The sequence below is a fragment of the Rhizobium sp. CCGE531 genome, from assembly GCF_003627795.1.
GTDB lineage: Bacteria > Pseudomonadota > Alphaproteobacteria > Rhizobiales > Rhizobiaceae > Rhizobium.
The window spans coordinates 1,912,783-2,028,125 of sequence record NZ_CP032684.1; the positions used below are offsets into that span (position 1 = coordinate 1,912,783).

General features: G+C 60.1%; 107 protein-coding genes and 1 tRNA gene (2 of these 108 only partly in view). 78 read left to right on the forward strand and 30 right to left on the reverse strand.

Annotated features, from left to right (window positions below; translation table 11 throughout):
• The 17 genes from CCGE531_RS09320 to lpxB form a co-directional block, all read left to right on the forward strand.
• On the forward strand, positions 1–108 hold the 3' end of the coding sequence (locus tag CCGE531_RS09320) for a toxic anion resistance protein (RefSeq protein ID WP_120663897.1). Its footprint begins 972 nt before the window's first position; only the last 108 of its 1,080 coding nucleotides appear in the window; its start codon lies beyond the left edge, outside the window; the stop codon is at positions 106–108.
• A gap of 5 nt (positions 109–113) precedes the next feature.
• Positions 114–1,688 (forward strand): VWA domain-containing protein, encoded by a 1,575-nt coding sequence (locus CCGE531_RS09325; protein ID WP_120663898.1) that lies wholly within the window; start codon positions 114–116, stop codon positions 1,686–1,688.
• Between the two features lie 109 nt (positions 1,689–1,797).
• Positions 1,798–2,415, forward strand: coding sequence for a 5-bromo-4-chloroindolyl phosphate hydrolysis family protein (locus CCGE531_RS09330; RefSeq protein ID WP_120663899.1), 618 nt, complete (start codon positions 1,798–1,800; stop codon positions 2,413–2,415).
• Positions 2,415–3,521, forward strand: coding sequence for a substrate-binding domain-containing protein (locus CCGE531_RS09335; RefSeq protein ID WP_120663900.1), 1,107 nt, complete (start codon positions 2,415–2,417; stop codon positions 3,519–3,521). Before CCGE531_RS09330 ends, CCGE531_RS09335 begins: the two co-directional genes overlap by 1 nt.
• 188 nt (positions 3,522–3,709) lie before the next feature.
• Positions 3,710–4,477 carry a 30S ribosomal protein S2 gene (gene rpsB / locus CCGE531_RS09340; protein ID WP_120663901.1) on the forward strand — a complete coding sequence of 256 codons (768 nt, stop codon included), beginning with the start codon at positions 3,710–3,712 and terminating at the stop codon, positions 4,475–4,477.
• A gap of 376 nt (positions 4,478–4,853) precedes the next feature.
• Positions 4,854–5,780 (forward strand): translation elongation factor Ts, encoded by a 927-nt coding sequence (gene tsf, locus CCGE531_RS09345; RefSeq protein ID WP_120663902.1) that lies wholly within the window; start codon positions 4,854–4,856, stop codon positions 5,778–5,780.
• A 134-nt stretch (positions 5,781–5,914) separates the two neighbouring features.
• Positions 5,915–6,634 (forward strand): UMP kinase, encoded by a 720-nt coding sequence (gene pyrH / locus CCGE531_RS09350; RefSeq protein WP_120663903.1) that lies wholly within the window; start codon positions 5,915–5,917, stop codon positions 6,632–6,634.
• 55 nt (positions 6,635–6,689) lie between these two features.
• Complete coding sequence (gene frr / locus CCGE531_RS09355; protein ID WP_120663904.1) at positions 6,690–7,250, forward strand: ribosome recycling factor; 561 nt, start codon at positions 6,690–6,692, stop codon at positions 7,248–7,250.
• Positions 7,251–7,332: 82 nt separating this feature from the next.
• Positions 7,333–8,103: an isoprenyl transferase gene (locus CCGE531_RS09360; protein WP_281024454.1), complete on the forward strand. Its 771-nt coding sequence runs from the start codon at positions 7,333–7,335 to the stop codon at positions 8,101–8,103.
• The gene (locus CCGE531_RS09365) at positions 8,103–8,936 is read left to right on the forward strand and encodes a phosphatidate cytidylyltransferase (protein WP_120663906.1); all 834 of its coding nucleotides are present in this window, start codon (positions 8,103–8,105) and stop codon (positions 8,934–8,936) included. The genes CCGE531_RS09360 and CCGE531_RS09365 overlap by 1 nt, the downstream gene beginning before the upstream one ends.
• A gap of 24 nt (positions 8,937–8,960) precedes the next feature.
• Entirely contained in the window at positions 8,961–10,634 is a 1,674-nt protein-coding gene (rseP, locus tag CCGE531_RS09370) for an RIP metalloprotease RseP (protein ID WP_120663907.1), read from the forward strand.
• A gap of 200 nt (positions 10,635–10,834) precedes the next feature.
• Complete coding sequence (bamA, locus tag CCGE531_RS09375) at positions 10,835–13,168, forward strand: outer membrane protein assembly factor BamA (RefSeq protein WP_120663908.1); 2,334 nt, start codon at positions 10,835–10,837, stop codon at positions 13,166–13,168.
• 51 nt (positions 13,169–13,219) lie between these two features.
• Positions 13,220–14,287: a UDP-3-O-(3-hydroxymyristoyl)glucosamine N-acyltransferase gene (gene lpxD, locus CCGE531_RS09380; protein ID WP_120663909.1), complete on the forward strand. Its 1,068-nt coding sequence runs from the start codon at positions 13,220–13,222 to the stop codon at positions 14,285–14,287.
• The gene (fabZ, locus tag CCGE531_RS09385; RefSeq protein ID WP_120663910.1) at positions 14,280–14,753 is read left to right on the forward strand and encodes a 3-hydroxyacyl-ACP dehydratase FabZ; all 474 of its coding nucleotides are present in this window, start codon (positions 14,280–14,282) and stop codon (positions 14,751–14,753) included. Before lpxD ends, fabZ begins: the two co-directional genes overlap by 8 nt.
• The gene (gene lpxA / locus CCGE531_RS09390) at positions 14,750–15,565 is read left to right on the forward strand and encodes an acyl-ACP--UDP-N-acetylglucosamine O-acyltransferase (protein WP_120663911.1); all 816 of its coding nucleotides are present in this window, start codon (positions 14,750–14,752) and stop codon (positions 15,563–15,565) included. Before fabZ ends, lpxA begins: the two co-directional genes overlap by 4 nt.
• Before the next feature lies 1 nt (position 15,566).
• Positions 15,567–16,448, forward strand: coding sequence for an LpxI family protein (locus CCGE531_RS09395; RefSeq protein ID WP_120663912.1), 882 nt, complete (start codon positions 15,567–15,569; stop codon positions 16,446–16,448).
• Positions 16,445–17,626: a lipid-A-disaccharide synthase gene (gene lpxB, locus CCGE531_RS09400; RefSeq protein ID WP_120663913.1), complete on the forward strand. Its 1,182-nt coding sequence runs from the start codon at positions 16,445–16,447 to the stop codon at positions 17,624–17,626. Before CCGE531_RS09395 ends, lpxB begins: the two co-directional genes overlap by 4 nt.
• 26 nt (positions 17,627–17,652) lie before the next feature.
• Here lpxB and gltA read toward each other — a convergent pair whose 3' ends face one another.
• Positions 17,653–18,942, reverse strand: a complete 1,290-nt coding sequence (gene gltA / locus CCGE531_RS09405; protein WP_120663914.1) for a citrate synthase — start codon at positions 18,940–18,942, stop codon at positions 17,653–17,655.
• 290 nt (positions 18,943–19,232) lie between these two features.
• On the opposite strand from gltA, the gene CCGE531_RS09410 reads away from it, so the two are divergent.
• Positions 19,233–21,686 carry a ComEC/Rec2 family competence protein gene (locus CCGE531_RS09410; RefSeq protein WP_120663915.1) on the forward strand — a complete coding sequence of 818 codons (2,454 nt, stop codon included), beginning with the start codon at positions 19,233–19,235 and terminating at the stop codon, positions 21,684–21,686.
• Here the strand turns inward: CCGE531_RS09410 and lexA are convergent.
• Positions 21,667–22,389: a transcriptional repressor LexA gene (lexA, locus tag CCGE531_RS09415; RefSeq protein WP_120663916.1), complete on the reverse strand. Its 723-nt coding sequence runs from the start codon at positions 22,387–22,389 to the stop codon at positions 21,667–21,669. The genes CCGE531_RS09410 and lexA overlap by 20 nt on opposite strands.
• A 422-nt stretch (positions 22,390–22,811) precedes the next feature.
• Here lexA and CCGE531_RS09420 point away from each other — a divergent pair, with 422 nt between their 5' ends.
• From CCGE531_RS09420 to CCGE531_RS09485, 14 genes are all read left to right on the forward strand, one after another.
• Positions 22,812–23,699 carry a VOC family protein gene (locus CCGE531_RS09420; protein ID WP_120663917.1) on the forward strand — a complete coding sequence of 296 codons (888 nt, stop codon included), beginning with the start codon at positions 22,812–22,814 and terminating at the stop codon, positions 23,697–23,699.
• A complete protein-coding gene (kdsA, locus tag CCGE531_RS09425) occupies positions 23,696–24,535 on the forward strand; it encodes a 3-deoxy-8-phosphooctulonate synthase (RefSeq protein WP_120663918.1) in 840 nt (279 codons plus the stop codon). Before CCGE531_RS09420 ends, kdsA begins: the two co-directional genes overlap by 4 nt.
• A 149-nt stretch (positions 24,536–24,684) precedes the next feature.
• On the forward strand, positions 24,685–25,959 hold the full coding sequence (gene eno / locus CCGE531_RS09430; protein WP_092845195.1) for a phosphopyruvate hydratase: 1,275 nt from the start codon (positions 24,685–24,687) through the stop codon (positions 25,957–25,959).
• 221 nt (positions 25,960–26,180) lie between these two features.
• A complete protein-coding gene (locus tag CCGE531_RS09435) occupies positions 26,181–26,492 on the forward strand; it encodes a septum formation initiator family protein (protein WP_120663919.1) in 312 nt (103 codons plus the stop codon).
• A 157-nt stretch (positions 26,493–26,649) separates the two neighbouring features.
• Entirely contained in the window at positions 26,650–27,693 is a 1,044-nt protein-coding gene (gene pdhA, locus CCGE531_RS09440; protein ID WP_120663920.1) for a pyruvate dehydrogenase (acetyl-transferring) E1 component subunit alpha, read from the forward strand.
• 18 nt (positions 27,694–27,711) lie between these two features.
• Complete coding sequence (locus CCGE531_RS09445) at positions 27,712–29,094, forward strand: pyruvate dehydrogenase complex E1 component subunit beta (protein ID WP_120663921.1); 1,383 nt, start codon at positions 27,712–27,714, stop codon at positions 29,092–29,094.
• A gap of 15 nt (positions 29,095–29,109) precedes the next feature.
• Positions 29,110–30,477 (forward strand): pyruvate dehydrogenase complex dihydrolipoamide acetyltransferase, encoded by a 1,368-nt coding sequence (locus tag CCGE531_RS09450; RefSeq protein ID WP_120663922.1) that lies wholly within the window; start codon positions 29,110–29,112, stop codon positions 30,475–30,477.
• A 138-nt stretch (positions 30,478–30,615) separates the two neighbouring features.
• Entirely contained in the window at positions 30,616–31,257 is a 642-nt protein-coding gene (locus CCGE531_RS09455; RefSeq protein WP_120663923.1) for an SGNH/GDSL hydrolase family protein, read from the forward strand.
• Between the two features lie 52 nt (positions 31,258–31,309).
• On the forward strand, positions 31,310–32,755 hold the full coding sequence (gene lpdA, locus CCGE531_RS09460) for a dihydrolipoyl dehydrogenase (RefSeq protein WP_120663924.1): 1,446 nt from the start codon (positions 31,310–31,312) through the stop codon (positions 32,753–32,755).
• A 55-nt stretch (positions 32,756–32,810) separates the two neighbouring features.
• Positions 32,811–33,065, forward strand: a complete 255-nt coding sequence (locus CCGE531_RS09465) for a GlsB/YeaQ/YmgE family stress response membrane protein (RefSeq protein ID WP_120663925.1) — start codon at positions 32,811–32,813, stop codon at positions 33,063–33,065.
• A 102-nt stretch (positions 33,066–33,167) separates the two neighbouring features.
• A complete protein-coding gene (locus CCGE531_RS09470; RefSeq protein ID WP_092715509.1) occupies positions 33,168–33,416 on the forward strand; it encodes a GlsB/YeaQ/YmgE family stress response membrane protein in 249 nt (82 codons plus the stop codon).
• Positions 33,417–33,452: 36 nt separating this feature from the next.
• Complete coding sequence (gene lipA, locus CCGE531_RS09475; RefSeq protein ID WP_120663926.1) at positions 33,453–34,424, forward strand: lipoyl synthase; 972 nt, start codon at positions 33,453–33,455, stop codon at positions 34,422–34,424.
• A 201-nt stretch (positions 34,425–34,625) separates the two neighbouring features.
• The gene (locus tag CCGE531_RS09480; RefSeq protein WP_120666667.1) at positions 34,626–35,174 is read left to right on the forward strand and encodes an AAA family ATPase; all 549 of its coding nucleotides are present in this window, start codon (positions 34,626–34,628) and stop codon (positions 35,172–35,174) included.
• A gap of 9 nt (positions 35,175–35,183) precedes the next feature.
• Positions 35,184–35,630, forward strand: coding sequence for a type II toxin-antitoxin system RatA family toxin (locus CCGE531_RS09485; protein ID WP_120666669.1), 447 nt, complete (start codon positions 35,184–35,186; stop codon positions 35,628–35,630).
• A gap of 12 nt (positions 35,631–35,642) precedes the next feature.
• Here the strand turns inward: CCGE531_RS09485 and CCGE531_RS09490 are convergent, their stop codons facing one another.
• Both CCGE531_RS09490 and CCGE531_RS09495 read right to left on the reverse strand, forming a co-directional pair.
• The gene (locus tag CCGE531_RS09490; protein WP_120663927.1) at positions 35,643–36,140 is read right to left on the reverse strand and encodes a CinA family protein; all 498 of its coding nucleotides are present in this window, start codon (positions 36,138–36,140) and stop codon (positions 35,643–35,645) included.
• The gene (locus tag CCGE531_RS09495) at positions 36,137–37,357 is read right to left on the reverse strand and encodes a bifunctional 2-C-methyl-D-erythritol 4-phosphate cytidylyltransferase/2-C-methyl-D-erythritol 2,4-cyclodiphosphate synthase (protein ID WP_120666671.1); all 1,221 of its coding nucleotides are present in this window, start codon (positions 37,355–37,357) and stop codon (positions 36,137–36,139) included. Before CCGE531_RS09495 ends, CCGE531_RS09490 begins: the two co-directional genes overlap by 4 nt.
• A gap of 220 nt (positions 37,358–37,577) precedes the next feature.
• Between CCGE531_RS09495 and dusB the strand changes: the two genes are divergently transcribed.
• From dusB to hflX, 8 genes are all read left to right on the forward strand, one after another.
• Entirely contained in the window at positions 37,578–38,603 is a 1,026-nt protein-coding gene (gene dusB / locus CCGE531_RS09500; RefSeq protein WP_205586494.1) for a tRNA dihydrouridine synthase DusB, read from the forward strand.
• On the forward strand, positions 38,600–39,757 hold the full coding sequence (locus CCGE531_RS09505) for a nitrogen regulation protein NR(II) (protein WP_120663929.1): 1,158 nt from the start codon (positions 38,600–38,602) through the stop codon (positions 39,755–39,757). The genes dusB and CCGE531_RS09505 overlap by 4 nt, the downstream gene beginning before the upstream one ends.
• Positions 39,754–41,205 carry a nitrogen regulation protein NR(I) gene (gene ntrC / locus CCGE531_RS09510; RefSeq protein ID WP_120663930.1) on the forward strand — a complete coding sequence of 484 codons (1,452 nt, stop codon included), beginning with the start codon at positions 39,754–39,756 and terminating at the stop codon, positions 41,203–41,205. Before CCGE531_RS09505 ends, ntrC begins: the two co-directional genes overlap by 4 nt.
• A gap of 283 nt (positions 41,206–41,488) precedes the next feature.
• Positions 41,489–43,762 (forward strand): PAS domain-containing sensor histidine kinase, encoded by a 2,274-nt coding sequence (locus CCGE531_RS09515; protein ID WP_120663931.1) that lies wholly within the window; start codon positions 41,489–41,491, stop codon positions 43,760–43,762.
• Positions 43,752–45,116 (forward strand): sigma-54 dependent transcriptional regulator, encoded by a 1,365-nt coding sequence (locus CCGE531_RS09520; RefSeq protein ID WP_120663932.1) that lies wholly within the window; start codon positions 43,752–43,754, stop codon positions 45,114–45,116. Before CCGE531_RS09515 ends, CCGE531_RS09520 begins: the two co-directional genes overlap by 11 nt.
• Positions 45,117–45,165: 49 nt before the next feature.
• The gene (locus CCGE531_RS09525; protein WP_120663933.1) at positions 45,166–46,029 is read left to right on the forward strand and encodes a D-amino-acid transaminase; all 864 of its coding nucleotides are present in this window, start codon (positions 45,166–45,168) and stop codon (positions 46,027–46,029) included.
• Between the two features lie 107 nt (positions 46,030–46,136).
• Positions 46,137–46,379 carry an RNA chaperone Hfq gene (gene hfq, locus CCGE531_RS09530; protein ID WP_003539403.1) on the forward strand — a complete coding sequence of 81 codons (243 nt, stop codon included), beginning with the start codon at positions 46,137–46,139 and terminating at the stop codon, positions 46,377–46,379.
• 78 nt (positions 46,380–46,457) lie between these two features.
• Positions 46,458–47,792: a GTPase HflX gene (gene hflX, locus CCGE531_RS09535; protein WP_120663934.1), complete on the forward strand. Its 1,335-nt coding sequence runs from the start codon at positions 46,458–46,460 to the stop codon at positions 47,790–47,792.
• Positions 47,793–47,902: 110 nt separating this feature from the next.
• Here the strand turns inward: hflX and mazG are convergent, their stop codons facing one another.
• Positions 47,903–48,751 carry a nucleoside triphosphate pyrophosphohydrolase gene (gene mazG, locus CCGE531_RS09540; RefSeq protein WP_120666673.1) on the reverse strand — a complete coding sequence of 283 codons (849 nt, stop codon included), beginning with the start codon at positions 48,749–48,751 and terminating at the stop codon, positions 47,903–47,905.
• 22 nt (positions 48,752–48,773) lie between these two features.
• Positions 48,774–49,361: a nucleoside deaminase gene (locus CCGE531_RS09545; protein ID WP_120663935.1), complete on the reverse strand. Its 588-nt coding sequence runs from the start codon at positions 49,359–49,361 to the stop codon at positions 48,774–48,776.
• Positions 49,362–49,653: 292 nt separating this feature from the next.
• Between CCGE531_RS09545 and cysG the strand changes: the two genes are divergently transcribed.
• The 5 genes from cysG (at position 49,654) to CCGE531_RS09570 (ending at position 54,686) form a co-directional block, all read left to right on the forward strand.
• On the forward strand, positions 49,654–51,090 hold the full coding sequence (cysG, locus tag CCGE531_RS09550) for a siroheme synthase CysG (protein ID WP_120666675.1): 1,437 nt from the start codon (positions 49,654–49,656) through the stop codon (positions 51,088–51,090).
• Between the two features lie 3 nt (positions 51,091–51,093).
• Positions 51,094–51,408: a DUF2849 domain-containing protein gene (locus CCGE531_RS09555; protein ID WP_075852543.1), complete on the forward strand. Its 315-nt coding sequence runs from the start codon at positions 51,094–51,096 to the stop codon at positions 51,406–51,408.
• A gap of 17 nt (positions 51,409–51,425) precedes the next feature.
• The gene (locus CCGE531_RS09560) at positions 51,426–53,105 is read left to right on the forward strand and encodes a nitrite/sulfite reductase (RefSeq protein WP_120663936.1); all 1,680 of its coding nucleotides are present in this window, start codon (positions 51,426–51,428) and stop codon (positions 53,103–53,105) included.
• A gap of 11 nt (positions 53,106–53,116) precedes the next feature.
• Positions 53,117–53,629 (forward strand): DUF934 domain-containing protein, encoded by a 513-nt coding sequence (locus CCGE531_RS09565; RefSeq protein WP_120663937.1) that lies wholly within the window; start codon positions 53,117–53,119, stop codon positions 53,627–53,629.
• A 244-nt stretch (positions 53,630–53,873) separates the two neighbouring features.
• Positions 53,874–54,686, forward strand: coding sequence for a ferredoxin--NADP reductase (locus tag CCGE531_RS09570; protein ID WP_120663938.1), 813 nt, complete (start codon positions 53,874–53,876; stop codon positions 54,684–54,686).
• Between the two features lie 158 nt (positions 54,687–54,844).
• Here the strand turns inward: CCGE531_RS09570 and CCGE531_RS09575 are convergent, their stop codons facing one another.
• The 3 genes from CCGE531_RS09575 to CCGE531_RS09585 all read right to left on the reverse strand — a co-directional run bounded on the left by CCGE531_RS09575 (position 54,845) and on the right by CCGE531_RS09585 (position 56,424).
• Positions 54,845–55,459, reverse strand: a complete 615-nt coding sequence (locus CCGE531_RS09575; protein WP_120663939.1) for a GntR family transcriptional regulator — start codon at positions 55,457–55,459, stop codon at positions 54,845–54,847.
• A 290-nt stretch (positions 55,460–55,749) separates the two neighbouring features.
• Positions 55,750–55,956 carry a hypothetical protein gene (locus tag CCGE531_RS09580; RefSeq protein WP_120663940.1) on the reverse strand — a complete coding sequence of 69 codons (207 nt, stop codon included), beginning with the start codon at positions 55,954–55,956 and terminating at the stop codon, positions 55,750–55,752.
• Positions 55,957–56,166: 210 nt separating this feature from the next.
• Complete coding sequence (locus CCGE531_RS09585; RefSeq protein WP_120663941.1) at positions 56,167–56,424, reverse strand: GlsB/YeaQ/YmgE family stress response membrane protein; 258 nt, start codon at positions 56,422–56,424, stop codon at positions 56,167–56,169.
• 374 nt (positions 56,425–56,798) lie between these two features.
• Between CCGE531_RS09585 and CCGE531_RS09590 the strand changes: the two genes are divergently transcribed.
• Positions 56,799–56,874: transfer RNA gene (locus CCGE531_RS09590), tRNA-Lys, on the forward strand.
• A gap of 484 nt (positions 56,875–57,358) precedes the next feature.
• Positions 57,359–57,562, forward strand: a complete 204-nt coding sequence (locus tag CCGE531_RS09595) for a hypothetical protein (protein ID WP_120663942.1) — start codon at positions 57,359–57,361, stop codon at positions 57,560–57,562.
• Between the two features lie 770 nt (positions 57,563–58,332).
• Here the strand turns inward: CCGE531_RS09595 and CCGE531_RS09600 are convergent.
• Positions 58,333–58,608: a PsiF family protein gene (locus tag CCGE531_RS09600; protein ID WP_120663943.1), complete on the reverse strand. Its 276-nt coding sequence runs from the start codon at positions 58,606–58,608 to the stop codon at positions 58,333–58,335.
• Between the two features lie 283 nt (positions 58,609–58,891).
• Between CCGE531_RS09600 and CCGE531_RS09605 the strand changes: the two genes are divergently transcribed.
• Positions 58,892–59,644 (forward strand): cytochrome c biogenesis CcdA family protein, encoded by a 753-nt coding sequence (locus CCGE531_RS09605; RefSeq protein WP_120663944.1) that lies wholly within the window; start codon positions 58,892–58,894, stop codon positions 59,642–59,644.
• A 52-nt stretch (positions 59,645–59,696) separates the two neighbouring features.
• Complete coding sequence (locus tag CCGE531_RS09610; RefSeq protein WP_120663945.1) at positions 59,697–60,659, forward strand: AEC family transporter; 963 nt, start codon at positions 59,697–59,699, stop codon at positions 60,657–60,659.
• On the opposite strand, the gene CCGE531_RS09615 is transcribed toward CCGE531_RS09610, so the two are convergent.
• Complete coding sequence (locus tag CCGE531_RS09615; protein ID WP_120663946.1) at positions 60,636–61,838, reverse strand: UbiH/UbiF family hydroxylase; 1,203 nt, start codon at positions 61,836–61,838, stop codon at positions 60,636–60,638. The two genes, CCGE531_RS09610 and CCGE531_RS09615, sit on opposite strands and share 24 nt — an antisense overlap.
• 211 nt (positions 61,839–62,049) lie before the next feature.
• Between CCGE531_RS09615 and pcsA the strand changes: the two genes are divergently transcribed.
• The 15 genes from pcsA (at position 62,050) to CCGE531_RS09690 (ending at position 80,233) form a co-directional block, all read left to right on the forward strand.
• On the forward strand, positions 62,050–62,775 hold the full coding sequence (gene pcsA, locus CCGE531_RS09620) for a phosphatidylcholine synthase (protein WP_120663947.1): 726 nt from the start codon (positions 62,050–62,052) through the stop codon (positions 62,773–62,775).
• A gap of 12 nt (positions 62,776–62,787) precedes the next feature.
• Entirely contained in the window at positions 62,788–63,771 is a 984-nt protein-coding gene (locus CCGE531_RS09625; protein ID WP_120663948.1) for a quinone oxidoreductase, read from the forward strand.
• A gap of 41 nt (positions 63,772–63,812) precedes the next feature.
• Positions 63,813–65,387 carry an ABC transporter ATP-binding protein gene (locus CCGE531_RS09630; protein WP_120663949.1) on the forward strand — a complete coding sequence of 525 codons (1,575 nt, stop codon included), beginning with the start codon at positions 63,813–63,815 and terminating at the stop codon, positions 65,385–65,387.
• Positions 65,377–66,462, forward strand: a complete 1,086-nt coding sequence (locus CCGE531_RS09635; RefSeq protein ID WP_120663950.1) for an ABC transporter permease — start codon at positions 65,377–65,379, stop codon at positions 66,460–66,462. The genes CCGE531_RS09630 and CCGE531_RS09635 overlap by 11 nt, the downstream gene beginning before the upstream one ends.
• The gene (locus CCGE531_RS09640; RefSeq protein WP_120663951.1) at positions 66,459–67,379 is read left to right on the forward strand and encodes an ABC transporter permease; all 921 of its coding nucleotides are present in this window, start codon (positions 66,459–66,461) and stop codon (positions 67,377–67,379) included. Before CCGE531_RS09635 ends, CCGE531_RS09640 begins: the two co-directional genes overlap by 4 nt.
• Positions 67,380–67,427: 48 nt before the next feature.
• A complete protein-coding gene (locus tag CCGE531_RS09645; protein WP_120663952.1) occupies positions 67,428–68,504 on the forward strand; it encodes a BMP family ABC transporter substrate-binding protein in 1,077 nt (358 codons plus the stop codon).
• Between the two features lie 141 nt (positions 68,505–68,645).
• The gene (gene ytfQ, locus CCGE531_RS09650; protein ID WP_120663953.1) at positions 68,646–69,608 is read left to right on the forward strand and encodes a galactofuranose ABC transporter, galactofuranose-binding protein YtfQ; all 963 of its coding nucleotides are present in this window, start codon (positions 68,646–68,648) and stop codon (positions 69,606–69,608) included.
• Between the two features lie 130 nt (positions 69,609–69,738).
• Entirely contained in the window at positions 69,739–71,262 is a 1,524-nt protein-coding gene (gene ytfR / locus CCGE531_RS09655) for a galactofuranose ABC transporter, ATP-binding protein YtfR (protein WP_120666677.1), read from the forward strand.
• A complete protein-coding gene (locus CCGE531_RS09660) occupies positions 71,259–72,287 on the forward strand; it encodes an ABC transporter permease (protein ID WP_120663954.1) in 1,029 nt (342 codons plus the stop codon). Before ytfR ends, CCGE531_RS09660 begins: the two co-directional genes overlap by 4 nt.
• The gene (gene yjfF / locus CCGE531_RS09665; RefSeq protein WP_120663955.1) at positions 72,284–73,252 is read left to right on the forward strand and encodes a galactofuranose ABC transporter, permease protein YjfF; all 969 of its coding nucleotides are present in this window, start codon (positions 72,284–72,286) and stop codon (positions 73,250–73,252) included. Before CCGE531_RS09660 ends, yjfF begins: the two co-directional genes overlap by 4 nt.
• A gap of 16 nt (positions 73,253–73,268) precedes the next feature.
• A complete protein-coding gene (locus CCGE531_RS09670) occupies positions 73,269–74,009 on the forward strand; it encodes a FadR/GntR family transcriptional regulator (RefSeq protein WP_120663956.1) in 741 nt (246 codons plus the stop codon).
• A 213-nt stretch (positions 74,010–74,222) separates the two neighbouring features.
• On the forward strand, positions 74,223–75,584 hold the full coding sequence (glmU, locus tag CCGE531_RS09675; protein ID WP_120663957.1) for a bifunctional UDP-N-acetylglucosamine diphosphorylase/glucosamine-1-phosphate N-acetyltransferase GlmU: 1,362 nt from the start codon (positions 74,223–74,225) through the stop codon (positions 75,582–75,584).
• A gap of 115 nt (positions 75,585–75,699) precedes the next feature.
• The gene (gene glmS, locus CCGE531_RS09680; RefSeq protein ID WP_120663958.1) at positions 75,700–77,526 is read left to right on the forward strand and encodes a glutamine--fructose-6-phosphate transaminase (isomerizing); all 1,827 of its coding nucleotides are present in this window, start codon (positions 75,700–75,702) and stop codon (positions 77,524–77,526) included.
• A 177-nt stretch (positions 77,527–77,703) separates the two neighbouring features.
• Positions 77,704–78,405, forward strand: coding sequence for a DUF502 domain-containing protein (locus tag CCGE531_RS09685; protein WP_120663959.1), 702 nt, complete (start codon positions 77,704–77,706; stop codon positions 78,403–78,405).
• A 334-nt stretch (positions 78,406–78,739) separates the two neighbouring features.
• Positions 78,740–80,233 carry an esterase-like activity of phytase family protein gene (locus CCGE531_RS09690; protein ID WP_120663960.1) on the forward strand — a complete coding sequence of 498 codons (1,494 nt, stop codon included), beginning with the start codon at positions 78,740–78,742 and terminating at the stop codon, positions 80,231–80,233.
• A gap of 42 nt (positions 80,234–80,275) precedes the next feature.
• Here CCGE531_RS09690 and recG read toward each other — a convergent pair whose 3' ends face one another.
• Positions 80,276–82,381, reverse strand: coding sequence for an ATP-dependent DNA helicase RecG (gene recG, locus CCGE531_RS09695; RefSeq protein ID WP_120663961.1), 2,106 nt, complete (start codon positions 82,379–82,381; stop codon positions 80,276–80,278).
• A 173-nt stretch (positions 82,382–82,554) separates the two neighbouring features.
• Here recG and CCGE531_RS09700 point away from each other — a divergent pair, with 173 nt between their 5' ends.
• Together CCGE531_RS09700 and mfd are read left to right on the forward strand one after the other, a co-directional pair.
• Positions 82,555–82,869: a succinate dehydrogenase assembly factor 2 gene (locus CCGE531_RS09700; protein WP_120663962.1), complete on the forward strand. Its 315-nt coding sequence runs from the start codon at positions 82,555–82,557 to the stop codon at positions 82,867–82,869.
• Positions 82,866–86,366 (forward strand): transcription-repair coupling factor, encoded by a 3,501-nt coding sequence (gene mfd / locus CCGE531_RS09705; RefSeq protein WP_120663963.1) that lies wholly within the window; start codon positions 82,866–82,868, stop codon positions 86,364–86,366. The genes CCGE531_RS09700 and mfd overlap by 4 nt, the downstream gene beginning before the upstream one ends.
• Before the next feature lie 78 nt (positions 86,367–86,444).
• On the opposite strand, the gene CCGE531_RS09710 is transcribed toward mfd, so the two are convergent.
• Complete coding sequence (locus tag CCGE531_RS09710; RefSeq protein ID WP_120666679.1) at positions 86,445–86,867, reverse strand: RidA family protein; 423 nt, start codon at positions 86,865–86,867, stop codon at positions 86,445–86,447.
• A gap of 168 nt (positions 86,868–87,035) precedes the next feature.
• Here CCGE531_RS09710 and CCGE531_RS09715 point away from each other — a divergent pair, with 168 nt between their 5' ends.
• The gene (locus tag CCGE531_RS09715; RefSeq protein WP_120663964.1) at positions 87,036–87,623 is read left to right on the forward strand and encodes a TetR/AcrR family transcriptional regulator; all 588 of its coding nucleotides are present in this window, start codon (positions 87,036–87,038) and stop codon (positions 87,621–87,623) included.
• A 38-nt stretch (positions 87,624–87,661) separates the two neighbouring features.
• Here the strand turns inward: CCGE531_RS09715 and CCGE531_RS09720 are convergent, their stop codons facing one another.
• On the reverse strand, positions 87,662–88,333 hold the full coding sequence (locus CCGE531_RS09720) for a DsbA family oxidoreductase (protein WP_120663965.1): 672 nt from the start codon (positions 88,331–88,333) through the stop codon (positions 87,662–87,664).
• Between the two features lie 91 nt (positions 88,334–88,424).
• Complete coding sequence (locus tag CCGE531_RS09725; protein ID WP_120663966.1) at positions 88,425–90,233, reverse strand: extracellular solute-binding protein; 1,809 nt, start codon at positions 90,231–90,233, stop codon at positions 88,425–88,427.
• A 264-nt stretch (positions 90,234–90,497) separates the two neighbouring features.
• Here CCGE531_RS09725 and CCGE531_RS09730 point away from each other — a divergent pair, with 264 nt between their 5' ends.
• Positions 90,498–91,154 (forward strand): invasion associated locus B family protein, encoded by a 657-nt coding sequence (locus tag CCGE531_RS09730; protein ID WP_120663967.1) that lies wholly within the window; start codon positions 90,498–90,500, stop codon positions 91,152–91,154.
• Positions 91,155–91,290: 136 nt separating this feature from the next.
• On the opposite strand, the gene hspQ is transcribed toward CCGE531_RS09730, so the two are convergent.
• The 3 genes from hspQ to CCGE531_RS09745 all read right to left on the reverse strand — a co-directional run bounded on the left by hspQ (position 91,291) and on the right by CCGE531_RS09745 (position 93,643).
• On the reverse strand, positions 91,291–91,620 hold the full coding sequence (gene hspQ, locus CCGE531_RS09735; protein WP_120663968.1) for a heat shock protein HspQ: 330 nt from the start codon (positions 91,618–91,620) through the stop codon (positions 91,291–91,293).
• A 214-nt stretch (positions 91,621–91,834) separates the two neighbouring features.
• Complete coding sequence (gene glnA / locus CCGE531_RS09740; protein WP_120663969.1) at positions 91,835–93,244, reverse strand: type I glutamate--ammonia ligase; 1,410 nt, start codon at positions 93,242–93,244, stop codon at positions 91,835–91,837.
• A 60-nt stretch (positions 93,245–93,304) separates the two neighbouring features.
• The gene (locus CCGE531_RS09745; protein WP_015339877.1) at positions 93,305–93,643 is read right to left on the reverse strand and encodes a P-II family nitrogen regulator; all 339 of its coding nucleotides are present in this window, start codon (positions 93,641–93,643) and stop codon (positions 93,305–93,307) included.
• Positions 93,644–93,991: 348 nt separating this feature from the next.
• Between CCGE531_RS09745 and CCGE531_RS09750 the strand changes: the two genes are divergently transcribed.
• Complete coding sequence (locus tag CCGE531_RS09750; protein WP_120666680.1) at positions 93,992–95,467, forward strand: NAD(P)H-hydrate dehydratase; 1,476 nt, start codon at positions 93,992–93,994, stop codon at positions 95,465–95,467.
• 2 nt (positions 95,468–95,469) lie between these two features.
• On the opposite strand, the gene CCGE531_RS09755 is transcribed toward CCGE531_RS09750, so the two are convergent.
• Positions 95,470–96,276: a DUF72 domain-containing protein gene (locus tag CCGE531_RS09755; RefSeq protein WP_120663970.1), complete on the reverse strand. Its 807-nt coding sequence runs from the start codon at positions 96,274–96,276 to the stop codon at positions 95,470–95,472.
• Positions 96,277–96,309: 33 nt separating this feature from the next.
• Complete coding sequence (gene uvrA, locus CCGE531_RS09760) at positions 96,310–99,231, reverse strand: excinuclease ABC subunit UvrA (RefSeq protein ID WP_120663971.1); 2,922 nt, start codon at positions 99,229–99,231, stop codon at positions 96,310–96,312.
• A 271-nt stretch (positions 99,232–99,502) separates the two neighbouring features.
• Here uvrA and CCGE531_RS09765 point away from each other — a divergent pair, with 271 nt between their 5' ends.
• The gene (locus CCGE531_RS09765; RefSeq protein ID WP_120663972.1) at positions 99,503–100,057 is read left to right on the forward strand and encodes a single-stranded DNA-binding protein; all 555 of its coding nucleotides are present in this window, start codon (positions 99,503–99,505) and stop codon (positions 100,055–100,057) included.
• 52 nt (positions 100,058–100,109) lie between these two features.
• On the opposite strand, the gene CCGE531_RS09770 is transcribed toward CCGE531_RS09765, so the two are convergent.
• Positions 100,110–100,742: a MarC family protein gene (locus CCGE531_RS09770; RefSeq protein ID WP_120666682.1), complete on the reverse strand. Its 633-nt coding sequence runs from the start codon at positions 100,740–100,742 to the stop codon at positions 100,110–100,112.
• 224 nt (positions 100,743–100,966) lie between these two features.
• Between CCGE531_RS09770 and gyrA the strand changes: the two genes are divergently transcribed.
• Positions 100,967–103,762 carry a DNA gyrase subunit A gene (gene gyrA, locus CCGE531_RS09775; protein ID WP_120663973.1) on the forward strand — a complete coding sequence of 932 codons (2,796 nt, stop codon included), beginning with the start codon at positions 100,967–100,969 and terminating at the stop codon, positions 103,760–103,762.
• Between the two features lie 151 nt (positions 103,763–103,913).
• Here the strand turns inward: gyrA and CCGE531_RS09780 are convergent, their stop codons facing one another.
• The 4 genes from CCGE531_RS09780 to CCGE531_RS09785 form a co-directional block, all read right to left on the reverse strand.
• On the reverse strand, positions 103,914–104,804 hold the full coding sequence (locus CCGE531_RS09780) for an NAD(P)-dependent oxidoreductase (RefSeq protein WP_120666684.1): 891 nt from the start codon (positions 104,802–104,804) through the stop codon (positions 103,914–103,916).
• Positions 104,805–104,999: 195 nt separating this feature from the next.
• Positions 105,000–105,134, reverse strand: coding sequence for a hypothetical protein (locus CCGE531_RS35185; protein WP_281023965.1), 135 nt, complete (start codon positions 105,132–105,134; stop codon positions 105,000–105,002).
• A gap of 40 nt (positions 105,135–105,174) precedes the next feature.
• Positions 105,175–105,333, reverse strand: coding sequence for a hypothetical protein (locus CCGE531_RS34220; protein ID WP_162943881.1), 159 nt, complete (start codon positions 105,331–105,333; stop codon positions 105,175–105,177).
• A 91-nt stretch (positions 105,334–105,424) separates the two neighbouring features.
• Positions 105,425–105,649: a hypothetical protein gene (locus tag CCGE531_RS09785; protein ID WP_245459036.1), complete on the reverse strand. Its 225-nt coding sequence runs from the start codon at positions 105,647–105,649 to the stop codon at positions 105,425–105,427.
• Between the two features lie 201 nt (positions 105,650–105,850).
• Here CCGE531_RS09785 and coaD point away from each other — a divergent pair, with 201 nt between their 5' ends.
• From coaD to CCGE531_RS09820, 7 genes are all read left to right on the forward strand, one after another.
• The gene (gene coaD / locus CCGE531_RS09790) at positions 105,851–106,363 is read left to right on the forward strand and encodes a pantetheine-phosphate adenylyltransferase (RefSeq protein ID WP_120663975.1); all 513 of its coding nucleotides are present in this window, start codon (positions 105,851–105,853) and stop codon (positions 106,361–106,363) included.
• 30 nt (positions 106,364–106,393) lie between these two features.
• Positions 106,394–106,966, forward strand: a complete 573-nt coding sequence (locus CCGE531_RS09795) for a peptidylprolyl isomerase (RefSeq protein ID WP_120663976.1) — start codon at positions 106,394–106,396, stop codon at positions 106,964–106,966.
• A gap of 133 nt (positions 106,967–107,099) precedes the next feature.
• Positions 107,100–107,609 (forward strand): peptidylprolyl isomerase, encoded by a 510-nt coding sequence (locus CCGE531_RS09800; protein ID WP_120663977.1) that lies wholly within the window; start codon positions 107,100–107,102, stop codon positions 107,607–107,609.
• 88 nt (positions 107,610–107,697) lie between these two features.
• A complete protein-coding gene (gene queA / locus CCGE531_RS09805) occupies positions 107,698–108,783 on the forward strand; it encodes a tRNA preQ1(34) S-adenosylmethionine ribosyltransferase-isomerase QueA (protein WP_120663978.1) in 1,086 nt (361 codons plus the stop codon).
• Between the two features lie 6 nt (positions 108,784–108,789).
• Positions 108,790–109,920, forward strand: coding sequence for a tRNA guanosine(34) transglycosylase Tgt (tgt, locus tag CCGE531_RS09810; protein WP_120663979.1), 1,131 nt, complete (start codon positions 108,790–108,792; stop codon positions 109,918–109,920).
• 241 nt (positions 109,921–110,161) lie between these two features.
• The gene (locus CCGE531_RS09815) at positions 110,162–110,545 is read left to right on the forward strand and encodes a VOC family protein (RefSeq protein WP_120663980.1); all 384 of its coding nucleotides are present in this window, start codon (positions 110,162–110,164) and stop codon (positions 110,543–110,545) included.
• Positions 110,546–110,841: 296 nt separating this feature from the next.
• Positions 110,842–111,705: a cell wall hydrolase gene (locus CCGE531_RS09820; protein ID WP_120663981.1), complete on the forward strand. Its 864-nt coding sequence runs from the start codon at positions 110,842–110,844 to the stop codon at positions 111,703–111,705.
• Positions 111,706–111,837: 132 nt separating this feature from the next.
• On the opposite strand, the gene CCGE531_RS09825 is transcribed toward CCGE531_RS09820, so the two are convergent.
• The 5 genes from CCGE531_RS09825 to CCGE531_RS09845 all read right to left on the reverse strand — a co-directional run.
• Positions 111,838–112,260, reverse strand: coding sequence for a DUF4864 domain-containing protein (locus tag CCGE531_RS09825; protein ID WP_120663982.1), 423 nt, complete (start codon positions 112,258–112,260; stop codon positions 111,838–111,840).
• Positions 112,261–112,317: 57 nt separating this feature from the next.
• Entirely contained in the window at positions 112,318–113,583 is a 1,266-nt protein-coding gene (gene fabF / locus CCGE531_RS09830) for a beta-ketoacyl-ACP synthase II (RefSeq protein ID WP_120663983.1), read from the reverse strand.
• A gap of 17 nt (positions 113,584–113,600) precedes the next feature.
• On the reverse strand, positions 113,601–114,107 hold the full coding sequence (locus CCGE531_RS09835; protein WP_120663984.1) for a helix-turn-helix domain-containing protein: 507 nt from the start codon (positions 114,105–114,107) through the stop codon (positions 113,601–113,603).
• A 183-nt stretch (positions 114,108–114,290) separates the two neighbouring features.
• Positions 114,291–114,881 carry an NAD(P)H-dependent oxidoreductase gene (locus CCGE531_RS09840; protein WP_120663985.1) on the reverse strand — a complete coding sequence of 197 codons (591 nt, stop codon included), beginning with the start codon at positions 114,879–114,881 and terminating at the stop codon, positions 114,291–114,293.
• Between the two features lie 36 nt (positions 114,882–114,917).
• A protein-coding gene (locus tag CCGE531_RS09845; RefSeq protein WP_120663986.1) for an ABC transporter ATP-binding protein crosses the window boundary here: on the reverse strand, positions 114,918–115,343 show its final stretch. 1,476 nt of this gene lie beyond the right edge of the window; 426 of the gene's 1,902 nt are visible here — the last part of the coding sequence; the start codon falls outside the window, past its right edge — the gene reads right to left on this strand; its stop codon occupies positions 114,918–114,920.

Genomic DNA, 115,343 nt, shown 5'->3' on the forward strand with positions numbered 1-115,343 from the left:
GGTGTCCTGAAGGTGCAGGAGGATGGCCGCGCCAAGCGGGCAGAGGCCGAGCAGCGGATGCAGAAAATGACCATAGAGCTCAAGAAAGCAATGATCGAGGCGCGGTAATTCGCATGACAATCCGCAAATTTGTTACCGGCCTGACGCTCGCGTCAGCTCTTGCGCTGAGCGGCTGCAATATCGGCGGGCAAGGCCCGAAATTCTCGATCGTTTCCGGCTCGGAAAACACGGTTCTTCAGCCTGTTGTCGAGGAATTCTGCAAGGAGAAGAAGGCGACCTGCAGCTTTACCTATGAAGGCACGCTGGATATCGGCTTGGCCCTGCAGGGCGAGCAGGGCGTCGAGCAGGATGCCGTCTGGCCTGCCTCGAGCGTCTGGGTCGATATGTTCGACGCCAAGCGGCGGGTGAAGTCATTGACGTCGGTCGCGCAGATGCCGGTCATTCTCGGCGTGCGCAAATCCAAGGCCGAGGCGCTCGGCTGGGTCGGCAAGCCTGTTTATATGAAAGACATATTGACGGCGGTGAAGAGCGGCTCGCTGAAGTTTCTCATGACATCGGCGACACAATCGAATTCCGGCGCCAGTGCCTATCTCGGCATGCTGTCGAGCGCGCTCGGCAACAAGCCCGTGATCGAGCCGGGCGATCTCGACAAGCCGGATGTCCAGGGTGCGGTCCGCTCGCTGCTCGGCGGCGTCGAGCGCTCCTCCGGGTCATCGGGCTGGCTTGCGGATCTCTATACCGATTCGGCCGGAAAGGGCGTGCTCTACGACGCCATGTGGAACTACGAGGCGGTGCTGAAGGAAACCAACGACAAGCTCGCGGGCATGGGCAAGGAACCGCTTTATGCCATCTACCCCGCCGACGGCGTCGTCGTTGCCGATTCTCCGATCGGTTTCGTCGACCATGGGCGAGGGCAGGAGGTCGAGATCTTCTTCAACCAGCTCGTCGAATATTTGCGCTCCGCGCCGGTGCAGAAGCGTATCGCGGATACGGGCCGCCGCATTCCGCTCGCGGATGTCACCGCCAAGCCGGAACCGTCATGGAATTTCGATCCGACCCGGCTCGTGACCGCGATCCGCATGCCGGAGCCTGCCGTCATCCGCCAGGCGCTCGATCTCTATCAGGTGGCATTGCGCAAGCCGTCACTGACCGCACTCTGCCTTGATTTCTCAGGCTCTATGGCGGGCAAAGGCGAGGAGCAGCTCCAGGCGGCCATGCACTTCCTGTTCAATCCCGACGAAACAGGCAAGGTGCTGGCGCAATGGACGCCGACCGATCGCATCATGGTCATTCCGTTCGACGCCGATGTGCGCACGACTTTCGAGGGTACGGGAAATCCGGCTCAGCAGAAAATGCTTGTCGACAAGGTTTCGCGCCAGCGCGCCGACGGCGGCACGGATATGTATGCCTGCGCGAGCAAGGCGCTTGACTGGATAAGCGCGACGCGGGATCTGTCATCCTATCTGCCGGCGATCGTCATCATGACCGATGGTAGATCCGATGATGCCAACGGTGATTTCATGAGCCGCTGGGCATCGGTGAACCCGCATGTGCCGGTGTTCGGCATCACCTTCGGCGATGCGGACAAGCGGCAGCTGGATGCTCTCGCAAAGGAGACCTCGGCGCGCGTCTTTGACGGCCGTGGCGATCTGGTCAGCGCGTTCCGGGCAGTGCGCGGCTATAACTAGGGCATTTCTGTTTTAAACGGAGTCACGGAAATGCTCTATCTCTTTGTTTTCACGCAATTCCAGACGCAAAACCGCTTCGCGCCTTTGCCGGAATTGCTCTAGGACGATAATGCGCAATTGGTTCGGCAATGACTGGAATTGGATCGTGGCGGGCCTTGCCGCCGCCATCGTCGTTCCTGTCCTCAGCTTTGTTGCCGGCATGCCGATATGGATCGCGGCGATCATCGGCCTCTTGGTTTTCGTCGGCCTGATCTTCGTCCTTGCACCGAAGCGTATGTTCGAAGGGCTGGATGCGAAGGCGATCGGCAGGGGACGTCTGGATTTTGCCCGCGACCTGTTGAGCGCGGCGACACCCGCCGCGCAAAGGCTGGAAGCGTCGGCGAGCCAGATCGTCAGCAAGGAAACGGCAAAACGGGTGCGACATCTGGCTGAAATCGCCGCCGACGTCTTTGCCAAGGTGGAGGCCAATCCGGAAAGCGCCGGCACGGTCCGGCGGTTCCTCAGCTATTATCTGCCGCGGGCAGCGGAGGTGGCGGAAGGATTTGCCGTGATCGAGGCAAAACGCCAGCCGGATGCCGTCCGCCTGCAGGAGGTCGGTCTCGTTCTGACCAAACTCGAAGACGCTTTCGTACACTATTCCGATAGCCTGGTCGAAGACAGGCTTGATACGCTTGATACCGAGCTGCGCCTCATACAGGCCTCGCTCAAAGAGGACATAGGACGCTGATGGCCATTTCCCGCCGCGCTTTTGGAGTAGGGCTTCTTGCCGCCGGTGTCGCGGGGACCGGAGGCTATTTCGCTGTCAAGGACCGGCCGGAGCTACAGGGGCTGCTCGGCAACCGCACCAAGCTCTTCGGCTTCATCGGCGGCGAGAAGGAAGCCTTCCTGGCTGACAACGACGTGATCTCGGCGCTCCACGGTTACGGATTGGAGATCAACAGCCGCGTCGCCGGTTCGGTCGAGATGGTGCGTGAACAGGCGCTTCTGTCGCAGAACCCCGCGTTCCTGTGGCCGTCCTCATCGATCATGGTCGATATCGCCCGGCAGGGCGGCATCAAGATCCGCAACGATCGCGTCATCCTCAATACGCCCATCGTCGTCTATTCCTGGCAGCCCGTCGTCGACGGATTGACCAAGGCGGGGCTCGTCACCACGACGCCAGAGGGGCAGCATCAGCTTGATCTCAAGGCGTTGCTGGACGCAATGCTTGCCGGAACGAACTGGTCGAAGCTCGGCGTCAACTCGCTCTATGGTCAGGCCCGGATCGTCTCGACCGATCCCAACCGTTCCAATTCCGGCTTCATGTTTTCAGGCCTCGTGCTCAGCCTCCTGAGCGGCAATGTGGCGAGTACTGAAAGTCTCCCGCAATTCGGGGACAAGGCGCAGGCGATCTTCCGCAACATGGGCTTCAAGTCGTCGTCATCGGGCAAGCTGTTCGAACAGTATCTTGCCGGTGGCATCGGCGGCGAGCCGATGATCGTCGGCTATGAGAATCAGCTGGTGGAATGGATTATCGCCGATCCGAAGCGTTGGCAGAGGATACAGGCCGGCAACAGCGCTAAGCCCGTGGTGCTCTATCCGCATCCGACCGTCTATTCCGCGCACCCGCTGATCGCCATCGATGAACAGGTCGATCGCATGATAGAGGCCTTGGTCAGCCCGCGGCTACAGGAGCTTGCCTGGACCAAGCACGGTTTCCGTGGGCCGCTGGGAACAGTAACCGGCGATGCCGACAGCGCGATTGCCGGCCTGCTGCCGGCTGAAATCGACGCCGTATTGCCGATGCCGGACGCCAATGTCATGCTGGCGCTGCTCGACAAACTGGTCAGCTGAAAGCAGGGCAGGGGTTATTTTTGATCCAAAAGCCTTGCATTCCCGATGAATCGAATGTAAGGGCACCCTCATTCCACACGTAAGGCATGGGATCGTCCGGGAGAAATCCGGATTTTTCCGCCCGGTGGCATTCTCGAAGAGGGTGCTGTTCGCCTTGCGGAGGTTCAACCGGAAAAGGATACAAAGGCATGGCATTGCCCGATTTTTCTATGCGCCAGCTTCTGGAAGCTGGTGTTCACTTCGGCCACCAGACGCATCGCTGGAACCCGAAGATGAAGCCGTACATTTTCGGCGATCGCAACAACATCCACATCATCGACCTCGCGCAGACGGTTCCGTTGCTGAGCCGCGCCCTGCAGGTCGTCAGCGACACCGTTGCCCGTGGCGGCCGTGTTCTGTTCGTCGGCACCAAGCGCCAGGCGTCCGAACTGATCGCCGACAGTGCCAAGCGCTCGGCTCAGTACTACGTCAACGCCCGCTGGCTCGGCGGCATGATGACCAACTGGAAGACGATCTCCAACTCGATCCAGCGTCTGCGCAAGCTCGACGAAATCCTCTCCGGCGATGCCCAGGGCTTCACCAAGAAGGAACGTCTGAACCTTGAGCGCGAGCGCGAAAAGCTCGACAAGGCCCTCGGCGGTATCAAGGACATGGGCGGCACGCCGGACCTGATGTTCATCATCGACACCAACAAGGAAAAGATCGCGATCGACGAAGCCAAGCGCCTCGGCATCCCGGTCGTCGCCATCATCGACTCGAACTGCGATCCGGACCTGATCGACTATCCGATCCCGGGCAACGACGACGCCTCGCGCGCCATCGCTCTTTACTGCGACCTGATCTCGCGCGCTGCCATCGACGGCATCGCCCGTCAGCAGGGTGCATCCGGCCGTGATCTCGGCGCTTCCGAAGAAGCTCCGATCGAGCCGACCCTGGCGGACGGCACCGAAGCCTGATCGCGCCCAGAGGCGGGCATTAGACTGTCCGCCCAAGCGCAATGAAATCCGGGATAAGGCCGTTTGCGACTTCAACAAGTTCGAGCGGCCTTATCGCGTTTTGCATGACGCCACGCCTACTGCATAATTCCTTAAATCGGAATCGATTTAAGGGTAAAATTATGCAGCGGATTTAAGTGCTACAGCGACCTTTGCGCGTCACTTGTGACGCATGGCGCTGTAGGCGGTAAATCCAGGCATGTTCCAATCAAGAATTCCACAGTATGACGCTGCTTCATAACGCTGTCATACTTACGGGTACATTTCGTCCCTCAAATCGGTGCCGCTTCGGCTCAAAACCGCCTGCTGCACCGTATGAACCGACAAGAGGAAGCTTATGACCGAGATTACGGCTGCACTGGTGAAGGAACTGCGCGAAAAGTCTGGCGCAGGCATGATGGACTGCAAGAAGGCGCTGACCGAAACCAACGGCGATATCGAAGCAGCGATCGACTGGCTGCGCGCCAAGGGCATCTCTAAGGCCGACAAGAAGTCCGGCCGCACCGCCGCTGAAGGCTTGGTCGCCATTGCCGGCGCCGGCCACAAGGCCGTTGTCGTCGAGCTCAATTCCGAAACCGACTTCGTTGCCCGTAACGATGCCTTCCAGGACCTCGCCCGCGGCATCGCCGAAGTTGCGCTGTCCACCGACGGCACGGTCGAAGCCATTTCGGCTGCGACCTACCCCGCATCCGGCAAGCCGGTTGCCGACACCATCAAGGACGCGATCGCAACCATCGGCGAGAACATGACGCTTCGTCGTGCAGCCAAGCTGGAAGTCGAGCACGGCGTCGTGGCGACCTACATCCACAACGCTGCCGGCGACGGTATCGGCAAGCTCGGCGTTCTGGTCGCCCTGAAGTCGGTCGGCGACAAGGCCGTTCTGACGTCGATCGGCCGCCAGGTTGCCATGCACATTGCCGCTACCAACCCGCTGGCTATCCGCGCCGAAGAAGTCGATGCGGCGGTCGCCGAGCGCGAACGCAACGTCTTCATCGAGCAGTCCCGCGAATCCGGCAAGCCGGAAGCCATCATTGAAAAGATGGTGGAAGGCCGCATGCGCAAGTTCTTCGAGGAAGTCGCTCTTCTTTCGCAGGCTTTCGTCATCAACCCGGACCTGACGGTCGCTGCTGCCATCAAGGAAGCCGAAAAGACCGCCGGCGCCCCGATCGAAGTCGTCGGCATGGCCCGTCTGCTCCTCGGCGAAGGCGTCGAGAAGGAAGAGACCGACTTCGCCGCCGAAGTCGCCGCTGTAGCCAAGGGCTGATCAGCGAAAAGAAGTCATATCCCGGATTGGCGAAACCATATCAGGGAAAACATCAGGGCATCGCGTGACAACGCGGTGCCCTTCGTGTATCCGGCTTTCACAATCATCCCCCGCGATCACTTCAAGGAGCCACGATGTCTCAGCCGATCTACAAGCGCGTACTGCTCAAGGCCTCCGGCGAAGCCCTGATGGGTAGCCAGGGGTTCGGCATCGACGTGACCGTCGCCGACCGGATTGCGTCCGACATCGCGGAAGCGCGCGCGATGGGCGTCGAGGTCGGCGTGGTCGTCGGCGGCGGCAATATCTTCCGTGGCGTTGCCGTGGCCTCCAAGGGCGGCGACCGTGTGACCGGCGATCACATGGGCATGCTCGGCACCATCATCAATGCGCTCGCTCTGGCGACCTCGCTGCGTAAACTCGATATCGACACCGTCGTGCTCTCGGCCATCTCGATGCCGGAAATCTGCGAAAGCTTCTCGCAGCGTGCCACGCTTTATCATCTCTCGCTTGGTCGCGTGGTGATCTTTGCCGGCGGCACCGGCAATCCGTTCTTCACGACAGATTCCGCCGCCGCGCTGCGTGCCGCCGAGATGGGCGCGGAAGCGATCTTCAAGGGCACACAGGTCGACGGCATCTACTCCGCCGATCCGAAGAAATTCCCCGATGCCGAGCGCTTCGACCATCTGACTCACAGCCAGGTGCTCGAAAAGGGACTGGCCGTCATGGATGTGGCCGCCGTGGCGCTTGCTCGCGAAAACTCCATTCCGATCGTCGTCTTCTCGATTCACGAGGAGGGCGGTTTCGCCCAAATCTTGACCGGCGGCGGCCGCAAGACCATCGTATCAGACAATTGACGTTCCTGTGGCGCCGGGCATGCCCGGTGTCGCCCTATCCGACGGGAGTATGAACATGAGTGAAGGCACCGACCTCAAGGAATTGAAGCGCCGCATGGACGGCGCCATCGCGGCATTCAAAAGCGATATCGCCTCTCTGCGCACCGGACGTGCATCCGCCAACATCCTGGACCCGGTCACGATCGAAGCCTACGGGTCGCGTATGCCGCTGAACCAGGTTTCCAACATCACCGTGCCGGAACCGCGCATGCTGGCGGTTTCGGTGTGGGACAAGTCGATGGTCGGTGCCGTCGAGCGCGCCATCCGCGAATCCAATCTTGGCCTCAATCCCATCATTGACGGCCAGAACCTGCGCATTCCGCTGCCGGAGCTCAACGAAGAGCGCCGCCGTTCGCTGGTCAAGGTCGCCCATGAATATACCGAGAAGGCCAAGGTAGCGATTCGCCACGTTCGCCGCGATGGCATGGATGGTCTCAAAAAGGCCGAAAAAGACGGTGTAATCGGCCAGGACGAGAGCCGGTCTCTCTCTGAACGTGTGCAGAAGATGACGGATGAGACGATTTCGGAAGTCGACCGCTTGCTAGCCGACAAGGAAAAGGAAATCATGCAGGTCTGATCGCACGCTGGGGAGATTTCACGCTTTTGATTTGGCAATATTGAAAGCGGTGACCGCGCCCTAGATTACGAGACCAGAGCGTATTTCCGCCGAACGAAACCGGACCCATATGTCAGCTCCCACGTTCTCCGTCGTACCCGAACACGTTGCCATTATCATGGATGGCAACGGTCGCTGGGCCAATGCGCGCGGTCTGCCGCGCACCATGGGCCATCGCAAGGGCGTGGAGGCGGTCAGGGAAACGGTTCGGGCCGCCGGCGATATCGGCATCAAATACTTGACGCTTTTTGCCTTTTCCTCGGAGAACTGGCGCCGCCCCGAGACTGAGGTGAGCGATTTGCTCGGCCTGCTCAAGGCCTTCATTCGCCGCGATCTCGCGGAGCTTCATCGGCAGAACGTCCGGATTCGCGTCATAGGCGATCGCGGCAACCTGCGTGGCGACATTCTGCCCCTGTTGATCGAGGCAGAGGAGACCACCAGGAACAATACGGCCCTGACCTTGGTCATCGCCTTCAATTACGGCTCGCGCGATGAGATCACGCGCGCCTTCGCGAGCCTTGCGAAAGACGTCGAGGCCGGGCGGCTGCGCCCGCAGGACATCAGCGCGGAGCTGGTCGACGCCCGTCTCGACACCGCCGGGATTCCCGATCCCGACCTCATTATCCGCACGAGCGGCGAGGAACGGCTTTCGAATTTCCTGTTGTGGCAGGCCGCCTATTCCGAGTTCATGTTCGTGCCGGACTATTGGCCCGATTTCAGCCGCGATCTCTTCTTCTCCGCGCTGGAAAAATATGCAGCGCGCGACCGGCGCTTTGGTGGTCTTTCCGCCAAGCAAGCGGCCGTGGGGTCCTGATGAGCCGCGAACTCAGGCTGCGCATTATCTCCGGCATCATTCTCGCCGTCATCGTTCTCGTCGCCACCTGGTATGGCGGTTTGAGCTTTCGTCTTTTGGCGGCTGCGATCGGCCTGCTCGTCTACTATGAATGGTCGACGATAACGGATCTGCATGGCCGCGATCCCCAGGGAAATGCGCTCGGCTGGCTTGGCCTCGTGCTGATTGCCGGTGCAACGGTCCTGGGCGAATCCGTCTATTCCATTGAAGTTCTGGCCGCCTTCGTCGTGATCACGGCGGTCATGGTCGGGATTCGCGCCAGAAGCTGGTGGCTGCCTTCAGGCATATTCTATTCCGGACTGACGACGATTGCGCTTTCGGAGATTCGCGATGACGATCTGCGCGGCTTCGTCCTGATGCTGTTCGTTTTCGCCACCGTGTGGGCAACGGATATCCTCGCCTATTTCGTCGGACGCGCCATCGGCGGGCCGAAGCTGGCTCCGAGGATATCGCCCGGCAAGACATGGTCGGGCGCGGTCGGCGGCGCCATCGCGGCCGTCGTCGCGGGAACTGCGGTGGTATGGAGTTTCTTTTCCGCCGACGAGCTGCGGATTCCCGTCCTTGCCCTTGTGCTTTCCATATGCAGCCAAATCGGCGATTTGTTCGAGTCTTTCATCAAGCGCAAGTTTGGCGTGAAAGACTCCAGCCACCTGATTCCCGGCCATGGCGGCGTCATGGATCGGGTCGATGGACTAATTTTTGCTTGTTTTGCAGCGTTTTTGTTGGCTATCGTAATGTCGCTGACAATGAGCGGCGAGACCCTTTCACTGGGCGGCGTTCTGCTCGGGGTCTGAAATTAACATGAACAGGATCGTTGCATGGGTAGCGCGGCTAGCTTCATCGGTTTCTTGACGAACAACGTCATCACGTTTGTCTTCGTCCTGTCGTTGCTCGTTTTCGTGCATGAGATGGGTCATTATCTGGTCGGCCGCTGGTCCGGTATCCGCATCATGGCCTTCTCGATCGGCTTCGGCCCCGAGATCGCCGGATTTACCGATCGGCACGGCACGCGCTGGAAGCTTTCGCTCATCCCGCTCGGCGGCTACGTGCGATTCTTCGGTGACGAGGATGCCTCCAGCAAGACCGACGTGGATCAGCTTTCGGCCATGACGGAGGAGGAGCGGGCCCAGTCCTTTGCCGGTGCGAAGCTATGGAAGCGGGCCGCCACGGTTGCGGCCGGCCCGATTGCCAATTTCCTTCTCGCCATCGCGATCTTTGCCGTCCTTTTCAGCATCTACGGCCGCACGGTCGCCGATCCGGTCGTTGCCATGGTGACGCGAGACGGCGCTGCCGCCGAGGCCGGCATCGAGCCAGGCGACCGCCTTGTCGCCATCGACGGCAACAAGGTGGCGACGTTCGATGAAGTGCAGCGTTATGTCGGTCTTCGCCCGGGCCGTACCATCGTTCTGACCGTCCAGCGCGACGGCCAGAATCGCGATTTCCAGATCGTGCCGAAGCTCGTCGAAGATACCGATCAGTTCGGCAACAAGATGGAAATGGGCCGCATCGGCATTGCGCTCGTCGATCCGGTCGTGACCGCAGTGGAGCCGACCGGTCCAGCGGCTAAGGCCGGGGTGCAGGCCGGGGATCGCCTGATTGCCGTCGACGGCAACAATGTCGCCACTTACTACGACATCGGTCGCTACTTGGCCGAGCGCCCGGGCAAGAGCATCGTGCTCACCATCAAGCGCAACGGCGCGATCCGTGATTTCCCGATGATGACCGAGACCCTGGTCGACACGGATGCATCCGGGAACAAGAAGGATGTCGGCGCCATCGGCATTGCGCCGATCGATCCCATCGTCGCGTCGATTGGTTCGGACAGTCCGGCCCAGACGGCAGGTCTCGAACTCGGGGATCGCATTCTTTCCGTGGACGGACGAGAAATCGGTTCCATCGGTGAAGTGCAGCGTTATGCGGCGTCTCATGCCGACAAATCGATGACATTGACGGTCAAGCGCGACGGCCAGGCGCGCGACGTGACGGTGACGCCCAAAAAGTCGGAGGAGACAGATGCCTTTGGCGCCCGGATGGAGATCGCCACCATCGGCATCACCGACGGCCAGAAGCCGATCAAGCTGCGTTACGAGGCATATGGGCCGCTCCAGGCGCTCGCCGAGGGCGTGAAGCAGACCGGCAGCATCGTTTCCGGCACTTTCGAATACATCGGCAATGTCATCGGCGGCTACATGAAGGCCGATCAGCTGGGAGGCCCCATTCGGGTTGCGCAACTGTCCGGGCAAATGGCAACCCTGGGTTTTGCCGCGGTGCTCCAATTCGCCGCCATACTTTCTGTTTCAATAGGGTTATTAAATTTGATGCCGGTGCCGGTACTTGATGGCGGCCATCTGATGTTCTATGCGATTGAAGCCGTAAGGGGAAAACCCCTGGGTGCAAGGGCGCAGGATATCGCTTTCCGGATCGGATTTGCGATGGTGCTCTCACTCATGGTGTTTGCGACCTGGAACGACATCAGTTCCAGAATAGGCTAGTGGAGCTGCGTGAGAGGAAAATTACGATTTATTTACGATGTTTCAAAGCTGTAGTGGCGAATGGGCCACGCTTCGAAATGAAGTAAACAGAAATTAACGTGCTCCCTTGCTTGTATGTCAAAAGCGGGTAAAACGACACACGTGGCCGGAATCGGGTTCGCTCGGGGCTGGGGACGATTGAAAAAAGGTAAGAAGTGAAAATGAAGGCTGGTTCAAAATTTTTGAACGCAGTGTCGGCGGTAGCGCTGTCTGCTGGTGTTGTTGCGTCTGGTGCTGGTGTTATCACCCTTGCCTCTACCTCGGTCGCGGAAGCAGCTGTTATTCAGCGCGTTGACGTTCGCGGTGCGGAACGTGTCGGCGCGACGGCGGTTCGCGACAATATCGCGATCAAGCCTGGAAAGAACTTCTCCCCCGGCGATATCGATGTTTCGGTGAAGCAACTCTATGCCACCGGATATTTCTCCGATGTCCACATTACGGTTTCGGGCAGCACCCTGGTCGTAACGGTCCAGGAAAATAAGCTCATCAACGCCGTGGTCTTCAACGGCAACCGCAAGATCAAGGACGACAAGCTCCAGGGCGTCGTTCAGACCCATTCGGCCGGCCCTTACAACGAAGCTTCCGTTCAGGCCGACATTAAGACCATCAAGGATGCCTACGCCTCGATCGGTCGTAACGATGTACAGGTGACGACGCAGACCGCGGAAGTCTCGCCGGGCCGCGTCAACGTCGCCTTCGTCATCAATGAAGGTGACCGCACCAAGATCGACAAGATCAATTTCTCGGGCAATCAGGCCTATGGCAGCGGCCGCTTGGCTTCGGTGATCGCCACCAAGAAAAGCAACTTCCTGTCGTTCCTGACCCGCAAGGACGTCTACAGCCCCGAGCGCCAGCAGGCCGACCAGGATACGCTGCGTCAGTTCTACTACAATCACGGCTACGCCGATTTCCGCATCGTCAGCGCCGACGCGACGCTGAACGAGCAGAACAACGAATACACGCTGAACTTCAATGTTGATGAAGGTCCGCGTTACACCTATGGCGACATCAACGTGATTTCGACGGTCGACGGCGTCAATGGCGACGAGCTGAAGGGCCTCATCATCACCCACAAGGGCGATGTCTACAGCGCCAAGGATATCCAGACCTCGATCGAGAACATTTCCAAGCGCGTAGCGTCCGCGGGCTATCCGTTCGCCCGCATCACGCCGCGTGGCAATCGCGATCTGTCCGGTCACACCATCGGTATCGAATATCTGGTCGATCAGGGCGAGCGCGCCTATGTCGAGCGGATCGAAATCCGCGGCAACACCCGCACGCGCGATTACGTCATTCGCCGCGAGTTCGACCTCAACGAAGGCGATGCCTTCAACCAGGAAATGATCACGCGCGCCAAGCGTCGCCTCGATGCGCTGGGCTATTTCACCAAGGTCGATATCTCGACGGCGCAGGGCAGTGCCCCGGACCGCGTGGTCGTCGTCGTCAACGTCGAAGACCAGCCGACCGGCTCCTTCGGTATCGGCGCGGGTTACGCTGTCGGCAACAACGGTGGCCTGCTGCTCGAAGCTTCGGTCGAAGAAAAGAACTTCCTCGGTCGCGGCCAGTACATCCGTATCGCTGCTGGTGCCGGCACGGAAGGTAACCGTACCTACAACATCTCGTTCACCGAGCCCTACTTCCTCGGCTATCGCCTTGCCGCTGGTTTCGATATCTTCAAGAACCAGACGTCGAGCGACGATTTCTACGACTACTCGGAAGAAGGTTTCTCGCTGCGCGTCACCGCGCCGATCACCGAGAACTTCGCGACGACCCTGCGCTATAACTACAAGCGCCTGACCTACGACGGCACGAATGATTGGCAGAACAATCTTTCCGCTCCGTATGTCAACCTCGTCGAGAACGGTCCTTGGACTCAGTCGACTCTTTCGCAGACCTTTACCTACAACACGCTTGATGACCAGAATCTGCCGCGCGAAGGTATCATCGCCAAGTTCACGCATGAATATGCTGGTCTCGGCGGCGACTCGGACTTCTACAAGCTGAGCGGTAAGGCTCGTTACTACAAGATGATCAGCGACGAAGCCGATATCATCGGCTCGCTGACGGTCGGTGCCGGTTATGTGATGCCGACGGACGGCAAGCTGAACGTCTTCGATCAGTTCACGCTCGGTGGCCGCGAAATCCGTGGCTTCGAGAATGCTGGTATCGGCCCGCGTTCGTCGCATGGCGATCCGCTCGGTGGTACGACCTACTTCACGGCTTCGGCTGAAGCGAGCATGCCGATGCCGGGTATACCGCAGGACATCGGTCTGCGTATCGCAGCCTTTGCCGACGCAGGTTCGCTCTACGGCAACAAGGCGAATCTCTTCGGCGATACGCTCCATAACGACAGCTCGATCCGAGCTTCGCTCGGTGCTGGCCTGATCTGGTCTTCGCCGTTCGGTGTCATCCGTGTCGACTATGCCGTGCCGGTTCTCAAGGAAGATTACGACAAGGTTGAGAATTTCCGGTTTGGCATCGCCAACCAGTTCTGATATCGGCAGTCCAGAACTTCGGGCTTGAACACCGTTCTGGAGCTGGTGCTTATGGAACATACTGGTTTTTTCCCGCCCCATGGCGGCATCAGCTTAAGGCAACTGGCTGAGCATCTTGGGGCGGAACTTGCTGATGCGGCCTCTGCGGAGGTCGCCATCAGGTCTATCGCCCCCGTCTATCGGGCAGGCGAGGGTGATATTTGTTATATCCTTTCCCGAAAGAATCGCGCTGAGCTGGAGACCTGCAAGGCTTCCGCCATCATTTGCTTGCCGGCGCTGAAATCTTTCGTTCCCGACCATATTCCGGTGCTTCTGTCGAAGAAGCCGCATACGGATTTTGCGATTGCCGGCGGCCTGCTGCATCCGCAAGCCATGCGGCCGGTCACATTCGCGGCGAACCCGGGAACGATTTCACCGGCGGCCATCATCGACCCGACGGCGAAGCTGGAGGCCAATATCGGCGTCGAGCCGGGCGCGATCATCGGCGCTGGCGCCGAGATCGGCGAGGGCACCTATATCGGCGCCAATGCCCTTATCGGGCCAGGCGTGAAAATCGGACGCAACTGCAGCATTGGCGGCGGCGCGAGCGTGCTCTGTGCCTATCTCGGCAATGGCGTCATCGTCCATAATGGTACGCGCATCGGCCAAGACGGTTTCGGTTATGCGCCTGGGCCTCGCGGCATGGTCAAGATCGTTCAGATCGGCCGCGTCATCATCCAGGACAATGTCGAGATCGGCGCCAATACAACGATCGATCGCGGCACCATGGATGATACCGTGATCGGCGAAGGCACCAAGATCGACAACCAGGTCCAGATCGGACATAACGTCCGCATCGGTCGGCATTGTGCTATCGTCAGCCAGGTCGGCATCGCCGGCAGCACGGTGATTGGAGATGGCGTGCAGATTGGCGGCCAGGCGGGCCTCAATGGTCACATTCACATCGGCGACGGCGCGCAGATCGGTGCCAAGAGCGGCGTGATGAACAGCATTCCGGCCGGAGAGCGCTATGCAGGCCTTCCAGCGCGGCCTCTATGGGATTTTCTAAGGGAATCGGCGGAGATCGCAAAGCGGTCAGGAGCCAGGGAAAAGAAAGACGGGAGTGCGGAGCATGACTGAAGAAGCCAAGGCGTCGTTGTCGTCGGCTGACATTCTGGAAATTATGAAGCTTTTGCCGCATCGCTATCCCATGCTCATGGTTGACCGGATCATCGAGATCGATAGCGATAATTCCGCGATCGGCATCAAGAACGTGACGGCCAACGAGCCGCAATTCACCGGCCATTTTCCGAGTTCTCCGATCATGCCGGGCGTGCTGCTTATCGAAGGCATGGCCCAGACCGCCGGCGCGATCTGCGCTCGCAAGGATGGCATCGGCGGCAATCTCGTCTATTTCATGACGATCGACAATGCGCGCTTCCGCAAGCCGGTCGTTCCCGGTGACCGCGTCGAGTTCCATGTCGTCAAGCAAAAGCAGCGTGGCACGATCTGGAAATTCCATTGCGACGCGAAGGTTGATGGCTCCCTGGTCGCCGAAGCCGATATCGGAGCGATGATTGTGAGGAAGGATCAAGACGAGGCATGAGCAGCATCGCAAAAAGCGCGAGCATTCATAAGTTCGCGGTCGTTGAGGATGGTGCCACCATCGGCGAGAACGTCGTAGTCGGGCCTTTCTGCCACGTAGGTCCCAAGGTCGTACTGCATGACAATGTCCAATTGCTGACGCATGCCGTCGTCACTGGCCGCACGACGATCGGTAAGGGAACGAAGATATTTCCGATGGCGATCGTCGGTGGTGATCCACAGAGCGTTCATCACGGCGGCGAAGAGACGACGCTGGATGTTGGTGAGAACTGCACGATCCGCGAAGGCGTGACCATCAATACCGGTACTGCCGATTACGGCGGCAAGACCATTGTCGGCAACAATAATCTGTTCCTCGCCAATTCCCATGTCGCGCATGATTGCCGCATCGGCAACAATGTCATCATGTCGAACAACGTCATGTTGGCAGGGCATGTGGTCGTCGACGATCGCGCCATCCTGGGTGGCGGTTGCGCCGTCCATCAGTTCACGCGCATCGGTCGGCAGGCTTTTGTCGGTGGACTTTCGGCTGCGAGCTATGACGTCATCCCTTACGGCATGCTGAACGGCAATCCTGGCGTGCTTTCAGGCCTTAATATCGTCGGCATGTCGCGTGCAGGCGTAGACCGCGCGGTTATTCACAGGGTTCGACGCGCCTACAAGACCATCTTCGAAGGCGAGGGCTCGATCCGCGACAACGCCGCCGCGATCCGCGACGAATATGCCGATTGCAAGGAAGTGATAGAGATCCTCGATTTCATCGCAGCCGATAGCGATCGTGCCCTGTCGTCGCCCAATCGCGGCAAGAGCTGAGGTGGTTTCGGCCGGCCAAAGCGGCAAAGGCAGGCTGGCGATTATCGCAGGCAGCGGGCTTTTGCCGGTTTATGTCGCCGACGCCGCCCGCCAGGCCGGTGAAAATCCCGTCATCATCGCATTAACGGATGAGGCTGATCGGGACTGGTCCGCCTTTGATCATGCCAATCTCGGTGTCGGCAACTTCGCGGGCCTGGAGGCGATGTTCCGCCGTCATGGCGTGGACCGCGTCGTGATGTCGGGCGGTGTCGCGCGTCGTCCGCCCTGGCGCGAGATCCATCCGACGTGGCGTGTGATCAAAGAATTGCCCCTGACTATCCGCACGCTTCTTTCCGGCGGCGACAATGCCGTGCTGCAAATGGTCATCCGCTTGATCGAAGCCGGCGGCGTTCAAGTCGTTGGAGCGCATGAAATTGCGCCCGATCTGCTGGCGACCACCGGTCCGCTCGGCCGCCACTCGCCGTCCGCAGAGGATTTGCGCGATATCGCGCAAGGTGCGAAGGCCGCCGATGCGCTGGGGTTGCTGGATGTCGGTCAGGGCGCCGTCAGCGTCGGTGGGCGTGTCGTCGCGCTGGAAGGCGCGGAGGGCACGGACAAGATGATCGAGCGGGTTGCCGAACTGCGCGCGGCGGGGCGCATCTCGACGCGCCGGCGGGGCGTGCTCGTCAAGCTCTGCAAGCCGCAACAGGATGTCCGGGCCGACCTGCCGTCCATAGGGGTGTCTACGGTGTCGAACGCCAGGAAAGCCGGTCTCGCCGGCGTCGCCGTCGAAGCGGGGAGAGCGCTGATCCTCGATCGGCAGGCTGTCATCGCCGCCGCGGACGAAGCCGGCATTTTCGTTTGTGGCATCGATCGTGGCTTGAGCGCGGAGGGCTTCATGTGAGCGGTGCGCCTTTGAAACTTGCCGTCGTTGCCGGCGAGGTTTCCGGCGATCTGCTGGGGGGCGATCTCGTTGCATCCCTGAAGAGTCGTTACGACGGCCCCGTCGAGCTGATGGGCGTCGGCGGCGAGGCATTGGAAGCGCAGGGCTTGCGCTCGCTCTTCGACTATTCCGAATTGTCGATCATGGGCTTCATCCAGGTCATCAAGCGTCTGCCGAAGCTGCTTGCCCGCATCCGGCAGACGGCCGAAGCCATCATTGCCGCAAAGCCTGACGTGCTTCTCATCATCGATAGCCCTGATTTCACCCATCGCGTCGCGAAGAGGGTGCGCAAGGCTCTGCCTGATCTTCCGATCGTCAATTATGTTTGCCCCAGCGTCTGGGCGTGGAAGGAATATCGCGCGCAGAAGATGCTCGCCTATGTCGACCATGTACTGGCCGTGTTGCCGTTCGAACCCGCCGCGATGCAGCGCCTGGGCGGTCCGGCCACGACCTATGTCGGCCATCGGCTGACGGTGGATGCCAACCTGCTGGAGGCGCGTCGCCGGCGCGCTTTGCGCAGCACGACTGCCGCCGATGCTAAGATGACAGTCCTTCTTCTCCCGGGATCGCGCGCTTCGGAAATCCGCCAACTTCTTCCAGTTTTTGAGCGGGCTACCGAAGAGCTTAGTCGGCGAAATGACGATGTCCGCTATCTGCTGCCGACGGTGCCGAAGCAAGAAGCCCTCGTGCGTTTGCTTCTCGAAAATTGGAGCGTCAAACCGGAAATCCTCGTCGGTCAGGAGGCGAAATGGGAGGCTTTTGGACAGGCTGATACCGCCATGGCCGCATCAGGCACCGTGATCTTGGAGTTGAGCCTTGCTGGCATTCCCGTGGTTTCGGCCTATAAGACGGAGTGGCTGGCCAGGTTCGTGATGTCGCGCATCAAGGTATGGTCGGCGGCCCTGCCGAACCTGATTGCCGACTACGCCGTGGTGCCGGAACTCATCAACGATGTTTTGCGGCCCGGCCTGCTGGCTCGTTACATGGAGCGCCTGTCGAACGATACTCCCGAGCGCGCCGCGATGCTTGTGGGCTACGATCTCGTCTGGCACCGAATGCAAACGGAGGAGCCGCCGGGCGACAAGGCGGCGGCGATTCTCCTGGATGTTTTGTCCCATAAAAAAACCGGTCATCTCTGACCGGTTTTTTGTTTCAATTCCGAAGCTTAGCGCTTGGAAACAGGCACATATTCGCGCAGCGGTGCGCCGGTATAGAGCTGGCGCGGACGGCCGATGCGCTGATGCGGATCCTCGATCATTTCGTTCCACTGAGCGATCCAGCCGACGGTGCGGGCGAGAGCGAACAGAACGGTGAACATGGTCGTGGGGAAGCCGAGAGCCTTCAGCGTGATGCCGGAGTAGAAGTCGACGTTCGGATAGAGCTTCTTCTCGATGAAATATTCATCCGTCAGAGCGATGCGTTCGAGCTCGATTGCGATGTCGAGCAGCGGATCGTCCTTGATGCCGAGTTCGCCGAGAACCTCATGCGCCGTCTTCTGCATGATCTTGGCGCGCGGATCGTAGTTCTTGTAAACGCGGTGACCGAAGCCCATCAGGCGGAACGGATCGTTCTTGTCCTTGGCGCGGGCGATGTACTCCGGAATGCGGTCGACGGAGCCGATCTCGCTGAGCATGTTCAGTGCTGCTTCGTTGGCGCCGCCGTGCGCCGGACCCCAGAGGCAGGCGATGCCCGCTGCAATACAGGCGAACGGATTGGCGCCGGAAGAGCCTGCCAGGCGAACCGTCGAGGTCGAAGCGTTCTGCTCATGGTCGGCATGCAGGATGAAGATGCGGTCCATGGCGCGGGCGAGCACCGGATTGACGACATAATCTTCGCACGGAACGGCAAAGCACATGCGCAGGAAGTTCGACGCATAGTCGAGATCGTTCTTCGGATAAACGAAAGGCTGGCCGATATGGTACTTGTAGGCCATGGCGGCGAGCGTCGGCATCTTGGCGATCATGCGCAGGCTTGCGACCATGCGCTGATGCGGATCGGTGATGTCGGTCGAGTCGTGATAGAAGGCGGAGAGCGCGCCGACGCAGCCGCACATGACGGCCATCGGATGCGCGTCGCGGCGGAAGCCGGTGAAGAAGCGCGACATCTGCTCGTGCACCATCGTGTGGTGGGTCACGCGATAGTCGAAGTCCTTCTTCTGCGCTGTCGTCGGCAGCTCGCCGTAGAGAAGAAGGTAGCATACTTCCAGGAAATCGCCGTGTTCGGCCAGCTGATCGATTGGATAGCCGCGATGCAGCAGAACGCCTTCGTCGCCATCGATATAAGTGATGCTGGACTCGCACGATGCGGTCGAGGTGAAGCCAGGATCGTAAGTAAACGTGGAGGTGTTCTTATAAAGGGCACCAATATCAATGACACTCGGGCCGATGGTTCCGGTCTTGACCGGCAGGTCGACCGTCTTTTCACCCCAAGTTAGTTTCGCGCTTTGTTCCGTCATGCTGATCCTCCAAGATTTGGCGGGATTGACGCCATAAAAAGCGCCAAAAGGTTAAGCGACTACCGACTAGCTATATGATCCAGAGCCTAATGCCAAGTTATCCTAGTGCCGAATTGTGCATTGCAGTATCAACTTTTGGGCACTGCAGCAGCGTCACTGATCGTGCCGCGTCGGGAAACCGGCTCAATTTGGTCTCTCTCATGACGATTTCGGTTGAAATCACCAGATAGTGACGGCAAAAATCGCGCAAAAGCTGTGGTTTTACGCGGGGGCGGCGGCGGGTGCCTAATTTGGAGGCAGCGGAGCAGCGGGAAGATGGTCGGGATGTCGCTGCGCCTCCGCAGCTTCGTCCTGCTGTTGCGACGATTGTGCTCCGCGCCAAGGCACCGCAAGGGGAGCGGACGCAGGATCTGGCGCCGCTGACATCGCGCTTCCTTTTGATCGCGGGCCGCATTCGAGGCAGTATTGCCCGGCTGGTCGAAGAGGAGGCTTCACATGGCCGGGCCGTCCTTTTCGCGCCGATCTATATGGGTCTCGGTGCGATCTTCTGGTTTGAAGCTGGCAGCGATCCGCCGCCGCAAGCCGTGCTTGCGGGCCTGTTTGTCTTTGCCGCTAGCTTCGCGCTCCGGCGAGAAGCGGGGAGGCTGTTTCGCCACCTTCTTTTCGCCGGCATGCTAATTTGTCTCGGTATGACACTGGCTCAATGGGAAAGCTGGCGGGCTTCCACTGTCATGCTCGACTCTGCGGTGACGACGACCGTCACCGGCAGGATCGAGCGACGCGAATCCTATGACAATGGAGGCTGGCGCTATGTCGTCCGGGTCGAGGCAACGGAAAAGCCCACAATTCGCCGTTCGCCGGAACGGATCACGATCTTCGTCCGCAAGCAGGTGGAGCCGTTTAACCTCGGTGATCGGATGCAGGGCAGGGCGCGTCTGACACCGCCGGCAGGACCGGCACTGCCAGGCCTCAACGATTTCGCCTTCAGCTCCTATTTCAATGGCATCGGTGCGAACGGTTTCGCCTACGGCACCCCGACCCGATTGTCCCCGTCTGGTGATAATCTCGCGGAGCCGCTGCTGGATAAGGCCGATATCTGGCTTGCTGGCCTGCGCAACAGCATTGGCGACCGGATCAGGGAAACCTTGCCGGGAGATACGGGCGCCTTTGCCGCAGCGCTCGTCACCGATGAGCGACGTGCGATCTCCAAGGATACGACCGAGTCGCTGCGAATTGCCGGTCTCACCCATATCATTGCAATTTCAGGGCTGAACATGGCGCTGTCGGCCGGCATCTTCTATATCGGCCTGCGCTATCTGTTCAGTTTGTTTCCGGGAGTTGCGCAGGCCTGGCCGACCAAGAAGTTCGCGGCCTTCGGCGCGCTTTTGACGGTAACGGCCTATTACCTTATTTCCGGCTTCGGCGTATCCGCCGAGCGCGCTTTCATCATGATGGCGATCATGCTGGTGGCCGTGCTTTTCGATCGGCCGTCGCTCAGCCTTCGCAATGTCGCCCTATCCGCCATCGTCATCCTCGTTCTGTCGCCGTCGCAGGTGCTTGGTCCAAGCTTTCAGATGTCCTATGCAGCGACGCTGGCGCTGGTGTCGGGCTATTCGCTATGGAAACGACGGCGGCATCGCGAAAACATTCTCTCGCGGATCCGTCTGCTAAGCCCGCTGCTGTTTGTCTCGCGCTTCTTCGGCGGCGTGTTGTCGACCTCGTTCATCGGCGGCGCATCGACGGCCATCTTCTCGATCGAGCATTTTCATCGGCTGGCGACATATGGTCTCGCCGCCAACCTCGCAGCCATGCCGGTCGTCTCCTTCATCGTCATGCCCTTTGGCATGGTGGCAATGCTGCTCATGCCCTTCGGCTTGGACGGGCCGTTTTGGAAAGTCACCGGAGAGGGACTGGAACTCGTCATCCTGATCGCCAAAACCGTGGCTGGCTGGGGAGGCGACATCACCTTCGGCCGCCAGCCAGCCTGGCTGCTGCCGATCTTCATTGCCGGCTTCCTGATCATGACCATGCTGCGGACCCGGCTTCGCCATTTGGGCCTGCTGTTGCTGCTCTCATCCACCGGCGTGGCGGCATTCGGCTCCGGCGTGCCGAAGCCGGATCTGATGATTTCCGAGGATGGTGTCCTGGTTGCGCTGCGGCAGGACGATATACTCGCCACAAATCGCGAAAGGCCGCAGGCTTTCATTTTCGAACAATGGCGGAAGGCACTGGTCGCAACCGAACATCAGCCGCCCACCATTCTCCCTGGCGATAGCCGGCTTCCGCAGATCAACAAGACGACCGATCGCCATCGCCGGTTAAGCGGGGAAGAGCAGAATGCTGTGCGCAAGGCAATGGAAGAAGCGCTCGACAGGACGATGCAGGGAAGCTTCGCCTGTCAGAAAGGCGCATGGTGCGTGGCGATGCTTGATAACGGCGCCATGTTGGTCACCATCGAAAATGCCGCCTATCTGCCGCCGGCTTGCGATACTGCAAACATCGTCGTGACGCCGATCCGGCTGCGGCTTGATCATTGCCGTTCCGGCGCAATGCTCATAACGGGCGCAACACTGCGAAGAACCGGCTCTCTTGAAATGACCCTCGGCGCCGATACGCCGATCATTTCCGCAGCATTCGAAAACCCTCGACGACCATGGACACGGCATCGAACTTACGATTGGCGCGCAGACAAGTCCGGCACGCCGATCGCGCCACAATCACCGGTCAGTGATAGCGCCGAATAAGGCCGACGAGCTTGCCTTGGACCTTGACGCGGTCCGGCCCGAAGATACGGGTTTCATAGGCGGGATTGGCGGCTTCCAGCGCGATGGAGGCGCCCTTGCGGCGGAAGCGCTTCAGCGTTGCCTCTTCGTCGTCGACGAGCGCAACGACGATATCGCCGGGATTGGCCGTCGTCGAATTGCGGATGATGACTGTGTCGCCATCGAAAATTCCGGCGTCGATCATCGAATCGCCCCTGACCTCGAGCGCATAATGCTCGCCGGAGCCGAGCATATCGGCGGGAACGGTAATGTCATGCGTATTGTTCTGAATGGCGGAAATCGGAACGCCGGCAGCGATGCGCCCCATGACCGGTACCGATACGGAACTATTGTGGTCGTCGTTCGCAACCTTTGCCGGGGCGGGCGGCGCGACCGGCTGAGGTTTGCCGAGGCTGCCCTCGATAACGCTCGGCGAAAAGCCGCGACGCGGCTGCAGGCTTGAATTATAGGCCTCCGGCAGCTTGATGACTTCGAGCGCCCGCGCCCTGTTCGGCAGGCGGCGGATGAAGCCGCGTTCCTCGAGCGCCGTGATCAGACGGTGAATGCCGGATTTGGATGCCAGATCCAGTGCGTCCTTCATCTCGTCGAAAGATGGCGGGACTCCCGACTCCTTCATCCGCTCGTGAATGAAGAGAAGCAGTTCCTGCTGCTTGCGCGTCAACATCGTCTTGGAACCCCAAATCAAGAAAAACCGTGAAACAAATCCAGAACGGACACTATATGTTCCATATGTGTTCCGCAAGTGCTTAAATTTCGGTAAAGCCTTGCCGGGCGGATCAAATAATTGCCGCCATCGAATGGATCGCCTGAAAACCCTTGAGAGTTATATCCGCGCTAATCCATCGATAAATATGAGAAATGCCGCTCTGTTCGTTTCGTGAACGCTTCAGGCCCATCTCCGGATCTTGATGTGCGGATGAAGACGACGATCCGCCGCATAAGCCGGCTACAGTTGAGAATCAGTGCGGTCCAGTTGCCAGGGTTGCGTCCGGTTTCCATTGTCGCGCGCCTTCACGGCTTGGTTTTCGTCTTGAATTCAGCTTTGTATGGGCGCAAATCTGCTTTTGCAGGCAAACAGGGGGAACCATGACTTTGTCGCCGCATCCGCTGGATCATCTCGTGCTGCCGACCGTCAACATCGCATTGGCGCGCGAACGGCTGGGCAAGCTCGGCTTCACGGTGGCGCCGGACGCCCGCCATCCGTTCGGCACCGAAAATGCCTGCGTCTTCCTTGCCGACAAGACCTATCTCGAACCTTTGGGCGTGGCATCCCAGGAGCAATGCGAGACGAGTATTGCCGACGGCAATGTCTTCGTTGCGCGTGACCAGGCCTATCGCTTCCGCGTCGCCGAGGATGGATTTTCGGCCGTGGTTTTCGGTACGGACGATGCCGTCGGCGATGACGAGCGTTTCAAGGTGGCGGCGATCTCGGCCGGACGCATGCTGGATTTCTCCCGGCAGATGAAGATGCCGGACGGAACGGAAACCACGGCCGGTTTTCGCCTCGCATTTGCGGCCGATCTGCGCGCGCCGGATTTCCTGGCCTTCTGCTGCCAGCGCATCAATCCGCTGCCGACCGACCGCGGCGTGCTCGAGCGTCACGAAAACGGCGTGACCGGCATCGCACGAGTGGCGCTTTCCGCGCTGAAACCAGCGGCGTATCGCACCTTTTTCGAAGAGATCGTTGGCGGTCCGCGAGTCATCAAGCACTCCTTCGGCCTGACGATCAAGGCTGCCAATGCCGATGTCGAACTTTTGACGCCGGAAGGAATGGAAGCATTCTACGATTTGCCGGTTCACACCAGCGATCCCGGGCTGAGGGCACGCGCAATCCTTTTCAAGACGCGCGATCTTTCCGTGACATCGTCGCATTTCACTGCTAACGGCGTCACTTACACGCGTAAGAACAATCGTATACTGGCAAGGCTGGCGCCCGGACAGGGCGCATTATTCGCCTTCGAGGAGATAGCATGAGCACGAATTCCGAAGTCACCGTCGGCGAGGGTGCCTCCAAGGTCCTCTTTTCCAATGCCGCCAAGCTGTCGCTGATTGCCGGCCCCTGTCAGATGGAGAGCCGTGACCATGCTTTCATGGTCGCCGGAGTCCTGAAGGAGCTCTGCGGTAAGCTCGGCATCGGCCTTGTCTACAAGTCCTCCTATGACAAGGCGAACCGGACCTCTCTGTCAGGCAAGCGTGGCATCGGCTTGGAAAAGTCCATGGAAGTCTTTGCCGACCTCAAGAGGGAATATGGCTTTCCGGTTTTGACCGACATTCACACGGAGGAGCAGTGCGCCATCGTCGCCAAGACGGTCGATATCCTGCAGATCCCGGCTTTCCTGTCGCGCCAGACCGATCTTTTGGTTGCCGCCGCCCAGACCGGCCGTGTTGTCAACGTCAAGAAGGGTCAATTCCTCGCGCCCTGGGATATGAAGAACGTGCTTGCCAAGCTCAATGAGAGCGGCAATCCGAATATTCTTCTGTGCGAGCGGGGCGCCTCCTTCGGCTACAATACGCTGGTTTCGGATATGCGCTCGCTGCCGATCATGGCGGCTATGGGCGCGCCTGTCATCTTCGATGCGACCCATTCCGTGCAGCAGCCCGGCGGGCAGGGCGGCTCCACCGGCGGCGACCGCCGATTCGTCGAGACGCTGGCGCGCGCCGCTGTCGCTGTCGGCGTTGCAGGTGTTTTTGTCGAGACGCATGAGGACCCGGATAACGCGCCCTCGGACGGCCCGAACATGGTCTATCTGAAGGATATGCCGCGGCTTCTGGAAAAGCTGCTGGCCTTTGACGCCGTGGCCAAGGCCTAAGAAATATCAGGCATTCAACAGGCTGACATGATTTTGCTTTACGCGGCCTGCAGGAGTGCCAAATCGGCGCGCGGATCGGCATTGAAATTTCCGTGCCTTCGACTAAGACGATTTAAATCGATTTATAAACCAGCGAGCAGGAAGCTATCATGACCGCAATCACCGACATTATCGCCCGCGAGATTCTCGACAGCCGTGGCAATCCGACCGTCGAAGTCGATGTCTACCTCGAAGACGGCAGCATGGGCCGCGCGGCGGTTCCGTCGGGCGCGTCGACCGGCGCGCATGAGGCCGTCGAGCTTCGCGATGGCGGCAAGCGCTACCATGGCAAGGGCGTCGAGAAGGCCGTCGAAGCCGTCAACTCGGAAATCTTCGATGCGATCGGCGGCATGGACGCCGAAAACCAGATCCAGCTCGACAACATCATGATCGAACTCGACGGCACGCCGAACAAGTCGCGCCTTGGCGCCAACGCCATCCTCGGCGTCTCGCTTGCGGTCGCCAAGGCTGCCGCCCAAAGCGCCAACCTGCCGCTCTACCGCTATGTCGGCGGCGCTCATGCCCGCCTCCTGCCGGTTCCGATGATGAACATCATCAACGGCGGCGCCCATGCCGATAACCCGATCGACTTTCAGGAATTCATGATCCTGCCGGTCGGCGCGGAATCCATCCGCGACGCCGTGCGCATGGGCTCGGAAATCTTCCACGTCCTCAAGAAGGAACTGGCATCGCAGGGCCACAACACCAACGTCGGTGACGAAGGCGGCTTTGCACCGGGCCTCTCCAGCGCCCCGGCAGCCCTCGACTTTATCATGAAGTCCATCGAAAAGGCTGGCTACAAGCCGGGCGAAGAAATCGCCCTCGGCCTCGATTGCGCCTCGACCGAATTCTTCAAGGACGGCAAGTACGTGCTCGAAGGCGAGGGCCGCACGCTGGAATCCGGCGCGATGGCCGAATACCTGGCCGAACTGGCCGCCAAGTACCCGATCGTTTCGATCGAAGACGGCATGGCCGAAGACGACTGGGAAGGCTGGAAGACGCTGACCGACCTGATCGGCAAGAAGACCCAGCTCGTCGGCGACGACCTGTTCGTCACCAACTCCGCCCGCCTGCGCGACGGTATCCGCATGGGCGTTGCCAATTCGATCCTCGTCAAGGTCAACCAGATCGGCTCGCTGACCGAAACCCTCGATGCTGTCGAGACCGCGCACAAGGCCAACTACACGGCCGTCATGTCGCACCGCTCGGGCGAAACGGAAGACTCCACGATCGCCGATCTCGCCGTTGCCACCAACTGCGGCCAGATCAAGACCGGCTCGCTGTCGCGTTCCGACCGTCTCGCCAAGTACAACCAGCTCATCCGCATCGAAGAAGCGCTCGGCCCGCAGGCAAAGTATGCCGGCCGTTCCATCCTGCGCGGCTGATGCCTGATCAGCGGGATCCGCTTGGATCCGCGACGAGAGTATTCGCTGAAATTAAACCGCGCCTTCGGGTGCGGTTTTTTGTTGGGCCGCGCAGTTAGAGTCAACGGACGGTTAATCTCTGCCGGTTACATTAGCTCTAGGTGTTTGATTTGATGTGATCTTGTCCGAAGCGGCATTGGCTTTGGAGCGGGATTGCTTAAAGCCAGAGCGTTCGAGCGAGTATGTGGACAAAGTATCATAAGAAGAGAAAGTTCGGGCGTTTCATCCTTCCCGCCATCACCATCGCCTTTGTGAGCTATTTCGGTTATCATTGCATCCATGGCGACTACGGCCTGAAGGCGACCGAAGTATTCGAGCAGCGTCGCATCGACCGCGCCAAGGAACTGGCAGATCTCGTCGGCAGGCGCGAGCACCTTGAAAAGGAGGTCACGCTCTTGAGCGACGGCTCCTTGGACAAGGACATGCTCGATCAATATGCGCGCTATCAGTTGACCTATTCCAAGGCGAACGAAATCGTCATCTTCAACAAATAGCCGCAATTAACCGAATTCAGGTTAATCGACTTTTTGTAAGTTATATCAACAATTTGCGAAGAATATGAGCCATGCAATTATAGCATTGCTGTGGCGAACAATCTTGCCTATGTTACGCCTCACCATAAAACGAGGCTACTCACACAGGGAGGGTTGAATGGCGCCGCGAAAAAACGCGACCGTTTCCAGCCGTAAGACAGCATCAAGGCCCGCCAAGGAAACCAATGGCGGCCCGATCGCAGAATTCGATCGTGATGCGGAGCTCAAGGCTTATCGTGAGATGCTCCTGATCCGCCGCTTCGAGGAGAAGGCCGGCCAGCTTTACGGCATGGGCTTCATCGGCGGCTTCTGTCACCTTTATATCGGCCAGGAAGCTGTCGTCGTCGGCATGCAGCTGGCGCTGAAGGATGGCGACCAGGTCATTACCGGCTATCGCGACCACGGCCATATGCTGGCAACCGGCATGAGCGCGCGCGGCGTCATGGCCGAGCTCACCGGACGCCAGGGCGGCTATTCCCGAGGGAAGGGCGGCTCGATGCACATGTTCTCCAAGGAGAAGAATTTTTACGGCGGCCACGGCATCGTCGGTGCCCAGGTGTCGCTCGGCACCGGTCTCGGCTTTGCCAACTGGTATCGCGGCAATGACAATGTCAGCGTTGCCTATTTCGGTGACGGCGCCGCCAACCAGGGCCAGGTCTACGAAAGCTTTAACATGGCGCAGCTCTGGAAGCTGCCTGTCATTTTCGTGATCGAAAACAACCGTTACGCCATGGGCACGTCGACGGCGCGCGCCACGGCGCAGGCCGATTTCTCCAAGCGCGGCGCATCCTTCGGCATTCCCGGCATCCAGGTGGACGGCATGGACGTACGCGCCGTCAAGGCCGCGGCTGACGAAGCCGTCGCGCATTGCCGCTCCGGCAAGGGCCCGATCATCCTGGAAATGCTGACCTATCGTTATCGTGGTCACTCCATGTCCGACCCGGCCAAGTACCGTTCTAAGGACGAAGTGCAGAAGATGCGCTCCGAGCACGACCCGATCGAGCAGGTCCGTATTCGCCTTCTCGAAAAGGGCTGGGCGAGCGAAGACGATCTGAAGGATATCGACAAGAATGTCCGCGACATCGTCGCAGACAGCGCCGATTTCGCCCAGAACGATCCGGAGCCGGACGCATCCGAGCTCTACACCGACATTCTGCTCTAAATCGGGGAGGGACGATCCATGCCCATCGATATTCTCATGCCCGCCCTTTCTCCGACGATGGAAGAGGGTACCCTTTCGAAATGGCTCAAGAAGGAAGGCGACAAGGTCGCTTCCGGTGATGTCATTGCCGAAATCGAAACCGACAAGGCCACCATGGAAGTGGAAGCCGTTGACGAAGGCATCATTGGCAAGCTGCTGGTCGACGCCGGCACCGAAGGCGTCAAGGTGAACGCCAAGATCGCCATCCTGCTGCAGGACGGCGAATCCGCTGACGCCATTTCTTCCGAAAAGGCGGCACCCGTTGCCGAGCCTGCTAAGGCCGAGGTCCCCGCAGCCGCTCCGGCGCCCGCAGTAGCACCGGTTCCGGCCCAGCCGAAGGTTGCCGCAGCAGCCGATCCGGAAATTCCGGCCGGCACGGAAATGGTATCGATGACGGTGCGTGAAGCACTGCGCGATGCAATGGCCGAAGAAATGCGCGCCAGCCCGGACGTCTTCGTCATGGGTGAAGAAGTCGCAGAATACCAGGGCGCCTATAAGGTGACCCAGGGTCTGCTGCAGGAATTCGGCGCCCGCCGCGTCATCGACACCCCGATCACCGAGCATGGTTTTGCCGGTATCGGCGTTGGTGCCGCGATGGCTGGCCTTCGCCCGATCGTCGAGTTCATGACCTTCAACTTCGCCATGCAGGCGATCGACCAGATCATCAACTCCGCCGCCAAGACGCTCTATATGTCCGGCGGCCAGATGGGCGCTCCGATCGTCTTCCGCGGCCCGAACGGCGCGGCAGCCCGCGTCGGCGCTCAGCACAGCCAGGACTATGCGGCCTGGTACAGCCACATTCCGGGGCTCAAGGTCGTCATGCCTTACACGGCAGCCGACGCCAAGGGCCTGCTCAAGGCTGCCATCCGCGATCCGAACCCGGTCATCTTCCTTGAAAACGAAATCCTCTACGGCCAGCACTTCGATGTGCCGAAGCTGGATAATTTCGTTGTGCCGATCGGTAAGGCCCGCATCCATCGTCCGGGCAAGGACGTAACGGTCGTCTCCTTCGGCATCGGCATGACCTATGCCACCAAGGCCGTCGCCGAGCTGGAAGCCCAGGGCATCGATGTCGAACTCATCGACCTGCGCACCATCCGCCCGATGGATCTTCCGACGATCATCGAATCGGTCAAGAAGACCGGCCGCCTGGTCACCGTCGAGGAAGGCTATCCGCAGTCCTCCGTCGGCACGGAGATCGCCACCCGCGTCATGCAGCAGGCCTTCGATTATCTCGATGCGCCGATCCTGACGATCGCCGGCAAGGACGTACCCATGCCTTACGCCGCCAACCTCGAAAAGCTGGCGCTTCCAAACGTCGCTGAAGTGGTCGATGCGGTGAAAGCCGTTTGCTACAAATAAGGGGAGGGCTCATCGATGCCTATCAACATCACCATGCCTGCCCTCTCGCCGACCATGGAAGAGGGCAACCTCGCCAAGTGGCTCGTCAAGGAAGGCGACAAGATCAAGTCCGGCGACGTGCTCGCCGAGATCGAGACTGACAAGGCAACGATGGAAGTCGAGGCCGTCGATGAAGGCACCGTCGCCAAGATCGTCGTTCCTGCCGGCACCGAAGGCGTGAAGGTCAATGCCCTGATCGCCGTCCTCGCCGCCGATGGCGAGGATGTCGCGGCCGCAGCTTCCGGCGCTGGCGCTGCTCCGGCTGCAAAGGAAGCACCGAAGGCCGAAGCAGCTCCGGCGGCAGCATCTGCTGCAGCCCCCGCTCCGGCAAGCGTTTCGGCCCCTGCCGCAAACGCTCCGGCACCTGCTGCATCGGCTCCGGCAGCAAACGACGGTCATCGTACCTTCGCTTCGCCGCTCGCTCGGCGCCTCGCCAAGGAAGCCGGCATCGATGTGACCGCGGTTTCCGGCTCCGGCCCGCATGGCCGTGTGGTCAAGAAGGATATCGAAGCTGCGGTTTCCGGCGGCACCGCCAAGGTTGCTCCATCAACTGCGCCAGCTGCACAGCCGGCCGCTGCCGCTCCGGCCGCAGCACCTAAGGGCATGTCCGAGGATGCCGTCCTCAAGCTGTTCGAGCAAGGTTCCTACGAGCTCGTGCCGCATGACGGCATGCGCAAGACGATCGCCAAGCGCCTGCAGGAATCCAAGCAGACGATCCCGCACTTCTACGTCTCGGTCGATTGCGAACTCGACGCGCTGCTGGCGCTCCGCACGCAGCTCAACGATTCCGCTCCGAAGTCGAAGGACGGCGTGCCGGCCTACAAGCTCTCGGTCAACGACATGGTCATCAAGGCACTGGCTCTCGCGCTGCGCGACGTTCCGGATGCCAACGTCTCCTGGACCGACAGCAACATGGTCAAGCACAAGCATGCCGATGTCGGCGTTGCCGTTTCCATTCCGGGCGGCCTGATCACCCCGATCATCCGCAGCGCCGAGCAGAAGACGCTCTCGACCATCTCTAACGAGATGAAGGACTACGGCAAGCGCGCCAAGGAGCGCAAGCTGAAGCCCGAGGAGTATCAGGGCGGCACCACGGCCGTGTCGAACATGGGCATGATGGGCGTCAAGAACTTCGCCGCCGTCGTCAACCCGCCGCATGCGACCATCCTGGCCGTCGGTGCGGGCGAACAGCGCGTGGTCGTCAAGAAGGGCGAGATGGCGATTGCCACCGTGATGACCGTCACGCTGTCGACCGACCATCGTGCCGTCGACGGTGCACTCGGCGCCGAGCTCCTGGCAGCCTTCAAGGGCTACATCGAAAACCCGATGGGGATGCTCGTCTGAGCTTAGAGCCGGATGATTTTAGGTCTATTCGACCTAAAATCTGAATCCGCTCTAGAAACAAATAGGTAGAGCGTGATGTCGTCCGAAAACCGCTTACACTTTTCGGCATCACGCTCTGGTCGCGACACGGAGGCATGAATGACCAAGACTGTTCTGTGTTACGGCGACTCGCTGACATGGGGCTACAGCGCCGAGACGATCGGCCGTCATGCCTATGAAGATCGGTGGCCGAGCGTGCTGCAAAAGGCGCTCGGCAGCCAGGTGCGCGTCATTCCGGAAGGATTGAATGGTCGTACTACTGCTTTCGACGATCACCTCGCCGATTGCGATCGCAACGGCGCACGGATACTGCCGACGATCCTGCAGACCCACAATCCGCTCGATCTCGTAATCCTCATGCTCGGCACCAACGACATGAAGCCGGTCGTTGCCGGCTCGGCCTTTGCTGCGCTGCAGGGCATCAGCCGGTTGGTCCAGCTCGTGCGTAATCACGCCTGGGGGTTCGACTACGAGGCGCCCGATATCCTCATCGTCGCCCCGCCGGCAATCTCCGAGACGGCCAATCCGGCTTTTGCGGCGAGCTATCTCGGCGCGGTCAAGGAATCGACCAAGCTGCCGACGCTCTACAGCGATCTGGCCGACGAGCTCGGCTGCGGCTTCTTCGATGCCAATACGGTCGCCGTCACCACGCCGCTCGATGGCGTTCATCTCGATGCAGAAAACACCCGGGCGCTCGGTCGCGGCCTCGAGCCGATCGTGCGGATGATGCTCGGTCTCTGACACATTCAAGGCGCCGGCTCCGATCCGCCGCCACCAATAAGGCAGGAAACACATGGCTGAGAATTACGACGTCATTATCATCGGCTCCGGTCCGGGCGGTTATGTCGCCGCCGTGCGCGCCGGCCAGCTTGGCCTGAAGACAGCGATCGTCGAGCGCGAGCACCTGGGTGGCATCTGCCTTAACTGGGGCTGCATCCCCACGAAGGCGCTGCTTCGCTCGGCCGAAATTCTCGATCATTCCAACCACCTGAAGGATTACGGCCTCGTTCTCGAAGGCAAGGTGAGCGCGGATGTGAAGGCCGTCGTTGCCCGCTCGCGCGGCGTTTCCGCCCGCCTCAACGCCGGCGTCGGCTTCCTGATGAAGAAGAACAAAATCGACGTCATCTGGGGCGAAGCCAAGATCACCAAGCCGGGTGAGATCGTCGTCAGCAAGTCGACCAAGCCCGTCGTCGAACCGCAGCATCCGGTGCCGAAGAACGTCAAGGGCGAGGGCACTTACAACGCCAAGCACATCATCGTCGCGACCGGCGCCCGCCCGCGCGCGCTGCCCGGCATCGAGCCGGACGGCAAGCTGATCTGGACCTATTTCGAAGCGCTGAAGCCGGACTTCCTGCCGAAGTCGCTGCTCGTCATGGGCTCGGGCGCCATCGGCATCGAATTTGCAAGTTTCTATCACTCGATGGGCGTCGATGTCACCGTCGTCGAAGTCATGCCGACGATCATGCCGGTCGAGGATGCCGAAGTCTCCGGCATCGCCCGCAAGCAGCTCGAAAAGCGTGGCCTGAAGATCTTCACTAAGGCGAAGGTCACGAAGGTCGACAAGGCCGCCAACAGCATCACCGCCCATGTCGAAACGGAAGACGGTAAGGTGCAGCAGATCGTTGCCGACCGCATGATCTCGGCGGTCGGCGTGCAGGGCAATATCGAAAATCTCGGCCTTGAAGCGCTCGGCGTGAAGACCGACCGCGGCTGCGTCGTCATCGACGGCTACGGCAAGACCAATGTTCCCGGCATCTACGCCATCGGCGATGTCGCCGGCCCGCCGATGCTCGCCCACAAGGCCGAGCATGAGGGCGTCGTCTGCATCGAGAAGATCGCCGGCCTGCCGAACGTTCATCCGACGGACAAGAGCAAGGTTCCGGGCTGCACCTATTGCCAGCCGCAGGTCGCTTCCGTCGGCCTGACCGAAGCCAAGGCCAAGGAACTCGGCCACGATATCCGCGTCGGCCGTTTCTCCTTCGTTGCCAACGGCAAGGCGATTGCTCTCGGCGAAGACCAGGGTCTCTGCAAGGTCATCTTCGACAAGAAGACCGGCGAGCTGCTCGGCGCGCACATGGTCGGCGCCGAAGTTACCGAACTCATCCAGGGCTTCGTCGTCGCCATGAACCTGGAGACGACGGAAGAAGAACTGATGCACACGATCTTCCCGCATCCGACCGTTTCGGAAACGATGAAGGAAGCGGTGCTGGACGCCTACGGCCGGGTGCTGAACGCTTGATAATTTCCTGCCATGCCCTCTATCCAAGGGGTGGAAATCAGGAAAGGAAATCAACATGTCTATAGCTGCTCAAGGTTGGATCGTCTTTCTTCTCATCGGGCTGGTCGCGGGGTTTCTCGCGAGCCTGATCGTCGGAGGAGGCGGGCTCGTCGGTTGCCTGGTGAGCGGTGTGATCGGAGCGTTCGTTGGCGGCTTCCTGTTTCACTATTTCGGGATTTCGCTCGGCATTGAAAATGCGCTTGTGGTGGAAATCATCCATGCCACCGTCGGCGCGATCATCGTGGTGCTGTTGGCGAGATTGATCGTCTAGAGCAATTCCAGGAAAAGTGCGTAGCGGTTTTCCGTCCGGAATTGCGAAAAACAAAAGGATTGAGCATTTCCGTGACGGAAATGCTCTGAGATCGGGTATGTGATGGAAAGTGTCGGTTGGCTGGGTCTGATCATCATCGGCGGTCTTGCGGGTTGGCTCGCAGGCAAGCTGATGGATGCGCGCTACGGCATTATCCTGAACATCATCCTCGGCATCGCCGGCTCGGTGGTCGCAGCGGGGCTTCTGGTGGCCCTACATGTCGGCGTACCCGGCGGCCGGCTCGGCTTTTTCATCACCGGTTTCATCGGTGCATGCATTCTGATATTCCTCGCCAAATTCGCTCGGCGATGAAGGGCCGCATTTCAAGCGGCGGAAAGTAGACGTTTCATGGTCACCATTCTCGATACGATCAATCCGGACGCCAAGCGCGTACGACACCCGGAGAAGGCGCATCGGCCGGATACGGAAGTCTTGCGCAAGCCGGACTGGATCCGCGTGAAGGCGCCGACATCGAAGGGCTATGCCGAGACCCGCTCGATCGTGAAGGAGCACAAGCTCGTCACGGTCTGCGAGGAAGCCGGCTGCCCGAATATCGGCGAATGCTGGGATAAGAAGCACGCCACCTTCATGATCATGGGTGAGATCTGTACGCGCGCCTGTGCCTTCTGCAATGTCGCGACCGGCAAGCCGAATGCGCTCGACATGGCGGAGCCGGAAAATGTTGCCAAGGCCGTCAAGCAGATGGGCCTCAGCCACGTCGTCATCACCTCGGTCGACCGTGACGATCTCGCAGACGGCGGCGCCGAGCATTTCGAGAAGGTGATCTGGGCGATCAGAGCCGCTTCGCCGGCGACGACGATCGAGATCCTGACGCCGGACTTCCTGAAGAAGCCGGGCGCTCTGGAGCGTGTCGTTGCCGCCAAGCCGGACGTCTTCAATCACAATATGGAAACGGTCGCGGGTAATTATCTGACCGTGCGTCCCGGTGCGCGCTACTTCCATTCGATCCGCCTGCTGCAGCGGGTCAAGGAACTGGACCCCACAATGTTCACCAAGTCCGGCATCATGGTCGGCCTCGGCGAAGAGCGCAACGAAGTGCTGCAGCTGATGGACGACCTGCGCACCGCCGATGTCGACTTCCTCACCATCGGCCAGTACTTGCAGCCGACGCGCAAGCATCATCAGGTGATGAGCTTCGTGACGCCGGAAGAGTTCAAATCCTACGAGACGGTCGCCTATAGCAAGGGCTTCCTGATGGTCGCTTCCAGCCCGCTCACGCGCTCGTCGCATCATGCCGGCGACGATTTCGAGCGTCTGCGCGCCGCTCGCGAAAAGAAGCTGCTGCTGGCTGCCGAATAAGCGCACCAAATTACATCTTGCCATTCGAACGAACCGCGGCGATTGTGCCGCGGTTTTTGTTCGCGCCGTCATCTCTTTGTCATCAAGGCGGCCTAGGGAACACGCCGCCGTTTGTTACCGGTTTCGGCGCTTTAGATGAGACTATGGAGCTGAACCGTGGAGCAGATCGTCGCGCCGCAGGCGCTTGCCCATGCCGTCGATATGGATGAAGGGGTTACCCTTCTTAAAAAGGCGAATCGCATCCTCATCATGGGCTGCTCCGGTGGGGGCAAGTCGACACTTGCGCAGAAAATCGTCGTTCATCTGGACCTGCCTTATATCTCGATGGATCGCGAGTTTTTCTGGTTGCCCGGCTGGGTAAAGAGAGACAAGGCCGAGGAACGTTCCCTGATCGCCGCCAAGGTTGCTGAGGATCGCTGGTTGATCGATGGGACCGGGCCATCCAGTTTTGATCTGAGATTGCCGCGCACTGAGCTTGTTCTCTGGGTACGCATGCCGCGCTGGCTGTGCATGTGGGGGGCCCTGTCGAGAGCGCTGCGATGGCTGGGGCGGTCGCGCCCGGATATGGCGCCGGGTTGTCCCGAGCGCATCGATTGGGAGTTCCTGCATTACATATGGGATTGGGAGCAGAAATTTGCGCCCAAAGTGCTTGCCGGCCTTGTCGAGCACGGCCCAAACGTACCCGTTTTGCAGCTGAAATCCCGCGGCGAAATGCGTCAGCTTCTTGATCTTCTTGGCCGTCCTGCTTAATTGCGGCTCATGCCTCAATTCGAAACTCATCGTCCCGTTCCGCATTCGCCCGACCAGATGTTCGACCTTGTCGCCGACGTGGAACGCTATCCCGAATTCCTGCCGCTTTGCGAGGCGCTCACCATCCGCAACCGCAAGGAACGCGACGGCAAGATCCTGCTGATTGCCGATATGACCGTCGGCTACAAGGCGATCCGCGAGACCTTCACGACGCAGGTGCTGTTGAACAAGGCGGAGCGCGCGATCGATGTGAAATATATCGACGGGCCCTTCAAATATCTCGACAATCGCTGGCGCTTCACGCCGTCGGAAAATGGCGGCTGCAGTATCGATTTCTTCATCGACTACGAGTTCAAGAGCCGCATCCTCGGCGCCCTGATGGGATCGATGTTCGATCGGGCTTTCCGCATGTTCACGGATGCCTTCGAGACGCGCGCGAGCAAGATATATGCTTGAGGACGCGCCCGGTTATCGGCTGAGCGCGACAAGCATCTCCAGCGCCGTCTTCAACGTGGCGAGCCGGACCTTGTCGCGGCCGATATCGCCGTAGCGCATTTCGTGATGGATGAGCGTACCGCGGCGCGCCTTGGCTGCGAGATGAACCAGTCCAACAGGCTTTTCGGCGGAGCCGCCGCCAGGCCCGGCAATACCGGTGACGGCCACGGCAAAATCGGCCCGGGAACGGAAGAGGGCGCCTTGTACCATCTGCAGCGCCGTTTCCTTTGACACCGCGCCGAACTGCGCAAGCGTCTGTTCCTGAACGCCGAGCATCTCCATCTTCGCGATATTGGTATAGGTCACGAAGCCGCGATCGACCACGGCGGATGAGCCGGGGATTTCCGTTAACGCGCCGGCGATCAGGCCGCCGGTGCAGGATTCGGCCGTGGCGACCATCCAGCCCTTTTCGGTGAAGTCACTGACGATCTTGTGTGCGAGCGCGAGAATCTCATCCGGGAAATGCATCATGTCTTGGCTCCGCGATAGACGACCGTCGCCGTCGCGATGGCCGCGATACCTTCGCGGCGGCCGACGAAGCCGATCGTCTCGTTTGTCGTTGCCTTGACGGAACAGCGCTCGAGGCTGATGCCCAGAAACTCGGAAAGCCTGGCGCGCATGACGTCGCGATGCGGCCCGATCTTCGGCGCTTCGGCGATCAGCGAGACATCGGCATTCATGATGGTGCCGCCGCGCTCGCGCACGATCTTTGCCGCATGCTCGATAAAGATGCGGGAAGGGGCACCTTTCCATTGCGGATCGGAGGGCGGGAAATGGTCGCCGATATCGCCGGCACCGCATGTGGCGAGCAACGCGTCGGTCAGGGCGTGCAAGGCAACATCGGCGTCCGAGTGCCCCTTCAGCTTCTGATCGTGCGGAATGAACACGCCGCAAAGGGTTACGCCGTCGCCGGGCACCAACTGGTGCACGTCATAGCCATTGCCGGTGCGCACGTCGGGCAGCAGGCCAGCACTCAGCTTTTCATCGGCCATGGCGATATCCCTCTTGATGGTCAGTTTCACATTGTCGGCGCTGCCGGTCACGAGCGTCACCGGCAGGTTGCACCATTCCGCGATCGCCGCGTCGTCGGTGAAATCGGTCTTGCCGGCGGCCTCCGCTTTTTCATGCGCGGCGAGAATATCGGCGAAGCGAAAGGATTGCGGCGTCTGCGCGGCGTGAAGCCCGGCGCGGGGGACCGTGTCAATGACCAGCCCGCTTGCGTCGCCGCGCTTCAGCGTGTCTGTGACGGGCATGGCGGGCAGCACGGCCGGCGCGCCCTCTGCAAGGGCTGCGGCAACGCGATCCAGCAGATCATGGTCGAAGAAGGGGCGCACGGCATCATGGATCATGACATGCGTCACACCGCTTCCATTCAGTTGCCGAAGTCCGGCAAGCACGGATTGCTGGCGTGTCGTGCCGCCGAAGGCGATCTCGACATCAGGCAGGCCGGTAACCTGCTCCAGTGCCGAGCGGAGCAGCCTTTCGTCGTCGCGATGAATGACCACGACGATCTTCGATGTCTGCGGCCATGTCACGAATCTTTCAAGCGTATGCGTAATAACCGCTCTGCCGCCGATCGGGCGATATTGCTTGGGACCTTCTTCTGGAGAGCCCGACCGTTCGCCGCGCCCGGCGGCAACGATCACGATTCCCACCGACAGCGGTTGCGTTGAATGCATTTGCGTCATAACCCCCGAAGGATAAAGGCTCGTCTCCGGCATGGCTTTGAAAGCGTGGAGCTTTCTTTTGAACAAGCACATGCTAAATAGATCGTCAAACGAGATCCTGCTTCAGCAGGGTCTATCGCCTCAACTGAGTATTTTCCAGCATCTGCTCAAAAAATATCGGGATTCTCCAAACCCCCTTGGCAAACTTTCAAAGCGTGTCTAAAAATAGTGCAGATGTATGATGTGCCCGAAAGATAATCATTTGCTTTCTTCCCTGCTTGCAGCTCCATTTTCCATCGGTTCTGTGCCCATCCGAAATCGCGTGATTCTGGCGCCGATGTCGGGCGTGACCGATCTTCCTTTCCGGCAGCTCGCCTTGCGTTACGGCGCGGGCCTGGTCGTCACCGAAATGGTTGCCAGCCGTGAGCTCGTCCAGGATACGGCCGAATCCTGGGCGCGTCTGAAGAGCGCGGGATTGAAGCCGCATATGGTGCAGCTTGCCGGCCGCGAGGCGCATTGGATGGCCGAGGCGGCGAAGATTGCCGCAGATAACGGCGCCGATATCATCGATATCAATATGGGGTGCCCGGCCAAGAAGGTGATCGGCGGCTATTCCGGCTCGGCGCTGATGCGCGATCCCGACCACGCGTTGACTTTAATCGAGGCGACGGTCCGCGCGGTGAACATCCCCGTGACCTTGAAGATGCGGCTTGGCTGGGATGAAAATTCCATCAACGCGCCTGATATCGCGCGCCGTGCCGAGGAGGCGGGTATCCGGCTCGTCACCATTCATGGTCGCACGCGCATGCAGTTCTATGAAGGCAGGGCGGATTGGGATGCGATCCGTGCCGTTCGCGATGCCGTCTCCATCCCGCTTGTCGCCAATGGCGATGTCGAGACGGCGGAAGACGCGCGGGAAATCCTGCGGCGCTCGGGGGCCGATGCCGTCATGATCGGCCGTGGCTGCCAGGGCCGTCCGTGGCATGCGGGCGTTCTGGCCGGTCATCGCGAGCCGGGCCGCGAGGAGATCGTCGAGATCGCGCTCGAACATTATCGCATGATGCTGGAGTTCTATGGAGAAGCCGTCGGCATTCGCCATGCCCGCAAGCATCTGGCTTGGTATCTCGATCGCTATGCGCCGACGACGACAGGTGCCGACAAGGCGAAAATCATGACGTCGAAGGAGAGCGGCGAGGTGGCTGCATCCTTCCATGCCGCGCTGTTGGCAGGCGCCGATCTCGCCCAATACGTCCAGGAGGCTGCATGACTTCGAAATCCAGCTCCGAAGGCGTGGATAACACGGCCAATTCCATGGCCATGGCCGTTCTCAACGCAATCCAGAACGCCGTCGTGATGGTCGACGAAGCGGGTTTGATTGCATTCGCCAACTGGGAGGCTGAGGCCTTCTTTGGCGCCAGCGCCTCGCATCTGTCGCGCTACAAGATTTCGACCTTCATCCCGTTCGGCAGCCCCTTGCTGGCGCTGATCGATCAGGTGCGCGAGCGCCGTGGGCCGGTCAACGAATATCGCGTCGACCTGAGCTCGCCGCGCCTGGGGCAAGACAAACTGGTGGATATCTATGTCGCGCCGGTTTCCAGCGATCCAGGCTCCGTGGTGGTTGTGTTCCAGGAACGCTCCATGGCGGACAAGATCGACCGGCAGTTGACGCACCGCGCCGCCGCCCGCTCGGTCACCGGTCTTGCTTCCATGCTGGCGCATGAAATCAAGAATCCCTTGTCGGGCATTCGCGGCGCGGCGCAGCTGCTCGAGCAGTCCGTCGAGGACGACGACCGCGCCCTGACGCGCCTCATCTGCGACGAGACTGATCGTATCGTCTCGCTGGTCGATCGCATGGAGGTTTTCTCCGACGAGCGGCCGGTCGATCGCGTCCCCGTCAACATCCATTCCGTGCTCGATCATGTGAAGGCAGTCGCCAAGGCCGGCTTTGCCCGCAACATCAAGCTTTCCGAGAATTACGACCCGTCACTGCCGGCGGTCTTCGCAAACCGGGACCAGCTCGTGCAGGTCTTCCTCAATCTGGTGAAGAATGCCGCCGAGGCGGTCGGCGACCGGCAGGACGGCGAGATCATGCTGACGACGGCCTATCGCCCCGGCATCCGGCTTTCGGTCGCCGGCACGCGCGAGAAGATCTCCCTGCCGCTGGAATTCTGCGTCATCGACAATGGTCCCGGCGTGCCGTCCGATCTCGTGCCGCATCTCTTCGACCCGTTTATCACCACGAAGACGAATGGAACCGGCCTCGGCCTTGCGCTGGTCGCCAAGATCATCGGCGACCATGGTGGCATCGTCGAATGCGACAGCCAGAACCATCGCACCACTTTCCGCGTTTTGATGCCTGCCTCCAAGGGCATCACCTCAGAAGATGCCCCCCTTCCGAACTCTACAGGGACTACTCGATGACAGCCACGATCCTTGTCGCCGATGACGATGCGGCCATCCGCACCGTGCTCAACCAGGCTCTGAGCCGCGCGGGTTACGATGTGCGCATTACATCCAACGCCGCCACGCTCTGGCGTTGGGTCTCGGCCGGCGAAGGCGACCTCGTCGTAACTGACGTCGTCATGCCTGACGAAAACGCATTCGACCTGCTGCCGCGCATCAAGAAGGCGAGACCGGATCTGCCCGTGCTGGTCATGAGCGCGCAGAATACCTTCATGACGGCAATCAAGGCATCCGAGAAAGGCGCTTACGACTATCTGCCGAAGCCGTTCGACCTGACCGAGCTGATCGCGATCGTCGGCCGTGCCCTGTCCGAGCCGAAGCGCAAGCCGGCGAAGATCGAAGACGATATGCAGGATGGCATGCCGCTTGTCGGACGTTCGGCCGCGATGCAGGAAATCTACCGCGTGCTCGCGCGCCTGATGCAGACCGATCTGACGCTGATGATCACCGGCGAATCCGGCACCGGCAAGGAGCTGGTGGCGCGCGCCTTGCATGACTACGGCAAGCGCCGCAACGGTCCTTTCGTAGCGATCAACATGGCCGCGATCCCGCGCGACCTGATCGAATCCGAGCTGTTCGGCCATGAGAAGGGCGCTTTCACCGGCGCGCAGACCCGCTCGACCGGTCGTTTCGAGCAGGCCGAGGGCGGCACGCTGTTCCTCGACGAAATCGGCGACATGCCGATGGATGCGCAGACACGCCTCCTTCGCGTGCTGCAACAGGGCGAATACACGACGGTCGGCGGCCGCACGCCGATCCGCACCGACGTTCGCATCGTTGCTGCAACCAACAAGGATCTGAAGCAGGCGATCAATCAGGGCCTGTTCCGCGAGGATCTTTACTACCGCCTGAACGTCGTGCCGCTTCGCCTGCCGCCGTTGCGTGACCGTGCCGAGGATATTCCCGATCTGGTGCGTCATTTCATACAGCAGGCCGAAAAGGAGGGGCTCGGTTCCAAACGCTTCGATCAGGAAGCGCTTGAGCTGATGAAGGCCTACCCCTGGCCGGGCAACGTCCGTGAACTGGAAAACCTCATCCGCCGGCTGATGGCGCTTTATCCGCAGGATGTCATCACCAAGGAAATCATCGACGCGGAATTGCGGGCCGACGTTCCCGACAGCCCGATCGAAAAGGGCCCGGTCCGTACCGGGTCCATGACCATCGCCCAGGCGGTGGAGGAAAACATGCGGACTTACTTCGCCGGTTTCGGCGAAAATCTGCCTCCGCCCGGCCTTTATGACCGCGTGTTGACGGAAATGGAATATCCGTTGATTCTCGCGGCCCTGACCGCGACGCGCGGCAATCAGATCAAGGCAGCCGATCTTTTGGGCCTGAACCGCAATACGCTGCGCAAAAAGATCAGAGAACTGGGAGTTTCGGTTTACAGAAGCTCCCGAACGGCTTGACAATGCAATCCGATGCGTTGCATTTTCGCCACAATGCGTTGCTTAAAGGTCACGCAGTTGATTCGTCGTTTTTGCAGTGGACACTCGTCTGACTTTCTCTCCTAAAAGTGAGAGTTCGTCTGATTTTTCAGCCCGTTGCAAGGGTGACGTGAAGTAAAGGTTTCGCTCCTGTGCGAAACCGAACGACAGTTCCCGCCTTTGCCTGTCGCGCGCACGGATGCCAATAGTGGCGTGCGATTTGACCAGGGCGTAGACCGTCGCTCGGGCGTGGAGATTGATGGGAATGATGCAGGACGCGGTGTCGCCGGCGGCGAGCGACGAGGCGGTTGTCAAGGTGACGGACCGCCGTGCTTCCTTTGCCTTGCCGGGTCTGATCCTGGCCGGTGGGGCGCTTCTGTGCGCCATCGCGACCTTGCTGATGCTCCTCGGGCTGACGCCGATCGCGCCGACGTCCTCCGTCGTCTTCACTTCGGTCGTGATCAACGGCCTCTTCGTATTGGGTTTGATTGCGCTGATCGCCCGCGAGGTCGGCCGGTTGGTCAAGGCACGCAGCCGTGGTCGCGCCGCGGCGCGGCTCCATATCCGCATCGTCGTTCTTTTCTCGATAGTGGCGATCACGCCGGCAATCCTTGTCGCCATCGTTGCCAGCCTGACGCTCAATGTCGGCCTCGACCGCTGGTTCGGCGTGCGCACGCAGCAGATCATCAGTTCCTCGCAGAACGTCGCGCAAGCCTACCTGATGGAGAATGCGAGCTATCTGCAGGGGCAGACCGTATCGATGGCGAACGACCTGGAGCGCAATCGCTCGCTCTTCAATCTCGACCGCACCGGTTTTGCCGATCTGATGACCCGTCAGGCGCGCGGGCGCGGCTTGCTGGGCGCCTTCCTCGTGCGCCGCGACGGCACCGCCATCGTCCAGGCCGAGATCAAGACCGAGCGGCCGCTGCCGGCCATCCCGAAGGATGCGCTCGATTCCTCCGCCAACGGTCAGCCGACGCTCATTCCGCCGGGAGTGACCAACCTCGTCGGCGCGGTCATCAAGCTCGATGAAATCCCCGGCTCGTTCCTCTACACCGTGCGCGCTGTCGACCCGCGCGTCATGAACGCCATGCGGATGGTGGAGGATAACACCGTCGAATACAAGGCGATGGAAGCGGGGCGCATGTCGCTCCAGATCGCCTTCGCCGTTCTTTACATCGGCTTTGCACTCATCGTGCTGTTGGCCGCGATCTGGACCGCCATCGCGATCGCCGACCGTATCGTCAGGCCGATCCGTCTCCTCATCAGTGCGGCGGATAATGTCGCCTCGGGCAATATGAACGTGCTGGTGCCCGTGCGCTCGGCCGATGGCGACGTCGGCAGCCTGTCGCGTACCTTCAACAAGATGATCTCGGAAATCCGCACGCAACGCGATGAAATCCTGGAAGCGAAGGATGAGGTCGATGACCGCCGGCGCTTCATCGAGGCCGTTCTGTCGGGCGTGACGGCGGCAGTGATCGGCGTCGAGCACGACCGGCGCATCACCATCGTCAATACCTCGGCCGAGGATCTGCTGACGCTGAAGAGCGAAGAGCTCATCGGCAAGAACTTGTCGGAAATTTCCCCCGAGGTCGATCAGGTCGTCACCGAGGCGACGACGCGCCATCGCAGTGATTTCCGCAAGCAGATCAGCCTCGTTCGCGGCGGAACGGTGCGCACGCTCAGTGTCCAGGTGACGCGCGAGGAATCGCGCGACGCCAACGAATCCTACGTGATCACGCTCGACGACATCACCGATCTGGTCATCGCGCAGCGCTCGACCGCCTGGGCCGACGTCGCGCGCCGCATCGCGCATGAGATCAAGAACCCGCTGACGCCGATCCAGCTGTCGGCGGAACGCATCCGCCGCCGTTTCGGCAAGAACATCGCCGATGCCGACCGTCCGGTCTTTGACCAGTGCACGGATACGATCATCCGGCAGGTGGGCGATATCGGCCGCATGGTCGACGAGTTCTCCTCCTTTGCCCGTATGCCGAAGCCGACCATGGAGCCGAGCGATCTGCGCGATATCCTGCGCGATGCCGTATTCCTGCGCGAGATGGGCAACAGCCACGTCAAATTCGAGCGTGAGCTGGGCGACGAACGGCTGGAGGGCATGTTCGATGCCCGCATGCTCGGCCAAGCCTTCGGCAATCTCATCAAGAATGCCGTCGAGGCGATCGAAGGCGTGCCGAGCGATCAGGCGCGCGAACAGCCGAAGGTCCTGGTGCGTTCGTCCCTGGATTCGGAGCGGGATCGTTTCACCGTCGATGTCATCGACAATGGCCGCGGCCTGCCGGTGGAGAACCGGCACAGCATTCTCGAACCCTACATGACCATGCGCGAGAAGGGTACCGGCCTCGGTCTCGCCATCGTCAAGAAGATCATTGAAGACCATGGCGGGCAGATCGAACTCCACGATGCACCCGCCGATTTCGACCAGGGCAGGGGGGCCATGATCCGCGTGCATCTGCCGCGCCGTGAGCAGGCCGCCGTCGCCCAGACAGCAAGTGACAAGGAAAGCGTTTATGGCATCTGACATTCTCGTAGTGGACGACGAGGAAGACATTCGCGAAATCGTTTCGGGGATTCTCTCGGATGAAGGGCACGAAACCCGCACGGCGCATGACAGCGACAGCGCGCTCGCCGCGATTTCAGATCGTGCGCCGCGGCTGATCTTCCTCGATATCTGGATGCAGGGCAGCAAGCTCGACGGTCTGGCGCTGCTGGACGAAATCAAGGCACGTCATCCGGAACTGCCCATCGTCATGATCTCCGGTCACGGCAATATCGAGACGGCCGTCTCCGCCATCAAGCGAGGCGCCTTCGACTTCATCGAAAAGCCGTTCAAGGCCGATCGCCTGATCTTGATTGCCGAGCGCGCTTTGGAGAATTCCAAGCTGAAGCGCGAAGTCTCCGAACTGAAGCGCCGCACCGGCGACGCCGTGGAGCTGATCGGCACGTCGGTTGCCGTTTCGCAGCTGCGCCAGACGATCGACAAGGTGTCGCCCACCAACAGCCGCGTCATGATCTTCGGTCCGTCCGGTTCCGGCAAGGAACTCGTTGCCCGGATGGTGCACAAGAAGTCGACCCGCGCCAACGGTCCCTTCGTGGCGCTGAACGCCGCGACCATCACGCCTGAGCGCATGGAAATCGCCCTCTTCGGCACAGAAGGGTCGCCGGGGCAGGCGCGCAAGATCGGCGCCCTGGAAGAGGCTCATCGCGGTATCCTCTATCTCGACGAAGTTGGCGAAATGCCGCGCGAGACGCAGAACAAGATCCTGCGCGTGCTCGTCGATCAGCAGTTCGAGCGCGTCGGCGGTTCCAAGCGCGTTAAGGTGGACGTTCGTATCATCTCGTCCACGGCCTATAACCTTGAGAGCCGCATCGCCGATGGCCTGTTCCGCGAGGATCTCTATCACCGTCTGGCCGTCGTGCCCGTCCGCGTGCCCGCCCTTGCCGAGCGTCGGGAGGATATTCCTTTCCTCGTCGATCAGCTCATGCGGCAGATTTCCGAGCAGGCCGGGATCCGTTCGCGCCGGATCGGCGACGACGCCATGGCCGTGCTGCAGGCGCATGACTGGCCGGGCAACATCCGCCAGCTGCGCAACAATATCGAGCGGCTGATGATCCTCGCGCGTTCCGATGGCGCGGAAACGCCGATCACGGCGGAAATGCTGCCGACCGACCTCGGCGACATGCTGCCGAAGGTGTCCGCCAAGAACGATTATCACATCATGACGCTGCCGCTGCGCGAAGCGCGTGAAATGTTCGAGCGCGATTATCTCATTGCCCAGATCAACCGCTTCGGCGGCAATATCTCGCGCACGGCGGAATTTGTCGGCATGGAGCGTTCGGCGCTGCACCGCAAGCTGAAGTCGCTGGGCGTCTGACCGGCCAGCTCGATACGTCAACATCGTAGAATTCTGATCAGGGGCTTCCATGCCGAGAATAGCTTATGTCAACGGCTGCTACGTCAAGCACAGCGATGCCATGGTGCATATCGAGGATCGCGGCTACCAGTTCGCCGATGGCGTCTATGAAGTATGCGAGGTTCGCCATGGTGTGATCGTCGACCTGACGCGCCATCTCGATCGCCTCAACCGTTCGCTGAGCGAGCTGCGTATCGCCTGGCCGATGACGCGCTCGGCGCTGATCGTCGTGATTCGCGAGACGCTGCGCCGCAATCATGTCCGCAACGGCTTGTTCTATCTGCAGGTGACGCGCGGCGTTGCCCGGCGCGATCACGTCTTCCCGCCGGCCGGCACGCCATCCTCTATCGTCGTCACCGCCAAGAGCACCGATCAGTCCGTGATTGCCAGGAAGAATGCCGATGGCATCAAGGCGATCACCCTCCGCGACAATCGCTGGGACCGGGTCGATATCAAGTCTGTCGGCCTGCTTCCGAACGCGATGGCTCGACAGCAGGCCAAGGAGGCCGGCGCCCAGGAAGCGATCTATATCGACCACAACGGCATGGTGAAGGAAGGGGCCGCGACCAACGTCTGGATCGTCGATCATGACGGCAATCTCGTCACCCGCCCGGCCGAGCACGGCATCCTGCGCGGCATCACACGCACGACCCTGATGGACATTGCAGCGAAGTTGGACGTGACGATTATCGAGCGATTCTTCTCCGTCGAGGAGATGATGAAGGCCCGCGAAGTCTTCATCACCGCGGCGACAAGTATATGTTTTCCGGTCATTTCTATCGATGGTGAGACCATTGCAAACGGTCATCCGGGCAGCATGTCACAGAAAATTCGTGAAGCCTTTTTCGACGTTGCGGAAAAGACTGCGATTTGATACCAACATTCGCTGGGGGGAGAGATTGAGGATATCTCCTGTCTGGGACCTCTGTATATCATGACATTTAACCGGCCTAGGTCGGCAAAAAAGAAAGAAGCGGCGCGATGGCGGAACGTTCTCAAAACTTGCAGGACTTGTTTCTCAATACTGTTCGCAAGCAAAAAATTTCACTGACAATTTTCTTGATTAACGGCGTGAAGCTCACGGGTGTCGTAACCTCGTTCGACAATTTCTGCGTCCTGCTCCGCCGCGATGGCCATTCGCAGCTCGTCTACAAGCATGCGATCTCGACGATCATGCCGGGTCAGCCGATGCAGATGTTCGAGAGCGAAGAAGCCGCATCCTAACTGGGATTTGTTACTATCACGACACGCGATACCAAAAATGATTCCCTTATCCCGGAGTCCGTAAAACACCGGGATGATATGCGCGCTGTCGTCGTCGTGCCTGTGTTGAAACAGGCGCGCGCGGCGCGTTCCGCTCAGGCCGATAGCGCCAATTCCGTCTCACGCCCGCCCGAAAGCCGACTGGAAGAGGCCAAAGGCCTCGCTTTGGCGATCGATCTCGAGGTGGTTAACGGTTCCATCGTGCCGATCAACGATCCACGGCCGGCAACGCTGCTGGGAACCGGCAAGATCGAGGAAATCCTCGCGTTGCTCGACGAGTTCAACGCCGGCCTCGTCATCGTCGATCATCCGTTGACGCCGGTGCAGCAGCGCAATCTCGAGAAGGCATGGAACGCCAAGGTCATCGACCGCACCGGCCTTATCCTTGAAATCTTCGGTCGCCGCGCCTCCACCAAGGAAGGCACGCTGCAGGTCGAGCTCGCGCATTTGAACTATCAGAAGGGCCGGCTGGTTCGAAGCTGGACCCACCTTGAACGTCAGCGCGGCGGTGCCGGTTTCATGGGCGGCCCGGGCGAAACCCAGATCGAAGCCGACCGGCGGATGCTGCAGGAGCGGATTATCCGGCTGGAGCGCGAGCTGGAGCAGGTGGTTCGCACCCGCCAGCTTCATCGCGCCAAGCGCCGGAAAGTGCCGCATCCGATCGTGGCCCTGGTCGGCTATACCAATGCCGGCAAATCGACGCTGTTCAACCGCATTACCGGTGCCGGCGTTCTGGCGGAAGACATGCTGTTTGCGACGCTCGACCCGACGCTGCGCCGCATGAAGCTGCCGCATGGCCGTACCGTCATCCTCTCCGATACCGTCGGCTTCATTTCCGACCTGCCGACTCACCTTGTGGCAGCATTCAGAGCGACACTGGAAGAGGTTCTGGAAGCCGACCTGATCCTGCATGTGCGCGATCTTTCGGACGACGACAATCAGGTTCAGAGCGCTGACGTGATGCGCATCCTCGGCGATCTCGGCATCGGCGAGGCCGAAGGCGCCGAGCGCATTCTCGAGGTCTGGAACAAGATCGACCGCCTGGAGCCGGAAGCTCACGATGCCATCGTGCAGAAGGCTTCGACATCAGAAAACGTCATTGCCGTTTCGGCGAAAAGCGGCGAGGGCGTCGATCATCTGATGGACGAAATCAGCCGGCGTCTCTCCGGTGTACTGACGGAAACGACGATCACGCTGCCCGTCGAAAAGCTGGCGCTGCTGCCTTGGCTTTACAATCATGCCATCGTCGATAACCGCGAGGATAACGAGGACGGCACCGTGACGTTGGACGTCCGCCTGACCGAGACTGAGGCTGCGGAATTGGAGCGGCGCATGGGCAATGGCCCCAAGCCGCAGCGCGAGGATTGGGAATAGGCGGCGTTAAAGCATGTCGCGCAAAAGTGTGCAGCGGTTTTGCGAGAACGACATGCGCAAATTCAAGGGCCTAAAGCGCCAGAAGCGAATCTGAAAGATCGCGACGCGCTTTAGGCCGTTTTCACGCCCGCGAGCTGCCGCTCTATGGCTTTTGCCGACTGCCAGATTTCTTCCATCCGCTCCAGCGAGGCGCCTTCGAGCGTCTCGCCAGCGGCTTCAAGCGTCGTCTCGATATGATGGAAGCGGCGGCGGAATTTCGTGTTCGTGCCGCGCAAGGCCTGCTCCGGATCGGCCTTCACGTGCCGGCCGATATTGACGACGGCGAAGATCAGGTCGCCGAGTTCGTCGCTGACCTTGGCCCTGTCGCCGCTTGCGAGTGCTGCCCGCAATTCGCCGATCTCCTCCTCAATCTTGTCGAGGATCGGCTCGGGCGCCGACCAGTCGAAGCCGACCTTGGCGGCGCGCTCCTGCAATTTCAACGCTTCCGTCAAGGCAGGGAAGGTGCGTTGAACCGAGCCCAGGAAACCAGCCTTGAAATCCTCGGTAATGCCACTTTTGGCCCGACGCTCGGCCCGCTCGCGCTTCTCTTCAGCCTTGATCCGATCCCATTGCAGCGTCACCGCGTCCTCGGTCTTGGCATCCGAGACGGCAAAGACATGCGGATGGCGGCGGATCATTTTGCGCGAAATGGCATGGACGACGTCACCGAAGGAAAACGCGCCCGCCTCCTCGGCGATCCGCGCATGGAAAACGACCTGCAGTAGGAGATCGCCGAGCTCGTCGCAAAGGTCGTCGGTATCCTTGCGCTCGATCGCATCCGCGACCTCATAGGCCTCTTCGATGGTGTAGGGCTTGATGGTCTCGAAGGTCTGGACGATATCCCAGGGGCAGCCGCTTTCGGGGTTTCGCAGCGCCGCCATGATGTCGATCAGGCCGCTTATGTCTCGCGATGCTTCCATCATTGCCTCGGGTCTTGCTCTATCAATTCAAAGGGATGTCGTTGCTGCTCTTCGACGCCTGGTAGTTCTCGGAGAGACCGGCATAGGCCCGCTTGATGCGCGCCGTCTGGTCCTTCAGCTCGCCTTTGCGCGGATCGGCTTCCGTTTCCACAAGGTCGGAGACGGCAAAGCTGTTCCAGAATGCGTTTTGGCGGCGATAACCGCCCGGTTCCAGGCCGAAGACCTCCTTCAAGATCTTGAGATCGTGCGGGATCGCGAAAGCGTCGCGGGAGTCCTCATGGCTGAAGAAATAATAGAAATTGTCGAACCCGGCCCAGGTGATCGCCGACATGCACATGGTGCAGGGTTCGTGGGTGGACAGGAAGATCAGATCCTTGGTCACGGGCTTTTCGCCAAGTTCGTAGAAGCGCTTGAGGGCATGAACCTCGCCGTGCCACAGCGGGTTCTCCAATTCGTTGTTGGTTTCGGCGATAACAAGCGAAAGGTCGGATTTGCGCAGGATAGCCGCACCGAAGACTTTGTTTCCGGCGGTCACGCCCTTACGGGTCAGGGGTAGGATGTCGTGCTCCACGACGTCGAGAAGGCGGGCTGCGATGCTGTTGTCGGACAAGGATCTCTCCAGAGTTTTGGTGCCAGTCTATCGGCATTGCGCAAGCGGCGGAATGCGCAAATGACGTATGGACCAAGTTTGTCACAGGCAATAAAATCGCCGCAGGCGACAGTCAATCATAAAAATCTATAGATTTCCTATATTTATCTCGATCTGCTCGTCTGGTGAGTTTTGCTCAAATCCTTATCATGTCGAGCAAAAGAATACGCGCACGCATGGGCATTAGAATTTCTGTTTCTTCAATCTCTTGGCAGCAAGGGCGATATTCGCCAAATCTCGAAGTGGAACCATGATGCCTCCCAGGACTGAACAGCTTTCAGTGTTTCCCGCCTTCTTTCGTGTGGAAGGAAGGGTAGCGGCTGTCTTCGGCAATGGTGATGAGGCCTTCGCCAAGGCGCGGCTGCTCATGAACACGCAGGCAAGGATCGTCGCCTATGCGCCGGCGCCCGAGGCTGACTATCATGCTTTCCTGATCGCCAATCGCATCGAAACCGTACGCGGCGATTTTTCAGCCGATCAGGTCAAGGGTGCGACCCTGGTATTTGCCGCCACCGGCGACGCCGAGGCGGATCGCGCGATCGTCGATGCCGCCCGCACTGAGCGAATTCCGGCGAACGCCGTCGATCAGCCCGATTATTGCGATTTCTACACGCCGGCGCTGGTCAATCGCGCTCCCGTGGCCGTTGCCATCGGCACCGAGGGTGCCGGTCCGGTGCTGGCGCAGATGATCCGTGCGCAGATCGACCAGATGCTGTCGCCGTCGCTCGGCAAGCTGGCTGACTTTGCGACGCGCTACCGCAAGCCGGTCGAGCGTCTCGTTGCGCGCGGCGTTGCGCGTCGCGTCTTCTGGCGGCGGTTCTTCTCCGGACCTGTCGCCGATGCCGTCAATGCCGGCCATCTCGCGCGGGCAGAGCAGGCAGCCGATGAGCTGCTGCAGTCGTCGCGCGAAGTTGAAGGTCGCGTCTGGCTGGTCGGCGCCGGCCCCGGCGCGGAGGATCTGCTGACGTTGCGGGCGCAGCGCGTGATGATGGAAGCCGACGTTATCGTCTATGATGCCCTGGTGCCGCAGGCGATCGTCGACATGGGACGCCGCGATGCCGAGCGCCTGTCCGTCGGCAAGCGCAAGGGATGCCACAGCAAGTCGCAGGAAGAGATCAACGATCTGCTGGTGCAGCTCGGCCGTGAAGGCAAGCGCGTCGTGCGGCTGAAGTCGGGCGATCCGCTGGTTTACGGTCGTGCAGGCGAGGAAATGGCGGCTCTGCGTGCGGCCGGCATCGGCTATGAGATCGTTCCCGGCATCACTTCAGCCTTCGCCGCCGCCGCGGATTTCGAACTGCCGCTGACGCTGCGCGGCGTCGCCTCATCGCTGGTCTTCACCACGGGTCATGATCTCACAGGCGATGTGCTGCCCGATTGGGCGAGCCTGGCCGTATCCGGCGCCACGATTGCGGTGTATATGGGACGCACGGTCGCCGCTTCCGTCGCCGGCCGCCTGATGCAGGCCGGCCTGCCGCCCGAGACGACCGTTGCCATCATCGAGAATGCGAGCCGCCGCGATCGCCGCCTGATGCACGGCATCCTGCGGGATTTGCCCGATCTCGAGCATCGCGACGAGTTGAGCGGGCCGGTCATGGTCATTATCGGCGATGCCGTCGCCGGTGCGAATTTTGAACAATCCGAGCCGCTGGTCCGTCGTGAGGCCGTTGCTCAAGACTATGCAAGGAGCTGATTCATGGTCGACAAGGTTCTGACCGCAAACCGGCTCACCGATGGCGTCGCCGTTTGGCTGAATGCCAATGGTGAGTGGGTGGTATCACTGCAGGAGGCGCTGGTCGCGCGCCATGCCGAAGCGGAAGCCGCACTGGAAGCGATTGGCAAGCAGGCTTATGCAGACAACAAGGTCGTCGATGTCAATCTGATCGATGTTCAGGAAACCGGCGGCAAGCTCTGGCCGCTGCGCCTGCGCGAGCGTATCCGCGCCGAAGGCCCCACCATGGAATACGCGCCGGGCTATGCCGCGGCCGATCCCGATTTCATTGCAGTCTGAGAAGTCCCGAGGAAGTCATGTATCGTTACGATGAATTCGACCACGCCTTTGTTGCGGAACGGGTTGCCCAGTTTCGCGATCAGGTGGAGCGACGCCTCTCGGGTGAGCTTTCGGAAGATGCCTTCAAGCCGCTGCGCCTGATGAATGGCGTCTATCTGCAGCTGCATGCCTATATGCTGCGCATCGCCATTCCCTATGGCACGCTGAGCTCGCGCCAGATGCGCATGCTCGCTCATGTCGCCCGCACCTATGACCGCGGCTATGGCCACTTCACCACGCGCCAGAATCTGCAGTTCAACTGGCCGAAGCTTTCCGAGATGCCGGACGCGCTGGCCGATCTCGCCTCAGTCGAGATGCACGCCATCCAGACCTCGGGCAACTGCATTCGCAACGTGACGGCCGATCATTTTGCCGGCGCTGCGGCGGACGAAGTCGCCGACCCCAGGCCTTATGCCGAAATCCTCAGGCAGTGGTCGTCGGTTCACCCGGAATTCTCCTTCCTGCCGCGCAAGTTCAAGATCGCCGTCACCGGCGCCGAGCGCGACCGCGCCGCGATCCAGGTGCACGACATCGGCCTGCATCTGAAGAAGAACGACAAGGGCGAGATCGGCTTTGCCGTTTACGTCGGAGGCGGGCAGGGCCGCACACCGCTGATCGCCAAGCTGATCCGCGACTTCCTGCCGGAAGAGGATCTCCTGTCCTACACGACGGCGATCATGCGCGTTTACAATCTGCACGGCCGCCGCGACAACAAGTACAAGGCGCGCATCAAGATCCTCGTGCATGAAACCGGCGCCGAGGAACTGGCGCGTCAGGTCGAAGTCGAATTCGACAAGCTTAGGGATACCGAACTGAAGCTGCCGGAAGCCGACGTTCAGGCGATTTCGACCTATTTCGCACTGCCGGCACTGCCGCAGCGCGCCGAGGGCTGGGAAAGCCTGGCGCGCTGGAAGAAGGCCGATCCGGACTTCGCGCGCTGGGTGCAGCAGAATGTGCAGCCGCACAAGAACCCCGATTACGGCATGGTGACGATTTCGCTGAAGCCGATCGGCGGTATTCCGGGCGACGCCTCGGATGCGCAGATGGAGGCAGTGGCCGACATTGCCGAGGAATATGCCTTCGACGAGATCCGCGTCAGCCACGAGCAGAACCTCATCCTGCCGCATGTGGCGCTCGCCGATCTCGAAGCCGTCTATCGCGGCCTCGTCGCCAACGGCCTGGAAACGGCGAATGCCGGCTTGATCACGGACATCATCGCCTGTCCCGGCCTCGATTATTGCGCGCTTGCCAATGCGCGCTCCATCCCGGTCGCGCAGGAGATTTCCACGCGCTTCGGCTCGGCCGAGCGCCAGGCTGAGATCGGCGAGCTGAAGATCAAGATTTCCGGCTGCATCAATGCCTGCGGCCACCACCATGTCGGCCATATCGGCCTGCTTGGCGTCGAGAAGAAGGGCGCGGAACTCTATCAGATCACGCTTGGCGGCTCCGGCGACGAGAACACCTCGATCGGCGAGATCATCGGTCGCGGCTTCGAGCCCGACAAGGTGACCGATGCCATCGAGACCATCGTCGATACCTATCTCGGCCTCCGTCTGGATCCTTCCGAAACCTTCCTGACCGCCTATCGTCGCGTCGGGCCGCAGCCGTTCAAGATCGCGCTCTACGGCGCATCTTCGTCGGCAGCCGAAGCGGCGTAAGGAGATTGGCTATGACCAAGATCTGGCGGGAAACCGGCTTTGTTGAAAACGATCCTTGGGTGATCGAGACCGACGAGGTCAAGGCGGCCGAGACGCAGAAGCCTCTGCTCGGCCTCGATGCACTGATAGCAAAGGCAGAAGAAAGCAACGAGGCCGGCCTCGGCGTCGTCATCAAGCCGGCTGATGATGTGACGCGGCTGCAGCCCTATCTGGATCGTCTCGACATTGTCGCCGTTGCCTTTCCGGCGTTCAGCGATGGCCGCGCCTTCAGCCATGCCTCGCTGCTGCGCCAGCGTCTCGGCTATGCCAACGAGCTGCGGGCCGTCGGTGATGTGCTGATCGACCAGGTACCGTTGATGCTGCGCGTCGGCATTGATAGTTTCGCCGTGACCAACGAGACGGCACTGAAGCGTCTTTCGGAAAACCGCCTGCCGGGCATTCCGCACTACTATCAGCCAACCGCGCGCAAGGCTGAAGGCGGGCAGGCCTATAGTTGGCGGCGGTTGCCGGCAAAGTCGGCCTGATTTCGATAGGCCTGGGATGCGGCGATTTGACAATATCGGATTGCCGCATTCATGCCCATCGATAGCTGTAATGTTGGCATGCTGGAATCTTGACCGAAATAGACATATTTCAGTCCCATGCCGCCGGATAGAATGGAATGCCTTTCAATACCGGCTGTACTATAATATCAGCATCGCAAAATGAGCCTGCCAGGAAAGACGTGCCAGGAAAAACGCGTAAGACAGATACGGGATCCGAGATAGAATGAACGCCCCCGCCAAATCAGATGAATTTGCTTCAGCAGTACCGGCCGGCGTCTTCGCCGAGAAGGTGCTGAGCGTTACGCATTATACCGACCGGCTCTTTCGCTTCACCATGACCCGGCCGCAAGGCTTCCGTTTCCGCTCCGGCGAGTTCGCCATGATCGGCCTGATGGTCGATGGCAAGCCGCTTTATCGCGCCTATTCGATCGCAAGCCCCGCCTGGGCCGACGAGCTCGAATTCTTTTCCATCAAGGTGCCGGACGGTCCGTTGACATCGCACCTGCAGAACATCAAGCCCGGCGACGAGGTGCTGATGCGCAAGAAGCCGACGGGCACGCTGGTTCTGGATGCGCTGACGCCCGGCCGTCGCCTCTACATGTTCTCCACCGGCACCGGCATCGCGCCGTTTGCGAGCCTGATCCGCGATCCGGAAACCTACGAGAAGTATGAGGAAGTCATCCTCACCCACACGACGCGCGACGTCGCCGAACTGAAATACGGCTTCGATATCGTCGAGGAAATCCGCAACGATGAAATCCTGAGCGAAGTCGTCGGCGACAAGCTGCGCCACTATGCGACTGTCACCCGCGAGGAGTTCCCCTTCACGGGTCGCATCACCGATCTCATCGAGAACGGCAAGCTTTTCAGCGATCTCGGTGTGCCTCCGCTCGATCCCGCGATTGATCGCGGTATGATCTGCGGCTCCTCCGCCATGCTGAAGGACACCAAGGTCCTGCTCGAAAAGGCCGGCCTGAACGAAGGCGCCAACAACAATCCGGCCGAGTTCGTCATCGAACGCGCTTTCGTCGGCTAAAACGCGTCGCGATCTTTCAGATTCGCTCCGTGCGTTTTAAGCGTTTGATTTTTCGCATGCCGTTATCGCAAAACCGCTGCGCACTTTTGCGCGACATGCTTTAGACGAATTGTCGATATGTGGACAGAGAGGCGGTTTCGGCGACGAAGCCGCCTTTTTCATGGGCTGCTGATATAATCGATGAGCGAGGTCATGGCGGCGCGCGCATGGTCGGCATTGCCGTTGCGGATGGCATCTATTGCCTGAACATGCATTGATATCGCCCGGCCCATGCGATCATGCGTTCTCGTGGAATACCAGAGCCGGCGCGCATGCGTCTGCACTGGGCCGAGCGCCGCCGTAATGAAATTGTTGGGACAGGCGGCTTTCAGAAGCTCATCGAACGCCTTGTCGGCGGCGAAAAAGCCGGGCAGGTTGCCGGTCGTGGCGCAATCCGTCATCAGGAGCGCGCATTCCTGCAATTGTTCGCGTTGTTGCTGGTCAGCGTGCGTGGCGGCGAGCGCGGCCGCGATCGGCTCAAGTTCGCGCCTGACCTGCATGACGAATTGATGGTCCTCGGGCCGAATCTCCGCGATCTGCAGACCGACGCGCGGCCGCACATGGATCAGCCCCTGCCAGGCAAGCTTTTGGATCGCCTCGCGCACCGGGGTTCGCCCGTGCCCAGCCATCTCGATCAGCTGCTTTTCGGTAATAAGGGCGCCTGGCTTCAGTTCGAGCGTCACGATCGAATACTCGAGCGCGAGATAAGCGAGGTGGCTAAGCGAATTCTGCATTCGAGGCGGTTTCCGGCATGGGATTGGATGGCGCAAAGTGTCATCTGGCGTCATCGAAGGCAACCGATTGTGATATATCAGGATGGCATTTAGCCCGCCTTCTATCCGATCCGTATACATTGATGATCCGGATCGGACGTCGACGATCTTCGTGGCAACCCGCAAGCCTAAAGCCTGGCGCACAGAAATGTGCGGCGGTTTTACGAAGACGACATGCCCAAAATCGAGAACCTGAAGCGCAGGGAGCGAATCCGAACGGCCGCGATGCGTTTAGTGGAAAGAGCCACGCATCACGGGCCGATCGCGGTGGAGAGGGTTGGTGGCTTCCGCTTGGCCGCCATGAGCAGGTCCAGTTCCGTCGATGATGGTCCGAACTTATAGAAGAGGCGCTTTGCTTCCGCGTCGTCGAGGCGATATTTCCGCGCAAATTCGGCGATGCTGTAAGGGCGGCCTCGAATGACTTTTCGGGTGGTTGTCCGATTGGCGTTTTGCGTCATGTTTCCAACCTCCTTTCGCTTCCTCTTTGGTAGATAGCGCCGAGCTTGGGGTTGGAAAGGCCTTGAAGCGGAATGTGATCTTTCAGATCAGCTTATTGGATTTTCGCGTCCGGTTTTTTGCCCGAAATTCATGCAACAAAAAGGGAAGGCGGGACGTCCCGCCTTCCCTTTTCCTCTTCCCGATTCGGGCGTGTCCCGCTCGATCTGTCGTTATCGCCTGATCAGTCGGCCGATAAAAATGAGGATGCAGGCACCGATGAAACCCGTGACCAGATAGTTCAGCCATACATGGAACGGCAGCGCGATGCCGAGGGCACGGAACAGCCAGCTGGCGACGAGCGCTCCAACGATGCCGAGGATGATGTTCATGAATATGCCGGTGTTGCTCTTCATGATCATCTCGGCGAACCAGCCAGCTAAACCGCCGATGACAATTGCTGCAATCCAACCTACGTTTGCGTCTTCCATAAAAGAACCTCCTGAGGGCCCGACAGGTTGTTAACAATAACCGATATACACCAAAAACGATTCGCACCCCAACAGTTGCCGATGGCGCGCCGATGGAACCGATCTTTGCAACCCTGATTATTAAGGGAAATTGCTACGGTTGTTTGCGCCCATGAGAATCGGTTGCCTTGCCAAGGAGGCTCTTTACGGCGTCCGATTTCCAACTTTGCTGAGCAAGGGGCGTTTTTCTGGCTCGCCGCCGCTATTTCGTCACCTGGAGACGAGGAAAAGCATCTTCGGGTCATAACAACCTCTATTTTATGGGTTGACCGCAATAGGGCGTCTGCATATGTTCCGCGCACTTCCAGCCGAGGCAGCATCTGCCTGCGGAGAGGGAGAGCGTAGCTCAGTCGGTAGAGCAACTGACTTTTAATCAGTAGGTCATGGGTTCGAGCCCCATCGCTCTCACCAGAAATCAACAACTTAGCTTGTGTTAGTGGGGTTTTTTGGACTGTGCGCAAGTCCCGCGGTCCCACGCTCAGGGAAATCCCAAAACTCTCTCACTTGATATCAGCTCCTGCAGCCCTCATTTCGAGGCGGCTGGGCAATGCGGTCGGCACTAAGCGATTGCCGAGAGCGCTACGATCGCAACCGCCGTCAGGCCGCCGAAGATCGGCAGCAATATCAGCATAACAAGCCGAGCGAACTTCTTCCTTTCGATCGCCGTCATGATCAGGTTCCTCACCTAGCGGTGACATTTAAATGCTGGGGAGTGCCGTTTAAACGCTGGAATTCATGATTCGTTTCGCATCGATTGTCGTATTCTTATATTATGTGTCGCTAAAAGTATGGCGCTTTATTGTTTCATCATTTCGACGTCCTTAAAGCCTCACCGGGTCCCTTGGAACGGAATCGAATCGACCGAGTTTCCCTTCCGACAAAGAGGAGACGTATCTTGGCAAACGATCGGTCGCATGATCCGCGGGACGGAAACGAAGATAAGCAGGCGCTGGCGAAGATTCAGCACAGCAAGGCACGTGATCCAGCTCGGGCAGCAAAGAATAAGGACAATGCCGAGCTCGTTGCCGATCCTCGCAACAGGCTCGCTGGCGGCAAGGTCGATCCGGCAACGAGGGAGCTCAAGCCGAAGAAGGAGTGAGCCATGGCGGTTCACTGTTTCGATGGCTGCATAGGCATTGCCGTGCGCCGGGCCAAGGGGCTGGCGGCCTCAGCGGCATTCGGTTGGCCGACGGCGCCGGAGCCTCGTCAGTCACCTCGCTCTCTACCGTTCACGAATGCACCGGCGCCCAAGACGATAGCCATAATTGCAAGGAGAACATAATCCCGTTTCCAACCCGATTCCGTCGCTGCGCTCACCAAGCTTCCGAGGGAAGGTTCAGGAGCAAAAAGGCAGGCCGCAAGATAGTTGGCATGCGGTATCTCTTCAGAAAGAGGAGGGGCTTCAGAAGGGGGAGAATTTACGGCTGGTTTCAATTTCCTGCTCCGTCCATTGATTCGACCGGACAGGAATGAGCTGTAATTTCAGCGGGTTTCTGGCGTTTGTCTCGTTTGTTGCGAAACATTGCTGCCGTGACAGCGGCAGTTCCGAGGGAACCATATAATCATCGCACCGGCGCTGATGGCATCGATCGCGAACGTGAAAGGACTACAGCACCGCGCGTCATATGTGACGCGCAAAGGTCGCTGTAGCACTTTAAAGCTGCCGCATAATTTTCATCCTTAAATCGATTCCGATTTAAGGAATTATGCAGTAACGGTAAACGTCTGCTATCAGGCGTGCGCTCTTTCGATACCGCACGCGAGCATATCCGCCAGGCTTATGGTGTGAGGTGACGAACCGGTCGCAACGATCAACTCTACCGCCATCTCAACGGTAAAGTTGACCGTCGCGTGAGACGTATCTAGGCCTTAGACCTTGCCGCCATTCTTCTTGCAGTCGCTACGGAATTTGGCGCGCGCCTTCCCATGCAGCCCCTTGGCATCGGCCTGGGTCGAACATGCCTTGGACACAGCAGTCTGGGCCGGCTTCATTGCTTTCGGCTTGGGCATGCTCGTCGAAGGCGTCGACATCGTTGTACTGGGGGTCGTTGTCGTGGTGCTGGGGGTAGTCGCGGTTTGAGCCATGGCGCTGACGCTGAAGAGCGCGACAAAGGCAACAGTCGTGAACATAGTAGCAATTCGCATGGGGCTTTTCCTCCGTTAAGAAACTTGGATGGAATGTACGTTGTTCGACGAACAATGGCAGCTTGAACCAATATTTTTGCAAAAGCAATTCGTTCGTTGGGCCGCTCCGCGGCAGTTGGTCGCGCCCGATAATTCCCGATAACTCGTAAATTCGCGCATTGGCGGAGCTGTGATCGTTCCCTTGACTTTCAGGAAATGTGATCGGCTCCGCTCGAAAAGGTGATTGGCTTTCGCACCATTGCAACGTTAGGAAGGAATCGAAATGACATAGCCGGAGTCCACCGTGTCGCTTGCCGATATCTCGCTTCTGAGTGCATTGCTCGCTGGAGCGCTTTCGTTTCTTTCACCCTGCGTGCTGCCGCTCGTGCCGCCTTATCTCTGCTACATGGCGGGAATCTCGGTCGAGCAGTTTCGCGGCGGCGGCGCGGCTGCCGCAGCGGCACCGAACGTTCGCGGCAATGTGCTGGTGTCGGCACTCTTTTTCACTTTGGGATTCGCCACGGTATTCGTTGCGCTCGGGGCCGGCGCCTCCTCTATAGGGCTGCTGCTGCGCCAGCACCTGGATATCCTCGCCAAGATCGGCGGTCTCATCATCGTCATCATGGGGCTGAATTTCCTCGGCCTTTTCCGCATCGGCCTTCTGGCCCGCGAGGCACGCTTCCAAAGCGGCGGCAAGCCGGCGACGTTGACGGGCGCCTATATCATGGGCCTTGCCTTCGCCTTCGGCTGGACCCCGTGCATCGGCCCGGTGCTTGGCGCCATCCTTGGCATTGCCGCATCGCGTGAGACGGTCGGCGCCGGCGCAGGCCTGCTTGCCGTCTATTCGCTCGGCCTTGCCATTCCCTTCTGGATCGCCGCAGGCTTTTCCGGCGCCTTCATGAGCTTTCTCTCCCGCTTCCGCCGTCACCTCGGCACGGTCGAGAAGGTCATGGGCGGGCTTCTGGTGCTCACCGGTCTCGCCTTCATTTTCGGCTATGTCAGCGACATGGCGATCTGGTTTCAGCAGACCTTTCCAATCCTGATGAAAATCGGTTAAGCCCGGCGGCACCTTCCACCCTTATTTTCCTCGGCAAATGGAACATGCCCCGATGGCTGATATTGTCGGTCTGCTCCTGCCATTCTTCGGCCTGATCCTCATCGGTTATGTCGCCGCACGCGTTACCAAGCAGCCGGCGGAAGCGCTCGGCTGGCTGAATACCTTCATTATCTATGCCGCATTGCCGGCGCTGTTCTTCAAGCTCGTGTCCCAGACGCCGATCGAACAGCTGACGCGGATCGACTTCATCGCCGCCGATATCGCCGCGACCTATTCGATTTTCCTGCTGCTGTTTCTGGTCGGCCGCTTCCTGCGCCGCAATTCGCTGGCCGACTGCACGATCCAGGCGTTTGCCGGCGCCTACGGCAATATCGGCTATATGGGGCCGGGGCTTGCGTTATTGGCGCTGGGCGAAAAGGCGGCCGTTCCCGTTGCATTGATCGTCTGTTTTGAAAACGCGCTGCATTTCATCGTGGCACCCACCTTGATGGCGCTGGAAGGTGGCGACAAGCGCTCTCCGTGGCGGCTTGCTGTGGATATCGCCGGCAAGGTGCTGCTGCACCCCTTCATCCTGTCGACCGCGCTGGGTTTCGTCGTGGCCGCGCTTTCGCTCAATCAGCCCGTCGCCTTCGAGCGATTTGTCAATTATCTCGCGCAAGCAGCGGCACCCTGTGCACTATTTGCCATGGGGGTGACGCTCGCTCTGCGTCCGTTGAAGCGGATTCCGGTCGAGATCGGTTATATCGTGCCGGTGAAGCTCATCCTGCATCCGCTTGTCGTCTACATCGTTCTGCAAGCCGTCGGCGGATTCGATCCCATTTGGATCGCGGCGGCGGTCCTTTTGGCGGCGCTGCCGACGGCAACGAATGTCTTCGTCATCGGCCAGCAATACGGCGTCTGGCAGGAGCGGGCATCCGCCACCATCCTGATCACCACGGCCTGTTCCGTGGTGACGGTTTCCCTCGTTCTCTATTTGATAAAGTCGGGCGCCTTACCGGCGCAGCTTTTCCCGTAATATCGACGGAAAATTGCGGAAGCTGCCGCCGGGCTCGATACCCTCGCGCATCACGATATTGCGAAGCGGAGCAATGGCGGAAAGCACATGCATCCCCGCGGCGCGCAGCATCTGCACTGGCAGGAAATCCGACAGAAGCGAGCGGTTGAGAAGATCGACGCTCGCTGTCCGGCTGACGATATCAGCGCGTCTCTTGCGGTCGAAACTATCGCCCGATATCGCCGGGATTGGCTGGTCGGCGCGCGAGCAGAGAATGTCCGATAGCACCAATATATCGCGAAGGCTGAGATTGAGCCCCTGGGCGCCGATCGGCGGAAAGACATGCGCGGCTTCGCCAATCAGCACGGCACGGCCCTTGCCGAAGCGATAGGCCGTCATGCCGGAAAGCGGCCAGACCTGCACGCTGTCTTCGACCGTCACCTGGCCGAGCATCGATTGCATCCGCTCCTCCACCAGCCTGCCGAGCTCTTCGAGCGACTTTTCCGCATTGGCGGCCGCTTCGGCCGGCTTCTGCACCCAGACGAGGCTTGAACGCCTGCCGGGCAAAGGCACCTGTGTAAAGGGGCCGCTTTCCGTGTGAAATTCCGTGGAGATGTTCTGATGTGGCAGGCTATGCGCAAAGTTCAGCACCATCGCCGATTGGGGATAGGACCAGCCCTTGACCTTGATCCCCAAGGTCTCGCGCACCATCGAGTTGCGGCCATCGGCGCCGACGACGAATGCCGCGTCGATCGAATCGCGGTTGTCGAGGACGATCGTCGCCCCATCATCGCGGAAGCTGATTTCGGATGCGGAGGCTTCGATGCGGCTGATATTGCCTGCCGCTGCGATGGCTTCGCTGAGATTGTCGAGCAATACGGCGTTTGGAATATTGTAGCCGAAGGCGTCCAGTCCGATCTCGGACGATCGGAACGAGACGGTGGGAGCGCGCAGCAGCCGCGAAGTGCCGTCGACGATGCGCATCGTGGTCAGCGGCGCAGCCGAAGGCGCGATCCTTTCCCACAGCGTCAAGCGCTCCAGAAAACGGATCGATTGATCCATCAGCGCCGTCGTCCGTTTGTCGGCCTTGTTGTGCGGCGCGGCGACAAGGGCGACGGATCTTCCGCCGCGCGCGAGCGCGAATGCCGTGATCATGCCGGCCAGGCCACCGCCGATAACGGCCACTTCAATCTGCTTCATATCGATGCCTCAATTACCTCTTGTCCTGAAAATAAGCGTTTAGCCTGTTGAAATCCATGGGATGAAACATCGCAATGGGTGAAAATGACAACAAGTCGCGCTAGCGTGCCGGGATCGACGCTTTTGTGCTGGCGGTGCAAACCAAAGGATGCATATTAGCGAAAAAACCGCCTGCCGGGGCAGGCGCATAAGCAGGCGAGTCACGGGGCGGATGAAAATCTTCAAGTACAAGCGGGTGCCTTACGCGGAGATGCGTGCTTTCTCCGTTCATATACTGACGGCATCTGGATCGTTTCTCGCCTTTCTCGGGGTCGTCGCAGCGTCCGAGCATCGTTTCGTCGACATGTTCTGGTGGCTTGGCCTGGCGCTGCTGGTCGACGGCATCGACGGACCGATCGCGCGCAAGGTTCGCGTCAAGGAAGTCCTTCCCAATTGGTCCGGCGATACGCTCGACAATATCATCGACTACGTGACCTATGTGCTGCTGCCGGCCTTCGCGCTCTATGAAAGCGGCATGATCGGCGAGCCGTGGTCGTTCGTCGCGGCCGGCATGATCGTGGTTTCCAGCGCCATCTATTACGCGGATACCGGCATGAAGACGGATGAATATTTCTTCTCCGGCTTTCCGGTCGTCTGGAACATGGTGATCTTCACGCTCTTCGTCATCGACGCCAGCGCGACGACGGCGATGGTCCTCGTCGGCGTTTCCGTCGTCTTGACCTTCCTGCCGATCAATTTCCTGCATCCCGTGCGCGTCAAGCGGTTGCGGCCGCTGAACCTCGGCATATTTCTTTTCTGGTCGGCGCTCGGGGTCTATTCGCTGCTGATGCACTTCCTCATGCCGCAATGGGCCGTTTTTCTCTTTATCATCAGCGGTATTTATCTCTATTGTATCGGGGCCGTGCTGCAGTTTTTCCCGTCCCTCGGACGTCAATGAGGATTGCGCATCATGAAGAAGACCAAGGTCGTCCGCATCCATGAAAATGGCGGTCCTGATGTCATGAAGCTGGAGGAGGTGGATCTGCCGCCTCCGGGCGCCGGTGAAGTACAGATCCGCCACGCCGCAATCGGCCTGAACTTTATCGACGTCTATTTCCGATCGGGTCTCTACAAGGCGCCTCAGTTTCCGTTGCCGCTCGGCAAGGAAGCCGCGGGCACGATCACCGAGGTCGGGCCCGGCGTGACCGATTTTGCCGTCGGCGACCGTGTCGCCTATGTCGGCAGCGACGGCGCCTACAGCATCGAGCGCAATATCGAGACGCGCCATCTGGTCAAGGTGCCTGACGATATCCCGCTCGAAACCGCCGCATCGATGATGCTGAAGGGAATGACGGCCGAATATCTGCTGAACCGCACCTTCAAGGTCGGCCCGGGAACGACGTTGCTGTTTCACGCCGCCGCCGGCGGCGTCGGCTTGATTGCCGGCCAATGGGCCAAGGCTCTCGGAGCCGGAACCGTCATCGGCACGGCCGGTTCCGCGGAAAAGGTCGAGCTGGCATTGGCGCATGGCTATGACTACGTCATCGACTACAGCAAGGAGAATTTCGCCGACCGCGTCCGGGAGATTACCGGCGGCAAGGGCGTCGATGTCGTCTACGATTCGGTTGGCAAGGACACGTTTCCGCATTCGCTCGATTGCCTGAAGCCGCTCGGCATGTGGGTCACCTTCGGCCAATCGTCCGGTCCGATCGAGAATTTCAATCTCGCCATCCTCAATCAGAAGGGGTCGCTTTTCGCCACGCGACCGAGCCTCTTTGCCTATGTCGGCACACCTGACGAGTTGAGGGCCAGCGCGAACGCGTTATTTGCTGTTGTGCAAAGCAGCAAAGTGCGTATCAATATTCATCAGACTTATCCGCTTGTTGATGTAGGGCGCGCGCACGCGGATTTGGAAGCCAGGAAAACGAGTGGAACTACACTACTGATCCCATAGATCCGTAAAGGACAGGTCGGTGGGAAGGAAATGAGGGGAACGTGTCGTCATCTGATGCGCCGGCAACCGGTGCGCTATTGTCGGTTCGCAAACTGACGAAACTGTTCGGCAGCTTTGCGGCTTGCAACGAAATCGATCTTGAAATCCAGCCAGGGGAAATTCACGCTCTCCTCGGTGAGAATGGCGCAGGCAAATCCACACTCGTGAAGATGCTGTTCGGCGTGCTCGAGCCGTCGCATGGGCAGATCGTATGGCAGGGACAGCCTGTTTCGATCGACGCGCCCGGCACGGCGCGCAAGCTCGGCATCGGCATGGTGTTCCAGCATTTTTCCTTATTCGAGGCGCTGACCGTCGCGGAAAATATCGCGCTCTCGCTCGACAGCAATATCCCGCTTGCAAAGATTTCCGACGAGGCCGCAAAGCTTTCGCTTGCCTATGGCCTGCCGCTCGATCCGAATGCGCATGTCGCCGATCTCTCCGTTGGCGAACGGCAGCGCATCGAGATCGTCCGCGCGCTTCTGCAGAATCCCAAGCTAATCATTCTCGACGAGCCTACTTCCGTTTTGACTCCGCAGGAGGCCGATCGCCTGTTCGAGACGCTGTTCCAGCTGAGAGACGAGGGGCGCTCGGTGCTCTACATCAGTCATCGGCTGGAGGAAGTGCAGCGCATCTGTTCGCGCGCCACCGTGCTGCGCCACGGCAAGGTAACCGGTGCCTGCGATCCGAGGCAGGAAACGACGGGCTCGCTTGCCCGCATGATGGTCGGCAGCGATGTCGCGAGCGTGCATCATGAAGGCCTGGACAAGAAGGGGGATATCCTCTTGGAAGTCGCGGGCCTTTCGGCGCTTGCGCGAACCCCCTTCGCCATGTCGCTGAAGGATGTTTCCCTGCGCGTGCGCGCCGGCGAGGTGCTGGCGATTGCCGGTGTCGCCGGAAATGGCCAGGGCGAGTTGTTCGATGTCATTTCAGGTGAATACACCGTTGCATCGGATAATCTCGTCCAGTTGCGCGGCAAGGCTGTGGGCGCCAAGGGCATCAATGCCCGCCGGCTGCTGGGCGCTGGTTTCGTGCCGGAAGAGCGCCATGGCCACGCCGCCGTGTCGGCATTGAAACTCTCCGACAATCTCGTGCTCGCCCGCAATCAGTCGGATCGCAAGGCGTTTCTGAGCGGGCGCTTCCTCAACATCATCAGGCACGGTGCGGTCAAGCAGGCGACGAAGCGGATCTGTGAGGCGATGGATGTGCGCAAAAGCGGCGAAGATCCGGCAGCCGGCGCGCTTTCGGGCGGCAATCTGCAGAAGTTCATCGTCGGCCGCGAACTGGATCGTCAGCCGAGCGTTCTCGTCGTCAATCAGCCGACCTGGGGCGTGGATGCGGGCGCTGCCAGCCGAATCCGCCAGGCTCTGGTCGATCTTGCCCGCGACGGTTCGGCCGTGCTCGTCATCAGCCAGGATCTGGATGAGATATTCGAAGTCGCGACCGATATCGCCGTCATCTCGGAAGGGCGGCTGTCGCCGTCCTATCCGGCCGGTGAGCTGACCCGCGAAAAGATCGGCCTGCTGATGGGCGGCCTGCAAGAATCGAAGACGCATCCGGAGCCTGCACATGCGCATTGAACTCGAAAAGCGCCCGCAGGTCTCGAAGCTGTTCGGCTTCCTGTCGCCATTGCTTGCCCTCGTCTTGGCGCTGATCGCTGGCACCATCATGTTCGCCGTCATGGGCAAGGATCCCGTCGAAGCGCTCGATGCCTTCTTCGTCGAACCTCTGCTGGAGGTCTGGTCGCTGCACGAACTGGCGATCAAGGCGGGGCCATTGATCCTGATCGCCGTCGGCCTTTGCCTCTGCTACCGCTCCAACAACTGGAATATCGGTGCCGAAGGCCAGTTCACCATGGGTGCCGTTGCCGGATCGTTCATCCCGATCGTCTTCACCGATTGGCATTCGCCGATGGTCCTGCCTTTGATGCTGCTCGCCGGCGCCATCGGCGGCGCGCTCTATGCCGCCATTCCGGCGCTTCTGAAGGCGCATTTCAACACCAACGAGATCCTGACGAGCCTGATGCTGGTCTATATCGCGCAGCTCTTCCTGGATTGGCTGTCACGCGGGCCATGGCGCGATCCGCAAGGTCACAATTTTCCGCAGAGCATCGATTTTCCTCCGGAAGCCGTGCTTCCGGCGATATGGCAGGATTCCGGGCGGGCGCATTGGGGCATCATCTTTGCCGTGGTCGCAGCGATCCTTGCCTGGTTCCTGATGAAATATACGCTGAAGGGCTTCGAGATAACGGTACTCGGCCAGTCGGCGCGGGCAGGGCGCTTTGCCGGTTTCTCCTCGCGGAAGATGGTCTGGTTTGCCTTCCTCTTCTCCGGTGCGCTGGCGGGATTGGCCGGCATATCCGAGGTTTCCGGTTCGATCGGCCATCTGCAGCCGGCGATCTCGCCGGGTTACGGCTTCACCGCCATCATCGTTGCCTTCCTCGCACGCCTCAACCCGCTCGGAGCCGTTCTCTCCGGCCTTGTGCTGGCGCTGACCTATCTCGGCGGCGAGGCGGCGCAATTGTCGCCGGGTATCTCCGCCAAGGCGGTGAGCGTCTTCCAGGGCCTCCTGCTGTTTTTCGTGCTCTCCTGCGACACGCTGATCTATTACAAGATCCGCCTGGTCTGGTCGCGGGTTCGGGGAGGTGCGGCATGAGCGTCTTTGAAGCAATTCTTCTGACCATCATCACGGCATCGACGCCGCTCGTCATCGCTGGCCTCGGCGAGCTGGTGGTGGAGCGTTCGGGCGTGCTCAATCTCGGTGTCGAAGGCATGATGATCATCGGCGCCGTCGCGGCTTTCGTTGGCGCGCAGATGAGCGGATCGCCCTATGTCGGCCTGCTGACCGGCATCGTGGCGGGTGCCTTGTTTTCGCTGCTGTTCGGCTTCCTCACCCTGACGCTGGTGACGAACCAGGTCGCGACCGGCCTGGCACTGACCATCCTCGGCCTCGGCCTTTCCGGCATGATTGGAGAAGGCTATGTCAGCGTGCCTGGCGTGCAGTTGCGGGAGATTGTTTTCCCGTTCCTGTCGGGTATCCCGTTCCTCGGACCGGTGTTGTTCAAGCAGGATCTCACCTTCTATCTTTCGATCGCGCTGGTGATCGGCGTCAACTGGTTCCTCTTCCGCAGCCGTGCCGGCCTGAAGCTGCGCGCCGTGGGTGACAGCCATGGCTCCGCCCATGCGCTTGGCATCGACGTCATCCGCACCCGTTATCTCGCCGTCATGTTCGGCGGAGCCTGCGCTGGGCTTGCCGGCGCGCAGTTGTCGCTCGTCTACACGCCGCAATGGGTTGAGAACATGTCTGCCGGCCGTGGCTGGGTGACGCTGGCGCTGGTGGTCTTCGCGTCCTGGCGGCCGACGCGCGTCATGGCCGGCGGCTATCTTTTCGGCGCCGTGACGATCCTGCAGTTTCATGCGCAGGGCTTCGGCGTCGGCATTCCCTCGCAATTCCTGTCGATGCTGCCCTATGCATCGACTATTGTGGTTCTCGTCATCATCTCTCAAAATCGCCGCGCGACCTTGATCAACACGCCAGCGTCGCTCGGCAAGGCCTTCGTTCCGGAGCGCTGAAAACAAGAACCGGACGGATTTCATAGTGTCAAACCAACAGGGGTAACCATGAAGAAACTAGCACTCGCCCTCGCCACGACAGCCGCCGCCATCATCGGCTTTGCGGCCGCTGCCGAAGCAGCTCCGACCAAGGTCTGCTTCGTCTATGTCGGCTCGCACACGGATGGCGGTTACTCGCAGGCGCACGATCTCGGCCGCCAGCAGGTCCAGAAGGAGTTCGGCAACAAGATCGAGACGCCTTATCTTGAAAACGTGCCGGAAGGCCCGGATGCCGAGCGCGCCATCGAGCGTCTCGCCCGTTCCGGCTGCTCGCTGATCTTCTCCACCTCGTTCGGCTTCATGGACGCGACCGTCAAGGTTGCGGCCAAGTTCCCGAAGGTGAAGTTCGAGCACGCGACCGGCTTCAAGAGCGGCCCGAACTTGGCCACCTACAACTCGCGCTTCTACGAAGGCCGCTACATCCTCGGCCAGATCGCCGCCAAGACGTCGAAGAACCACGGCGCCGCCTACATCGCCTCCTTCCCGATCCCGGAAGTGGTCATGGGCATCAATTCCTTCGAGCAGGGCGCCCGTTCGATCGATCCGAGCTTCAAGCTCAAGGTCGTATGGGTCAACACCTGGTTCGATCCGGGCAAGGAAGCCGACGCAGCCAAGGCCATGGTCGACCAGGGCGTTGACGTCCTGACCCAGCACACCGACACGACGGCGCCGATGCAGGTGGCCGAGGAGCGCGGCATCCACGCCTTCGGTCAGGCATCCGACATGATCGCCGCCGGCCCGAAGGCGCAGCTGACCGCTGTCGTCGACACCTGGGGCAACTACTACTCCAAGCGCGTTCACGCGTTGCTCGACGGCACCTGGAAGTCCGAGCAGAACTGGGACGGCTTGAAGGACGGCATCCTCAAGATGGCTGACTACACCAACATGCCCGACGACGTGAAGAAGATGGCGCAGGAAACCGAAGCCAAGATCAAGTCCGGCGAACTCGCGCCCTTCACCGGCCCGATCAACAAGCAGGACGGCACGCCCTGGCTGAAGGCAGGCGAAAAGGCCGATGACGGCACGCTGCTCGGCATGAACTTCTACATCGAAGGCGTCGACGACAAGTTGCCGGCTTCGAAGTAAGCAGGTGAAATAGTTTGAGTTGAGAAGGGGCATTTGAAATGCCCCTTTTTGTTGCACTGCATCATCGAATGCCGATTTACAAAAGTATTACTATATGATTTTTAGACCGTGGCCTGAGGAAATGGCCTTTGGGAGGAAATCATGAAGTTGAAGACTGCACTGATCAGTGCCACGATGCTTGCCGCCTGCATGTTCACGTCGGCATCGGCTAAAGACCTGGTCGTCGGATTCTCGCAAATCGGTTCGGAGTCTGGTTGGCGTGCGGCCGAAACGACGCTGACGAAGCAGGAAGCCAAGAAGCGCGGCGTCGACCTGAAATTCGCTGACGCGCAGCAGAAGCAGGAAAACCAGATCAAGGCGATCCGCTCATTCATCGCGCAGGGCGTCGATGCGATCCTGCTGGCGCCTGTCGTCGAGACCGGCTGGGATGCTGTCCTGAAGGAAGCCAAGGAAGCCAAGATCCCCGTCATCCTGCTCGATCGCACGATCAACGCGCCGAAGGATCTCTATCTGACGGCCGTAACGTCCGACCAGATCCATGAAGGCAAGGTTGCGGGCGATTGGCTCGTAAAGGCTGTGGGCGACAAGAAGTGCAACATCGTCGAGCTGCAGGGCACGACGGGCTCTTCGCCGGCCATCGCGCGCAAGAAGGGCTTCGAAGAAGCCATCAAGGGCCATGACAACCTGAAGATCGTTCGTAGCCAGACCGGCGACTTCACCCGCGCCAAGGGCAAGGAAGTGATGGAAAGCTTCCTGAAGGCCGAGAACGGCGGCAAGAGCATCTGCGCGCTCTATGCCCATAATGACGACATGGCCGTCGGCGCCATCCAGGCGATCAAGGAAGCCGGCCTGAAGCCGGGCAAGGACATTCTGACGATTTCCATCGATTCCGTTCCGGACCTCTTCAAGGCCATGGCAGCCGGCGAAGCGAATGCGACCGTGGAGCTGACCCCGAACATGGCCGGCCCCGCCTTCGATGCGCTCGATGCCTATCTGAAGAACAAGAAGGAGCCGGCGAAGTGGATCCAGACCGAGTCCAAGCTCTACACCCAGGCCGATGATCCGCAGAAGGTCTACGAGCAGAAGAAGGACCTCGGCTACTGAGACGAAAGCCGATCGCACCGGGCCGGCAACGCCGCCGGTGCGATCCCTCGTGCAAGATGCCGGCGCGCGCCAAGGAGTGCGTCGGCTATTGCTTTCGCCCATTGGCTTAATGCAAGGACATCAGCGCTTCATGGCTCACGACGTCGAGCGACTTCTGACAGCGACAGGCTTTTGTAAATATTTTCCCGGTTCGACCGCTCTCGATCATGTCGATTTCACATTGATGCGCGGCGAGGTCCATGCGCTGCTCGGCGAGAACGGTGCCGGAAAATCCACACTGATCAAGTGCATGACCGGCGCCTATCGTCGCGACGCCGGCACTCTGGTTCTCGATGGGGCCGAGATCGATCCGCATGACACGCTGGCGGCGCAGAAGCTCGGCATCGGAACGGTCTATCAGGAAGTGAACCTGCTGCCCAATCTGAGCGTTGCGGAGAACCTGTTTCTCGGTCGTCAGCCGCGGCGGTTCGGCATGGTCAGCAGCCGCATCATGAACGGCATGGCGAGAGACCTGCTGTCGCAGTATGGCGTGGATATCGATGTCAGCCGCCAGCTCGACCGCTTCTCCGTTGCCATACAGCAGGTGATCGCGATTGCCCGCGCCGTCGATCTCTCCGGCAAGGTGCTGATTCTCGATGAGCCGACGGCGAGCCTCGATACGCATGAAGTCGAGATGCTGTTCGGCATCGTCAGGCGATTGAAGGAGCGTGGCCTGGGGATCGTCTTCATCACGCATTTTCTGGAACAGGTTTACGAGATCTGCGATCGCATCACGGTTCTGCGCAATGGTCGTCTGGTCGGCACGCGCGAAGCGGAGGGTCTGCCGCGGCAGACCTTGATCGCCATGATGCTCGGCCGTGAACTCGCCGAGACGGAAAGCGCGGCAAAGCAGACCGAGACGGAAAGCGGCCCGGTCCGATATCATTTCACGAATTTCGGCAAGCGCGGCAAGATCAAGCCCTTCGACATGCAGGTGCATGTCGGGGAGGTGGTTGGCATCGCCGGCCTGCTTGGCTCCGGCCGCACCGAAACCGCCGAAGTGCTTTTCGGCGTCGAGCGCGCCGATAGCGGCGAGGCGAAGATCGACGGCAATACGGTTACGCTTTCCAGCCCGCGCGCCGCGATCAAGCGCGGCTTCGGCTTCTGCCCGGAAGATCGCAAGACGGATGGTATCATCGGCGATCTTTCCATCCGGGAGAACATCATCATGGCACTGCAGGCCCGGCGCGGCTGGGCCAGGCCTCTAGCGCGCAGCGAGCAGAACGCCATAGCCGATCGTTACATCAAGGCGCTGGATATCCGCACGACCGATCGGGAAAAGCCTATCAGGCTTCTTTCGGGCGGCAACCAGCAGAAGGCGATCCTCGCGCGATGGCTGGCGACCAACCCGAATTTCCTGATCCTGGACGAGCCGACCCGGGGCATCGATGTCGGCGCCCATGCGGAAATTATCCGGTTGATCGAAGACCTTTGCCGGCAGGGTATGTCCCTTGTGGTCATTTCGTCCGAACTTGAGGAACTCGTCGCCTATAGTTCACGCGTCATCGTCCTGCGCGACCGCGAACACATTGCTGAGTTGACCGGCAGCGAGATAACCGCCGGAAATATTGTCGAAGCCATCGCGACGGCTGAAAAGACGCGGGAGAACGCATGAGCTCGCAAATCAAGGCATCCTTGTTTCGTTTGATGCCGCAGCTCATTGCGCTCGCGGCAATTCTTCTGTTGAATTTCATTATGTTCCCGCATTTCTTTCATCTGGAAATTCAGAATGGAAGACTCTACGGGAGCCTGATAGACGTGCTCAATCGCGGTGCCCCGGTGGCGCTGCTGTCCATCGGCATGACGCTGGTCATCGCCACCAAGGGGATTGATCTTTCGGTTGGCGCGGTGATCGCGATATGCGGCGCCGTGGCGGCATCGTCGATCGTTTCAGGGTATTCGCTGGCTTATACGCTATTGCTGACGGTCGGCGTCGGTCTGGCTTGCGGATTATGGAATGGCTTCCTTGTCGCCCTGCTCGATATCCAGCCGATCATCGCGACGCTGGTGCTGATGGTGGCCGGTCGCGGCATCGCGCAATTGATCACCGAGGGTACGATCCTCACCTTCAACAATGACGGGCTGATCTTTCTCGGAAGCGGCTCCTTTGCGGCATTCCCCATGCCGGTGGTGATCTGGCTCATCGTTGCGCTTGTCGTGACCCTTCTCGTCCGGCGCACCGCGCTTGGGATGCTGGTCGAAGCAATCGGTATCAACCGCCGGGCGAGCACGCTTTCGGGTATCCAGACCCCGGTCCTGCTTGTTGCGGTTTATGCATTGAGCGGGCTTTGCGCTTCCATCGCCGGTATCATCGTTTCGGCCGATATCAAGGGTGCCGATGCCAATAATGCGGGCCTGTGGCTCGAGCTGGACGCGATTCTCGCCGTCGTCGTCGGTGGCAATTCGCTGCTCGGCGGTCGCTTCAGCATCGTCGGTTCGCTGATCGGCGCGATGATCATTCAATCGGTCAATACAGGCATCCTGCTCTCCGGCTTTCCGCCGGAGTTCAATCTGGTGATCAAGGCGATCATCGTCATCGTCATTCTGGTCATCCAGTCCCCGGCGATGCAATCCGCTACCGCATTCTTCTGGCGTCGCCGAGGCGAGCGACGGATGGTGCAAAAGGAGCAGGCAAAGTGAATTCGAAATATCTTCCGCTGCTTGCGACGATCGTCATCTTCATCCTCGCCTATGCCGGCTGCGTGACGCAATATCCGAACATGCTGTCAACGCGGGTGGTCGGTAATCTTTTGACCGACAACGCTTTTCTGGGGATTGCGGCCGTCGGTATGACTTTCGTGATCATCTCCGGCGGGATCGATCTGTCCATCGGCTCGGTCATTGCCTTTACAGGCGTTTTCCTGGCCATCGTCCTGCGGGATACCTCGATCCATCCCCTGGTCGCCTTTGCCCTTGTGCTGGTGATCACGACGATGTTCGGTGCCGGCATGGGCGCCATCATCCATTATCTCAGCATGCCGCCCTTCATCGTAACGCTTGCCGGCATGTTTCTGGCCCGCGGCATCGCCTTCGTGCTCTCCATCGACAGCATCCCAATCGAGCATGATTTCTATTCGCAACTGAACGATCTCTATTGGCTGATGCCCGGTGGCGGCCGGCTGACATTGATCGGCGGCCTCATGCTGCTCGTCTTTGCGGGCGGCGTCGTTCTGGCTCACCGCACCCGTTTCGGCGCCAATGTCTACGCTTTGGGTGGCGGCGTGCAGACGGCGGAACTCATGGGCGTGCCGGTCGGCCGGACGACGATCCGGATCTACGCTCTGTCCGGCTTTCTCGCCGGTCTATCCGGAATCGTTTTTTCGATTTATACATCCGCTGGATATTCGCTTGCCACCGTTGGCGTTGAGCTCGACGCCATCGCTGCCGTGGTCATTGGCGGAACACTGCTAACGGGGGGAGCGGGGTTCGTCGGGGGGACGCTCATCGGAATTCTCATACAGGGCTTGATTCAGACCTACATCACCTTCGATGGAACGCTTTCCAGCTGGTGGACGAAGATATTGATCGGCTTGTTGCTGTTTGCATTTATTCTGATGCAGAAGGGCCTTCTGCTGCTTTCCCGTTTCAATCGACGATACGCCTGAGGGAAGGACAGAATGCTTGCGCAGCCGATTGCTTGATACCAGAAAACCCGAGAGAAAGTCACGAACGAGCCATGCTCAGGTCGTCGACGATCTTGGCAAGGCGATCGTCTCCGGCGCCTTTCCGATCGGCACCATCCTCCCGGGCGACAGCGAGCTTCTGCAGCGATTCAAAGTGTCTCGCACGGTCCTGCGCGAAAGTATGAAAACCCTGGCGGCAAAAGGGCTCGTCGTCCCTCGCGCACGCGTGGGCACTCGGGTCACCGAGAGAATTCATTGGAACATGTTCGATAACGAAGTCCTTAACTGGCACTTCGAGAGCGGGGTCAACAAGCAGTTCCTTCTCCATCTCTACGATATACGCATGGCTTTCGAGCCGTTCGCCGCCAGCCTGGTAGCGGAGCGGGCCAGCCGGGAAGACATCGATCTCTTGCGCCGGCTCGCGGCCTCCATGGCTGCTCCGCACCATACGTCGGACAGCCTTGCCGTTGCCGACCTGCATTTCCATCTGGCAATCACCGAAGCTTCGCAGAACCCGTTCATGCGGTCGCTCGGCGGGCTCATCGAGGCGGCGTTGGTCGGCATGTTCCGCATGAGCGCGCCACCTTCCAGCAACGGCTTCGCCAATATTGCCGACACGCATATGGCGATCGTCGATGCCATTGCGGCGCGGGACAGTCTGGCCGCGCACAAGGCCATGGAGTTCGTGATCATTGATGGGCGTCAGCACGTCCTCGAAGGTTTTGCCGCCCTTGCCTAGGCCTGATATTCGTCTCTAATTCCGCCATAGTTCGCCGCTCGACTAAAGCGCGTCGCGATTTTTCGGATACGCTTCTCGCGCTTTAGGTCTTTGATTTTGCGTATGTCATTATCGCAAAACCGCTGCACACTTTTGCGCGATATGCTTTAGTTGCTATGAGAGGGACTGTGCCCGTCAGCGGGCAATGCCTGATCGTATATCTCGGAGCCCGAAATGGAACGCACCTGCCTCGCCATCATCCTCGCCGCCGGCGACAGTACCCGTATGAAATCGTCGATGTCGAAGGTTCTGCATCCGATCGCTAGTCGCCCCATGATCGCGCATGTGATGGAGGCGATCGCCAAGACGGATATTTCGGCGGCGGCGCTGGTTGTCGGGCGCAATGCCGAAGAGGTCAGCGCGGCAGCGTCGATCGGCGGCATCGCAGTCGAATCCTATCTGCAGAAGGAGCGCCTCGGCACCGGTCACGCCGTGCTTGCGGCGCGCGAGGCGATCGCGCGGGGGTATGACGACATTCTCGTTGCCTACGGAGACGTGCCGCTGCTGACCGACGCGCCGCTTCGCGCCGCCCGCCAGGGGCTGGCCGAGGGCAATGACGTCGTGGTCATCGGCTTTCACACCGACAGCCCGAATGCTTATGGCCGGCTGCTGGTCAAGGATGGCGAGTTGATCGCGATCCGTGAAGCAAAGGATGCGACCGATGCCGAGCTGGCGGTGACCTGGTGCAATAGCGGCCTGATGGCGATCAACGGCCGCAAGGCGCTCGATCTGCTCGATCGCATCGGCAACGATAATGCCAAGGGCGAATACTACCTCACCGATCTCGTCGAGATCGCCCGGTCGCTTGGCGGCCGCGCCGTGGCCGTCGATGCGCCCGAAGTCGAGATGACCGGCTGCAACAACCGCGCCGAACTCGCCTTCATCGAGCGTCTCTGGCAGGAGCGGCGCCGGCATGAGCTGATGCTGTCCGGTGTCACCATGATCGCGCCAGAGACCGTGTTTTTGGCCTATGATACCGTCATCGGCCAGGACGCGTTGATCGAGCCGAACGTCGTGTTCGGCCCGGGAGCGGTCATCGAAGGCGGCGCGGTCGTCCATGCCTTCTCGCATATCGAAGGAGCGCATGTCAGCGCGGGTGCTACCGTCGGGCCGTTTGCAAGGTTGCGCCCCGGCGCAGACCTCGCTCACGGCGCAAAGGTCGGCAATTTCTGCGAGGTCAAGAACGGCAAGATCGGCGAGGGCGCCAAGGTCAATCATCTGACCTATATCGGTGACGCGACGATCGGCGCCGGCAGTAATATCGGTGCGGGCACGATCACCTGCAATTATGACGGGGTCAACAAGTACGAGACCCATATCGGCGCCAACGCCTTCGTCGGCTCCAATTCTTCGCTGGTGGCGCCCATCCGCATCGGCGATGGTGCTTACATCGCCTCCGGCAGCGTCATCACCAACGACGTTCCCGCCGATGCGCTGGCCTTCGGGCGCGCGCGCCAGGAGGTGAAGCCGGAACGCGCCAAGGTCGTTCGCGAACGAGCCCTTGCTATCAAGGCAGCCAAGAAGGGCGGCCATTAAACCCTTGGGCGACCCCCGTAACGGTCCGAAATCGAAAGTGACCGTTACGGCAATTGAGAAAATTGCAGGAATGATTAGGACTTGCCCTCATATCTGAGGCCAGACGGAGAGTTGTATGTGCGGCATTGTTGGGATCGTCGGAACGAAGCCCGTGGCGGAGCGCTTGGTGGATGCATTGCGGCGCCTCGAATACCGCGGCTATGATTCGGCGGGTGTCGCCACCATCCATGACGGCGTGATGGATCGCCGCCGCGCGGAAGGAAAGCTTTTCAACCTGGAGAAGCGGCTGGAGACGGAACCTCTGCCCGGCACGACGGGCATTGCCCACACTCGCTGGGCAACGCACGGCGTTCCGAACGAGACCAATGCCCACCCGCATTTCGTCGAGGGTGTTGCCGTCGTCCATAACGGCATCATCGAAAACTTCTCCGAATTGCGCGAGGAACTGAAGGCCGAAGGCAAGGTATTTGCTTCGCAGACGGATACGGAAGTCGTTGCGCATCTGCTTGCAAACCATATTCGCGAAGGTCTCGAGCCCCGCGCCGCAATGCTGAAGATGCTGAACCGCGTGACCGGCGCCTATGCATTGGCCGTGATGTTTGAGAATGATCCTGACACGCTGATGGCGGCGCGTTCCGGCCCGCCGCTTGCCGTGGGTTACGGCAAGGGCGAAATGTTCCTCGGTTCGGATGCCATCGCCCTTGCGCCCTTCACCAACGAGATCACCTATCTCGTCGACGGCGACTGCGCGATCGTCACCCATGCCGGCGCGACCATTCTCGATTTCAACGGCAATGAAGTGACCAGGCCACGGCAGATTTCGCAGGCAACCGCCTATGTCGTCGACAAGGGCAATCATCGCCACTTCATGGAGAAGGAAATCTACGAGCAGCCGGAGGTCATCTCGCACGCGCTCAGCCAATATGTCGATTTCGCCAGCCATCGGGTACACCCAAGCGCATCGGCGATCGATTTCGAGAATGTCTCGGGCCTTGCGATATCAGCTTGCGGCACGGCTTATCTTGCCGGCTTGATCGGAAAATACTGGTTCGAGCGCTACGCGCGCCTCCCGGTCGAAATCGACGTCGCCTCCGAGTTCCGCTACCGCGAGATGCCCCTGTTGCCTTCGCAGGCGGCGCTGTTCATTTCCCAGTCCGGCGAGACGGCCGATACGCTGGCCTCGCTGCGCTACTGCCGGGATCATGGTCTCAAAATCGGTGCGGTCGTCAACGTCAAGGAATCGACCATCGCGCGCGAAGCCGATGCCGTGTTTCCGATCATGGCCGGTCCAGAGATCGGCGTTGCCTCGACGAAGGCCTTCACTTGCCAGCTTGCCGTTCTCGCTTCGCTGGCGATCGGAGCGGGCGTCGCCCGTGGTACCGTCAGCGCCAAGGATGAGGAAGAGATGGTGCGCCATCTCGTCGAGATGCCACGCATCATGGCCAACGTCCTGAATGTCATCCAGCCGCAGATGGAAAGCCTGGCGCGCGAGATCTCGAAGTTCAAGGATGTACTCTATCTCGGTCGCGGCACCAGCTTCCCGCTCGCCATGGAAGGCGCGCTGAAGCTGAAGGAAATCTCCTACATCCACGCCGAGGGTTATGCGGCCGGCGAGCTGAAACACGGCCCGATCGCCCTGATCGACGAGAACATGCCGGTCATCGTCATCGCCCCGCATGACCGCTTCTTCGACAAGACCGTTTCCAACATGCAGGAAGTGGCGGCGCGTGGCGGCCGAATCATCTTCATCACGGATGAAGCGGGAGCAGCCGCCTCGACATTGCCGACGATGGCGACGATTACCTTGCCGGTCGTCGACGAGATCATCGCGCCGATCATCTTCTCGCTGCCGATTCAGCTGCTTGCCTATCATACAGCTGTCTTCATGGGTACGGACGTCGATCAGCCGCGCAATCTCGCCAAATCGGTGACGGTGGAATAGGCTTCTCCGCAGGCCTCCTTTCGCAGTCACGTCGTCGTGAGCAGGGCGCCTGTTCGGCATGGCGGCGTGACTGGCTGGTTGAATGCCGCCCCAATTTCTGGCAGTCTTTCCGAAGGCGACGGTGGGGAGGATTTACCGGTCAGCGGTAGGCGACCGAACGGAGTTTTCGAGCGGCGAATGACTGAAAAGCTCATCAAAATGTCCCTGACCACGCGGATCAGAAACAATTTCCTGGCCGGTTTGATTATCTGCGCTCCGATTGCCATCACGCTCTGGCTGACCTGGTCCGTCGTGCATTGGGCCGATAGCTGGGTCCGCCCCTATATTCCCGCGCGCTACGACCCTGAGAGCTATCTCAATTTTGCCGTTCCCGGCACCGGCCTGCTGATCGCGATGATCTTCATCACGATCGTCGGTTTTCTCGCCAAGAACCTGATCGGCCAGAGCATCGTCCGCCTCGGCGAGTCGATCGTCAATCGCGTTCCGCTGGTGCGGACCATCTACAAGAGCGTCAAGCAGATCTTCGAGACCGTCCTGAAGGAGCAGGGCACGTCGTTCAAGAAGGTGGGTCTCATCGAATATCCGAGCCCCGGCCTCTGGTCCATGGTGTTCGTATCGACGGATGCCAAGGGCGAGATCGCCTCGAAATTCAACGCCATGGGCCAGGACATGGTCGCGGTCTTCCTGCCGCCGACACCCGTGCCCACGGCCGGCTTTCTAGTCTTCGTTCCGCGCGAAAAGATCACGATGCTCGACATGAGTCCTGAGGATGGCGCCAAGCTTCTGATTTCCGGTGGCCTGGTTTCGCCCGAATACAAGGAAGAGCTGGTCGCGGCGAAGGGACCGCCCAGGCCTGTTCCGATAAAGTCCCTGACTTAAAGCGCATCGCGGCTCCAAGATTCGCTCCAAGCGCTTTAGGCTCTTGATTTTGCGCATGTCGTTATCGCAAAACCGCTGCATATTGTCGCGCGACATGCTTTAGAAACACACCCGTTCCTGTCACTCTGGTCGCCTGACTTCGCGTATCGCGCGAACTGTCATGTCCCTATCATATTGACGCCTTAGATCGTCGTTGGGGACAGGCAATCGAATGTATCTCATCATCGAATGTCCGGAGCGTCGGCGCCGGGCTGTTGTTCTTCGATGCGGTTCGAAAGCGGACCGGAGATGGATGCCATTGTCTCCATACGGATTTTCATCGGAGGATATTGTCTTGAGATATATGCGTTCGAAGAGCTTGCCGCTGCTGTCGGCCGTGCTTGCCACATTTGTTTTCTCCGCGCCGGTCGCGGCGCTCGCGGATAGCTCCGTCGCGGTCCAAGGCGTGACGATCGTCAACAAGGGACGCGTCGCGGTCGGCCGCATCCCGGCCAACCTGCGTGACAAGTTCGGCGAGACCTTCGGTTCCGGTTCGGGCATGTCGATCGATGCCAAGAGCTGGGTTCGCAATGCCGACGGTACCTACAAGGGTTCGCTGTGGCTGCTGCCGGACCGCGGCTACAATGCCGTCGGTACGACCGACTATCGTCCGCGCCTGAACACTATCGACGTCACTCTGAGCCCGGTCGCGCCCGGTGCGACGCCGCGGGCCGGCAAGGAGCAGGCAGGCGTCGATGCCAAGCTTGCCGACACCCTGCTTCTGAAGGACGACAAGGGCGCCGACACGACCGGCCTCGACCCGGCCAATGGCAGTCGCCATCCGGAAGGTAGCATGCCGCTGTTGCCCCAGGCGCCGAACGGCAAGGTCTCGCTCGACACCGAAGCCATCGCGCGTCTGCCTGATGGCACGATGTTCATCAGCGACGAGTACGGTCCTTACATCTACCGCTTCGCCGCCGATGGCCGCATGATGTCCGCCACTCCTCCGCCGGCTGCGCTGCTGCCGATGCGCAACGGCGCCGTCAACTTCGCCTCCAACAACCCCGGTCCCGGCGAATCCGCTCCGGATCCGAAGGATCCGACCAGCGGCCGCCAGAACAACCAGGGCCTGGAAGGGATGTCGCTGACGCCGGACGGCAAGTTCCTGATTGCCGTGCTGCAGTCCGCGACTCGCCAGGATGGCGGCGATTCCAGCTCCACACGACAGAACACCCGCGCGCTGGTCTATGATGCCGCCGATCCGGCAAATCTGAAGCTGGTTCACGAATATGTCGTGCCGCTGCCGGTCTTCACCGATGCCAAGGGCAAGACGGCGGTCGCCGCCCAGAGCGAAATCGTTGCACTCTCGCCGCAGACATTCCTGATGCTGGCGCGTGACAGCAACAACGGTTATGGCGTGAAAGGCGATAAGTCGCTCTTCCGCAGCATCGTCGCTGTCGATGTCTCCACCGCCACCGATATTGCCGGCAAGTTCGATGCCGACAAGCCGGTCGCGCCCAAGGGCGTTCTCGAAGCCTCGGTGAAGCCGGCTGCAGTCAGCCAGTTCATCGACATCAACGACAGCGCCGATCTCGCCCGCTTCGGCCTTCACAACGGCGCGCCGAGCGACCGCAACAACCTCTCGGAAAAGTGGGAGGCGATGTCGCTCTTGAGCGTCATGGATCCGAAGCAGCCGGATGATTACTTCCTGTTCGTCGCCAACGACAACGACTTCCTGACCCAGGACGGCTATCAGGTCGGCGCAGCCTACAAGGGTGACGGCGGAGGCGATGTCGACACCATGTTCCAGGTGTTCCAGGTCACCATTCCCGGCCTTTCTGCCAAGTAATGCTCTTAAACAGGGACGGACGCGGTAAACGCGTCCGTCCGCTCATCCCGCCCGCAGGAACCGGATCGCCTCGTCACGGCGGAAGAGATAGAGCAGGGTGCGAACCGCCATGCCACGCTCGCCCGTCAGCTCCGGGTCGCGCTCGATGAGATAGGCGGCATCTTTCCGGGCGATTTCCAGAAGATCGGCATGGGCCTCAAGGCTGGCAATGCGGAAGCCGGGCGTGCCGGACTGGCGCGTACCGAGCAACTCGCCTTCGCCACGCAGCTTCAGATCTTCCTCGGCAATCCGGAAGCCGTCTTCGGTATCGCGCATGATCGACAGCCGGGCATGGCCGGTTTCCCCGAGCGGCCCCTTGTAGAGCAGGATACAGGTCGAGGCCTCGTCGCCGCGTCCGACCCGCCCGCGCAGCTGATGCAGCTGCGCCAGGCCGAAACGCTCCGCATGTTCGATGACCATGATCGTCGCATCGGGCACGTCGACACCCACTTCGACGACCGTCGTTGCCACAAGCAGGCGGATCTCGCCATTCTTGAAGGCCATCATGACGGCATCTTTTTCCGGGCCGCTCATCCGGCCATGGATGAGGCCGACGCCCGGGCCGAGCGCCTTGGTCAAGGTGTCATGGCGCTCCTCGACCGACATTAAATCGGATTCTTCGGATTCCTCCACAAGTGGGCATATCCAATAGGCTTTTTTGCCTTCCGTTAGCGCGCTTTTCAATCGCGCGACAATATCGCCGGTTCGCTCGTTCGGGATGGTGATCGTCTGGATCGGCTTGCGTCCCGCCGGCTTCTCGGTGAGCTTGGAAACATCCATATCGCCGAAGGCGGCGAGTACCAGGGTTCGCGGGATGGGCGTCGCAGTCATGACGAGCATATGCGGCGAGATGCCTTTTGCGGTCAGGCGCAGGCGCTGGTGAACGCCGAAGCGATGCTGCTCGTCGACGACAGCCAGCATGAGATTGGCATAGGCGACGCTATCCTGGAAGAGAGCGTGGGTGCCGATGATGATCTGCGCCTCACCGGAGGCAATGCGCTCTAGGATCGCATCCCGCTCGCGCCCCTTCGTGCGGCCCGTGAGGACTTCGACGGAAAGGTTTGCACTTGCTGCAAATTTTGAAATCGTTGCATGATGTTGCCGGGCGAGAATTTCGGTCGGTGCCATCAACACGGCCTGGCCACCGCTTTCGATCACGGCAGCGATCGCCATCAACGCCACCAGCGTCTTGCCCGCACCGACATCGCCCTGCAGCAGCCGGAGCATGCGCTCGGTGCCTGCCATGTCCTTGAGAATATCGGCGACTGCATCGCGCTGACTATTCGTCATAGAGAAGGGTAGGGATTCCAGTATCTTGTCGCTGATTTCTCCAGTTGCAAGCACCGGCTGTCCCGCAACCTTGCGCAGCCTTTGGCGAACCAGAGAAAGTGACAATTGCCCCGCCAGGAATTCGTCATAGGCAAGCCGGCGGCGGGCTGGTGCCTGCGGATCGATATCGGCCGCGTCTCTTGGCGCATGCAGCATGTGGAAGCTGTCGGATATCGAGGGGAAACCCTGCTTCTGGGCAAGGGCAAGGTCATCCCATTCTGGCAGTTGCGGGATGCGCGGCAACGCCGCCTCGATGGTCTTGCGCAGGAATTTCGGCGAGAGTCCTGCAGTCAACGGATAGACCGGTTCGACCAGCGGCAGGTTTTCCGCCTCGCTCTCGCGCATGATATAGTCCGGATGCACCATGGACGGACGGCCGTTGAACCAGTCGACCTTGCCGCTGACGGTGACGGTTTCATCGATCGGCAGCTGCTTTTCGAGCCATTGCGCCTTGCCGCGGAAGAAGACCAGCGCAAGCTCGCCGGTTTCGTCATGCAGATAGACGCGATAGGGCACATTGCTGCGCGGATTGGGCGGCGGCTGATGGCGATCGACGCGGCCGGTAATGGTGACGATGGCCCCCTGCGGCGCGCGGGCGATACCCGGCTGTTCGCGCCGGTCGATGATCGAATGCGGCGCGTGGAAAATAAGGTCGATGACGCGGCAATCGTCGATCGTTTCGCGGTCGAGCAGCTTCACCAGCAACTCGGATACCTTCGGCCCGACGCCGGGCAGCGAGGATATAGAGGCAAACAGCGGGTCGAGGATGGCGGGACGCATGGTCGGCAAAATGCGACGGGCAGGGTGGACTTGGCAAGGGGCGGCTGGGAACTCGGCCGCATTGAGCCGAACACTCCCCGGAAAATTGCCTTCGAAGTGCTTTTTTTAGAAAAATCGGTTCCCACCTTTAACCGCTGGTTTTATAGAGACGCATCAACATAAAGGTGTTTTTGATGACTGGGCTTACCCTCAGCAGTGCCGATCTCGATCCCCGTCGTCGGCGCATCCTTTTCCGCTGCTGGCATCGCGGCATTCGCGAGATGGATCTGGTCTTCGGCCAGTTTGCCGACAACAAGCTGCCTCATCTCGCCGAGGCGGAGCTCGATGAGCTCGAGCGCATCATGGCCGAAGAAGACAATGATCTCGTGAAGTGGATCCTCGGCACCCAACCGATACCGCAGCATCTGCAGACGCCGCTCTTTGAGCGTTTGGCCTCCTACAAGCCCGATTTCGAAGAGATCGCCGAAAGATTCGGATTAACGAAATGATCCCCGGTTTCAACGCGAAGAAGCTGCTCGCCGCCAGCGAGCCGATGACGATCGGTCATGTTCCGGCCGGCCTGGAGCCGTTCCTGATTGCCGAGATGGCAAAGGGCGGACAGCCGATCGCCTATGTCATGTCCGACGGCCAGCACATGGCCGATGTCGAACAGATGCTCGGCTTCATCGCGCCCGAAATTCCGGTACTCACCCTGCCTGCCTGGGATTGCCTTCCCTACGACCGCGTTTCCCCGAGCTCGGACACATCGGCCCGGCGCCTGGCGGCATTGTCCGGCCTCATCGCGCATCATCGCAAGCCGCATGCGGCGGTGGTCTTGGTGACGGTCAACGCCATGCTGCAGAAGGTGGCGCCGCAGGACATTATCGAGAGCCTGGCCTTCTCGGCGCGGCCGGGCAATCAGGTCCGGATGGACGATATCGCGGCGCGCCTCGAGCGCAACGGCTTCGACCGCGTGGCAACCGTGCGCGAAGTCGGCGAATATGCAGTGCGCGGCGGCATTCTCGATGTCTTCGTTCCGGGCACGGAAGAGCCGGTGCGCCTCGATTTCTTCGGAGATACGCTGGAGAGCATCCGCAGTTTCGATCCGGCTAGCCAGCGCACGACGGGGCAGATACGCTCGCTCGATCTCAATCCGATGAGCGAAGTGACCCTGACGCCGGATACGATCAGCCGCTTCCGCAAGAACTATCTCTCCGCCTTCGGCGCCGCCACGCGCGACGACGCGCTTTATGTCGCTGTTTCCGAAGGACGCCGCTATGCCGGCATGGAGCACTGGCTGCCGCTCTTCTACGAGAAGCTGGAGACGGTTTTCGACTATCTCAGGGGCTTCCGGCTGGTGACGGACCATACCGTGCGCGAGGCGGCCGAGGAACGCTCCAAGCTCGTTTTCGACTATTACGACGCCCGCCTGCATTCCGGCCAGCAGGGCAAGGGACAGATGGGGCAGGGCACGCCCTATAAGCCCGTGACGCCCGGCCAGCTCTATCTCGATGGCAAGGCCTTCGGCAACGCGCTCGATGCCTTAGGCGCCATCCGCATCTCGCCCTTCAACGAGCATGAGGGTGAGGCCCGCCGCGTCGTCAGCCTCGATGCCCGGCAGGGTCCGCGCTGGGCACGCTCCGCGAACGATAGCGCCGACAGCGAGCGCGTCAACGTCTTCGATGCCGTCGTCAAGCATATCGCCGACAAACGCGCCTCCGGTGGCAAGGTGCTGATCTCGGCCTGGACCGAAGGTTCGCTCGACCGTCTCCTGCAGGTGCTCTCCGAGCATGGGCTGGCGCGCGTCAGGACGATCGAGGCCTTCAAGGATCTCGGTGGATTGGCAAAGGGTGAGGCGGCGGCTGCCGTGCTCAGCCTGGAAGCGGGTTTCGAGGCCGGCGATCTCATCGTCATCGGCGAGCAGGATATTCTCGGCGACCGCATGGTGCGCCGTTCCAAGCGCCGCAAGCGCGCCGCCGATTTCATCTCGGAAGTGGCAGGCCTCGACGAAGGCTCGATCGTCGTTCATGCCGAACATGGCATCGGTCGCTTCGTCGGGCTGAGGACCATCGAGGCCGCCGGTGCACCGCATGCCTGCCTCGAGCTGCAATATGCCGATGATGCCAAGCTGTTCCTGCCGGTCGAAAACATCGATCTCCTGTCGCGCTATGGCGGCGAGGGCACCGAGGCGCAGCTCGACAAGCTCGGCGGCGGCGCCTGGCAGATGCGCAAGGCCAAGCTCAAGAAGCGCTTGCTTGACATGGCCGGCGCCTTGATCCGCATCGCCGCCGAGCGCCTGACGCGCCATGCGCCGGTGCTGGCGGCGCCGGATGGTCTCTATGACGAGTTCGCCGCCCGCTTCCCCTATGACGAGACCGACGACCAGATGACCGCCATCGAGGCGGTGCGCGAGGATCTCGGCGCCGGCCGGCCGATGGACCGCCTGGTCTGCGGCGACGTCGGCTTCGGCAAGACGGAAGTGGCGTTGCGCGCGGCTTTCGTCGCCGCCATGAACGGCGCGCAGGTCGCCGTCGTCGTGCCGACGACGCTGCTCGCCCGCCAGCATTTCAAGACTTTTTCCGAGCGCTTTCGCGGGCTACCGATCCGCATCCAGCAGGCATCCCGCCTCGTCGGGGCCAAGGAACTGGCGCTGACCAAGAAGGAAGTTTCCGAAGGCAAGACCGACATCGTCGTCGGCACGCATGCGCTGCTCGGCGCTGGCATCCAGTTCGCCAATCTCGGCCTGCTCGTCATCGACGAGGAGCAGCATTTCGGCGTGAAGCATAAGGAGCGCCTGAAGGAGCTGAAGAGTGACGTGCATGTGCTGACGCTGTCGGCGACGCCGATCCCGCGCACATTGCAGCTTGCCATGACGGGCGTGCGCGAGCTGTCGCTCATAACAACGCCGCCGGTCGACCGCATGGCGGTGCGCACCTTCATCTCGCCTTTCGATTCGCTCGTCATCCGCGAAACGCTGATGCGCGAGCATTATCGCGGCGGCCAGAGCTTCTATGTCTGTCCGCGCCTCGCTGATCTCGCCGATATCCATGCCTTCCTGCAATCGGATGTTCCCGAGCTGAAGGTGGCGGTTGCGCATGGCCAGATGCCGGCCGGTGAGCTCGAAGACATCATGAACGCCTTCTACGAAGGCCGTTATGACGTGCTTCTCTCGACCACCATCGTCGAATCCGGCCTCGACGTGCCGACGGCCAACACGCTGATTGTTCACCGCGCCGATATGTTCGGCCTTGCCCAGCTCTATCAGCTCCGTGGTCGCGTCGGCCGCTCCAAGGTCCGCGCCTTCGCGCTGTTCACCCTGCCGGTCAATAAGGTTCTGACCACGACGGCGGAGCGTCGGCTGAAAGTGCTGCAGTCGCTCGATACGCTCGGCGCCGGCTTCCAGCTCGCCAGCCACGATCTCGATATCCGCGGCGCCGGCAATCTGCTTGGCGAGGAACAGTCCGGCCATATCAAGGAAGTGGGCTTCGAGCTTTACCAGCAAATGCTCGAGGAGGCAGTCGCCGAGGTCAAGGGTGTCGACGAAATCCAGGATACCGGTTGGTCGCCGCAGATCTCCGTCGGCACGCCGGTCATGATCCCCGATGCTTACGTGCCCGACCTGCATCTGCGCATGGCGCTCTATCGTCGCCTCGGCGAAATCACCGAAATCAAGGAAATCGACGGTTTCGGAGCCGAAATGATCGATCGCTTCGGCCCCATGCCGATCGAGGTGCAGCATCTCCTGAAGATCGTCTACATCAAGTCGCTCTGCCGCATCGCCAATGTCGAAAAACTGGACGCCGGCCCGAAGGGCGTCGTCGTGCAGTTCCGCAACAAGGAATTCCCGAACCCGGCCAACCTTGTCGGCTACATCGCCAAACAGGGCACCATGGCCAAGATCCGCCCAGACCACAGCGTCTTCCTCACCCGCGACCTGCCGACGCCGGAAAAGCGGCTGCAGGGGGCAGCTGTGGTCATGACGCAGCTGGCGGAATTGGCGAAGTAGGGAGGCGTCTCTCAGCCAGCGATCGTTTTCGGCCCGCAGCAGCCATTTTCCGCCACGAGCCGAAATCCGACATTGCCCTCATGCGGCCTGGGGCTTGTCAGTCTCTCCGGCGTCCGGAATGCGCGCAATAACCTTGATTTCGAAGTCGAAGCCAGCCAGCCAATTGACGCCGACTGCCGTCCAGTTCGGATAGGGCGCCTCGTTGAAGATCCGGTTCTTGATGGTCATGATCGTGCCGAATTGCCGCTCGGGATCGGTGTGGAATGTGGTGACATCGACGATGTCGTCAAAGGTGCAGCCCGCGGCTTCCAAGGTTGCCTGTAGATTATCGAAGGCAAGCTGGACCTGCTTTTCGAAATCCGGCTCCGGGCTTCCATCCATACGGCTGCCGACCTGGCCGGAAACGAACAGCAGATCACCGGAGCGGATGGCGGCGGAATAGCCATGTTCTTCGTAAAGCGTATGTCTATCCTTCGGGAAAATTGCATTACGCGTCGCCATTATATTCGGCCTCTCATTCTTGTTGACGTGAAAAGATCGGAAGGCGCAACGCTGCGGCCATTCCAAAGTGCCGCTTTGTTTGATATACGGCATGTATTTGAAATATTCATATGCGCGGTGTATGTCAATATTTCAAATACGAAGCGTATATGAAATATTGAGGATGACATGGCAAAACGCTTGGAAACGATGGAAGAAAACCGGAACAAGCTTATTGTCGCCGCACGAAAAGCCTTCGCCGAAAAAGGATTTGCCGGCGCATCGATGGACGAGTTGACGGCAGATGTAGGCCTGACGAGAGGCGCGCTCTATCATAATTTTGGAGACAAACGAGGATTGCTCGCCGCCGTCGTTGATCAGATCGACAACGAGATGGCGTTGCGGGCAAAAGCGATCGGCGAGCAGGCAGGCGGTGGCTGGCAAGGCCTGCTTGCGGAAGGCGAAGCCTATATCGAAATGGCTCTCGATCCGGAGGTCCAGCGCATCGTCCTGCTTGACGGGCCGGCGGTGCTGGGCGATCCATCGAAATGGCCCAGCCAGAACAGCTGTCTCGCAGGGACCCGACAGACGGTGTCAAAGCTTCTGGAGCACGAAGTCGTCAAACCGGTCGATGCCGAGGCCGCCGCCCGGCTCCTCTCCGGTGCGGCGCTCAATGCGGCCCTTTGGGTTGCCGCCAGCGACAATCCGGCGGAAGTGCTGCCGAAGGCGATAGAGGCCTTCCGCACAATGGCTTCGGGATTGCTGGCAAAGGCCTGAGGGCCGTTATCGCTCGGCTGCTTCCGACCGAACTCCGATCAATTCATCCCCGCCCGTGCTTCCGCCTTCATCTTGGCAATGTCGCGCAAGGCCTCGGCGATCACATCCGGCGTCTGCGCGCCGCTGACGGCATATTGCTGGTCGAAGATGAAGAAGGGCACGCCGTTGACGCCGATCTTCTGGGCGGCGTCGATTTCGCCGATGATGAGATCGCGGTCCGCGTCGGAGGCAAGCAGGGTGGCGATAACGGAGCGGTCGAGGCCGGCTTTTTCGGCAATATCGAGCAGCACGGCGTGGTCGCCGACATTGCGGCCCTCCTCGAAATTGGCCTTGAAGAGCGCGTCGACCACCTTGTCCTGCTTCTCGCGGTTTTCGGTGACGGCCCAGTGGATGAGGCGGTGCGCGTCGAGCGTGTTGGGGCCGATCTTGATGGCGTCGAAATCGAACTTGATGCCGACTTCGCGGCCGAGATCGGTCAGCATCTTGTGCCCCTGGGCGACACGCTCAGCGCCGCCGAGCTTCTGCTCCAGCGCCGTCTTCTGGTCGACGCCTTCGGGCGGATAATCGGGGTTTAGGCGGTAGGGGCGCCAGTTCAAATCGACGCCCACCTCGTCCTGCACCTCGGCGATGGCGAGCTCCAGCCGCGCCTTGCCGAGATAGCACCATGGGCAGACGACGTCCGAGACGATATCGATCGTAATGCGTTCCATGGTTCTGTCCTTTCGGTTTTTGGCTGTTCTTCACCATCTAGGCCTTTGTGCCGATGGCTTCAACCGGTTACCGAAAGGGAACCGGTCGACATTATTGCGCCGAAGCGTCCCACCATGCGGGCAGGTAATAGCCATAGAGTGGCAATACGTCGGAATGGGCAATGTGGCTGCGCCGCGCAATCCACTGCTGGCCAATATGATAGAGCGGAACCATATAATAGCCGGAGATCAGGATGCGGTCGAAGGAGCGCACCGCGTCACGGAAATCCTCGGCCGAATGGGCCGTCAGGAAATGTCCCACCAGCGCGTCAACATCGGGATCCGCGACACCGGCGTAATTGAAGCTGCCCGCCGCCTTGGCGGCGGCCGATCCCCATCGCCCAATCTGCTCCGTGCCGGGAGATAGCGAGGAGGGATAGGCTTTTAGGATCACGTCGTAATCGTAGCTCCCCGTCCGTAGCTGATATTGCGAATCGTCGACCGTGCGGATCGTGACAGCTATGCCCAGCAGTGCCAGCGAACGTCGATAGGCAATGGCGATGCGCTCCTGATCCGCATTCTGCGTCATGATCTCGAAGCTGAGCTGCCGCCCGGCGCTATCGACCATGCGTTCGCCCTTGATCGTGTAGCCGCCCTGTTTGAGGAAGTTGACCGCCTTGCGCAGGATCTTGCGGTCGCGACCAGTGCCGTCGCTGACCGGCAGCTTGTAAGTGCCGTCAAGCACGTCGGCGTCGATACGACCCTTGATCGGGCCGAGCATGGCAAGCTCGTTGGCATCCGCGGGTACGCCGAAGGATGAAAGATCGGAATTCTGCCAGTAGCTTTCAGTGCGCGTATAAGCGCTGGAGGCAAGGTTGCGGTTGAACCATTCAAAATCGAAGACGAGCGTCAGACCCTTGCGCACGTTCTTGTCGGCGAAGGTCGGCCGGCGTGTGTTGAAGACGAAACCCAGCATGCCGCTCGGCGTTTTCGGCGTGAACGTCTCCTTGACGACCGCGCCTGAACTTACGGCTGGGAAATTATACGCCTGCTGCCAGTGGCCGGGGCTGCCGTCGGGATAGACGTCGATATCGCCCTTCTTGAACGATTCGAATAGTGTGGTCTCCTGCAGGAAATATGTGACGGATATTTCGTCGTAGTTGTCGATGCCGACTTTCGTGGGAATGCCCTTGCCCCAATAGTCGGGATCGCGCTGGTAGATGATGCGCTGGCCTGGATCGATGCTCTTGATCTTGTAAGGCCCGGAGCCGACGGGAACGGCGAGTGTTGTTCGCTCGAAACTGTTCACATCGATGACGTGTTTCGGCAGGATCGGCAGCATGGCGATGATCAGCGGTGTTTCGCGATTTGCCACCTCGTTGAAATGGATCAGCACGCTATGTTCGCCGACCTTCTCTATCTTGCCGACTCCTTTTAGCGGAGATGAAAGGTTGGGGCGCCCCTTGTCGCGCAGGAGCTGGAAGGTGAAGATCACATCTTCCGGCGTCACCGGCTGCCCGTCCGACCATCTAGCCTTCGGATTGAGGTTGAACTGGATGAAGCTGCGATTGTCATCCCATTCTACCGTTTGCGCTAGCAGTCCGTAGAGCGTGAAGGGCTCGTCACTCGAACGCTGCATCAGCGACTCGTAGACGAGATTGCCGTATTCCGGGTCCCACATGCCGCGCGCCGTCGTGCGCATGCTCTTCAAAATGAAGGGATTAAGATTGTCGAAGGTGCCGACAACGCCATAGCTGATGCGGCCGCCTTTTTTCACATCTGGATTGACGTAGGGGAAATGCTTGAAGTCCGCCGGCAGGGCCGGATCTCCATGCATGGCGATGCCATAGAGCGGTTGCGCCGCGGCGGCGTTGCACAGGGCTGCGAAGAACAGGAAGACAGCGATCCGGAGCGCTTGCATGGCATCCTTTCCGGTAAGGGTACGATTCGGCCGAACATTATCACGAGCGTGCCGAATTCAACACGCGACTGCGGATTTCTTGGGTCTCGACAGAAAAGACCAAAGAAACGCTGGATATCCGCGCCAGTGCGATGTAACAGGGGTGCCGGGTTTCTCGGGTCATGTATTTGCCTTATTCATTCGACAGGTGGACGACGGTTTGACCCGAATTGCATGGGACGGCGCGCTGTCGTTCCGAAGCGGATTTCAGGAGGCGGTTTCGCTATGATGTTCAAGACTGACAACAAAATGCGGGCAGGTCTGTCTGCTCTGGCTCTCATGATCGGCGCGGCCATGCCGGCTGCTGCCTTCGCTCAGGATGCGTCCAACGCTCCTGCCGATGGCGGCAACGATCCCAATCAGCCGCGTCTGGGCTGGTACAAGACCTGCACCAAGCAGGACGATGCCGATATCTGCATCGTGCAGAACCTGATCATGGCCAACAATGGCCAGCTGGTCACGGCAGTCGGCCTCATCTCCGTCGATGGCAAGGTCAACCGCAAGATCCTGCAGATCTCCGTTCCGACGGCTCGCCTGATCCCGCCCGGCATCACCATGCAGGTTGATGGCGGCAAGGGCCAGAAGCTCGATTACGCCGTTTGCCTTCCGGACAAGTGCACCGCTGAAGTGCCCGTGACCGACGCGATGATCAGCTCGCTGAAGAAGGGCACGGACGTGACCTTCACCTCGATCAACTTCCGCCGTGCGCCGAACCCGATCAAGATTTCGCTCACCGGTTTTGGTGCCGCTTTTGACGGTCCGGCAATCTCCGACAGCAAGCTCGCTGAAAGCCAGAAGAGCCTGCAGGACAGCATGCAGAAGAAGGCTGAGGAAGCGCGCAAGAAGCTGGAAGACGCCCAGAAGGCCGCTAAGCAGCAGTAAGCTTCTAAAGCTTTGCCTTATTGAAAAAGCCCGGAGCGATCCGGGCTTTTTGCTGCCAGCGACTATGTCCCGTAAATCAAAAAGGGAAGACGCTTGGGGCATCTTCCCTTTAAAAAAGAACTTATCTGGCAGGCTCTTAGTGGGCGAAGCTCATCTTGGGTTTGAACTGGCCCGTCGGCGCCGTGTCGAAAATCTGGGCGATCTGCGGATTGCGAAGCGGGACGCCGCTCTCGTCGTTGATCAGATTCTGTTCCGATACGTAAGCGACATACTCGGTCTCGTCGTTTTCGGCGAGGAGGTGATAGAATGGCTGGTCCTTGTCAGGCCGCACTTCGGCCGGAATGGAATTCCACCATTCCTCGGTGTTTGCGAATTCCGGATCGACATCGAAGATGACACCACGGAAGGGGAACATCCGGTGTCGAACCACGTCGCCAATATTGAATTTTGCGTTTCGTTCTTTCATGGCACGACTTCCTTTCAGGCAATCATGTGGTGACTTTCACCACTGATATCAAGGATTTTGCCCCCATTCCTTCATCGAATTGTCACATTCAGCCCAGTTCTTCGACCGGACAGCCAGCGACAGCTCAATGCGAAAACGCTATTTGGCGGGAGACCTGCCACCGGCTTCCCATTATGAAGAAAGCCCCGGCGAGCCGGGGCTTTCGTATCCGATATCAGACCGAGTAGTACATGTCGTACTCGACCGGATGCGGGGTCATTTCGAAGCGCATGACCTCCTGCATCTTCAGCTCGATAAAGGCATCGATCTGGTCGTCGTCGAAGACGCCGCCGGCGGTCAGGAACTTGCGGTCCTTGTCGAGGCTTTCGAGCGCTTCACGCAGCGAGCCGCAAACCGTCGGGATCTTCTTCAGCTCCTTCGGCGGCAGGTCGTAGAGATCCTTGTCCATGGCCTTGCCGGGATGGATCTTGTTCTTGATGCCGTCGAGGCCGGCCATCAGCATTGCGGCAAAGCCGAGATAGGGGTTGGCGGTCGGGTCGGGGAAGCGGACTTCGACGCGCTTTGCCTTCGGGTTGGTGCCGAACGGAATGCGGCAGGAAGCGGAACGGTTGCGGGCCGAATAGGCAAGCAGAACCGGAGCTTCATAACCCGGGACGAGACGCTTGTAGGAGTTCGTCGACGGGTTGGTGAAGGCGTTGATCGCCTTGGCGTGCTTGATGATGCCGCCGATATAGTAGAGGCAGCTTTCCGAGAGGCCTGCATATTCGTCGCCCGCGAAGGTCGGCTTGCCACCCTTCCAGATCGACTGGTGGACGTGCATGCCCGAGCCATTGTCGCCGAAGATCGGCTTCGGCATGAAGGTTGCCGTCTTGCCATAGGCATTGGCGACCTGATGCACGACATACTTGTAGATCTGCATCTTGTCGGCGTTGCGCACCAGCGTATCGAACTTGATGCCGAGTTCATGCTGGGCGGCTGCGACTTCGTGGTGATGCTTTTCGACGGTGACGCCCATTTCGGTGAGAACCGTCAGCATTTCCGAACGCATGTCCTGGCAACTGTCGATCGGCGGAACCGGGAAATAGCCGCCCTTGACACGCGGACGGTGACCGAGGTTGCCGGTTTCATAGTCGGTGTCGTCGTTGGACGGCAGTTCGCTGGAGTCGAGCTTGAAGCCAGTGTTGTACGGGTCGGCCTTGTACTTGACGTCGTCGAAGACGAAGAATTCGGCTTCCGGGCCGAAGAAGGCGGTGTCGCCGATGCCGGAGGCTTTCAGGTAGGCCTCGGCCTTCTTGGCGGTGCCACGCGGGTCGCGGTTATAGGCCTCGCCGGAGACCGGGTCGAGGATGTCGCAGAGGATGACCATGGTGGACTGCGCGAAGAATGGATCCATATGGACCGTGTCCGTGTCGGGCATCAGCACCATGTCGGACTCGTTGATGGCCTTCCAACCGCCAATCGAGGAGCCGTCGAACATGACACCGTCGGCGAACATGTCTTCGTCGACGCAGACCACATCCATGGTGAGGTGCTGCAGCTTGCCCTTCGGGTCCGTGAAGCGCAGGTCGACGAACTTGACGTCGTTGTCCTTGATTTGTTTCAAAATTTCGCTTGCGGTCGTCATTAAATTACTTCCCTTGACTTAGTGACGATTAAACGAGCCGCGGCCGGAGGGCCGGGCGGATTAAATGGCGTCGATGCCCGTCTCACCGGTGCGGATTCGAATGACTTCTTCCACGTTGGAAACGAAAATCTTTCCATCGCCGATACGGCCTGTTTGCGCGGCCTTGCGGATGGCCTCGATCACCGCCTCCGCATTTTCGTCCGCCAATACAACTTCGACCTTCACCTTCGGCAGGAAGTCGACGACGTATTCGGCGCCACGGTAAAGCTCCGTGTGGCCCTTTTGACGACCGAAGCCCTTCGCTTCCGTGACGGTGATGCCCTGCAGGCCGACTTCCTGAAGGGCTTCCTTCACTTCGTCGAGCTTGAAGGGCTTAATGATCGCTTCGATCTTTTTCATGAGAAAATGTCTCTCCGCTTCTCCTGTTACAGCAGGACTACTCCCCGCTCGGCCAACGTAATGCACGTATCATGCCAGTTGAGAACGAGCTGCCGTAGAAAATCCCGGCGAATTCGCGCCGATACGATGGATTGATGAGGATTTTTCGGAAAAATGGAAGCGATTTCGCGCTGAAATGCATGGGATAAGCAAAATTTCGCAAAAAAGTGCCATGCGTGCCATGTTTATGCTCCGGCAAGCTATTGAATGTTATTGTTTAATTATTATGCAGATGCACATTTATCGGTCAAATCGCATGCAGTAAAAGCGGTTGTTTTTGAGGCAGATTTCGCATCTATAATGGCTGTCATGATGTTGCCGCTTGCCGACCTGCTCCTCACGCCCGACGATATGGCCGCCGTCGACAGCGCCGCTGCCGCGTCCGGCATCGATTCCTATGGACTTATGGAAAGGGCGGGTCAGGCTGTGGCCGCCGTAGCGCTTCGGCGCTTTCCCGAGGCGCATCGATATGTCGTTCTTTGCGGGCCGGGCAATAATGGCGGGGACGGGTATGTCGCGGCGCGTGCGCTGCGGCAGGCCGGAGCCGAACTACGGCTTTTCCATCTTGGCGACCCGAAGCGGCTCAAGGGCGATGCAGCCTGTGCCTTTGCCGATTGTCCCGTCGGAGGCGAGACGATCGGCCGCTATGTGCCGAAGGCTGGCGATGTGGTGATCGACGCCATCTTCGGCGCGGGGCTTTCCCGCTCCGTTCCGGATGAGGTGGCCGCCGTCATTGCGCAAGTCGCCGAAGCGAAACTTCCCGTCATCGCCGTCGATCTGCCGTCCGGCATCGATGGGCGCAGCGGCCGTATCCTCGGCGCCGCCTTCGATGCCACACGTACCATTACCTTCATGACGCGCAAGCCGGGCCACCTTCTTCTTCCCGGTCGCGATCTGTGCGGCGAGCTGGAGGTGTTCGACATCGGCATTCCCGCCCGCATCGTTCGCGCCCACGCCGACGATCTGATCGCGGAAAATTTGCCGGCACAGTGGCAGGCTAAGATCCCGTCGGCGGGCGCAGATGCGCACAAATACAAGCGCGGCCATCTGATCGTTTTCTCAGGCGGACCGAACGCGACGGGCGCCGCGCGCATGTCGGCAATGGCGGGGCTGAGGGCTGGGGCAGGGCTCGTCACCATCGCCTCGCCATCCGAAGCACTTGATGTCAATGCCGGCCTGCTCACAGCAATCATGTTGCACGCGGTCGAGGATGAAGCTGCCCTACAGCAATGGCTCGCCGATCAGCGCCTCTCGACCTTCATTCTCGGGCCGGGCTTTGGCGCCGGCGAGAAGGCGCGGCAATTTTGCCTTGCGCTCGCGGATCGCCATCTGGTGCTGGATGCGGACGGCATCACTTCGTTTCGCGACGAGCCGCAACGATTGTTCGATGCTTTTGCCGAAGGGCCGACGCGATTGGTGCTGACGCCGCATGAGGGAGAGTTTGGCCGGCTTTTTCCCGATATTGCCGCCGACGAGACGTTAAGCAAGATCGACAAGGCAAGAGCGGCTGCGGAGCGGTCACATGCCGCCATCATCTATAAGGGTGCCGATAGTGTCATCGCCGCGCCGGATGGCAGGGCACTGATTAATGCCAATGCGCCGCCCTGGCTTGCCACAGCCGGCTCCGGCGACGTGCTGGCGGGTATCATCGGCGGCCTGATGGCGCAGGGCGCCGCCGCCTTCGAAGCCGCCGCGGCCGGCGTCTGGCTGCATGGCCTCGCGGGCCAACACGCCGGCAAGGGGCTGACGGCCGAAGATCTCGTCGCGGCCGTCAAACCGCTGTAAGGCTATTTTGCCACTTCTTCCTGCAATGCGATCGCGCCCGGAGGCGCATTCACCTTGCCCTCATGGATCATGAAGGCAAAGACATCACGCGGCTCGGCTTTGACCTTGCGGGTCGCATCGATCAGCGGCAGATCGTCCGGCACCTTGCCCTCGGCCCATGTTTTCAGGCGATCCGCCCAGGCTTTCAGATCCTTCGGCGGATAGCAGGTCTTGATATCGTCCGACCCCTTCTGCAGGCGGGCATAGACGAAGTCGGCCGTCACGTCGGCGATCATCGGATAGTCGAAATGCTCGGCGCAGACCGGTGCCACATTGTATTTCTCAAGCAGGGCGACGAACTCAGGCACCTTGAAGGAATCGTGCCGGACTTCGACGACATGCTTCAGCCCAAGACCATCCTGCTTGGGCGGCAGCAGCTTCAGGAATGCCTCGAAATCATCCGGGTCGAACTTCTTCGTCGGTGCGAATTGCCAAAGCAGCGGCCCTAGATGATCGCCGAGCTCGCTGATGCCGGATTCCAGGAAGCGCTGCATCGACTCGCCCGCTTCGGCAAGCACGCGGCGATTGGTGACGAAGCGGGTAGCCTTCAAGGAGAAGATGAACCCATCGGGAACGTCAGCGGCCCATTTGGCGAAGACTGCGGGCTTCTGGGTGCTGTAATAGGTGCCGTTGACCTCGATCACCTTCAGCTGGCGGCTGGCGTAGTTCAGCTCGTCCTTCTGCTTCAGCGTGTCGGGATAGAAGGTCCCGCGCCAGGGCTCGAAAGTCCAGCCGCCTATGCCTGTGCGGATTTCGCCCGCTTTGGTCATTCTCTCCTCCTTGGACGTTCCGTCGGGTGAACCTCACTCCGCTGCCGCAACCTTCTTCATCGGACGCCGCTCCAGCAGCTCCTTCAGGAAATGGCCCGTATAGGAGCGCTTTTCGCTGACGATCGCTTCCGGCGTTCCCACCGCCACGATCTCGCCGCCGCCGTCGCCGCCTTCCGGACCGAAATCGAGGATCCAGTCGGCTGTTTTGATGACTTCGAGATTGTGCTCGATGACAACGACAGAATTGCCCTGATTGACCAGCTCGTGCAGCATTTCCAGAAGCTTGGCGACGTCGTGGAAGTGCAGCCCGGTTGTGGGTTCATCGAGAATATAGAGCGTGCGGCCCGTCGATCGCTTCGACAGTTCCTTGGCTAGCTTGACGCGCTGCGCCTCGCCACCCGAAAGCGTGTTGGCCTGCTGTCCCACTTTGATGTAGCCGAGGCCGACATCCTTGAGGCTCTGCAGCTTGTCGCGCACTGCCGGGACGGCCGCGAAGAAATCGACGCCTTCCTCGACCGTCATGTCGAGCACGTCGGCGATCGACTTGGTCTTGAAGGTGACGTCGAGGGTTTCGCGATTGTAGCGCTTGCCGTGGCAAACGTCGCAGGTGACGTAGACGTCGGGCAGGAAGTGCATTTCGATCTTGATGACGCCGTCGCCCTGGCACGCCTCGCAGCGGCCTCCCTTGACGTTGAAGGAGAAACGGCCGGGCTGATAGCCGCGCGCCTTGGCTTCCGGTAGTCCGGCGAACCAGTCGCGGATCGGTGTGAATGCGCCCGTATAGGTCGCCGGGTTCGAACGCGGGGTCCGGCCGATCGGCGACTGATCGATATCGATCACCTTGTCGATATGCTCGAAACCGTCGATGCGGTCGTGATCGGCCGGGATTTCGCGGGCGCCCATGACGCGCCGCGCGGCCGACTTGTAAAGCGTCTCGATCAGGAAGGTGGATTTGCCGCCGCCGGAAACGCCCGTAACGGCGGTAAAGACACCGAGCGGGATAGACGCCGTGACATTTTTGAGGTTGTTGCCCCTTGCGCCGACAACCTTGATTTCCTTGCCCTTCTTGGGCTTGCGACGCTCGTCGGGAACCGGCACGCCGAGTTCGCCGGAGAGATATTTACCGGTCAGTGACTTCGGGTTCGCCATGATATCCTGCGGCGTGCCATGCGCCACCACCTGGCCGCCATGCACACCGGCCGCCGGGCCGATATCGACGACATCGTCGGCGGTCAGGATCGCATCCTCGTCATGCTCGACGACGATGACGGTGTTGCCGATGTCCCGCAGGTGCTTCAACGTCTCCAGAAGACGGGCATTGTCGCGCTGATGCAGACCGATGGACGGCTCGTCGAGAACGTAGAGAACGCCCGTCAGGCCCGAGCCGATCTGCGATGCCAGTCGGATGCGCTGGCTTTCGCCGCCGGAAAGCGTGCCTGAATTGCGCGACAGGCTCAGATATTCGAGACCGACATCGTTGAGGAAGCGCAGGCGATCGCGGATTTCCTTGAGGATACGGACCGCAATTTCGTTCTGCTTTTCGGTAAAGGTCGCCGGCAGCACGTCGAACCAGTCGCGGGCGACGCGGATCGACATTTCCGCCACCTGGCTGATGTGCAGCTTGTTGATCTTGACCGCCAGGGCCTCGGGCTTCAGGCGATAGCCGTTGCAGGCCGGGCAGGGGGCTGCCGACATGAAGCGCTCGATCTCCTCGCGCGCCCAGGCCGAATCCGTTTCTTTCCAACGCCGCGCGAGGTTGGGTACGATGCCTTCGAAGTTCTTGTGCGTTGTGTAGGAGCGCGCGCCATCGGCATAGTGGAATTCGATCTTGTCTTCCGTGCCGTTGAGAATGACGTCCTTTGCCTTGTCGGACAGCTCGTTCCACCGGTTGCCCAGCTTGAAGCCGTAGTGCTTGCCGAGCGCCTCGAGCGTCTGGTTGTAATAGGGTGAAGTCGACTTGGCCCAGGGAGCGACGGCGCCATCACGCAGCGTGCGTTCCGGCTCCGGCACGATCAGTTCCGGATCGATTTTCTGCTGCGACCCGAGGCCGTCGCAGGACGGGCAGGCGCCGAAGGGATTGTTGAACGAGAACAGGCGCGGCTCGATCTCGGGAATGGTGAAGCCGGAAACCGGGCAGGCGAATTTCTCGGAGAACAGCACGCGCTCATGCGTCTCGTTCAGCGACTTGTTGGCCGAACCGCCGGCAGCGGTTTCCTCGGGCGGCAGCGGCTTGTCGGCGAATTCCGCAACCGCAAGGCCGTCGGCAAGCCGCAAGGAAGTCTCGAAGCTGTCGGCCAGGCGCGCCGCCATGTCAGTCCTGACCACGATGCGGTCGACCACGATGTCGATGTCGTGCTTGTACTTCTTGTCGAGCGCCGGCACGTCGGCGATCTCGTAGAACTGCCCGTCGACCTTGACGCGCTGAAAGCCCTTTTTCATGAGCTCCGCCAGTTCCTTCTTGTATTCGCCTTTACGGCCGCGCACGAGCGGCGCCAGGATATAGAGCCTCGTACCCTCCTCGAAGGCGAGCACGCGGTCGACCATCTGGCTGACCGTCTGGCTCTCGATCGGCAGGCCGGTGACCGGCGAATAGGGCACGCCGACGCGGGCAAACAGCAGGCGCATATAGTCGTAGATCTCGGTGACCGTGCCGACCGTCGAGCGCGGATTGCGCGAGGTGGTCTTCTGCTCGATCGAAATCGCCGGCGACAGGCCGTCGATCTGGTCGACATCCGGCTTCTGCATCATCTCGAGGAACTGGCGCGCATAGGCCGAAAGGCTTTCGACGTAGCGGCGCTGGCCTTCGGCATAGATCGTATCGAAGGCAAGCGACGACTTGCCGGATCCGGAAAGGCCGGTCATGACGATCAGCTTGTTGCGCGGCAGGTCGAGGTCGATGCCCTTGAGATTGTGCTCGCGCGCACCACGTATGGAAATAGTCTTCAGTTCGCTCATCGTCGTATGCAGGTCCCTTGGAGTCTGCCTTTATTTAGTGATGTCAGCCCGCGAGTCGAGGCTGAAATGGTGGGCAGGATCAGGTTTTCGATTCTGTTGACATGATCATAAGGACAAATTAGAACAAATAAAGAACAAAATGCCCTATGGATATTTCTTTGTGGATGAAGAAGCCTTGGGCGGTGCAGAAACAACACCTGATGGCGGCAATGGTCTAAGGTGCGCCGATGGAATTCAAGGGCCGTCGATGGGCGGCAAGTAGGGTGGTATCATGGCCGGTAGTGTGAATAAGGTAATTCTGGTTGGAAATCTCGGGGCGGACCCGGAAATTCGCCGCACGCAGGACGGCCGCCCGATCGCCAATCTCAATATTGCGACTTCGGAAACCTGGCGCGATCGCAATTCCGGCGAGCGCAAGGAGAAGACCGAATGGCACCGCGTCGTCATCTTCAATGAAGGTCTCTGCAAGGTCGCGGAACAGTATTTGAAGAAGGGCGCCAAGGTCTACATCGAAGGCGCGCTGCAAACCCGCAAGTGGCAGGATCAGAATGGTCAGGATCGCTACTCGACCGAAGTCGTGCTTCAGGGCTTCAATTCGACCCTGACGATGCTCGATGGCCGAGGTGAAGGCGGCGGTTCCATTGAAGGCGGCAGCCGTGGCGGTCGTAGCGGTGGTGACTTCGGTGGCGGCGATTATGGCGGTGATGATTATGGCCAGCCTTCTTCGCAGGGCTCCTCCCGCGGCGGAAGTGGTAATCGCGGTGGCGCTCCCAGTGGCGGCGGCGGCAATTTCTCGCGCGATCTGGACGACGATATCCCGTTCTGAGGCTGGCATACGCAGTCGGATTTTGAAAGGCCCGCCTTCTCGGCGGGCTTTTTCATGAAAAGGTCAGCGCCGCCTTTGCGCCATCCACGACGAATTGCGCGGCAAGTGCCGCTAGGATGACGCCGAGCAGCCGGGTCAGGATGGCGCGGCCGGTGGCGCCCAGCATGCGGTCGAGCCTGTCGGAAATGGCAAGAGCCGCAAAGACGAGGGCGAGGTTGACGGCGATGACGCCGATCAGTTGCGCCCGGTCGAGTGTCGTCTGCAGCGATCCCGCCAAAAGGATCGTCGCCGAGATGGCGCCAGGACCGGCGATCAGGGGCAAGGCGAGGGGGAAGACCGCGATATTGCGGATGTGATCCTGGGTGATCGCGACTTCGGTCGTCTTCTCTTTCCTGTCCTGCCGCCGCTCGAACACCATCTCGAAGGCGATCCAGAAGAGCAGCAGGCCGCCGGCGATGCGGAAGGCGCCGATGGAGATGCCGAGAACGCCGAGGACGCTCGCTCCGAACAGAGCGAAGGCTGCCAGAATGAAGAAGGCGATGATCGAGCCGCGCAGTGCCACCTGCTTGCGCTCGGAGCGGTTCATGCCCGCCGTAAGTCCGATGAAAAGCGGCGCGAGCCCAGGCGGATCGACAGTGACAAGCAAGGTCGTGAAGGCATTGATCAGCGTATCCGCGCTCGCCATATAGTCCCCGGAGCTTGTTCTATCGTTGTTATCGACCATTGTTATGCGAGGAATGGGCTTTCGCAAAGGGCCGTGCGTCGCTATCGGCGGGTTCCGCCATGGAAATGTTCGATTTCATGGCTTAAAGGGGCAAAAGCTGTTCAAAAACATCGGCCAAAATTGGCGCTCGCTGGGCCTTTCGGCTATAAATTTCGCAGTGATTCTAAAAGAGATCGTGATCTGTTTTGACTGAGCAAACACCACCCGGCGGCGGGAAGCTCCCGCCAGGCATCGAGCCGATTTCCATCATCGAGGAAATGCAGCGGTCCTATCTCGATTACGCCATGAGCGTGATCGTCAGCCGCGCGCTTCCCGACGTTCGCGACGGTCTCAAGCCCGTTCATCGGCGCATCCTCTATGCGGCCAATCAGAGCGGCTATCACTGGAATCGCAAATATGTGAAGTCCGCCCGTCCCGTCGCCGACGTCATGGGTAGCTACCATCCGCATGGCGACGCCTCGATCTATGACGCCTTGGTCCGCATGGCGCAGAACTGGTCGATGCGCGTGCCGCTCATCGACGGACAGGGCAATTTCGGCTCCATCGACGGCGATCCGCCGGCGGCGATGCGTTATACGGAATCGCGCCTGACGAAGGTCGCCCACGAGCTTATCGAGGATATCGACAAGGAAACGGTCGACTTCCAGGAAAACTACGATGCGACCACGGAAGAACCCAAGGTTCTGCCGGCGCGCTTCCCGAACCTGCTGGTCAACGGTTCCGGCGGCATCGCCGTGGGCATGGCGACGAACATTCCGCCGCACAATCTGTCGGAAGTGATCGACGGCTGCATCGCCCTCATCGACAATCCGGCGATCGAGCTGCCTGAGATGATGCAGATCATCCCCGGTCCGGATTTTCCGACCGGCGCGAAAATACTCGGCCGCGCCGGCATCCGTTCCGCCTATGAGACGGGCCGCGGCTCCGTCGTCATGCGCGGTGTTGCGACCATCGAGCCGATGCGCGGCGATCGCGAGCAGATCATCGTCACCGAGATTCCCTTCCAGGTGAACAAGGCATCGATGATCGAGAAGATGGCCGAGCTGGTGCGCGACAAGCGTATCGAAGGCATTTCGGATCTGCGCGACGAATCCGACCGGCAGGGCTATCGCGTCGTCGTCGAGCTGAAGCGTGACGCCAATGCGGATGTCATCCTGAACCAGCTTTACCGCTACACACCGCTGCAGACCTCCTTTGGCTGCAACATGGTGGCGTTGAACGGCGGCAAGCCCGAGCAGATGAACCTGATGGACATGCTGCGGGCCTTCGTGGCATTCCGTGAGGAAGTCATCAGCCGCCGCACCAAGTATCTGCTGCGCAAGGCGCGTGATCGCGCTCACGTCTTGGTCGGTCTCGCGATTGCCGTCGCCAATATCGACGAAGTCATCCGCGTCATCCGCCAGGCGCCGGATCCGCAATCGGCCCGCGAAGAGCTGATGACGCGCCGCTGGAATGCCACGGACGTCGAATCGCTTATCCGGCTAATTGATGACCCTCGTCATCGTATCAACGAAGATGGCACCTATAACCTCTCGGAAGAGCAGGCGCGCGCCATTCTCGAACTGCGTCTGGCACGTCTGACCGCTCTCGGTCGCGATGAAATCGATGAAGAGCTCAATCAGATCGGCGTCGAGATCAAGGACTATCTCGATATCCTTTCTTCGCGCGCCCGCATCCAAACCATTGTAAAAGACGAGCTTTCTGCCGTTCGCGAAGAGTTCGGAACGCCGCGCCGCACTGAAATCGTCGATGGCGGTCTCGAGATGGACGACGAGGATCTGATCGCCCGCGAGGACATGGTCGTCACCGTTTCCCATCTCGGCTACATCAAGCGCGTGCCGCTGACGACCTATCGCGCGCAGCGCCGTGGCGGCAAGGGTCGCTCCGGAATGACGACGCGTGACGAAGATTTCGTTACCCGGCTATTTGTTCTCAATACACATACGCCCGTCCTGTTCTTCTCGTCTCGCGGTATCGTCTACAAGGAAAAGGTCTGGCGTCTGCCGATCGGCACGCCGACCTCGCGCGGCAAGGCGCTGATCAACATGCTGCCGCTGGAGCGGGGAGAGCGCATCACCACGATCATGCCGCTGCCCGAGGACGAAAGCACCTGGGACAATCTCGACGTCATGTTCACGACGACGCGCGGAACCGTGCGCCGCAACAAGCTGTCGGATTTCGTGCAGGTGAACCGCAACGGCAAGATCGCCATGAAGCTCGAGGAGGAAGGCGATGAAATCCTCTCCGTCGAGACCTGCACCGAGCACGACGACGTGCTGATGACGACGGCGCTCGGCCAGTGCATCCGCTTCTCGGTTTCGGACGTGCGCGTCTTTGCCGGCCGCAACTCCATCGGCGTGCGCGGCATCAGCCTTGCATCCGGCGACCGCATCATCTCGATGACGATCGTCCGGCACGTGGATGCCGAACCTTGGGAACGCGCGGCCTATCTCAAGCGCTCCGTCAACGAACGTCGCTCCGCAACGGGAGACGATGAGGAAATCGCTCTGGTCGGCGAAGAAGTCACCGAAGAGGGACAGCTCGGCGACGAGCGCTACGAAGAACTCAAGGCGCTCGAACAGTTCGTTCTGACCGTCTCGGAAAGGGGCTTCGGCAAGCGTTCGTCTTCGTACGATTTCCGTATCTCCGGTCGCGGCGGCAAGGGTATCCGCGCCACCGATACGTCGAAGACGGGAGAGATCGGCGAACTCGTTGCCGCCTTCCCGGTCGAAGATGGCGACCAGATCATGCTCGTCTCGGATGGCGGCCAGCTGATCCGCGTCCCTGTCGGCGGCATCCGCGTCGCCAGCCGTGCCACCAAGGGCGTCACCATCTTCTCCACCGCCAAGGATGAGAAGGTCGTATCCGTCGAGCGCATCAGCGAGCCGGAAGGCGAAGACGACGCGACGGTCGAGGATGACGCCGTTGCCGGTGAGGCAGGAGTTGCCGGCGGCGAAACCGAGGGTGGCAGCGAAGAATAAAGTTGCGCCGCAACCCGGTCGGAAAAGCTGGAGGCTGATCCGACCGAGCCACTTGAAAAAGGAAGTTTTTCAATCGCATGAGCTTGGCAACAGGCTCATGCGATTGTTTTTTTGGAGTGCGGGCTGGCTCACTGGAAAATCGCGGCAGACTCTATTCGGGCTGCCTATTGCTTCGGGAGACGGGCGTCAGAACTTCCAGGCTTTCCCGATCCAGCTGTGCGAGAATCTCGTCGTAGCCAAATCGGAAATGCCATCCGAGGACCGTGCCTGCAGATTTCGAGGCGTAGACCCGATCGATGCTTTGCGGCAGAGGCCAGTTTCGCTGCGCAAATTTTGCGGCAAGGCCCGGAGCGCGCAATCGGATGACGGAGGCTGCGTCGACCGCGAGCGCCTCGCAATCTTCCGGTTTGAACAGCGTGCTGGCGGAAACGATATGCCGCTGAAAATCTTCGCCGCCGTTCGTCAATGCCGCGACATGGGCATCCGCGACGTCCCGGATATCGACGCCGCGATGCAGGCGGTAGGCGGCCATCACATTGGCTGGTTCCGGAAAACTCCGAGACATGCGCAAAACGCGCACCTGCAGATCCGGACTGGCCATATCCGCCAGGATCCTTTCGGCATCCAGTTTCGTGCGGTGATAGATGCTTTTTGGTTGCGGCACGGCGTCTTCATCGATCCATGTGCAGCGGCCGGGAGCGGCTGCATGGCCATAAAGCGCCGTCGTGCTCGTAAACACCAGTCGCTTCACGCCGGCCGCCAGAGACACTTCAGCCAGGAAACGCGTCCCGTCCACGTTGATGCGGCGAAATTCGTCATCAGGGATCGCTGCGACATGTGGAGCGTGCAGCGCCGCGCAATGGACGATTGCATCCGCATCCGTCAGCGCCTGGCGCAGTAGCACCGCATCCGTAAAATCTCCAAGTAGATGCGTCGTCGAAAACGGCGAGCGATCGATGCCTACGACCGAGTGATTGGCCGCCAGCACGTTGAAGATCGCCCGACCAAGCCGCCCTGAACTGCCTGTCAGAACAATGCGCATGGCGATCCCCTGATGAACTGGCCCATCATAGCACGATTGCCGCGCTTCTTGGCGCAAGATCAGATGCTTGCAGAGCGGCGAAAGGATCTGAGGGGTCAATGTATCGGCAATAAAAAACCGGACGCTGGCGGGGTAGCGTCCGGTTCATGATCCATCCGAGCATCTGGCGGGGAGAGGATGCTCGGTACGCGGAAATCAGAGCGTCTTGTGACGCTTATGCAATCTCTTGCTCTCTTCGCTCTCGCGATGGAGCGCCGAAATGGTGGATGCGACTGACACGATAAACATGATGCTGATGAAAAGTGTAAGCAGCGTCAAAATTGTGAACATGATCGCTCCCTCCTTTGGTGGGACTAGCGTTCAGATCCCTTTAGTATTGGCTCGTGGCAACGAAGGGACGAGCCGAAGCAAAGGGACCGTAGACCTTCGACTGGTCGGGTTTCTGATCGTAAAGCGCAACGGTTGCCGCGAGCATTCCCGAAATCATGGCCATCCAAACAACGTTAATGAGGGTGATCTTGTCGGGCATACACTTTTTCCTTCTTGCCGCAATGTGCGAACTGAGTTTCGGACTGTTAACGCGGCGTTTCCTAAATGGTTCCGCCGATCTTGAGGGCTATCTAGCAATGCGCGCCTGAAGCGACCTTGAATACCTTGTTCATCTGGCGTTCAGATTCGCGATGCGTCTTGCGCATGGCAGTGGCGATTTCTTGGGCAAAATCGACGTCTTTACCGTTTTCCAGGGAGGAATCCCATTCGACCTCATAATTGTCGGCGACAAGATGAACGAGATATTCGACGAAAAATGAACCGACGATGGCGCCTGCGATAATGAAGACAAGCATGGCATGATTTCCCTGAGACGAAGATCGGCGAGCCGTTTGACCAGGCCCGTTTCGATGTTGAAGCCAGTAAAGCATTGTCGAGCTGAAACAGGCTTGAACGTCGCGTTCATCCGGTGTTCAGAGGCGGTCCTTGGGTTGCAAATGACTTGCGATGCGGCCTCATCCGTGACAAAAGGCGTCAAAACAACGAGCCGGCTTGGTATGACGACAGCCTTTTATCCCGGATCCTTCGACCCGATGACTAACGGACATCTGGATGTCCTTGTGCAGGCGTTGAACGTCGCCTCGAAGGTGATCGTCGCGATCGGCGTTCACCCCGGCAAGAAACCGCTCTTCTCCTTCGAGGAGCGGGCGGAACTGATCCGCGGATCGCTCGCCGAGGCTCTGCCGCAGAAGGCGAATGCCATTTCCGTTGTCGCCTTCGACAATCTGGTCGTCGATGCCGCCCGCACCCATGGCGCGACCTTGCTCGTGCGCGGTCTGCGCGATGGCACCGATCTCGACTATGAAATGCAGATGGCCGGCATGAACCGGCAGATGGCGCCGGATATCCAGACGCTGTTTCTGCCCGCCGGCACGGCCTCGCGGCCTATAACCGCCACATTGGTGCGGCAGATCGCATCCATGGGCGGCGATGTCAGCGCCTTCGTACCGTCAGCGGTTCTGGAAGCCCTGACCGGCAAACTCAAAGATGCGGCCAGCGTCAAAAACTGAGCCAAAATTCATTTTCCGAACGGAGCACCCATGAAACTCTTTCATATCGCATTGGCAGGCGCTTTGAGCCTTGCCGCCTTCGCAGGCAGCGCAATCTCGGCCGCGGCCGCCGATCTCCTGACGATCCAGCTCAAGGACGGCCCGGTCGTCATTCAGTTGATGCCCGAAGTTGCGCCGAAGCATGTCGCGCAGATCGAAGCGCTGGCAAAGAAGGGTGCTTACGACAACGTCGTCTTCCACCGCGTCATCGATGGCTTCATGGCCCAGACCGGCGACGTCCAGTACGGCAATGCGACGAAGGGCTATGATCCCAACAAGGCCGGCACCGGCGGCTCCGACTTGCCGAACCTTCCGGCCGAATTCTCGAAGGTTCCGTTCCAGCGCGGCACTCTCGGCATGGCGCGCGCTCAGGATCCGAACTCGGCCAATTCGCAGTTCTTCATCATGTTCGGCAACGGCGATTTCCTGAACGGCCAGTACACGGTCGTCGGCAAGGTCATCTCCGGCATGGAGCTTGTCGACAAGATCAAGCGTGGCGAAGGCCAGAACGGCGAAGTGAGCAATCCGGACAAGATGATCAAGGTCACTGTCACCAAGAAGTAATTTCACAGGCATGATTCCAAAAAGTGCGATGCGGTTTTTGGACAAGATCATGCCGAGGCCAGCGACATGATCCCGAAAGCACGATGCTGTTTCGGGATCATGTGCAATCAAGAAGAGAGAAGAGGAAACGAACATGGCTGAGATCAAGGATCCAGAAAACACCCTCATCCTGGAAACCACCAAGGGCCAGGTTGTCATTCAGCTTCTGCCGCAGGTCGCTCCCGAACATGTCGCCCGCGTCAAGGAACTCGCTCGCGAGAAGGCCTATGACGGCGTCGTCTTCCATCGCGTCATCGATGGCTTCATGGCGCAGACCGGCGACGTGCAGTTCGGCAAGCAGGGCAGCGAAACCTTCAATCCTGGCCGCGCCGGCATGGGCGGCTCCTCCAAGCCGGATCTGAAGGCCGAATTTTCCGCGACCTCGCATATACGCGGCACCTGCTCCATGGCCCGCTCTCAGAACCCGAACTCGGCCAACTCGCAGTTCTTCATCTGCTTTGCCGACGCTCCGTGGCTGAACAAGCAGTACTCCGTTTGGGGTCAGGTCATCTCCGGCATGGAAGTCGTCGACCAGATCAAGCGCGGCGAACCGGTGAAGGATCCGGATTCGATCGTATCCGCGCGGGTTGCCGCCGACGTCTGATCGTGATTATTCCTGAAACCCGCCTCTTGCGCTTATGGCGTGAGGGGCGGGTTTCGCTTTGCCTGAATGAACTGCCTGGACGACTTGAATGCGTGTTGACCTTTTCGATTTCGATTTGCCGGATGAGCGTATCGCGCTCAGGCCCGCCGAGCCGCGCGATAGCGCGCGCCTGCTCGTCGTCGATCCGAACAACGGCGCCAATACGCTGAGCGACCATCTGGTGCGGGATCTCCCATCCTTCCTGCGTCCTGGCGATGCCGTGGTCTTCAACGATACCAAGGTGATACCGGCGCAGCTGGAAGGCATTCGTCATCGCGAAGGTGCGCCCGGCCAGCAGGTCTCGGCGACCTTGCATATGCGCGCCGCACCTGATCGCTGGAAGGCCTTTGCCAAGCCCGGGAAACGCATCAAGACCGGCGATCGCATCCAGTTCGGTCATGGCGAAAATGTCTGCGCGCTCGGCTCGCTCGATGCAACGGTCGAGGAAAAGGGCGAGGGCGGAGAGATCACCCTGCGGTTCGATCTGTCCGGTCCGTCGCTGGATGAGGCGATCGCGGCGGTGGGTCATATTCCCCTGCCGCCCTACATCGCGGCGAAGCGCCCGGAAGACGAGCGCGATCGCGCCGATTACCAGACGATCTACGCGCGGGAAGAGGGCGCCGTCGCCGCACCGACCGCCGGCCTGCATTTCACGCCATCCCTGTTTGCAGCGCTCGATGACCTGGGTGTCGAACGGCATTTCGTGACGCTGCATGTTGGTGCCGGCACTTTTCTGCCTGTCAAAGCCGACGATACCGACGATCACAAGATGCATTTCGAAATCGGCTATGTCGATGCCCAAACTGCCGGCCGGCTCAATGCCGTCAAGGCGAGGGGCGGGCGCATCGTCTGCGTCGGTACCACGTCGCTGAGATTGATCGAAAGTGCCACCGCCGACGATGGTACCATCCAGCCCTGGCAGGGTGCCACCGGCATTTTCATCACGCCCGGCTACCGCTTCAAGGCCGTGGATATGCTGATGACCAACTTTCACCTGCCGCGCTCGACATTGTTCATGCTCGTATCGGCCTTTGCTGGCCTCGATGCGATGCGCGCGGCCTATACCCATGCTATCGAGACGGGCTATCGCTTCTATTCCTATGGCGATGGCAGCCTGCTCTACCGGAAAGACTAGGACGAAATGAGCGAGAGCTTTCAGTTTCAATTAAAGAAGACCGATGGCGGCGCGCGCCTCGGCGAAGTCTCCATGCCGCGCGGCACGATCCGCACGCCGGCCTTCATGCCGGTCGGCACGGTCGGCACGGTCAAGGCCATGTATCTCGACCAGGTGCGCGAAACCGGCGCGGATATCATTCTGGGCAATACCTACCATCTGATGCTGCGCCCGACCGCCGAACGTGTCGCCCGCCTCGGCGGCTTGCACGAGCTGATCCGCTGGCCGCACCCGATCCTCACCGATTCCGGCGGTTTCCAGGTAATGTCGCTGTCCGGCCTGCGGAAATTGGACGAGCAGGGCGTCACCTTCAAATCGCATGTCGATGGCAGCCTGCATCACATGTCGCCGGAGCGGTCGATCGAGATTCAAGGATTGCTCGGCTCCGATATCCAGATGCAGCTCGATGAATGCGTCGCCTTGCCGGCGACGCCGAAGGAAATCGAGCGCGCCATGGAAATGTCGCTGCGCTGGGCGGAGCGCTGCAAGACGGCTTTCGGCAATCAGCCCGGCAAGGCGATGTTCGGTATCGTCCAGGGCGGCGACGTCCCGGAGCTGCGCGTCCGCTCCGCGCAGGCGCTGAGCGGCATGGACCTGAAGGGCTATGCGGTCGGCGGCCTTGCCGTCGGCGAGCCGCAGGAGGTCATGCTGCGCATGCTCGATATCACCTTGCCAGAGCTGCCGACGGAGAAGCCGCGCTATCTGATGGGCGTCGGCACCCCCGACGATATCCTGAAATCCGTCGCCCGCGGTATCGACATGTTCGACTGCGTGATGCCGACCCGCTCGGGCCGTCACGGATTGGCCTTCACCCGTCGCGGCAAGGTGAATATCCGCAACGCCCGTCATGCCGAAGACATGCGCCCGCTCGACGAGCAGTCCAGCTGCCCGGCCTCGCACGATTATTCCCGCGCGTATCTGCATCATCTCGTCCGTGCCAACGAAGCGCTCGGCGGCATGCTGCTGTCCTGGCACAATCTCGCTTACTACCAGGAACTGATGCAGGGCATCCGCCAGGCGATTGCCGAAGGCCGTTTCGCCGATTTTATGGCCGAAACGCAGGAGAATTGGGCGAGGGGCGATCTCGAGCCGGTTTGATAGTCGATTGCGCCTGCTCCCGGCTTGCTTCGCTTGTCCGCAAAGCGATTTCACGCTATCGGGAATCGTCGGAAAAGGCAGGGTCGGTTTCGGTAAGCCCGACCCCTTCCATCAGGAAGTTCTGCTCCGCGCCATCGGCGTGAGAACCCACGACGCGGAACTTGGCCATGGTGGCCGAGTGTCCCGCGTTGACGTGGGCTTTTGACCGACATGTCTCCGCGGGAAAACCCCTGGAGCTGTCATGAGACTGAACCACCTCGATTTGCATGTGCCCGATGTCGGCGCGACCCGGGATTTTTTCGTTGCTGCATTCGGCCTGACCGAGGTCGAGACGCGCGGCGCGAACGGTCTGGCCATCCTGCACGATGATGCCGGCCTTGAGCTGGTCATTAGTCGCCCGGTCGAGAAATTCGGAGGCGCCGATACGCTTATGGTTGGCCGCAACACCTATCATATCGGCTTCATTCTGCCGTCCAGCGAGGCGGTCGATGCGCAGTATGAAAAGATCAAGGCGGCGGGCCACGAGATCTGGCAGCCGCCGGCTGCGATCCGTGGCGGATGGCTGTTTTACTGCTTCGCGCCGGGGCGAATCCTCATCGAGGTCGGATGGCGCCCAAGCGGTTAATCCGTTTGGTAAATCCTTTATTATCGATTGATTGCTATCCCTAACTGACGTCGTTTTGAATTGGCTGGAACGGGCTTGCCGCAGGCAATTTCTGTCTTCAGTCATGTCTCATAATGGGCTTTTTGACGATAAAGCATTGGGAAAAATAGCGAATCGGAATAAACGGTCCTTCCGCCATTGATGTATGTCATTGGCCGATTTGATTGCGTAAGGCTTGGAATTTCAAAAAAATCCGGCTAAAACGCATTCTCTTGATCGATAAGGGCTGTACTACCGAAAATAGGAGGCACTTGCCGTTGAGGGCGCAACGCAAATTCGGGGCATGTCTTTCAGGGCTATTGGTTGTCGGTCTGGCGGCCACCAGCTGCACGACGACGCAGAAGACGACCACCCCCAGCAAAACCACCAAGCCCATTCGTGGCGCGAAAGTGACATACAACTACACGACCAAGGACAAGGACTGTCTCGAACGCGCGATGTATTTCGAGTCGGAACGTTCCGATCCCAGCGGTTACATGGCTGTCGGATCGGTCGTGATGAACCGGCTGACCTCCGGCGCCTATCCGCCCACGATCTGTGGCGTGGTCTCCCAGGAAAAGCAGTTCGCTCCGGGTGTGATGACCAGGGAAGTCAAGGATCAGGCGAAGATCGATCTGGAATCCGCGGCTTCGGCTATCTTGCGTGGCGAACGTCATCCCCAGGTGAAGGACGCGATGTTCTTCCATACCGAAGGCCTGAGGTTCCCCTACGACAATATGCATTATGTCGCTTATGCCGGCGGCAACGCATTTTATGAGAAGCGTGGCCGGGATGGCGAATTGCAGACGCCTGCGCCGCTTCCGGCCTATGAGGTCGCGATGAATTACGTGCCCGCGCAAGGCGCGCCACAATCTCCGTTCGTACTGCCGGAAACGCAGCCGGCTTCGTCCGTTATGGCCTTCACGCCAGTCTCGAACCCGATGGTAACGATGCCGGCGACCGTCGCCATTCCGGCCGCGGTTCCCATCCCGACGCCGGCGCCGACGACCATGGCGATTTCGGGACCACTTTCGAATGATGACAACACGTTCACGAATACGCCGATGCCCGCATCGACGGTCGTCATTCCGCAGGCGCGACCGGAATTCGAAGGCAGCGCTTCGCCCAGAATTCGCGGCTAGTAACGCCTGGAGCGTCTCCAGGAAAGGTGTGCAGCGGTTTTCCGTACGGAATGCGTAAAAACAACCAAAGCTATCGAACAGCGCGTTTCTCCATGAGAGGCGCGCTGTTTTCATTCGGGGACATCGCAGCTGTTAGATGCCTTCGCTCGTCGCCGTTGAGAGGATCTGCACGCCATTGATCTTGTAGCTGCCATCAGGCTGACGGGTTATCTGATAGATCGCGGTCCAGTCCTTGTCGTCGGTGCCCGTGATCAGCACTTCCTGATAGACGACCGCGCCGTTGTCGATCGCGCGGCTCTTGCCGAAGGCATAGTTGCCGGGGTGGTAGACCGGCTGATAGCTCTTCTTCACCATGGCAAAGAAGCCGTCCTTATCCGGAAAGAGCGCCTTGATGCCAGGCGCCGCGAAGGAATAGGCCGTCGCCGCGTCATCGTGCAGAAAAGCTTCTATCTGTTGCTCGATGAGGCTCTGTGCCGTCTGCACCGGATCTTCCGCGTGAGCGGCCGGCGCGAAGGCGATGCAGCAGAGAAAAGCGGCTATGGAAAAAGCGCGCATGTTCGACCCCAGCCATATGGGAAGAGCATAGCGCGCTTTGATATCAAGCAGAAGCGGTTACTGCCAGCGGCGGAAGAGGGCGCTGGCATTGACGCCGCCAAAGCCGAAGCCGTTGGAGATCGCATAGTCCATGGCCATCGGCCGTGCAGTGCCGCCTACAATATCGATACCCTCCGCCGCAGGATCCGGATCCTGCAGGTTGCGGGTCGGAGGAGCGATCTGGTCGCGCAGCGCCATGATGGTGAAGATCGCCTCCATGCCGCCGGCGGCACCCAGAAGATGGCCTGTTGCGGCCTTCGTGCCGCTGACGGCAATAGCACCATCACGGCCGAAGACGGTCTTGATGGCTTCCATCTCGCCACGGTCGCCGACCGGTGTAGACGTCGCATGCGCGTTCAGGTGCTTGACCTCGGCCGGTGAAATTCGCGCTTGGGAAAGGGCGGCAAGCATCGCTCGGCGCGCGCCGTCGCCGTCTTCCGGCCCAGCGGTCATGTGATAGGCATCGGCGGCGGTGCCATAGCCGACGAGCTCGGCAAGCGGCGTGGCGCCGCGCGCCAGCGCATGGTCCAATGTCTCGATGACAAGCATGCCGGCGCCTTCGCCCATGACGAAACCGTCACGGCCATTGTCGAAGGGACGGGACGCTTCTTCCGGCCGATTGCTGAAGCCTGTCGAAAGCGCGCGCGCTGCGGCAAAGCCGCCAAGGCTTACCTTGTCGATGCAGGCCTCGGCACCACCGCAGATGGCGACATCGGCCTCGCCGGCGCGGATCAGCCGCGCGGCATCGCCGATCGCCTGGACGCTGGCGGCACAGGCCGTGACCGGTGCACCGAGTGGTCCCTTGTATCCGTAGCGGATACTCACCTGGCCGGCGGCGAGATTGACGAGGAAGGACGGGATAGTGAAGGGCGACAGGCGCCGGACGCCCTTTGTTTCGGCTGTGCGCACCGCATCGGCAATGGCCGGAAAGCCGCCGACGCCGGATGCGATCACCGTTGCGGTCCGCTCCAGATCACCAACGTCAGTCGGCTGCCAGCCAGCCTGAAGGATTGCTTCCTCGGCGGCCGCCATCGCGAAGAGGATGAAGCGGTCCATCTTCTTCTGGTCTTTGACGGGCACGTAGCGGTCGACGTCGAAGCCGGCTTCGGGGTCCTCCGCGATATCGGGGACAACGCCGCCGACCTTGGCGGCGAGATCGCCCACCATCTCCTCAGGCAGCAACCTGAGACCGGAGCGGCCCTCGATCAGCCGTTTCCAGCTTGCATTGACCCCCATGCCCAAGGGAGAAACCAGCCCCATGCCGGTAACGACGATACGATCCATGTCTTGCTCCTTTTATGTCAGGCGTCGAAGCCCAGAAACCATGCCTTCATCTGGGCGATGCGGTCATGAACCGCGTCATCGGCTGCCGGTCCGGGCACGAGGATCGTGTCTTCGGGTTGAAAGGCGTGGCCGGTGACGCGGTCGATGAGAAGCGGGTCGCGATCCCGGCCGGTATTGGCATCGGCAAGCCGCATGGCGACCTCTTCCGGAGGCAAATGCTGGTTGCCCCAGGTGAACAGCGCCATCAGCACGGGGAAGAAATCCCGGCCCTTGTCGGTCAGCACATATTCGTAGCGCGGCGGCCGCTCGTTATAGAGACGACGCTCGAACAGGCCTTCGTCGGTCAGATGCTTGAGCCGCCGCGTCAGGATGTTCGGCGCGACGCCGAGATTCCTCTGGAATTCATCGAAGCGGCGCAACCCTTGAAACGCATCACGCAGGATCAAGATGCTCCACCAGTCGCCGACGCTTTCGAGCGCGCGGGCGGCGGGGCATTTGAAGGCGCTGAAGCTGGTTCTTTGCATGGGCAGGGCAGATAGCATGAGTAACTAGCATTATGCAAGTTACCAAAATGCCCAATCTTCTAGCGCGAGATTTGGTCGTTTCGTGAGGGGCCGGGAATAATTTGAAAAGGCACCTCTGCGGCAAAGCGTCGGCGACCAAGACGAGACGCCCCGGCGGCTACTTGCTCACACGCACCTGATTTTTCAATACGGCGGTGCCTTGCGGACGCGCTGCTGCTTTGCTGCCTCGGTCCACCAGGCAAGATCGTCGGCAAAACGGGGAAAAGCGCGCGTAAGTGCATCGCCTCCGCTCCCGGTCGGTTTGCTGTCGATGTCCAATGCGGCGGATATATTGGCGATGGCAAGTGTGCTTGAGATGACGACCATTCCCATCTCGGAAAGGGTGCCATGCCAGGAGACCGCCACATGTGCGCCGGAAAGGCGGCCGCCGGAGTAGCTGGCAATTGCCGCCGGGCGCCAAAACCACTCCTCAAGGTAATGATCGGTCAGGTTCTTGAGGCCGGGTTGCATACCCCAATTATATTCGCCGGTGACGAAAACGAAGGCGTCGGCAGCCCGAATTTTCTCGGCAAGCGTCTCCATTGCCGGGGGCGCAGAACCTTTGGGATATTCCTTGTACATCCGATCGAGCATCGGTAGGCCAACGGCTTTCGCATCGATCAGCTCCACATCGTTTCCACGCTCAACCAGGCCGGTTACGAGGTAGTTCGCGAGACGGATGCCGACGCGATCCGACCGGTAGGAACCGTAGAGAACCAGAATACTGTCGGCCATTGGTGATTATGTCCTTACAGTTTTGCGCGACATGCTCTAGGTGCGCGACTCCACCGGCACCGAAGCGGAGACTTCCTCCTCCGGAATATCGTCGAAGGACGCATAGTTGAGGTTATAGAGCTTCGAATAGAGTTTGCCATTCGCCATAAGCTGATTGTGGTTGCCGCTTTCAAGCAACTGGCCGTTTTGAAGCACGATGATGCGGTCGGCTTCGCGGATGGTCGCCAGGCGATGGGCGATGACGAGGCCGGTGCGTCCCTCAAGCAGCTTCACCAATGCCTTCTGGATCAGCATTTCGGTGTAGCTGTCGATATTCGCCGTCGCTTCGTCGAGCACGAGGATCTTGGCGTCTGCGACGAGAGCGCGGGCGAAGCTGACGAGCTGGCGCTGACCGAGCGAAAGGCCGCCGCCACGCTCGCCGAGAACGGCGTCGTAGCCATCGGGCAGGCGCATGATGAATTC

Coding starts and splice junctions, on each gene's coding strand:
- CCGE531_RS09625 (WP_120663948.1), top strand. CDS start 62,788: ATGAAGAAGACCAAGGTCGTCCGCATCCATGAAAATGGCGGTCCTGAT.
- fabF (WP_120663983.1), bottom strand. CDS start 113,583: ATGGATCGTATCGTCGTTACCGGCATGGGGCTGGTTTCTCCCTTGGGC.
- lpxD (WP_120663909.1), top strand. CDS start 13,220: ATGGAACATACTGGTTTTTTCCCGCCCCATGGCGGCATCAGCTTAAGG.
- CCGE531_RS09700 (WP_120663962.1), top strand. CDS start 82,555: ATGACTGGGCTTACCCTCAGCAGTGCCGATCTCGATCCCCGTCGTCGG.
- CCGE531_RS09480 (WP_120666667.1), top strand. CDS start 34,626: ATGGATGAAGGGGTTACCCTTCTTAAAAAGGCGAATCGCATCCTCATC.
- recG (WP_120663961.1), bottom strand. CDS start 82,381: ATGCGTCCCGCCATCCTCGACCCGCTGTTTGCCTCTATATCCTCGCTG.
- CCGE531_RS09815 (WP_120663980.1), top strand. CDS start 110,162: ATGAGACTGAACCACCTCGATTTGCATGTGCCCGATGTCGGCGCGACC.
- CCGE531_RS09520 (WP_120663932.1), top strand. CDS start 43,752: ATGGCATCTGACATTCTCGTAGTGGACGACGAGGAAGACATTCGCGAA.
- glmS (WP_120663958.1), top strand. CDS start 75,700: ATGTGCGGCATTGTTGGGATCGTCGGAACGAAGCCCGTGGCGGAGCGC.
- pdhA (WP_120663920.1), top strand. CDS start 26,650: ATGGCGCCGCGAAAAAACGCGACCGTTTCCAGCCGTAAGACAGCATCA.
- hflX (WP_120663934.1), top strand. CDS start 46,458: ATGCGCGCTGTCGTCGTCGTGCCTGTGTTGAAACAGGCGCGCGCGGCG.
- eno (WP_092845195.1), top strand. CDS start 24,685: ATGACCGCAATCACCGACATTATCGCCCGCGAGATTCTCGACAGCCGT.
- dusB (WP_205586494.1), top strand. CDS start 37,578: ATGTGCCCGAAAGATAATCATTTGCTTTCTTCCCTGCTTGCAGCTCCA.
- lpxA (WP_120663911.1), top strand. CDS start 14,750: ATGAGCAGCATCGCAAAAAGCGCGAGCATTCATAAGTTCGCGGTCGTT.
- CCGE531_RS09325 (WP_120663898.1), top strand. CDS start 114: ATGACAATCCGCAAATTTGTTACCGGCCTGACGCTCGCGTCAGCTCTT.
- CCGE531_RS09840 (WP_120663985.1), bottom strand. CDS start 114,881: ATGGCCGACAGTATTCTGGTTCTCTACGGTTCCTACCGGTCGGATCGC.
- CCGE531_RS09515 (WP_120663931.1), top strand. CDS start 41,489: ATGATGCAGGACGCGGTGTCGCCGGCGGCGAGCGACGAGGCGGTTGTC.
- hspQ (WP_120663968.1), bottom strand. CDS start 91,620: ATGAAAGAACGAAACGCAAAATTCAATATTGGCGACGTGGTTCGACAC.
- CCGE531_RS09755 (WP_120663970.1), bottom strand. CDS start 96,276: ATGACCAAAGCGGGCGAAATCCGCACAGGCATAGGCGGCTGGACTTTC.
- CCGE531_RS09330 (WP_120663899.1), top strand. CDS start 1,798: ATGCGCAATTGGTTCGGCAATGACTGGAATTGGATCGTGGCGGGCCTT.
- CCGE531_RS09795 (WP_120663976.1), top strand. CDS start 106,394: ATGAAACTCTTTCATATCGCATTGGCAGGCGCTTTGAGCCTTGCCGCC.
- CCGE531_RS09635 (WP_120663950.1), top strand. CDS start 65,377: ATGCGCATTGAACTCGAAAAGCGCCCGCAGGTCTCGAAGCTGTTCGGC.
- fabZ (WP_120663910.1), top strand. CDS start 14,280: ATGACTGAAGAAGCCAAGGCGTCGTTGTCGTCGGCTGACATTCTGGAA.
- ntrC (WP_120663930.1), top strand. CDS start 39,754: ATGACAGCCACGATCCTTGTCGCCGATGACGATGCGGCCATCCGCACC.
- CCGE531_RS34220 (WP_162943881.1), bottom strand. CDS start 105,333: ATGCCCGACAAGATCACCCTCATTAACGTTGTTTGGATGGCCATGATT.
- glmU (WP_120663957.1), top strand. CDS start 74,223: ATGGAACGCACCTGCCTCGCCATCATCCTCGCCGCCGGCGACAGTACC.
- queA (WP_120663978.1), top strand. CDS start 107,698: ATGCGTGTTGACCTTTTCGATTTCGATTTGCCGGATGAGCGTATCGCG.
- CCGE531_RS09450 (WP_120663922.1), top strand. CDS start 29,110: ATGCCTATCAACATCACCATGCCTGCCCTCTCGCCGACCATGGAAGAG.
- uvrA (WP_120663971.1), bottom strand. CDS start 99,231: ATGAGCGAACTGAAGACTATTTCCATACGTGGTGCGCGCGAGCACAAT.
- CCGE531_RS09750 (WP_120666680.1), top strand. CDS start 93,992: ATGATGTTGCCGCTTGCCGACCTGCTCCTCACGCCCGACGATATGGCC.
- CCGE531_RS09825 (WP_120663982.1), bottom strand. CDS start 112,260: ATGCGCGCTTTTTCCATAGCCGCTTTTCTCTGCTGCATCGCCTTCGCG.
- lexA (WP_120663916.1), bottom strand. CDS start 22,389: ATGTTGACGCGCAAGCAGCAGGAACTGCTTCTCTTCATTCACGAGCGG.
- CCGE531_RS09465 (WP_120663925.1), top strand. CDS start 32,811: ATGTCTATAGCTGCTCAAGGTTGGATCGTCTTTCTTCTCATCGGGCTG.
- CCGE531_RS09730 (WP_120663967.1), top strand. CDS start 90,498: ATGATGTTCAAGACTGACAACAAAATGCGGGCAGGTCTGTCTGCTCTG.
- CCGE531_RS09525 (WP_120663933.1), top strand. CDS start 45,166: ATGCCGAGAATAGCTTATGTCAACGGCTGCTACGTCAAGCACAGCGAT.
- frr (WP_120663904.1), top strand. CDS start 6,690: ATGAGTGAAGGCACCGACCTCAAGGAATTGAAGCGCCGCATGGACGGC.
- hfq (WP_003539403.1), top strand. CDS start 46,137: ATGGCGGAACGTTCTCAAAACTTGCAGGACTTGTTTCTCAATACTGTT.
- rseP (WP_120663907.1), top strand. CDS start 8,961: ATGGGTAGCGCGGCTAGCTTCATCGGTTTCTTGACGAACAACGTCATC.
- ytfQ (WP_120663953.1), top strand. CDS start 68,646: ATGAAGTTGAAGACTGCACTGATCAGTGCCACGATGCTTGCCGCCTGC.
- mazG (WP_120666673.1), bottom strand. CDS start 48,751: ATGGAAGCATCGCGAGACATAAGCGGCCTGATCGACATCATGGCGGCG.
- CCGE531_RS09490 (WP_120663927.1), bottom strand. CDS start 36,140: ATGATGCATTTCCCGGATGAGATTCTCGCGCTCGCACACAAGATCGTC.
- CCGE531_RS09770 (WP_120666682.1), bottom strand. CDS start 100,742: ATGGCGAGCGCGGATACGCTGATCAATGCCTTCACGACCTTGCTTGTC.
- rpsB (WP_120663901.1), top strand. CDS start 3,710: ATGGCATTGCCCGATTTTTCTATGCGCCAGCTTCTGGAAGCTGGTGTT.
- ytfR (WP_120666677.1), top strand. CDS start 69,739: ATGGCTCACGACGTCGAGCGACTTCTGACAGCGACAGGCTTTTGTAAA.
- lipA (WP_120663926.1), top strand. CDS start 33,453: ATGGTCACCATTCTCGATACGATCAATCCGGACGCCAAGCGCGTACGA.
- CCGE531_RS09780 (WP_120666684.1), bottom strand. CDS start 104,804: ATGCGCATTGTTCTGACAGGCAGTTCAGGGCGGCTTGGTCGGGCGATC.
- CCGE531_RS09725 (WP_120663966.1), bottom strand. CDS start 90,233: ATGCAAGCGCTCCGGATCGCTGTCTTCCTGTTCTTCGCAGCCCTGTGC.
- CCGE531_RS09615 (WP_120663946.1), bottom strand. CDS start 61,838: ATGAAGCAGATTGAAGTGGCCGTTATCGGCGGTGGCCTGGCCGGCATG.
- CCGE531_RS09565 (WP_120663937.1), top strand. CDS start 53,117: ATGACCAAGATCTGGCGGGAAACCGGCTTTGTTGAAAACGATCCTTGG.
- CCGE531_RS09365 (WP_120663906.1), top strand. CDS start 8,103: ATGAGCCGCGAACTCAGGCTGCGCATTATCTCCGGCATCATTCTCGCC.
- CCGE531_RS09745 (WP_015339877.1), bottom strand. CDS start 93,643: ATGAAAAAGATCGAAGCGATCATTAAGCCCTTCAAGCTCGACGAAGTG.
- CCGE531_RS09495 (WP_120666671.1), bottom strand. CDS start 37,357: ATGACGCAAATGCATTCAACGCAACCGCTGTCGGTGGGAATCGTGATC.
- CCGE531_RS09640 (WP_120663951.1), top strand. CDS start 66,459: ATGAGCGTCTTTGAAGCAATTCTTCTGACCATCATCACGGCATCGACG.
- CCGE531_RS09600 (WP_120663943.1), bottom strand. CDS start 58,608: ATGCGAATTGCTACTATGTTCACGACTGTTGCCTTTGTCGCGCTCTTC.
- CCGE531_RS09685 (WP_120663959.1), top strand. CDS start 77,704: ATGACTGAAAAGCTCATCAAAATGTCCCTGACCACGCGGATCAGAAAC.
- CCGE531_RS09715 (WP_120663964.1), top strand. CDS start 87,036: ATGGCAAAACGCTTGGAAACGATGGAAGAAAACCGGAACAAGCTTATT.
- CCGE531_RS09580 (WP_120663940.1), bottom strand. CDS start 55,956: ATGACGCAAAACGCCAATCGGACAACCACCCGAAAAGTCATTCGAGGC.
- CCGE531_RS09585 (WP_120663941.1), bottom strand. CDS start 56,424: ATGGAAGACGCAAACGTAGGTTGGATTGCAGCAATTGTCATCGGCGGT.
- cysG (WP_120666675.1), top strand. CDS start 49,654: ATGCCTCCCAGGACTGAACAGCTTTCAGTGTTTCCCGCCTTCTTTCGT.
- CCGE531_RS09485 (WP_120666669.1), top strand. CDS start 35,184: ATGCCTCAATTCGAAACTCATCGTCCCGTTCCGCATTCGCCCGACCAG.
- CCGE531_RS09570 (WP_120663938.1), top strand. CDS start 53,874: ATGAACGCCCCCGCCAAATCAGATGAATTTGCTTCAGCAGTACCGGCC.
- coaD (WP_120663975.1), top strand. CDS start 105,851: ATGACGACAGCCTTTTATCCCGGATCCTTCGACCCGATGACTAACGGA.
- CCGE531_RS09335 (WP_120663900.1), top strand. CDS start 2,415: ATGGCCATTTCCCGCCGCGCTTTTGGAGTAGGGCTTCTTGCCGCCGGT.
- CCGE531_RS09445 (WP_120663921.1), top strand. CDS start 27,712: ATGCCCATCGATATTCTCATGCCCGCCCTTTCTCCGACGATGGAAGAG.
- mfd (WP_120663963.1), top strand. CDS start 82,866: ATGATCCCCGGTTTCAACGCGAAGAAGCTGCTCGCCGCCAGCGAGCCG.
- CCGE531_RS09610 (WP_120663945.1), top strand. CDS start 59,697: ATGGCTGATATTGTCGGTCTGCTCCTGCCATTCTTCGGCCTGATCCTC.
- CCGE531_RS09645 (WP_120663952.1), top strand. CDS start 67,428: ATGAAGAAACTAGCACTCGCCCTCGCCACGACAGCCGCCGCCATCATC.
- CCGE531_RS09560 (WP_120663936.1), top strand. CDS start 51,426: ATGTATCGTTACGATGAATTCGACCACGCCTTTGTTGCGGAACGGGTT.
- bamA (WP_120663908.1), top strand. CDS start 10,835: ATGAAGGCTGGTTCAAAATTTTTGAACGCAGTGTCGGCGGTAGCGCTG.
- CCGE531_RS09660 (WP_120663954.1), top strand. CDS start 71,259: ATGAGCTCGCAAATCAAGGCATCCTTGTTTCGTTTGATGCCGCAGCTC.
- CCGE531_RS35185 (WP_281023965.1), bottom strand. CDS start 105,134: ATGTTCACAATTTTGACGCTGCTTACACTTTTCATCAGCATCATGTTT.
- tsf (WP_120663902.1), top strand. CDS start 4,854: ATGACCGAGATTACGGCTGCACTGGTGAAGGAACTGCGCGAAAAGTCT.
- CCGE531_RS09720 (WP_120663965.1), bottom strand. CDS start 88,333: ATGGAACGCATTACGATCGATATCGTCTCGGACGTCGTCTGCCCATGG.
- CCGE531_RS09800 (WP_120663977.1), top strand. CDS start 107,100: ATGGCTGAGATCAAGGATCCAGAAAACACCCTCATCCTGGAAACCACC.
- CCGE531_RS09835 (WP_120663984.1), bottom strand. CDS start 114,107: ATGCAAAGAACCAGCTTCAGCGCCTTCAAATGCCCCGCCGCCCGCGCG.
- CCGE531_RS09470 (WP_092715509.1), top strand. CDS start 33,168: ATGGAAAGTGTCGGTTGGCTGGGTCTGATCATCATCGGCGGTCTTGCG.
- gltA (WP_120663914.1), bottom strand. CDS start 18,942: ATGACGGAACAAAGCGCGAAACTAACTTGGGGTGAAAAGACGGTCGAC.
- tgt (WP_120663979.1), top strand. CDS start 108,790: ATGAGCGAGAGCTTTCAGTTTCAATTAAAGAAGACCGATGGCGGCGCG.
- CCGE531_RS09505 (WP_120663929.1), top strand. CDS start 38,600: ATGACTTCGAAATCCAGCTCCGAAGGCGTGGATAACACGGCCAATTCC.
- CCGE531_RS09710 (WP_120666679.1), bottom strand. CDS start 86,867: ATGGCGACGCGTAATGCAATTTTCCCGAAGGATAGACATACGCTTTAC.
- glnA (WP_120663969.1), bottom strand. CDS start 93,244: ATGACGACCGCAAGCGAAATTTTGAAACAAATCAAGGACAACGACGTC.
- CCGE531_RS09575 (WP_120663939.1), bottom strand. CDS start 55,459: ATGCAGAATTCGCTTAGCCACCTCGCTTATCTCGCGCTCGAGTATTCG.
- CCGE531_RS09785 (WP_245459036.1), bottom strand. CDS start 105,649: ATGCTTGTCTTCATTATCGCAGGCGCCATCGTCGGTTCATTTTTCGTC.
- CCGE531_RS09435 (WP_120663919.1), top strand. CDS start 26,181: ATGTGGACAAAGTATCATAAGAAGAGAAAGTTCGGGCGTTTCATCCTT.
- pyrH (WP_120663903.1), top strand. CDS start 5,915: ATGTCTCAGCCGATCTACAAGCGCGTACTGCTCAAGGCCTCCGGCGAA.
- CCGE531_RS09420 (WP_120663917.1), top strand. CDS start 22,812: ATGACTTTGTCGCCGCATCCGCTGGATCATCTCGTGCTGCCGACCGTC.
- CCGE531_RS09555 (WP_075852543.1), top strand. CDS start 51,094: ATGGTCGACAAGGTTCTGACCGCAAACCGGCTCACCGATGGCGTCGCC.
- CCGE531_RS09455 (WP_120663923.1), top strand. CDS start 30,616: ATGACCAAGACTGTTCTGTGTTACGGCGACTCGCTGACATGGGGCTAC.
- CCGE531_RS09765 (WP_120663972.1), top strand. CDS start 99,503: ATGGCCGGTAGTGTGAATAAGGTAATTCTGGTTGGAAATCTCGGGGCG.
- lpdA (WP_120663924.1), top strand. CDS start 31,310: ATGGCTGAGAATTACGACGTCATTATCATCGGCTCCGGTCCGGGCGGT.
- kdsA (WP_120663918.1), top strand. CDS start 23,696: ATGAGCACGAATTCCGAAGTCACCGTCGGCGAGGGTGCCTCCAAGGTC.
- pcsA (WP_120663947.1), top strand. CDS start 62,050: ATGAAAATCTTCAAGTACAAGCGGGTGCCTTACGCGGAGATGCGTGCT.